The sequence below is a fragment of the Paenibacillus sp. JT22N7 genome (genome assembly GCF_059383875.1).
Genome location: NZ_JBXENY010000005.1, coordinates 343,358 through 458,700 on the forward strand (window position 1 = coordinate 343,358; position 115,343 = coordinate 458,700).

Below are 115,343 nucleotides of genomic sequence, written 5' to 3' on the forward strand. Positions count from 1 at the left end.
AATCGTTATTCCTCCTTGCTTCCTATAAGGGATACGCGGCTGCCGCCTGCAACTTCGAGCTTTACGCCATCTACGCTAAGCCAGATGCTTTGCGCATTCGGATTTTCCACAAACGTTAAAGCAGCTGAAAATTGCAGCCGCTCATACGCTTTTATATAATCAACAATCTCCTTATTCGTTGCGTACCAAATATCATCCCGGCCCCCGATGTACTCGCAAAACTGCTCCATCAGCTCCCAATTGCCTTGGTCATCAAACTCGTAGCTGTGGCCCCATACGTACATGAGATACAAATATTGCGTTTTGTGCAGTCCCGCAAACGTCTCCGCATGCTCCATCAGACGATCATTATGGTGGCAGGTCGCCTTCCATTCATGCCAATCGTCTGGCAGGCCAAAGCCTCCTGTCGTCTGTACAACCCGCGCATATTCAATGCCCAGCGAGGGCAGCATCGTCTTAATCGCTGGACTGAACGAACCATTCGGATAAGACATCCCTCTAACGGCATACCCGAACAATTGCTCCAGCCGTTTGCGGTCCTCCATCACCTCATGCACAATCTGCTCAGCCGGGCATCGTGCAATCGTCGGATGGGTCAGCGTATGAGCGGAAACCTCGTGCCCGTCGTAAAGCTTTACCGCCTCCTGCTCCGTCAGCCTGCGCCCCGTGCCGAACAGCCCGCCATTGATATGAAACGTGCCTTTAATGCCATGCTGGTTAAAAATATTTACGAGGCGCTTATCTGCGCTCACGCCATCGTCGTAACTCATCGTCAATGCTTTATGCTTGCCCTGTGGAAAACAAAGCAGTATAGACGGCATCTTCATTCCTCCCCATATACTTTCAAATTGGTATATTCCGCAACGAGCGGCGCCATTTGCCGAAATCCGATTTTGCCAGCTCCGAGCAGCGGGCCATAAGCTACGCCGTCATCCTTCCATTCCAGAATAGGCAGCTCATTCATAGAAAAATAAATGCTGCCGCCCCGCTTCACAAGCAGCATGCGATAGCTTTCTGCGCAGTCTGCCGTCCCCGGCAGCGGATCGGCGCCTTGCGCCACGAGATGAAAGCCGTAGCTTTTGCGCAAATTGCAAGTATGGAACTGCCGTTCCTCCGGCCAGCGTCTGCGAAAATAAGCCAAATGCAGCGCATTTATATCGCCGTGATGATATTGCTCATAGGGGCCGTTTCGCGCAGCAAGCGCACAATCGAACAAATCCTCCCCGCTGCGCCCCTCCGCTGCAAAAAACAAGATCGCCAGCCCCGGCTCCGCAATCGGGCGAAAATCCCAAGCAATCGCCACATCCGCCGGAAAATGATGCGGGCACCATAATACAAAGTTCGCCTGCTGGCCTTCTGCCGCATCCCGGGCACTGGCTAGACGCAGCCGCTGCTGCGGAAAGGAGAGGACAGCATCCCCCTCCGCGCGGAAACCGTTCATATCCTCCGCACAGCTCAGCGGATTGTCATAGATCAGCTTCCAGTGAGCTGGTATCATCGCCCGCTCAGCTCCTTCTGCTCCTGCGCTTCTGCCGCTGCACCGATCTGATCGGCCTGGCCATCGCCGCCTGTCCCTGGAGGCGCCAACTCCATAGCAGGCAGCGCCTCTGGGATCAGCTCCAGGCTAATGATCGTATTCAGCGACCACTGCGACGCCTCATTCGTATTGATCCAATCGATTTCCTTCATACTGCGGATGTTTTGGACAAGGGCAGCCTCGCCCAGCAAGTCCGTGCGGGCAAAAGCATTGCCCAGCAGCGTTTTCCAGGCAAAGGCTGCCGTTGCCGCATCTTGGCGGCGGAAAGCGCCGTAAGCGGTAATCGCAATGCTGAGGACCGGATGCTCAAAACGGCTGTCGCTGATTTCCCCGCCCGTCAGCTCATCCTTTTGCTCCTGCGTCCAGTTGTAATAAACGCCTAACTCACCCATCATATCTTCCCATTCCGGGTCCTTCAGCATCATCGCCAGCTCAAACCACACCTGCGGCGCACCCATGCATATGGCCAAATGGCGGCCATAATTGTCCTCGCCAAACGGCGTAAGCACATTGGTCGTCGGGTCATAGCCATATGTTGGCCCGGAGATGAGCCGATATTTCGCCTGCTTGACGCTGTTAATGCCGGTTACTATTTTATCCCGGTACACCGTATCCTCGAAGCGCTCCCAGCGCGTCATCCAGTTTGAACTGAACGCGGCCCAATCCGGCCCGACGCGAATATGGGCCGGATGCTCGTCTTTTGGAAAATATGCGCGCATCGGGTCCAGCACCACCGTGCTGAAATCGGCGTCCTTTACCTCATCAAGCATATCGCCAATGCGCTCATCGGCGGTCAAATAATAGTAATAGCGGTGCAGCCCCGCCATCGCAATGCGCGCCTCCTTGCAGCCGCAGCCCCAATGGACCACATTATGCCGCGAGCCAAGCCCGGCATATTCGCCAAAATGATACACATCCACCTCGCTCGTATGCCGCGTCATCGCCTCAGCCAAACGGAAAATATCCTCGCGTCCGCTGCGCATGAACATAAGCCACAGCCACATATTCGGCACCAGCTCTGAATTTTGCCATGCACAGCCGCCAAGATCATAGTTCCACACATGACGGACCGGATCATAGCTGTGCATGAAATCGCCAAAATCCCAAAAGCCGTACCAACGGCGCTGCTCCACCTCAGCCTGATAAAAGGCGACAATGCCATCCAGCCGCTCCTCTAGCTGCGCCTTTGCAGCGGTGCTGCGATCCGGCAAGCTCCAAATGCCGAAGGCACGTGCCTCATGCAAATGCTCCGGCTCGCATACAAGCTGGGAGGGCGACTGAATTTCCGCCAGCATATGCGCCAGCCCCTCTTCATTTGGCGTTGCCGCCGTGCACCAAAGCGTCAGCTCGCTCGTATTGGCAATGCCGTACGGCGTTGCCCGCAGCTCCTCCGAGCCCTCATAAGCCGATTCCACATACGTTTGTGTATCGTAATGCCGCAAATCCATCGCCGGCGCATCCGGCGACCAGAACCACACATTTAGCTCGGCCGAAGTCGAAGCTGTATGGCGAAGCTCCAGCGAGGCCGGATGCTTTTTCCAAAAATTCCGCATACCTGCAGCTAGGCCGCCGCCCTCGCTTCCGATATAGGCAAGCCCTTCCGCACGGCTTCCCTCACCCGCCTTCAGCCAGCTGCACTCCGCCTTCGTGCGTTTCGTCGCCACATAGTGATCCGCTGAATGCTGCACCAGCTTGAAATCATCCCAGACCGCCGAATTTTCCAGCAGCCCGAGAAAATAAGCATCCTCGTCCGCATCAAAAGCGACCGCTTCCCCCGCAGCTTGCCGTTCAAACAGCTCGCGGTATTTGCCTTTCGTCCGCCGAGTATGCAGCGATTTCGGCGATTCCCGCAAAAAACCGCCGTCATTGCCCGCCAACCGGGCATGCCGATTGTAAAGCGGCCCCCGCATCGGTACAGCGAGCGACAGCCCCAGCCCTTTTATGTAATCCGCATGCGGATTGCCGTCATAGAAAAACGTGTGGACAAGGCGAATTGCATCCAGCCCCGCATACAAATAAAAGCGCAGCGTAAACGGTATCCATTCTCTGCTTGGACTGACTCTGACTACATTTTGCTGATTGGGCCTGTTCGGGTCAGCCGTTTGGCTTAAATTGTAGCTCGCGCGATGCTTGCCCGTCAGCTTAATGACCGCCCTGACCGGGCCGTCCTGCTCAACAGCCGCCGCATGAACAAAGCCGTGAAACGGCTCCTCGCGCAGCGTTAAAGCGCCGTGCAGCTGGTTACGGCTTTCCTTCAAGCACACCAGATCGCCGCCGCTGCACAGCTCCTGCTCCCCGCGCTTAATGCTGCGGATGACTCCCCTGCCGCTTCGCGCGAACGTACAAACGATAACACCTGTATCTACGATGATCGACTCATCGGTTGTCACGATTTTAAGGACGGGCTGCTCGCCTTCCGCAGCCGCATCAGCAGCCCTATCAAGCTCCTGCCTTGCTGCCGCTGCCAGCTTAGCCAGCTGAAAGCTGTCCGCAGCGCCGGAGCTGACCGCCGCATGGGCGGACCATTTGATGCTGCCATCCGGCCAAAAGGCGGTAGGCCAGCTTTGCATCGGCAGCGCTGAAGCGCTTGCCACCTTTTCCATGCCTGCTGCCTCGCTATGCAGAACAAGCGAATCGCCGCGCAGCAATTCGCCTTCCTTCCAAGGAACACCCCATGTTAAACCGACAGGCGCAGCCGCCTTTTTACCTAGCCATTTAAGCTTGACACTCATTGCCAGCACCTCTTTCTTCTAAGCTGCTTTCTATACTAGAAGGATGATCGTTTGCGGGCAATGACACTTTTTTGCTCCAAGATCCTTTTGCAGTAAACGCCACTTAAGCGACCTAGATCAGGTATCAAATGCGGACCTTTCAAGGCTTGCACTTTCTTGCAAAGGCTTGAACTTTATTGCTTTAGCTATAGGCAGCAGTTGATGCCAGTTTCAGCATTGCGGCCGCTACCTAGCTACTTCTCTTGCTGCTTTTCTTGCAGAGCTCCTGCCTTGCTACTCCGCTTGGCTCAGCTCGCGATAGCGGCTTGGCGTCATGCCCTCCAGCTTTTTGAAGATGCGATTGAAATAGCTGTGCTGATAGCCGACGCGCTCAGCGACGTCATTAATTTTCAGCACGGACTCGCGCAGCAGCTCCTTCGCTTTGTCCATGCGCAGCCCAGTCAAATAATCGATGAAATTTTTACCCGTCACCTGTTTAAACGACTTGCTCAGGAAAAAAGGATTCATGCCGATATGCTCCGCGCAGCTGTCGAGCGATATATCGCTCATATAATGCTGCTGCAAATACAGCATCGCATGCTCGATCTGCCGCTTCACCTGGGCATTCGTCCGCTCGCCCAGCTCCCTAAGAAACGGAGCGGCAATCATGCCGCGGAACCAGTCCAATAGCAGCTCTGGCTCGCGAATTTGCGACAGCTGCTCGTAGCGGTTCGCACCCTTGAACAAGCGGTTCGGGGCGATGCCCGACACCATAATTGCATGCTGGACGGCGCCGAGCAAATGCAGCATGCCCTGCTGCACATCCATTTCCTTCGCCTCGGCGCTGGACAATGCTTGCAGAAACTGCTCCAGCAGCTCGTAAGCCTCCGCTTCACGCCCCGTCCGGAGCGCCTGTATAAACTCCCGCTCCAGCGTAAACGGGTAGGCAGGCTCCGCTGCTGCGCTGCCCTGCTCTTCCAGCTGCTCCATATCAATGATTTGATTTTCCTGATCGTAGCGCCTGAAGCTGACCGCATGCTTCGTCTCTTCAAACAAATGCGGAATCTCTGTTATGCTCGCTGTATCCGGGCTGATCGCAATCGTCGCCCGCATATTAAGAATTTGGTTGAACGCCTGCATCGCCGCTTCGCTGAATGCATGCAGCTCCTCGCGATACGAGCGCCCTTCCGGCACAATAATGAGCAAGCCCGCTGCCAAATTATGAAAGTTAATCGTATTGCTCTGCTCAAAATAGGTGGCCGCAAGCTCCTCCATCATATTGACCGCCGCAAACGTCGCCAGCCCCTCATCGCCGTATTTGAATTTGCCCTCCAAATTAGCGATGCCGGTCAGCTTCATATATAGCACCATATAATGTGTGCCCGGCTCTATCTGCCATTTGTAACGCTCCATTCGGCGAAGCAGCTCCCCTTCGGAGTAATCCGCCAAATAGCCTTGCAGCAGCTGATGCAGAAAGCTCTCCTTCACATGAGGCAGCTGCTCCGAAAGCTTCGCATGCAGCTCCTCGCTTTCCCGGTGCAAATGCTGCCACTCCCGCTCGATCCACGTAAACTCGCAATCCGGCTTGCCTGCTGGCGCGCTTCGCTCCCGCAGCACCGTCATCAGGCGATTGACCGGGGAATATATGCTGCGCGAGGCAAGCCACGCTAGAATGGCCGCAAGCAGCAGTGCGCCAAGGCTGACCGCAACAATGCTTTTCGAGACGACCATAACCGGCTCTGTAATGCCCGTAATCGGCGAAGCAGATACATAAGTCCAATTGTCTGAAATTCGTGACAGCTTGCCATAGGAAACCGCGTACGTCATGCCGCTCTCGCTGAACCGAAACAAAAATGAACCTTTATTCGAGCTCTCAGCAGCAACCGCCTCGTTTAAAGCGCTTACAAATTCAGAATTCCTGTCATTCCCGCTCGTGGATGCGTACAGCTCCCCATTATCCTGCATTAAATACGTTTCTCCGCCTTCACCGGGCGTCATCGTCCGCAGCATATCGCTAACCTTGTCGTTATCAAGCCTAATAAGCAGCGCTCCGAACGGATGCAAGCTGCCTCCAGGAACGTAATGCACAAGTGTCAGCTCTTTTTGGGACGGACGAGCCGCGTCAAAGGCCACCTGTGTCCAATAAGCTACTTTATCCGATTGGAGCAGCCCTTCATAGGCTTCTGCCTGTCCATCTCCTTGCAGCACGCCATATTCCGGCCCGAACAGCACATGCTGATCCCCGCCAAGATACAGCCCGACCTGCTTGTTCATCGTATTGGAGCCTTGCATGACCAGCAGCGTCTTCGTAATGTCACGCGCCTTCTCGAACTGCTGCACATAGTCCCGATTGCCGAGCGTATAATCGAATTTGGAATCGAATGCCCAGTGCGACAGCATCAGCTCCAAATTCGTCAGCTGCTCGTCAATGCTTTGCGCCCGCTGCTTAATTTGCTCATTATGCTGCTCCAGCAAGCGGTCCTCCAGTATGCCCCCAGCCAAAAAATAAACGAGCGCCCCGGTAATCAGTCCCGGAATGCTGCAAACGACGAGCAGCAAAATAAGATTTTTGCGATAAAATCTTCCTTTCGGACCCGCTGCTTTCCCCGCCCCCGGCATAAGCCTGGCTTTCATTCTTTTGATCATGAGCTCACCCACTAGCTGAAAATTAGGCGATTGCAACGAATCCCCTTTGTAAACGCATTCGCTAAGCAGGCTGAATTTCCTGCCAATCACGCTTCAATTTATTTATTTGTTACATATAATGGAATCGCATGGAACAGGAATAGACAGAAGACCGCTGCTATATGCGGTTCCTCTGCCTATTGCCCTGCCCGATCAGGCTATCAGCCTTGCGCGGCAAGCGTAAACGGCTGTCGCCGTCCTCTGGCGGCAAAGCTAGCGTTTCGCGCTGAAATATAAGCCCGTTATAAGGGTGTAACTTATAAATGCTTATATTTCATAAAAGCTCTTATTTACTTGCTGCATACAGCTCGTTCATTTCCTTGCTCAGATCATCGCCGCCACTCGTTTTCCACAGCTTGATCGCGTCTTTAAAACCAGCCTCGTCGATTTGACCGACGATAAATTTAATCCGGGCATCATTCATAATATTGTCCAGCTGTGCGCCTTTTTGCGTATAAACATCCGAGATGAAAGGCTCTGCCGGATTCGTCACGATAAGCTGTTCATTTTCCTTCTGCACCTCAGTCTGCTTAATGCGCAGCGGCGTCTGCTTCACTTTCGTCGACTTGTCCTCTGGAATAAAGCTGAGCATCTGATTGAGCCCCTCAACCTCGGATTCCAGCAGCGCTGCATCCTTGCTCGGCTCAAGCGCACCATCCACGATCGTATGATGCTTGTTTTCAATGCCATACCCTAGCAGCGTCTGCATTTCGGGTTCGCTCAGTTGATCCATAAACTTGAGGATTTGCTTCAGCTCCTCCTCGGTTTTAACGGACGATTTAGGGAAGGCCAGCAAGCCGGCAAAGCCGGACGTTGGCAGCGTATGAACCTGTCCATCCGTTCCTTTCACCCCGCCAAATACATCCATATAATGCACATCCGGCTGGTCTTTGCCCGCTGCCGCAAGCGCAGCATGAATTTTATCATCGGCCCGCGCCGCGCCGTCCACGACGTCCACAATGACGCCAGCCTGATTATTAACAAGCGGATCATTCCATTTCGCCGAATCCATAATGGCAAAATCCTGATTAATCAGCTTTTCATCGTACAGCTTTTTCATAAATTTAAGCGCTTCCAAATACTCGGGCGTTTCATAATCGACAACGAGCTTGCCATCCCGCTCGCCCCATTTGTTCGGTGACCCAAACCACAGCTTAATCGTATCGAAGCCGCTTGCCCACTGTCCCGTCCATTTGACCATGACCATGCCGTACGTATCGTCCTTGCCGTTTTTGTCCGGGTCCTTCTCCTTGAACGCCTTCAGCATATTGTAAAAATCATCAATCGTTTGCGGTGTTTGGAGGCCAACGGCATCGAGCCAATCCTTGCGGAAAAATACCCCATTGCGACCAAGGGCGCGTCCGCGGTACAGACCGTAATTTTTGCCATCAACCGAGGAGTTGTTTAAAATAACCGGGTTCGCCTGGCTCAAATTTTTGTAATCCTTCAAATAAGGCCCGATTTCCCAAAACGCGCCGGACTTCGCGGCATTAACGAAGCTCGGTGACTTCACATCTGGCACATACATAATATCCGGCAGCTTGCCCGAGGCGAGCGTAATATTAAATTTATCCGTATAAGAGGCGTTCGGCACCCACTCAAAATGAATGTCGGTATTCGTCCGTTTCTCGATTTCGGCTGCTACCGGACTATCATCCTTCGGGAAATTCGTTTTAAAAATCGGCAGCATAATATTGAGCTGCAGCGCCTTCTCGGCTGCCGGGCTCTCACCTGCTGCAGTCGGTGCAGCAGACGAACCTCCCGTACTGCCTTCGGCATTTCCTCCCTGCTGCGAGCAGCCTGCAATTACGGCTCCCGCCATTGAACCAACGAGCAGCATGGGCAGCAAACGTTTTCTCTTTCCTTCTTTCTTTCTCATCGCTGACGCCTCCCTTAATCATTTATCATATATGGTAAAATACCAAACCGCCAGCTACTTGCGCGCTAAATCGGCTTGTTTGTGTTGCCTCACGGAAACAGCTCTGACGTGCCTTCGCCATTAGCCCTTAATGGAGCCAATCAGCACGCCTTTGGCAAAATGCTTTTGCAAAAACGGATACACGAGCAAAATCGGCACGGTGCCGACGACGATAACCGCCATCTTGATCGATTGGTCGGGCGGCTTGACGAAAGACGGATCCATCGCATTAACGTCGCCTGCCGCAGCCTGTGACAGCAGAACAATTTGACGCAGCAGCACTTGAAGCGGCCATTTTTGCGGATCATTTATATACAGCAGCGCCGCGAAAAAATCATTCCAATGCCCTACCGCATAAAACAGCGTGAAGGTCGCAAGCACTGGCTTTGAGAGCGGCAAAACGATGCGCCACAGCAGCCCGAGCTCCGTACAGCCGTCAATGCGGGCCGCTTCCTCCAGCCCCGGCGGCAGCTCCTGGAAAAAGTTTTTAATAATGATCAGGTTGAAGGCGCTAATCGCCCCCGGTATAATGAGTGCCCAATAGGAATCGAGCATCCCCAGCTCGCGAATGACCAAATACGTTGGGATCATGCCGCCGCTGAACAGCATCGAGAAAATAACGAGATTCAGCACGACATTGCGGCCCATCAAATTGCGGCGTGCCAGCGGATAAGCCATCGTGACCGTGAAGAACAGGTTCACCAGCGTCCCGAACGATGCGATAAACAAGGAAACGCCAATGCTTTTCATAATCGTATTCGTAGAAAAAATAAATTCATATGCCGCCAGCGAAAACGTCCTTGGTATGAGAAACACCGTACGCTGGGTCAGCTCCGCATCGGTTGCGAACGAGCCCGATATGACGAAAATAAACGGCAGCACCGCCGCCAGCGCACAGACGCTGAGCACGATATAATTCGCAGTATCAAACACTCTGCTGGATACGGTATTGTAATGCTTAGCCATTTTTTCAAGGCCCCCTTCTTCCATACTGTATAATATATTGGTGTTCAAGAGGCTGCGCTGCATGAAAAGATTGACCTCCGATCGCTATCGCTTCTCCGATTCAATCTTTTCATTCCGCTACTCCTTTTTCACCATGCTTTTAGCTAGTACAGCCCCGACTGACCAAAGCGCTTCGCCAAATAGTTCGCCCCGACGACAAGCACGACGCCGATCAGCGATTTGAACAGCCCAACTGCGGTACTGTAGCTGAATGCGCCTTGGGTAATTCCCATCATGTACACATACGTATCGAATACTTCTGCCGCCTGCCGGTTGAGCGGGTTCAGCATGAGATAAATTTGTTCAAAGCCATTTTCAAGAATGTTGCCCATGCGTAAAATAAGCAAAATCACAATCGTGCTGCGTACTGCCGGCAGCGTAATATGCCAAATTTGACGCCAGCGATTCGCGCCATCCATCGTGGCGGCTTCATATTGTTCCATATCTACACCTGCAAGCGCAGCGAGAAAAATAATCGTCCCCCAGCCGCATTCCTTCCAAATGGTTTGCATAATGATCAGCGGCTTGAACCATTCGGGTGTGGCGAGAAATTCGATTTTGTGCCCGGTATACTGCTCCAGCACTTCGTTGACAGGGCCCCCGGCCGTCGTCAAAAATACATACGTCATACTCGCCACAATAACCATGGAGATGAAATGCGGTACATAAATCATCGTCTGCACCGTGCGTTTGAAGAATGCGAAGCGTATTTCATTCATCAATATCGCCAGCACGATCGGTGCCGGGAAGAAAAATACTAAATTGTATAAGGAAAGCAGCAGCGTATTGCGCAGCAGCATAAAAAACTCGGGATTGGCAAAAAACAGCTGAAAATGCTCCACTCCCACCCACTCGCTTTTCAAAAATCCGGTAAACGGCTGGAAATTTTTGAACGCCAGCAGTACGCCCCACATGGGCACATATTTAAATACGATAAAATAAAGCAAGCCTGGCAGCAGCAATATGTACAGCCATTTGTCTTTCTTAAGCCGCCCCAGCACGCTTGGACGATAGTCCCGGGACGGCTGCTTGCCAGCTTCCGGCATAACCGCCATTTGTTTCATCCTCGCTCACCTCCAGCTTTCATTCGTTTACTTTTGTCCTGCCGCGTCGTTGGCCTCACTTATCACACTAATCTTACTCGGCCTCACTCATTTGCGGTGTAGCCTTAGTATGCGGGCAGCTCGCATTTTCCCGCAATTAGACATTCTTGAACCGCGCTGCTATGGGGTTTTTGGGCGTTTCGCCAAGAAAGTGCAAACCTGTGCAAAAGGTATTAAACCCGAATATTAGCCCTGTTAAAAAGTCCGATTGCCAGTCGGCAGCAGCGCCTATTAAAGTACAAAGTAAGATCAACGGAAAGGCGTGAGTTTAGATGAAGGGACCGCTGGAAGGAAAGCTGTATCATGGGGCGGCACTGTATCCTGAGCTTTGGAATGCTGATGTGCTTGCGGAGGATATGGCTTTAATGAAGCAGGCTGGCATTAATGTTGTGCGAATGGGCGAATTTATTTGGTCCAAGCTGGAGCCTGAGGAAAATCGGATTGACATTCGGTTTTTGGCTGAAATCATCCAGACGCTGTATGAAAATGAAATCGATACGATCATATGCACACCGACAGCGACACCACCGATTTGGCTATCGCATGGACATCCGGAGCGGCTGTTCGTCAATGAGAAAGGCGAGACGCTGGGACATGGGTCGCGGCAGCATGCGTGTACGAACAACGCCTACTTTCGCGGACGCTCGGCGATCATTATTGAGCAGCTCGCTCAGGAGCTTGGCAGGCTGCCAGGTTTGATTGGCTGGCAGCTCGACAATGAGTTCAAGGCGCATGTAGCCGAATGCATGTGCGCAGGATGCTTGCAGCTGTGGCATAGCTGGCTGGAGCAGCGGTATGGAACGATTGAGCAGCTGAATGAAGCGTGGGGCACTCATATTTGGAGCGAATATTATAATCGCTTTGATCAAATTCCCCAGCCAGGTGCAACGCCATTTCTGCATCATGCGTCGCTGCAAACGATGTATCGGCTGTTCTCGATGGAGATGCTTGCAGAATTTGCCGAGGAGCAAATTGCCGTCATCCGGCGCCACTCGGCGCTGCCGATTACTCACAACAGCAGCATCGCCTTCCATGTGGATATTGAACGGCTGTTCCAGCAGCTGGATTTCGGCGCCTATGATACGTATGCGTCCAGCATCAATTGGCCGGCCTACTTGATCAACTGCGACTTATGGCGCAGCGTCAAGCGCGGCAAGCCGTTCTGGGTTATGGAGACGAGCGCCAGCTACAGCGGCTCGCTTGAGAGCTATGCGACACCTCACCCGGATGGTTATGTGAAGGTGGAAGCAGTCGCCGCTTATGCACTGGGCGCGGGAGGCTTCTGTTATTGGCCTTGGCGACAGCAGCACGCAGGCAGCGAGCAGCCGCATGGCTCAGTCGTAAGCGCTTGGGGCAAAAAGACGATTGGCTATGCCAATGTCGAGCAGGTTGAGCAGGCGCGGCGCGAGCTGGAGGACATTCTGCTGGCAACCTCGCCCATGCAGGCTGAGCTAGCGATGACCTATTCGGATCGCGCCAAAGCCTACTTGCGTACCGAGCCGCTGCGCAAGCTGAATCATCGCGGGCTCGTCACCGATTTTTATGCCCGGCTGGTCGCGCTCGGCATTCATCGCGACTTAATTATGGAAGGCAGCGAGCTCGGCGGATACAAGCTGCTGCTTACGCCATTCATGCCCTACTTGCCGCCGGACTACATCGACCGTGCCCTCGCCTTCGTTCGGGAAGGCGGCATTTGGATCGCGGGCCCGCTTACGGGCGGCCGGACGGAGCATCATACTTGGCATACCGATGCCGCTTTAGGAAAGCTGGAGGAGCTGGCTGGCGTGGAGGCTACGTTCGTTTATCCGATGGACGGAACGAATGCGTATGGACAAGCATTCGGCCTCCAGGCCCCGCTTGGCATGTGGAGCTCGGTGTTTGAGCCCCGGGGAGACAACGACCTCTCTGGCGGCGCATCCGCTTCTGACAGCGATGGCCAGGCAACCGCAATCGGCTGCGTTCAGCGTGGGCTGACGCCAGGCGCCGCGTTTATAACCGAGCGCCGCATCGGTCAAGGCAAGCTTGTCATGCTTGGCTCCATGCCGCAGGGCGATGAAGGGGATGCGATGCTGCGGCGCATGCTGCTGCATTATGCCGATGAAGCGGGTGTCACGCTGCGGTTTGAAGCTACCGAAGGCACCATTGTCGCACCTAGGCAGGGGGATGGCTATGTCATCTGGGTCATTATTAATATGGATGGTGCTGGCGGTAGCGTTACACTGCCGCGTGCAGGCGTAGACGCCTTGACTGAGGCTGCCATTGCCGCTGGCCCGCTTACGGTGGGAAGATATGAATATAGGGTCGTTCGTTTTTAATATAATCAAGTTAATTCTGATAAATCTTCACAAAATAATGGATATAAATGCACAAAAAACAGCAGCGGAGTAGGGCAGAAACTTGTGTCCTACTCCGCTGCTGTTTTTTTGTTTCAATGTAACCACGTAGTTAAGCCTGACGTTAGAGTTCTTCATCATCATTTTCAGGATTCAAATAGGATAACCATTTTCAGCCATTCCCCTGGCACTCTCTTCTGGATTTTTATCATCATGAATAGGAGCCTCTACCGAAAGACAGCTTCTTGCATAGTCCTGGCGGACACAGCAGCCGCTATTTCAACCGAATTAAGGGTTATGGCAGGGGCTGCGGACTCAGGAGACGCTAATGCGCTGTCAATGACCATTTTGACGGAATAATGAGGGCTATAACGGCTTTCCTGTCCGCATACAGCCTCAAATCATCTCATAAATCAGAATAGCGGAACCTCAGTCCTCTGAAAATCTGTCGTTTGATTTATCCATTTACAATTGAAATGAGCTCAGACAGCTGCTGAATTTCAAAATCCGGTTTAACCGCGGTCATATTGCTCTTCTGGTGCGGATTAAACCAGCACGTAGCAATGCCGCTGTTGATGCCTCCCTGCATATCGGAGGTCAAGGAATCGCCGATGATGATAATTTTGGACGGGTCAGTTGCACCCAGCTTCGCAAACGCATAGTCAAAAATGCCTTTATGCGGCTTCTGATATCCCGTCTCCTCCGATACGATAATATGCTCAAAAAAAGGATTCAGCCCCGCTTTGCCAATACGCGACAGCTGCACCTCGAGAATGCCGTTCGTAATAACCGCCATTCGGCAATGCCCATGTAGACTGCTGCACAGCTCTACAGCACCTTCAATCAGAAAGCTGCCCTCGCCTAAATAGTCCAAATAGCAGGCGCTGAATTCATCTGCTGCGATGTGAGGATTATTTTCAGCAAAAAGCTGTCTAAACCGCTCCTGTTTCAGCTCCTCCAGTGTCACCTTGCCCTGCTCAAAATCCAGCCACAGCTGCTGGTTAATCATGCGATAGCGTTCTACGTAGTCGCTGCCTTCCAGAGTAATGGCATAGTCCCGACAGGAGCTTGTAAAGGCGTGAGCCTCCGCCTGACCATAATCGAGCAGCGTATCGTCGATATCAAACAAAATAATATCGTATTTCATATTCGCTTTGCTTATTTCCACCTGCATAAACACTCCTTCGGCTTGTTAGCGGGAGCCGCCGCGGGGAGCGGAAACATTTTTCTCCAGCGCATACAGCTCGTCTTCCATCGCTTGCATTCGTTCGACAACCGTCTTTCTCGCATCCTGAATCGCCTGATTATAGACATGCGGACCGAGCAGCGCAACCATATGGTCAAGCAGCTGTTCCGCTGCTATAGAGCCGATTTCCTCCGAACGCTCCAGCTCAAAATAGTGCTGTACCTGCTCAATCAGCTGCTGCTTCTGCTCTCTTTGCCATTTTAGCTTCATCATCGCTTAAATCTCCTCCAGCTCACCGCGCATCATTAGAACGGCTTGTCCGCTTAATTGAACGCGATCCATTGTATTTTTCACCTTTACAAAACCGCCTCGAGCCGACGCTTGATAACCGACCAGCTCGTCCTTGCGCAGCCGCTTCGCCCAATAAGGCGCCAGTGCGCAATGCGCCGAACCTGTCACTGGGTCCTCTTGCACGCCCCCTTTCGGATAAAAAGCCCGCGATACAAAGTCGTATGCTGCCTGGCCTTCAGCGCGAGCTGTCACAACAACACCACGCCCATCCAGCAGGCGCAGCTGTGAGAAATCCGGCTTCAGTGCGCGCACGGTCTGCTCGCTGTCTACTTCAACAACATAATCCATCCGGTTGCGTCCCGTATAACGCGGAATGAGCCCAAGCCCCTCAATGAGCGCCTCGGGCGCTTTCGCCGGAGCTGGCGGCTCCGAAGGAAAGTCCATCGTCATTTCCGCCTCATCTTCCCCTAGCTCTACAGTCAGCACGCCGCTTCTCGTCCAAAAGGCTGCCGCCTGATTCGGACTTAGCCGCTCCGTCTTCCACAATACGAAAGCTGCAGCGAGCGTAGCATGCCCGCATAAATCGACCTCGCTCGCAGGCGTAAACCATCGCAGCTCATAACCGCCCTCGCGCGGGGCCACAAAAGCCGTCTCGGACAAATTCATCTCCGCCGCCACTTTTTGCATCCACCGTTCATCACTCAGCGCCTCCAGCAAGCATACCGCTGCCGGATTGCCGCCAAATGCTTCTCTCGTAAATGCATCTACTATATAAATAGGTACCATGTACGCCTCAGTCCCCTTCCTGCTCGTGTTTAATCACCAAATAAAAAGGAGGCGTCCCGCTGAGGACTCCTCTCCTATTATAACGCATCTAATTTGTGCGGCACAGCTTGTTCTAATCGGCAAGCGGAATAAGAAGCTCAACCGCTTCCTCCTCCAAATGCTGCTCCTGAATATAAAAAACTTCAAGTGCGACAGCGCTCTGATGCTTCTCAAGCTCCTGCTCGTTCATCCAGGCGAATAGCTGCTCGTAGGCTTCTCCAATTCTCTTGTTCGTTGATGCAACCATCGCATAACGATGGGTTGGGATGGTGAACTGCACCATGCCATCCGGCACGTCCTCTGACGGCGGCATTTCGTAGCAGGCCCAATAAGTGGCAAATACTTCGTTGCCAAAATACGGGCTGTACAGCAGCGGCGCCTTCGACGTGGTATTCAGCTCATGCTTGCGGGCTAGAAACTCGCTTTGCAGGCGAATCGCCTCATCTGGAAAAGTAGAATACGGACCACAATAACTAATCCCTACTAAATGAAGCGTTGGCTTCGTAATAATTGAGCAGTTGTCCACGCGAATTCCCCCTTTTCATCGGTCAGAACAGTTGCGTTAGGATGAGCTTTCACCCGCCAATAGTGTAACATGATTGCCCTAGAGAGCGGTAGCCCTTTATCCCAAATGGGCAGCATGGCTCAGCTGCAGCACAGGCAGCAGCTCTATCCGTTCCTGGGTATGCTCGTGCACCAGCCATCGCTCCTTCATATGGTCGATGAACAGCACGCCGTCCAAATGGTCTATTTCATGCTGCATGCAGCGGGCGAGAAAGCCTTCACCGTGAAAAATAATACTTTCGCCCGCTCGGTTTAGGCTGCGCACCGCAACCTTCTCCGCTCGGCTCACCCGCCCGTAGTAGCCTGGAAATGACAAGCAGCTCTCCGCTCCCGTCTGCTCGCCCTCCATCGCTATAACTTCAGGATTAATGAGCTCGATCAGTCCGTCCCCGCAATCCATAACAACGACTCTTCTTAAAATGCCGATCTGGGGAGCAGCTAATCCCGCCCGTCCTTCACTTTCATATAACGTATCTGCCATATCACCGAGCAGCTTTAGTATTCTCGCATCTACCGCTTCAACAGGGCGCGCTTTTTTTCGCAATATCGGGTCACCGAACGGCAAAATAGCTTTAATGGTCATTTGGTCAAGCTCCTTTCGTTTTGGCGGGCGGCGTATGCACCCATAGCACACTCGGCGAGCAATCCAGCGCCGTGCAAAGCGCATCCAGCGTATCCGCCTTCATTTGTTTCGGCTGCCCGGTGAGCAGCGCACTAATCGAAGGGGCAGACAAGCGATAGTCCGCTTTCTCCTCAAGCAGTCGCGCCAATGCCGCACCAGACCAAATGCCCCGCTCTGCCATGACCTTTCGCAGCATCCACTCTAGCATATGATTCTCCTCCTTTTATGAGTGCATAAATGTAGGCAACAGCTTATATTATTAGGTATTGCCTAATATATCATAAAAGCAATCTGGCTGCAGCTGCTTTTTCATTTTCGTTTAAGCAAGCTAGTATATGATAGGCACGCTCCCCTACCCTCTATGAAAAGGCGTGTGAACCGCATGGGCTTCGACGATTTGTTTTCCTCATTCCCTTTTCTACATACGAAACGATTAACGCTGCGCCAAATGGCTGTGCAGGACGCTGAGGATTTGCATGCTTTTTATTCCGATACGAAGGTGACGCGGCATTTGGACTGGCCCGGGCCAGACTCCATTGAAGCCTCCAAAATGCTAATAGACTCCTGGAACGAAGCCTACGCAGAGCGCAAGCTCATTCCATGGGGCATTACGCTGCAAGACAGCTCCCCTATTTTGGGAACGGTGATGCTGATGCCGACAAGAGGGACGTTTGAGGAAGCGCCCCGTTATCCGCTCACACTAGGCTATGACCTGAATCCCGCTTATTGGAATCAGGGCATTATGTCCGAAGCGCTTCAGGCTGTTATGCATTTCAATAACAAGCATATTCACGCACGCCGCATTCAAGCCGAGGTCCATCCTGAAAATGCTGCTTCGCTGAACGTGTTGAAAAAGCTTGGTTTTCAGCAGGAGGGCGTGCTGCGGCAGTACTTAATGCATGAGGCTACTAAAAATTTTCTCGACGTCATTGTTCTGGCCATGCTATTTAGTTAATTAATCAATGAAAAAAAGCATTCGGTTGCAATAACCGAATGCTTGATAAATGATAGGAATAGGCTTAGAAATTGAAAACAAAATCATCGTCATTGAGCTGCTCGACGTGAATCGTCCGTACGTAGCCATTGCCTTTTTTGGAGAAGAAATCATGCTGCTTCGTGTGGGTGCTGATGCCGTTGAATACGATTGGATTGACCGGCTCATCCGGGAACACGCCGTCAAAGCCAAGATTCATTAGCGCCTTATTCGCGTTATAACGCACATAAGTTTTTACTTCTTCCTCCAGACCAAGCGGTGAATACAGCGAATCGGTATAAATAACCTCGTTCTCGTACAGATCGTTAAGCAATTGATCCAGCTCCTGCTTAAGCGAAGTCTGCTCCTCTGGCGTAAAGGTGTTAAACAGCTCCTGTGCCAGCACGCCAACGTACAAGCCATGGATGCTCTCGTCACGCAAAATAAGGTCGATAATTTCGCCGCTGCTCGTCATTTTGCCTTGACCTGCCAAATAAAGCGGATAGAAGAAGCCGCTGTAAAACAAGTAGCTTTCCAAAAATACGGAAGCGGCCATTGCTTTATACAGTTCTTGCTTCGTGCTAATGCCTTCATACCACGAGGAAATAAGCTCCGCTTTTCGTTGCAGCTGCTCGTTTTTCTCTACCCATTGGAAAATCTCGTCGATCTCCTCCGTAGACGCAAGCGTTGTGAAAATGCTGCTGTACGATTTCGCATGAATTTGCTCCATCATCGACATAAAAGACAGCACCGCTTTGCGCTGCAAACCATCCACATGCTCCAAAATCTTCGGCATGCCAATACCGCCCTGAATCGTATCCAGCAGCGTCAATCCGCCAAGCACGTTTTTATATAAGCTGCGCTCGGCATCGCTCATTTCCATCCAGTCCATTTTATCATCGGATAGAGGGATTTCTTCGTCCGTCCAGAATTGCATTACGTTCTGCTGCCAGAACGTCAGCGTAAAATCATCATCCGGGCGGTTCCAGTTAACTGCCTTCATTATATATTAGGCTCCTTTGTAAAAGGCTGCGTGACGGCACATAGAGCGGCCGCCCCACAACCTTATCTTTTTGCGCAAATCTATTTTCTTGTTTTAAACCGCGCAGCTTGTGCACTCTTCTACGGATAGACGTTTCGTTCTTGTGTAATAGAGCGACTTCAATCCTTTATGCGCTGCATAAATGTAGAAGCGGGCAAGCTCCCGAGTTGTCACGTTGCTGTTGACATGCAGAACCGTCGATATGCCTTGGTCCACATGCTGCTGAATTTCTGCAATCAGGTCAATAAGCTTGAACTGATCGATATTATAAGCCGATTTGTAATAGAAGAAATTGTCCTGCGACAAAAACGGCATTGGATAATAAGTTGTCGAGTTCGCATACGTCCGCGTCTCAATATGCTCAACGATCGGCATAACGCTCGATGTCGCATTTTGAATGTACGAAATGCTTTGCGTTGGCGCGATAGCCAGACGGTAAGCGTGGTAAAGGCCGTGCTGCTGTACTTTCGCCTTAAGCGCAGTCCAGTCCTCAGGGGATGGAATTTCCATACCTTCGAACAAAGCTTTCACCGCAGCGCTGACCGGACGGAAATCCGTCTCTTCATAACGCGAGAAGTAAGTGCCCTTCGCATATTCGGAACGGTCAAAATCTTTGAACGTTTCGCCGCGTTCTTTGGCAATTTCCATACTTTGCTCCAGCGAATAATAGTTCATCATCATGAAGAACGTGCTGGCGAACTCCTTCGCCTCATCGCTTTCGTAAGCAATGTGGTTTTTCGCCAAATAGCCGTTCAAGTTCATTGCGCCAAGGCCGACGGAATGAAGCTCTTCATTCGCTTTGCGTACGCCTGGAGCGTTGTCGATTTTCGAAAGGTCGCTGACTGTCGTAAGCGCCTCGATCCCAACATGAACCGATTCCTTGATCTTCTTAAGCTCCATGACGTTTACGATGTTCAGCGATGCCAAGTTGCAGCTAATATCGCGCTGAATCAGGTCATCCGTGCCGTAGTCGTTAATAACCGATGTCTCCTGCAGTTGGAAAATTTCCGTGCAAAGGTTCGACATCTTGACGCCGCCCACATCTTTAAGCGCATGAACGCGGTTCGCATTCGATTTGTTCATAATGTACGGATAGCCGGATTCCAGCTGGATCGAAGCGATCTTGGTCATCATGTCGCGTGCGTTCATGACGATTTTCTTTTTCACTAAATCGTTCGCAAGCAGCTCCTCGTACATTTCGTCCATGTCCATATCGTCCAAATATTTGCCATAGGCTTTGTGGACGGAATGTGGTCCGAAGACGTACAACGGCTTGTTTTGCGCAGCAAGCTCATAAAACTTGTTCGGTATAATAAGGCCGATCGACAGCGTTTTGATCCGCGTTTTCTCATCGGCGTTAATTTTTTTGCAATCGAGGAACTCAATAACGTCCCAGCCAAAAATATTATAATAGCCTGCGCCAGAACCTTTGCGCTGTCCCATTTGATCAGCATAGGAGAATGCATCCTCCATCAGCTTAAGGACAGGCATAATGCCTTTCGCCGCACCCTCGACGCCTTTGATTGGCTCGCCGCGTCCGCGCAGCTTCGAGAGGTTGACCGCTACGCCGCCGCCGATTTTGGACAGCTGCATGCACGTGCCAATGACATAGTTGATGGAATTGAGCGAATCGTCCATTTCCAGCAGGAAGCAGGATACCATCTCGCCGCGGCGGCTTTTGCCCGCATTAAGGAAGGTTGGCGTTGCCGGCTGCAGCCGCTGCTCAATCATCGCTTCAGCAATGCGCAGCGCTCTCGCTGCGTCGCCTTCGCCCAAATGAAGCGCAACAATCGCAACGCGGTCTGGATATTGCTCCAAATATTGCAGCTTGTCGTTCGTTTTCATGGCATAGTCTTTGTAGAATTTGGAAATTGCCATATACGACTGAAACTGGAAGCTGCTGTTTGCCGTTAAATCAAATACAGCCTCAACTTGCTCATATGTATAATGGTCAAAAACGTTATCGTAGTAGTCATTGCCGATCAAGTAGTCAAGCTTCTCCTGGAGCGAGGCGAACTTCACGCTCTTCTGCTCAACTTCCTCCATAAATGCTGCTACTGCCTCTTTATCCTTGTCCAACTGGTAAAAGCCGTCAGCTCCGCGCTGCATCAGCTCATTATTCAACTCAATATGCTTCAATGGTTCGCACCCTTTCAACAAAGTTTTCCGTATCGTATTTCGTTCCGGACAACTCAAATTTAGAAATAACAGGGACATTGTATAGCTCGGCAATCGTATCTGCGCTTTTGGCAAAGCCCGTTCCCCAATTGCGGTTGCCGCTGGCGGATACGCCGCGAAGATGTTTGCTGTTGCGCTTCAGGAACGACATGACCCGTTCTGGCACCTGTCCGAAACCTGTTGTATACGTGATGAGAACGAACGGCTCTTGGACCGCTTCCTGCTCTTCAATCGGCATAACGCGCATATTCAATTTGTTGATAAATCTTTTGACGTTGCCCGTCTTGGAATCATAGACAACCAGCATATATTTCTCTCTCCCCTACCGGATATCAGCAATAGAAAAGCGCTTCTGACCCTGAAAAAGCGTCAAATGCGCTAGTAGACTTAAAGTGTCGATTTCCGTGCTACACAACAAGATGTAGTTGCTGAATTTGATTCTACATCAATATATAGGTGGAGTCAAATGAAAAAATACGCCTATCTATGAGACCCGGTTTTAGGCCACTCGACTATTTTAACAGATACGGATATGATGTGGTAGAGTCATTTTTAATTGATACGGAGGTTAATATGAACGAAATTTTAACGCCTGAACAGCTCCGCGAGGCAGTGCATAAGCTATTTAAGGATGCCGGATATACGAATCCCGAGCTGCTGGAAAGCATCGAATTATTAGCGGCAGAGAACGATCGCTTGAAGCAGGAAGTTAAAAAATGGCGGCTCGCTGCTGCACGTGGGGCAGCCGCAGGCACTTCCATGAACAGCCGTTTGAAGGACGCGCTTCGAGAATAATTTTTGATAAAGTAATTCAAAAAGCATACATCCTTCACATTGCATCGCAGGGTAATCCTGCTAAAATGATACAGGCACACATGGACTCAAGTGTAAGGGAGAAATAGGCCATATGGATAGAGGTTGGATTACGGTCATTATTGGCCCAATGTTCTCGGAAAAATCCGGCGAGCTCATACGGCGCTGTCATAAATTGCTGCAATATGGCCGCAAAAAAGTAAGAGCGTATAAGCCTGCGGAAGATAATCGGTTCAGCAGCGAGGAAATTGTAAGCCGCATTGGCTACCGGCTGCCAGCCTTCAACATTCCGAAGGAGCTTACGCCCGAGATGGCGGAGCGCATTTTGCAGGATACGAAGCATGCCGACGTCGTCGCTTTCGACGAGGTGCAGTTTTTCTCCAAAACGATCATCCCTCTTGTAGAGGAGCTTGCCTATAACGGCAAACAGGTCATTGTAGACGGCCTTAACATGGATTACCGCGGCAAAGCCTTCGGCTATATCGGCGGGCTGCTTGCCATTGCAGACGAAATTGTAAAGCTGACTTCCTTCTGCGCCGTATGCGGCGATGCGAACGCAGCGTTCACGCAGCGCGTCATTAACGGCCAGCCAGCGACGCTGGGGCCGGTCATTTTAATCGGCGATACGGAGAGCTACGAGCCCCGCTGCCGCCATTGCTTCGTCCCTCCGCATAAAGCGGTGGAAGAAGCGAGTGAAGAGCATACAGACGCTGCTGCGCAGCTCTGATTGCAGGGAAACATACTGTAGCGAAAATGCGACAGCCGATCTCCCAGCAACTGTAATACGAGCACAAAAAAGGCTTGTACGGCCGCTCTGCTCCTGTTGAGCATGACGGCCGCGCAAGCCTTTTGGCGTTCCAGCAGAACGCCGTATTATCATTTTACCGCTGCAAAAAAAAGCCGCTCGGAGTGCTCGCCTTGGGGCTGCAGCTTGAAATCGGCAAAACGCTCGACCTTGCTGAATCCGGCTGCGTGCAATTGCTCCGCTATCCAGTCCGCCTCATAAGCCCGCTGCACATGCATTTCTTCAAAGCGGCGAAACCGCTCGCCGCCTTCATGCGCAAAAATCGTCAAATGATGCTCAATTTCGCAGCGCTCCTCATCCAGCTCGCATGTCCAAATGTAGGCAGCCCCGTCCTCGTCCAGCACGAATGGCTGCTCCTCCGCATAACGAATGAGCTGTGCCTTCGGATGCACATCGAACAGAAATACGCCGCCAAGGCGAAGCGCCGCGTATACCGCCTCGAAAGCGGCGATTACATCGGCTTCCTCCGTCAAGTAATTGACGCAGTCGCAGAACGATATAACCGCGTCCACAGGCGCGCCCAGATCCAATTCCCTCATATCCTGCTGCAGCCAGGTTGCTGTGCCTGCACGTGCGCCTTGGACGGCAGATAGCGCCTCATCCCATTTGCTGCGTGCCACAGTCAGCATATCCTCAGATAAATCGATGCCGTACACTTGCATGCCGGCCAAAGCCAGCGGTATCGCAATAGAGCCTGTCCCACAGCCAAGATCGGCAATAACAGAAGGCTTGCCATAACGCTCCCAGCATTGCTGTGTGAACCACAGCCAATCCTCGTAAGGCATGTCGCTCATAAGCTCATCGTATACCGCAGCGAACTCGCCATATGACTCCACCTAGAAAGCCCCTCCTTAATCCTCTGATGAGCCTTCGGAAGCAGAAGCTTCGCCATCGTTCGACTTGGCAGCATCGCCTGCTGCGCCATTGTCTCCTGTCGCTTCCACTAGATAGGTCCAGTTGCCCTTCTGGGTAATAAGACGCTCGCGCATCAGCTTGCCGATCGCACGCTTAAATGCCGATTTGCTAATGCCGAATTTTTGCTTAATAATGCCCGCTTCCGTCTCATCGGAATAAGGCATGCCGCCGCCCGGACGCTCCTTCAAAAAGGCAAGCAGGCGATCGGCATCTTCAAGGCGGCCCACTTCCTTCTGCTGGCCCATCGACAAATTCACCCGTCCATCCTCGCGGATAAAGGTAATCCGGGCCGAGACACGCTCGCCAAGCCGAAGCGGGCGCAGGCGATCCGGTGCCGGAATAAGACCGTAGGCGCCGAAGCCGACAACGCCGCCATCAATTAGGACAAACGAGCCCATTTGCAGCGATTTCGTTACCCAGCCTTCGATCCACTGGTTGCGCCAGGAATCTGGTGCCGCAAATACGAGCGGCCCAAGCTCATCCTCGCCCGCAAGCCGGGCAATAAGCCTGCCGCTTTTGTCATGGCCCAGCACGATGTGAACCTCATCGCCCGGCAACGGACGATAATCGATATTTTCCGGCAGCTCCGAAAGCGGCAGCAGCAGCTGACGGCCAAGACCGATTTCAAGGAAACAGCCCAGCCGCGGATGGACATCGGCTACCTTAAGCCGGGCCATCTCGCCGAGCTTCACCAGCGGACGCTTCATCGTCGCCGCCAGCCGATCCTCGGTATCAAAAAATATAAATACTTCAACCTCATTGTTAACTTTAGGCTTGCTGCCGACCAGCTCCGTATAATGCATCAGCACCTCGGATTCGCCATCGGTCAAAAAATAGCCGTAGGGCGACACTTCGCGTGCCACCCTTAGCGTTATTGTCGTACCGGCGATCAAGCTCATGCGAACTCCACAACTTTGGCGTCAGACCACAGCTTTTCAATGTTATAATACTCACGCTCATCGCGGTGGAATACGTGAACAACAACATCGCCAAGGTCAATCAGCACCCAGCGTGCGGAATCCATCCCTTCAATGCCGCGTACGCGAACGCCGCGCAGCTCCGCCGATTTGCGGATTTCCGTCACAATCGCCTGTACCTGTGTATCCGAATTACCCGAGCAGATTACGAAATAATCCGCTACCAGGGAAATTTCCTGCAAATTCAAAGCTACAATACGCATAGCCTTCTTATCTTCCGCTGCAGCAACCGTTGCTTGCAGAAGCTCCTCCGAATGTACCGTCATAACTCAGCCTCCTGTTTTTAACTCTTCTATTAAACCATTACGCGCTTCTATTGTCAGTGGAAAAATGGCCTTGCCTTTTTTGAGCAGCAGCAGGATGGTTGAATCAAACCCCGCAAGCAGCGCTTGCTCCAAGCTATCCTTGCTCAGCCTGCGAATGTCGTCGACACCGGGAAAATCGCGGCCAGGCTCCATATAATCCGCGAGGCATACGACCTTGTCCAGCCGCGTCATCGCAAGGCGTCCCGAAGTATGGAAGCGAATGGCATCCAGCACCAGCGTATCTGTCACGCCATATTCATGCTCCGCCACCCAGGCGCCCACTTCGGCATGCCATAAATTTTTATCCTGATCAAGCAATTCAGGCGCCAGCTGCTGATCGCGCAGCACCTTCTCCATGCGGTCGACCGGCCAATATTTCGCCACATCATGCAAAATCGCCGCCAGCTCAGCCTGCTCCGGGTTTTCCCCGAACCTTACCGCCAGCTGAACCGCCGTTGCCATCACGCCTTCGGTATGCTTCCAGCGTTTCTCGGGCATTTGCGCTTTCACCGACTCAATCATTTGATCGCGCTCCATAAAGGCCCCTCCCCGTAATAAAATGAAACACAGCTTCCGGTACGAGATAGCGGAAGCTGCCGCCAGCTTGAATCGCTTCGCGAATCGCCGTAGATGAAATGCCGATTGGCGGCATATTGATATACGTCAGCCGCTGCTGCAAGTAGTCCGGCAGCTCGCCGGCTTCCGATTCCGTGCCTTCTCGATTAAGCCCGATGAAAGCAACCCGCTCCGCCAGCTCCTCAATCCGGTGCCACCCGGGCAAATCATTGATCCGGTCAGTTCCAATAACATAGGAGAAGGAATCGTGCGGATGCAGCTGCCTCAGCTCTAGAACCGTATCAATCGAATAACTGAGCCCGCCTCTTGCAAGCTCTATATCCAATGCCCGAAAATGCGGATTGCCTTTTATAGCTTCCTGCACCATCTGCAGCCGCAGCTCGCCGTGCTCGCCAGGCTCATGGCTTTTAAGCGGAGGCAAAAACGAGGGAATAAACCACACCTCATCCAGCCCGCAGCTTGTGCGTGCTGTTTCTGCGGCAATGAGATGTCCGAGATGGATCGGGTCGAACGTTCCGCCCATAATGCCGATTTTACGCATAGCCGCAGTCCTCCTTATCTGTAGACTTCACACTTAGTCATTGCGGCGAAATAAGTACCGCTAGATACTTGCCAGCAAAAGCGGCAAGGTGAAACGGCTTCCGCCGCCGTCTGGCGGCGCGGCGCGTTTCAGTCCGAGAAATATCTTTCCTATATTTGAACAAATTGCGGGCACTCATTTCCTCGCAAGCCTTTAGCGTCCCGCTTTGACAGCTGGCAATTCGATTTTGCGGTTTTTCTCTTCCGATGCGCGTTTGTAAAGCACAATCGTTTTGCCGATAACCTGTACCAGCTCGGCTTTAGCTGCTGCTGCTACTTCAACCCCGATTTCCTTCGGATCATCCATGCAATTGTTCAGCACGGACAGCTTGATCAGCTCGCGAAGCTCAATCGATTCATTAATATGACGTACAAGATGGTCATTCGTTCCACCTTTGCCGACTTGAAAAATCGGCTGTAAATGATGCGCCATCGCGCGCAAATAACGTTTTTGTTTCCCTGTAAGCATCGCTCTATGTTCCTTCTTTCAAATAGTAATAAGAAAAATGCTGCTAGCCCTGGAGGGCAGCGAGTACCGTCTCGCGCATCGCTTGAACAGGCGCAGGCTGCCCTGTCCAATATTCGAAAGCATACGCGCCTTGATAAATAAACATGCCCAGACCGCCATGCGTCCGGCAGCCATGAAGCGCAGCTTCCTGCAAAAACTTCGTTTGCAGCGGATTGTATATTAAATCGCTGGCCACACAGCCCGCTTTCAGCCATGAAGCATCAAGCGGACTTTCGTCCACATTCGGATACATGCCTAGAGAGGTCGTATTGATTACGACATCCGCGTCCGCGCATACCGTGCGCAGCTCATCATTCGTGACTGCTGCAATGTCGGCACGGTGGCGCAGTGCTGCTGCAAGCTCCTCAGCCTTGCCGAGTGAGCGGTTAGCGATTGTGATGCGCTCCGGCTGCTCGCCTGTGAGCGCATAAACAATGCCGCGCGCAGCTCCGCCTGCTCCGATCACGACGATCTTCTTCCCGGCAAGCTCCGGCTCCGCCTCTTCCTTAAGGGAACGGACGTAGCCGATGCCGTCAGTATTGTAGCCAATCAGGCGGCCGTTATCATTGACAATGGTATTCATCGCCCCTACCGCTCGCGCGCTTTCGTCGATTTCATCCATTTCCTTCATCATATCCAATTTATGAGGAATCGTCACATTCACTCCCCGAATGCCCATCGCCCGAACGCCGCTAACGAAAGAGGACAGCTCGCCTGCCGTAATGTGGAAAGCCAAATAAACGCCGTTAATGCCCGTTTCCTGAAAAGCGCGATTCAGCATAATGGGTGACTTGGAATGATGAATGGGGTCACCAATTACACCGTAAAGCACTGTATGGCTGTCTATGCGCTGCATAGCTTTATGGATTTCTCCCGCACTCATTTCCGCCAATATCCCCTCTCAGCTGCTATGAAGTGTAAAACGCAATGATGAGCTTCTCCCATCATGGCCGTTAAATCAATGAATCCCTAAGCAGCACCTTGATGCCTTTCGGGGCATATAGATCGAGCAAGGCGCCTGCCTCTCCGTTCACCTGAATCCAGCCTAGGCCAGAGATGAATACATCCTTCTTCGCTCCCCGCGGCACGCGCAGCGAGTGGCGCGTCCATGCCGGCATCTCCGCAAGCTCTTCGCGAGATGGTCCGCCGAGCAGCTCGCCCTGATGGTCCTCATAAAGCGCATCCGCGCGCTCCATCTTCGTCCGGTGCACATTGAGCGCATTAGAAATGTACAGCGTAAACGATTGGCGCTCGCCCTCTACAAAATCAAACCGGACTAAGCTGCCGATAAACAGCGTCTGCTGGTCATTGAGCTGATACACAAGCGGCTTGATCGGCTTGTCCGGCAGCAGCGACTGCAGAAATCCGCGCGGCACAATTTCCGTCATTCGCGTCGGATAGACGATGCCGGGCGTATCGATGATGAACTTGTCATCATCCAGCGGAATGTGAACCGCATCAAGCGTCGTTCCCGGATAGCGGGACGTCGTCAGCTCGCGCTCCAAATCGCTGTAATCTTTAATCAAGCGATTAATGAGTGTAGATTTGCCAACGTTGGTGGCGCCGACCACATACACATCGCGCCCTTTACGGTGACGATCAAGCGCCTCAATGACATGCTCGAAACCGATGTTGCGCTTCGCGCTGCACAGCACGATATCCAGCGTACGCAGCCCTTCGCTCTTCGCCTGCTGCTGCACCCAGTTGCGCAGTCGGTTCAGGTTCATTGATTTTGGCAGCAAATCGACTTTGTTGACGACGAGCAGCACGGGATTGTTGCCAACAAAACGCTGCAAGCCCGAAATCAGGCTGCCCTCAAAATCATACAAATCGACAATATGCACAACGAGGCTGTCGGTTGTTGCTACGCTGCTCAGCAGCTTCAGAAACTCATTTTGATCCACCGTCACCGACGATGCTTCATTATAATTGCGAATACGGAAACAACGCTGGCATATAGCCGGCTCCCTAACTACTGCCTGCTCTGGCACAAAGCCAGGAAGCTCTGCATTTTCCGTTTGCAGTTTTACGCCACAGCCCGCACAAGACTGCGCGGCCAGACTAAGCTGCTCTTCCTTCACTTCTTCTCCCCCTCATTCCATAACCCGTTTTTGCCAAGGCTCGATTTGGCGATACGCTCAATTCGGCGGTTGACCCGAGTCATGATTCCTTCATCAGCAGGAGCAATTGGCGCTACAAGAATCGTATATAATCCCATTCGATTGCCGCCCAGCACATCCGTCAGCATCTGATCGCCAATGACTACCGTCTCTTCCGCTTTCAGCTCCAATACCTTTAGCCCTTTGCGAAACGACGTATTAGCCGGCTTGCGCGCAGCATGAATAAACGGAATGTTCAAAGGCATTGCAAATTTGGACACTCTGGTTACATTATTATTCGATACGATAACGACTTTAAAGCCGCGCTCACGGACATCGTCCAGCCATTTGACCAGTTCGGGCGTTGCAAGCGGCACCCGCGCTCCCACAAGCGTATTATCCAGATCCGTAATAATGCCGCGAATTCCCTTCTTATGCAGCTCATCTAATTGAATATCATAAACCGTATCCACACGCATATGTGGCAACAGTTTCTTGAACATAAGCGTTAAACCCCTTTGCTTTTCTCCTGCTATCTTACGAAACTATAACATAAAAAACGATTTTGTTGCAAAAAAATACCGCCGTCCATTGTTTGGACAGCGGCAGGCTGAATTTTTCCTTCTATATATAGTCGGATAAAAGCTATTCATTATAATAGCGAAATAACATGCTTGACTTTGTTCACAAATTGCTCAGCCTCTTCTGGAGCTGCCTCGGCGCCACTATATTTGGCTCGTTCAAAATCGTTCAGCACCTGAGTCAGCTCGCTACGAATATCTGTGCGATGCTGGGCAAACCGCTGTACCGCTTCCCGCAGCGTCTCATGCTCAGAGCGCTTTAGCCCCTTCCTCCGGCACACACGGAGCAGGCGCTCCGTTTCCCATACGATGCGTTCATTCGCCGTATAGGAGCGGAACCGGAAGCGAAGCCACGCCGCCTTCAGCGCTTGACGGCGTACAATCAAGCTAGCCGCGAGCAATAATACAAGCAGGGAAATACCTGCTATATAAAAGCCTTTGTACGAAACGTCGGCTTTCTCGGCAGCTGCCGCCTTAACCGCCTCGTCTGTATCCTCTTCTACTTCCGGTGTAGGCGCCGCTGCATCTTCACCGGCAATCGTATAAGGGAATGAAAATCCTGCTGTCGGCTCAAAGGAAACCCAGCCATAACCTTCAAAATAAATTTCTACCCAAGAGTGGGCATCGGAATTGCGCACGGTATACGTGCCTTCCCCTTGCAAGAACGTATCGATATCAAAGCGATCTGCTGCATCAACACCGAGGGCAGGCAATGCGCCTGGCGCAAAACCCTTCACCCAGCGGGTAGGCAGGTCAACGGAACGGGCCAGCACCGCCATAGCTGTAGAAAAATAATCGCAATAGCCTTCCTGGATTTCAAACAGAAACTGGGCGACAAAATCATCGGACTCTCCCGTCAGCTTGCCCAGATCAGGCTCATTCGTATAGACAAAATTCAAACGCAAATACGATTCCAGCATTTTCGCCCGATCATAGTCATTGGTCGCAGTTTTGGTCAATTCCTCAGCAAGCTGCTTGACCTCGCCTGGCAAATTATCGGGCAGCTGTGTATAATGATCATTTTCATTCGAGCTGTACAAGCGCGCATTTGTGCTGCGGAGCTTCGCTTCATCCAGCACGGGAACGGTGGACACGACGGAGTATGATTCCGGATAGGGCTGCCTTCCCCTTCCCTGCAAAGGAAAACGCAGCTCTTGGTCGTCAGGCGCCCAGGTGAGCCGGTAGGATAAATTCGCTTCCGGATCATTAATCCAGTGAATGCGATTAATCGGAGCGGCAGCAAATAAAACGGGATACTGGTCCTTCCGAATCATCGTCACCGTCTGCTCCACTTCAATCGTGTCTGCCAGCTTGCGATCATACGGCAGGGAAAGCTCCTGCTCCTTTTTCAACTGATTGACGTTGTTCGGCTCCGTTCCTTCATCCAGCTCCAGCCAGCCGTTGCCGGTATAAAATGATTTCGTTTCCCCTCTCCAATAGCTCCGATGGGAGCTTGCAACCGTCATGACTGGCGAATAATCGAAGTTAAAGCCGCCGCCAAGCTGGTCGTCATCACGCCCATAGCCGGAGCTTGTGTCCAGCGTTACACCACCCGGGTCCGAGCCTTTTTCACCTAAAAAAACATTGACCTTCTCACCCTTCGATTCTTTCCAAATCGTATACGGGTCACGAAGCACAGGCGAAATCGATGGCATGAACAGGCCTGCCGCCATCAGCAGCGCAAGCACCGCCGCAATAGGCATAAATAATTGCAAAGGATAATGCAGCAGCTCCTTCCAGCTTCCTGGATGGTGACGCTGAAATTGGTGCAAATGCCCCGCTGCGAGCCATATGAGCCCTAGCAATACGACCCACGCCACATTGTCCCACAGCCAGATCGGCGTGAATGAATCAGCAACCGTCAAAACGAGCAAATTCGCCCCAATAAATCCGAATAGCCGAATGCGCGACGTCGTCCAGGCACTGAACAGCAAGTACGTGGCAAGCATAGCTAAGCTAAACCAAATATACGGGTTGAACTGGATCAGCAGACTCCATATCATAGCGGCGAATTTCCGCAAGCCTTCCTCTGAGCCGGTTAAGCTGGGAGATGCGCCTACTACTAACCATGTTGATACCACGACGAGCAGCAATTGGAGCGGCAGCCGCAGCCTGCGCCTCATCCTTGGAAGCAAGACGTCAACTGCCCCCGCAAGCAGCAGCGCCATATAAATGGAGGTAAATGTAGCTTGCCACCAGTAGTTTTCAAAAACCGCAATCGAATTAAGCAGCGAAAAAATAATAATGATACGCGATATTCGGCTGTACCACTCAAACGCGGCATATTCTTTCAATCTTTTTAAAGTATTTTTCATGCTCCGCCGCCTCCTTCAAGCACAGCCGGCAGCTCAGGCAGCTGCGTGAGCGTAAATACCGGCCAGCCTCGGGCGCGCAGCAGCTTCTGCCAGTCCTGATTCATCGCGGCGGCCCGCCCGTCCACATTCGCAATATGGAGCAGGCAAGGCTGCAGCCCTTTGCGTGCGAGCCATTCCAAGCTGGCGCTTGCCTCCTTGCCCGAAGCTGTAGAAATAACAAGCGCGATGGAGCCCCAATCAAGCAGCGACTCCGATGCAAGCAGCGTCTGATATAAAGGCTGCTCCGCATCGGCATTCACCGCCGTTAAATGCTGCATAATCGCCCCCCGTTGCTCGGCACCCGCCTTGGGAGGGAAGATGGCCCGCTGCGATCCGGCCGACAGCAGCCCCATAGCCGTCTCTCCTCGCCCGCCGCTCTCAATGAGCGAAGCGGCCGCTGATACCGCGAGTTCAAAGCGGTCTGCCTGCGCCCCGCTGTAAGCCTTGGCATCGCGATCGATAATAATAAGCGTTCGGGGCAGCGACTCCCGTTCAAACTCCTTGGACTTCCAATGTCCCGTGCGCGCCGTCGCATGCCAGTGAATCCGCGACAAGCGGTCGCCAGGCACATATTCGCGCACGCCATTGATTTGGGTCGTCTCCTTCGCCGAGCGTGAAGCAATAGCGTGCGAGTATGGCCCGCGCGCGCCAAGCTGCAAACCGCGCTGCTGGCGAAGGGGGACGATTTGAGGCATCACGCTGAACACCGACTCCTCGGTAAAGCTGCCCGAATGCTCAAACAACCCAAACACATCATGGGAGGAGCAGGCGGTAGCCCCGAAGCGATATTCACCGCGCTGCAGCGGAGGTGTCGTATACAGCACTTCGCCGGAACGCTTCAAATTCGGCACAAAGGATGATTCGAATTGCAGCGCTTGTCCATTGTTGCGCAGCAATTGATCGCGGACAAGCACAAACGGTATCGGATAATACCCGGGCACCTTCACCGAAAGCTTGACCGTTAGCGAGCTCCCGGCCGCCAGCGCATAATCGCCATGGCCGCCATCCGATTTGCGCAAGCTGCGGCTGCCGCTTACTTTGCTAATGCCGCTAAAGCGCCCTAGCAGCAAATAAAGCAGCAGCGCATTCATAATGACGAACAGCATGACGGCCGTTTTGCCGCCTTGAAATAACAAGTAAAGCAGCGCTCCTCCATACAGAAACGCGCTAATGAGCAGTCGTCTGCCTTGCAAGCTGAGCGTCCGCATTCCCATATCAGCGCTCCAATCTCACCGGCACTCTTACCTGTTCCATGATTTGATCGACCAGCTCGCTCGCTTTGAGGCCGTTCATTCTGGCCTCCGTATGCAGGGAGAGCCGGTGAGACAATACATGCGAAGCAAGCTTCTTCACATCATCAGGCGTAACAAAGCTGCGCTGCTCCAAATAAGCGGCTGCTTTGGCCGCCCGGGCAAACGAAAGGGCAGCACGCGGGCTGGCGCCAAGCTGGATACCGGGATGCTCGCGTGTAGCTCTGACAATGCTGACCAAATATTTGGCCACCGCCTCATCCATATGGACAGCCTGCACCTGCTGCTGAATGCGGATAATATCGTCCACATCGGCGATTTGGGCAATTTGGCTCTCCGGCTGCAGCCGAACTTCGCCGCCCATAATCATCTTCTGCTCATCTTCCTCGCTAGGATAGCCGAGCGAAAGCTTCATCATAAAACGGTCAAGCTGCGCTTCCGGCAGCAAATAAGTGCCCTCGAATTCGATTGGATTTTGCGTGGCAAGCAGCATAAACGGATGAGGCAGCGCGTAGGTGTCGCCGTCTACCGTCACATGGCCCTCCTCCATCGCCTCCAGCAGCGCAGATTGGGTTTTGGTCGTCGCCCGATTGATCTCGTCAGCCAGCAGCAAATTGGTCATGACCGGACCCGGCCTGAACAAAAACTCCTCCTGCTTCGGATGATAAATGGACACGCCTGTTATATCAGTAGGCAGCAAATCCGGATTGCACTGAATGCGCCTGAACTGGCCGCCGATTGAACGAGCCAGCGCCTTTACGAGCTGCGTCTTTCCCGTGCCGGGAACATCCTCTAACAGTACATGCCCGCCGCCGATCACTGCAATCATCAGTCTTTCGATTTGCTCTTGTTTTCCCAAAATACTATAATTTAGATTAGTAAGAATAGATGCGCATAATTGCATGTCAACCTGTCGCGTTTCCATATGAATAACCTCCCGCAGCGTATCAAGATGGATAAAGGCATATAGTTCCATTTTACAGTAGTCCAGCAAGTAAGTACAAATGCATCAATTTCCAAAAAAAACTGGAGGATCCCACAGGACCCTCCAGTTTTCCAATCTATTTCCCCTATATTACCCCTTAGGCCGAATAACCAATGCCGCCAGGAACGAAAAGATGATCGCAGCCGATATGCCCGAGCTCGTCACTTTAAAGATGCCGGAAATAACGCCAATCCAGCCTTGGTCATGCAGCTCGGTCAGAGCCCCGTGCACAAGCGCATTGCCGAAGCTCGTAATCGGGACCGTCGCTCCCGCTCCGGCGAAGGCAACGAGCGGCTCGTATAAGCCGATGCCATCCACCACTGCCCCAATAACGACCAGCGTCGCCATCGTATGCCCCGGGGTCAGCTTAAACACATCAAACATAATTTGCCCTAGGACGCAAATAGCGCCGCCGACTAGAAATGCCCATAAAAAAATCATCGCCTTACCCTTCCTTTCCGCAAATCGCGACAGCATGCGCAATGCCGGGAATGCTCTCGCCCTGCTGGAATGACAGCGGTGACAGCAGCGCTCCCGTCGCAACGACTAATATCCGCTTCAGCTCGCCCCTTGCGAGCCGCTTAAGCAAATGGCCATAGGTGACAACTGCCGAGCAGCCGCAGCCACTGCCGCCCGCCTGCACCTTCTGGCGGTTCACATCGTACACCATTAGGCCGCAATCGCCAAAAACCGTGTCATCCATCGGCACGCCATTTTGCAGCAGCAGCTCATTGGCAAGCGGATGCCCGACACCAGCAAGGTCGCCTGTTACGATTAAGTCATAATCTTTTGGGGAACGTCCTGTATCGTTAAAATGCGCTTGAATCGTATCGACAGCCGCAGGTGCCATCGCAGCGCCCATATTAAATGGATCGGTGATCCCGAGATCGACGATTTTCCCGATCGTCGCGCATTCGATGGTCGGACCGTCCCCCGAAGCGGCAACGAGTCCGGCTCCAGCGCCAGTAACGGTATATTGTGCCGTCGGCGGCTTCTGCGAGCCGTATTCGGTCGGGTATCTGAACTGCTTCTCCGCCGTGCAGTTATGGCTGCATGTGCCCGCCAGCACATAATCGGCAGAGCCGGAGTTGACGAGCATTGCGGCAATCGACAGCGACTCCATCGACGTGGAGCAGGCGCCGAAGACGCCAAGATAAGGCACGCCCAGCGACCGCGCTGCAAAGCTGCTGCTTATGATTTGGTTCATTAAATCGCCGCCCACAAAAAACTGCACCATTTCCTTGTCGATCCGGGCATGCTGAAGCGCGAAGTCCGCTGCCTGCTCCAGCAGCAGCCGCTCGGCCTTCTCCCAGCTTTTCTGCTGCATATCCAGCTCGGGATGCACAAGGTCAAAATCCTCGGCCAGCGGGCCGTCGCCTTCGTCTGGCCCTACTACCGTTGCCGCGCCGATGATGACGGGGCGCTTCTCGAACCACCAGGTCTGTTTGCCGCGCAGCATATTATTGCCCTCCTGTGCCGAGAATGAGATGGACGATGCCGACGAAGAATGCTGCCACAACGCCGAACACGATAACGGAGCCCGCCAGCTTGAACATATTGGCGCCAACGCCAAGGACAAGCCCTTCAGCACGGTGCTCCAGCGCCGCCGAGCACATCGAATTGGCGAAGCCTGTGACAGGCACGGCTGTGCCGGCTCCTGCCCACTGGGCGATTTTATCGTACACCCCAATGCTCGTCAAAATCACTGAAATAATAATGAGCACAGCAACCGTCGGATTGCTCGCATCCTCCGCCTTCATATGAAGCAAATGCATAAACAGCTCCTGAATCACTTGCCCAAGCACACAAATACCGCCGCCAATAATGAAGGCTCTCAAACAATTCGTTCCTATGGAGCGGGCAGGCTCCCGCGTTTTGGCAAAGTTCTGGTATTCCTTTGACGACATCGCCATCTTCTTGTATTTCCCTTTGTCTGAGCTGCTTGCTGTCATAGCTTGCCCCCCTTTCCGTTATACGCTGCTGCAAAATGCTAAACACGAGATGCGCGGACGCACCAGTTCTTGATCATTATTTGCCACCTAAGGGGCTATTATGTATGCAGCACATCGTTTTCCTTTCAAATGCTTATATTCGGAAAAAAAGAGCATTCGCCCGCTTTAGCCGCAGCCAAAACAGTCGAATGCTCCTTTATATTCCTGGTCCGTGAGCCAGCACGGACATCCAGCTTAAAATAATAGCAAAATCAACAGCAGAACGAGCAGCACATACAGCGCCAGCACAAGTAAAATCAGCTCCAATTGCTTGCGGCTGCTTAATGCATTGGCTTTCCTCACAGGCGGCCCTCCCTTTAGCTATGCTTCTATACGTTCAGCATATGCGGGCAGGGGCAAATGCGGAGCTTGTCCGCAGCGGTTCTTCTAGCTTTCCAAAATCGCTACGCCTTTCGCTGCGATGGCAAGCGATCCGTTTACAGCTTCCCCGCTCAGCAGCTCTTTCGTGAACGTGCTAGGCAGCTCCGAGAGCTGCACCGCTTCCGCATTGTGATTCAAAATGAACGTAAAGGTGCTGCCGTTAATGGCCCGCTGCGACACTTCAACGCCGTCTGGAGTCGCAAGCAGCGGTTTAATGCCGGCAGAACAGCACAAATGGGCCATGAAGCCTTCGAGGAACGTTTTATCCGGGCTGGTCGCCACATACCAGGCTTTGCCTTCGCCAAACGAATTAACCGTTACCGCAGGCATGCCTTTATAGAAGTCTGAACCATATTCGGCAACCACTTCAGCGCCCTCTGTATGAATCAGATCGCACAAAATGCTGCCGGAGTATGTCCCGCTATCAAGCGCGCCAAGCGGTTTATTAAGGATAATATCATTTTGCTTGCCCGGCAGCAGGGCATCGATTTCCTCGGCCCAAATGCCCAGCACCTTGCGCAGCTTGCCCGGATATCCGCCCAGCGTCACGATATCATTTTCATTGACGATGCCGCTGAAAAACGTCGTGACGAAAGTGCCGCCGCGCGCAACGAAAGCTTCAACCTTCTCCGCAAAGCCAGGCTTCACCATATACATCACAGGAGCGATGACGAGATCGTAACGATCGAGCTGCTCCTCCACGCTGATCATATCCGTCTGCACGTTCATTTGGAACAAGGCGTCATAATATTTATGAACCTCATCGAGATATTTAAGCGCGACGGTCGGACCGCTCGACAGCTCGACCGCCCAGCGATTTTCCCAATCGTAGACGATCGCTGCCTTGGAATGAACACGCGAATCGAGGATGCGGCCAGACAACTGCTGAAGCTCAGCACCCAACTCGGCACATTCGCGGAATACGCGGGTATTTTCATGGCCGACATGCTCAATAACGGCGCCATGGTATTTTTCACAAGCACCAACCGAGCGGCGAAGCTGGAAAAACAGCACCGTATCCGCGCCGCGCGCCACCGCCTGATAGCTCCATAGCTTCATAATGCCAGGACGTTTAAGCGAGTTGTACGGCTGCCAGTTTTGCTGGCTTGGCGTTTGCTCCATCAGCATAAACGGCTGGCCGCTTTTGAGGCCGCGCATCAGATCATGCGTCATTGCCGTCAGGCTGAATGGCGTATCCATCGCAGGATAGTTGTCCCAAGAGACGACATCCATATATTTTGCCCATTCGAAATAATCCAGCTCGGAGTAAGTACCCATTAAGTTCGTTGTCACTTGCAGATTAGGCGAATGCTGCTTAATCGCTTCATATTCCAGCTTATAGCAAGCAAGCATGCTTGCCGACTGAAAGCGGCGGTAGTCGATGGAAATGCCCTGGAAATTGGTCCGGTTGTGGCCCCACTCCTCGCTGAGGGCACTGGGAGCAACGATCTCATCCCAATCGTAAAAGGTATGGCCCCAAAATGCGGTATTCCACGCCTTGTTCAGCTTCTCAAGCGTGCCATATCGCTGCTCCAGCCAAACGCGGAATGACGCCTCGCAGTTGTCACAGTAGCAATAGCCGCCGTATTCATTCGATACATGCCATACGAGCACAGCGGGGTGATCTTTATAGCGCTGTGCAATCGTGCCAGCCAAACGCTCGGACAGCTTGCGGTAAGCCGGGCTGTTCGGACAGGAATTGTGGCGTCCGCCGAATTTGCGCTTGCGTCCGTCGTAATCGACACGCAGCACATCGGGGTGCTTTTTCGCCAGCCATGCCGGGTGTGCACCTGTACTCGTCGCCAGACAGACATAAATGCCGTCCTTGTATAGTCGGTCAATGATGCGGTCCAGCCATTCGAGATCATAAGTGTCCTCATCAGGCTGAATGCGCGCCCACGAAAAGACGTTGACGGTCGCTACATCAATGCCCGCTAGCTTGAACATCCGAATATCCTCTTCCATAACAGACTCATCCCACTGCTCCGGATTGTAGTCGCCACCGTACCAAATTTTCGGCAATTTTTCATTAATCACTGTAAAACAGCTCCTCTTCCATTTCGACTAGTCTTTAATTACCATAACATGCCTATTGACAGAAATGAAGGAGAGAACTCATTTAAGAGTTCTCCCCTCCATTGCATCCCCTTACTTTTGCGACCAGAACTCCACGCGGTCTTTAACCATTTGCGTAAACTGTTCATTCAGCTTGCTAGCGCCTGCTTTGTCCAGATCCGCCATGAAATCATCCCATATTTTGTCGAAGTTTTCCGGCTTCGCCAAAATCGCTTCCGGAACACGTTTCTTCATAATATCTTGTGTTTTTTGGAAAATGACATCCGCTTCCGAGCCTGTTTCAAAATTCAAGTTCCATGCTGCGCCGTAAGGACGCTCAGGGAAAGCATCGTCTGCAGGCCAGAATTCTTTGTACATCTCCACTTTGTAAGCGGCAAGCGTCTTTTTGTCCGCTTCCGAATATTCAGCTTTGAACTGCTCTGGGAATTTCGTCGTAAAATAGTTGCCTGTGGAATCTTTAACGCCATCGCCGTAACGAGCCGATATGAAGTAATTTTCAATACCTGTCGTTTTCTTAAATTTGTTGCCATCGTTTGTTTTGAGATCTTGAATTTCTTGCTTGAATACGCGTTTGCCGTCCACAACATCATAATGCTTGCCTTCAATGCCCCAGTTAACGAGAATTTGACCTTCTTCAGAAGCCAAGTAATCCAGGAACTTGATCAGACGGACAGGATCTTTGGCCGATTTCGTAATCGCAAGACCGTGTCCTGCCATGTAGCCTGTACCTTGATACGAATGATCTTGGAAGCTTTCATCAAGCGTTACAGGGAAGCGCGCATACGTCGCATCGAACTTTCCTTCCGCTTTCAGGGAATTTTCCGCTTGCATGTAGTCCCACTTCTGATCGATAATGCCGACTACTCGGCCTGTTGCAATTTTAGATTTGTACTGGTCATATTTTTGAACGAAGCTTTCTTTGTCCAGAAGGCCGATATCGTTCATGTGGTTCAGCCAGCGGAAATATTCTCTTTCTTCCTCACGTTGGTAGTGAAGCTTCGTTTCGAATGTTTTCTCGTCGATAGCGAACTCGCCATTATCCGGCAAGCCTGTTGCATAAAATGCAGGGTTTGTTACGGAAATCAGAATTTGCCATTCGCCGCCGTTAAGCGACAAGCCGATTCTTTTTTGTCCATCCTCAGTCGTCGGATTTTTCTCAATGTACGATTTAATGGCATTTTCATAATCTTTAACGGTTTTGATTTCAGGGTAGCCCAGCGCCTCAAGCGCCTGATGCTGAATTTCGAAGCCGCCTTCGGCATCAAAATAAGTTTGGCCTACACCGGAAGAAGGAAGCTCATAAATAGCTGGATCATCTTTGCTGTAACGAAGGCGGGTTAAATAATCGCCATACACTTTTTTAATATTAGGGGCATGTTCTTCAATGAGATCCGTCAGGTCAAGAAGCGCGCCAGCGTCAACCAAGCTTTTTACGCTGCCCTTCGCCATAACCATATCCGGATACTCTCCGCTTGCTGCCATTAGAGCGAACATGTCCGTATCTGATCCGCCAACCGGGAACTCCTGCTGCATCGTAATGCCTGTTTTTTCTTGGAGGAATTTACCGATGTCGCTTTGCATGTTATCCCAGTCTGGATTGTTATCGCCCGATACCAGTCGTACCGTAATAGGCTCAGTAGAGCTTCCATCGCCTGCATTGCCAGTATTGCCTGTGCCTGCTTCGTTATTGTTGCCCGAGCCGCATGCTGTGAAAGTCAAAGCCGTTGCAAGCAGCAAGCCCATTAGAGCGGTTTTCTTTTTCTTCATCTTCGTATTGCCTCCCTTTTAATCGGTATTAAATTATGAAGCGATAAACTTGTATATAACAGGAAACCTGCTATTACCATATGGAAGCCTTAAGGCCCGTCCACTAGCTCTTGACGGAGCCAAGCGTCATCCCTTTGACAAAATATTTTTGCAGGAAAGGATAGACGACTAAAATCGGTACCGTAACGACCATCGTAATGGCCATCCGGATGGATTCTGGCGATACCGCAGCCAAGTTTTGCTGTACGCTCGCATCACGGTAATTAGAGCCGGACTGCGTCGATTGCAGCACCTTCATCAGCTCATATTGCAGCGTTGTAAACTGCGGGGCCTGCGGATTGTACAAATACGTATCTAACCAAGCATTCCAGTGTTGTACCGCAATGAACAGTGCAATTGTCGCCAACACAGGCTGGCAAAGCGGCAGGATGACCCGCCAGAAAATCGTAAAGTCATTGGCGCCATCGATTTTTGCAGACTCTTGCAGAGCGTATGGCAGCCCATCAATGTAGGAGCGGACGACGAAAATGTTCCAAACGCTCAAAATAAGCGGAATAATATATACCCAGAAGCTGCTCATCAAATTTAGATTCTTAATCAGCAAATAAATAGGGATCATACCGCCGGAGAAATACATCGTCATCGCGAAAAGCGGTGAAATCAGCTTGCGCGCCTGAAATTCGCGGCGGCTAAGCACAAATGCCATCATTGAAGCCGACAGCACCCCGATAATCGTACCGATAATCGTACGCAGCACCGAGTTTTGGAAACCGGTCAGCAATGTTTTATACTGAAAAATCGTAATATAGTTTTCCAAGGTGAATTTTCTAGGCAGCACCGTAATGCCGCCTTTCACCGTATCCATCGATTCATTGAATGAAATAGCGAGTACGTTCAAAAACGGGTAAATCGTAATTAATCCAGCAAGCCCCATCACAATATATATGATGACGTCTGTAATGATTTCTGACTTTGGTCTAATCGTTCCCTGCATGCTTTTCTCCTCCTAAATAACCGATTCTTTCGTAATGCGTTTGTAGATGGCGTTAGCGCTAAACACGAGTATAATGCTGACGACGGAGTTGAATATGCCGATCGCCGTACCGTAAGAGAAGCGGGTCATTTGAATGCCATACTTCAGCGCATATAAATCGAGTACCTCGGAATAATCGACAACGAGCGGGTTGCCGAGGAGGAATTGCTTTTCAAAGCCAATGCTGATCAAATGTCCGATGGACAAAATAAACAATACCATAAAGGTGGTGCGAATGCCGGGCAATGTAATATTCCACATTTTACGGAATCTTCCTGCTCCGTCAACGGTTGCCGCTTCATATTGCTCGGGATCAATGCCCGCCATAGCCGCCAGGAATATGATCGAGTTCCAGCCCGTTTCCTTCCACATATCGGACATCGTTACAATGCCCCAGAACCAGCTGCCTTTCGTCATAAATTGAATCGGCTCGTCTATCAGATTTAGCCACATAAGCAGGTCGTTGACACCGCCGCTATCCGTGGACAACATTTTGCTAACAAGGCCAGCGACGACAACCCAGGATACAAAGTGGGGCAAATACGAAATCGTCTGGATGGAGCGTTTGAAAAATTGGCCTCTGATCTCATTGAGAAACAGGGCAAAAATAACGGGAACGGTAAACGAGACGATCAGTCCCATAATACTCATGCCCAGCGTATTGCGCAGGACGAGATAAAAGCGTTCATCTCCAAACAACTGAATGAAGTTGTCGAAGCCGACCCATTTTTGTTCAAAAAATCCTTTGGCCGGTTTATAATTCTGGAATGCCATCACCCAGCCCCAAAGCGGTACATAGCTGAATACGAAAACCCAGATGACAAACGGGACGGACATAAAATACAAGTATTTCTGCTGCTTCATCCGGTCCCAGAAACGATTGGCTTTGCTTTTGTTCACATTAAGCGGGTGTTCTGCGGTTGGTAACGATTTCATCTCTGCTCCTCCTAAAAACTTCACTTTCACTCAACATATCCGTGAATTTCTCTCTTTATTATGTTCCCATCATAACCGATAGCATTTTCAGCTAGGCACCCGACAAATTCCACCTAAAATCATATAAAAATACGTACAGGCTGCTATTTATGTGATTTTGATATGATTTTTCTGCAAAAAATGAGGGATTCCGGCCGGATCATTAGCTAAAAATGACGGATTTCGCAAAAAAATGCCCTCCGCTTGAAAACAAGCCGAGGGCATTTTTGGAAAATAAAATATGTAATTGGAAGTTTATTTACCCGCTTCGTTATGATTCTACGATGGCAATTGCACGCGCCGGCGCTCCATCGGCATTCCGAAATTTGAGTGGCAAAGCGCAAAAGGTAAATACTCCGCCGCCTATTTGATCCAAATGAATTAAATTTTCGACGATAACCATTTCGGATTGCGAAAAGATTTTTTTGTGAATGGTCAAATTCGCATCCGAAATCGGGTCAACGCCAATAACGTCGAGGCCGACCCCTTTTTTACCACTTTTGATTAAATAGTCGGCTACTTCCTCCTTCATATAGGGATACTCGCCAAAATATGAATCCGTCCCCCAATACTTCGACCAGCCTGTGTAAAAAAGCAGAAAATCAACCGAGTCGGCAAGCGCGCGTACCCGCTCAATATAGTCCATCGTAATTTGCTCGCCAGCCTGCAGATCGCTGCATGAAATGACGAGCGCCGTCCCCACGAACTGCTGCGCTGGAATATGCTCCAGCGTCTTTCCACCCGCAAATATATGCGCAGGCGCATCCATATGTGTGCCGGTGTGAGAAGCAAGCGTCAGCAGCGTTTCTCTAAAGCCGTCCTTCTCATACGTGCTCAGCGATTCCAGCGTTGGCTGCGGCGTACCGGGATAAACGGGCGTCTGTTCAAAAATGGTATGCGTCAAATCGATGACTTTCAATCCACGTTCCCCTTTCGATTTAGATTTAGATTTAGCTTTCGCTTTAAGACTCCTGCCGCTCGGCATCTGATTTCACCATGCCTTTAAACGATGATGGCGACATGCCTTTATATTTTTTAAATTTAGCGTGAAAATAATCGACGTTCGCATAGCCGACCAGCTCGGATACTTGATGGACCTTAAGCCCTTGCTGAAGCAGCTCTACCGCATGGCGCAGCCGCACCTGATCGAGATAGGTGTTGAAATGCTCGCCGGTGAAATTTTTAAACATTTTGCCCAAATAGCCGCTATTATAATTAAACAGCTCTGCCAGCGTTTCCAGCTTTAAATTTTCCGCATAATGGCGCTCAATAAAACCGGTAATTTGCTTAATGACCGATACATTGCTCGAATTTCCGAGACGGAACGCGAGCTGCGACAGACGGTCCTCCAGCAGCGCCATCATCTCATCATAGTTCGTCTGTTTGTATAAATCCGTTACAATGCGCAGCTCGTCCTGAATCGCAAGCTGTACATGAACCGCCGTCAGCTTGTTCAATACAATCGTCAGCATTTGCGCAAAGCTGGTTTTAATGCGCTGCTCGGAAAGCCGGCTCGTGCTCGCCAGCTCCCCCGATTCCTGCAGCATCAGCCGCACGCCATCCTGGCTGCCGATGTCGAGCATATAATACAGCTTCTGGGCCAGCTCCTGGAGCCGTAATTGGAGCTGCTCCTCATCCGCCTCTGCATGCAGAGCCTGCTCCTCGCCTCCGACGAGATGAAGCTCGCCGCTTGACAGCCGGAAGCTATGCTTAATCGCCGCAAGTATGGCTTCATAGCTGCTCGGCAGCTGTACAAGCGCAGGCACCGCCTCGCCAACGACAGCGATATAACGCTGCTCCTGCGCCGCCTGCTGCACCCACTGCCGAAGCAGCTCGCCCGTGCCTTCCTGCACGACGTAATCTTTCAGCAGCACAGCCGTATATGCGCCCGAGCTAAACGTCCAGCCTGCCCGGTTGCTCTGTACCGCACTTGTCAATCTACGCCTCGCCGCAATGCTTGCAGCAGACGTATGCTCCTCCGTTCTTGACCACTCAATGAGCAGCAGCTGGAAGCTCTTCGCCGTAACGCCAGTAAGCTGCTCCAGCTCCTTCCATATTTCCGGATAGCTGGCCGCGTCGCCCGATACAGCAAGCTGCAGCAGCTCCTCCCGGCGCAGCGTCTCTCTATGGCCAAGACTTGCCGCCTGCTCGGAACGCTTGTCCAAAATCCCCGCGATACGCACAACATTCTCATAGAGCTCGTCATCGTCAACCGGTTTTAATATATAAGCGTCAATGCCGAACTGGATCGCCCGCTGCGCGTAGCTGAAATCAGCATGTCCGCTCAAAACAAGAAAATGGCAGGAGGTGTCAATTTTGCGAATTTCCTCTATCACCTGCAAGCCATCCATTCTCGGCATGCGTATATCCATTAAAATTAAATCGGGCGCCAGCTGGCCGTGCTTAATAAGGGCTTCTGGGCCGCTGGCCGCTTCCCCTACCCAAACAAACCCAAGACTTTCCCAATCAATAATTGTACGCAGACCTGCGCGAATCATCGGCTCATCATCAACGATAAGCAGCTTATGCATCTTCTTGCCCTCCTTGCGCTTGCGGGATTTGAAACGTAATGGTCGTTCCGCCATCTTCCCCGCCGCTCATAATCTGCAATCCGGAAGCCTGTCCATAGAGCAGCACCAGTCGCTGATGAACATTGCGCAGTCCAATGCGATATTCCTGCTCATCGTCCATATCCCCCAGCGCCAGCATAATTTCATCCATTCTAGCCTCGTCAATGCCAATGCCGTTATCCGACACTTTCACATGCAGCACCCGATCCCGTAGCAGCGTCGTCACGGTCACGCAGCCGCCTTCATCGATGTTTTCCAAACCATGAATGACCGCATTTTCGATCAACGGCTGAATGATCAGTGGCGGAATGTCCAATGACTGTGCATGCGGGTCCAGCTCCAAATTAAAGGTGAGGCGGTCATTGCCGTAGCGAAACTTCTGAATTTCCAAATAACAGCGGACAATTTCCAGCTCATCCTTAAGTCTTATTTTACCAGCGCCAATTTCCAAATTGCGGCGAATGAGCTTGCCTAGCATATGGACAATCGAGGAAATTTCCGTCTGGCCGTTTACATGCGCTTTCATGCGAATGGACTCCAGCGCATTAAACAAAAAATGGGGATTGATTTGGCTCGCCATCATTTTAAGCTTAATATCCTTCTGCCTCAGCTCCAGCTGATCCTGCTGCCGCTGGGACTCGGAAACCTCGTCCATCAGCCCGCGAATGCTGACCACCATATTGTTGAACTGCCGCGAGAGCAGCCCAATCTCATCATTGCCGTCCACCGTAGCCACCGTCGTCAAATCGCCCATTGCTACTTTGTTGAGGTTTTTATGCAGCAGCAGCATGCGCGTCGCAAGCAGTCCCGAGAAAAAATAAATGAGCAAAAACGCAATCGCCAAACTAATGCCCATAATCGTCAGTCCCAAAATACTAATGCGATTCGCTTCGCTGACGATGCTGTCGATCGAAAAGACGGATACGATGCGCAAACCATTGCGGCTCGATTGTGGGGTGAGCTCCTCCATGACAAGCCGCGAACGCTTGCCTTCATACAAAATTTCAAAGGTACCCGGCCCTTTCCCGGACAATTGATTGGAAAAATCGAGATTGGTTAAATTCAGCCCCACCTGCTTCGGATTGCTGGCCGCCACAATATAGCCGGAATCATCAAAGATCATCGTATCGAAAGGCTCCTGGCTAAGCAGCGCATTCAGCTTCTCTTGATTGATGCCAATGACTAGCACGCCGCTTGTCCGATAGGTAGGAAACGGTATTTTTCGTACAAGGCTGAGATAATTTTTATTTTTCTTCGTCTCATCCTTGATGTACATCCAGTGGATGCCGACTTCCCCCATCGCACTTTTGTACCAGGAAGCCTCTTCAGTGGCTTTGCTTGTTTTGATGAATTCCCAGTTATCAAGAATCGTTTCGTTCGTCGTATAAAAGCGGATATTATTGATTTCTGAATACAGCTGCATATAATCTTTAAACGCCCGAAATTCCCACAATGCGCTTACAGCCTCAAACGTAGATTCATAATTGGTGTTCACCGTGCTTCGCAGCGCATTGTCAAACAGCATTTTATCCGAAATTGTAATGGGCATCCGAATAATGTCATCCGTCTGCTTCTTGATTTTCTCTACATTGTTCAGCGTCTGCTGCGTCGCCTGATTCAGCACATTTTGACGAAAGGCCGCCGTTAAAATAATGCCGACAAGCAGCACCGGAATGCAGACGACGAGCAAAAATGAAATCATCAGCTTATGCTTAATGCGAACATCGTTCATCTTCCTGACGAAGGCAGATTGTTTCTTCACTCGGCAAATGCCCCTTCTTCTATTACTTCTTATATCTCTAGCGTCAATTCGTGGTAAAAATGTAAGAAAGCGTTCTCGAAAGCCCCGCTTCTATTATAAAATGCAGCACCCCAGATGTACACCCTGCTCCTCCCGCCCGGGTAACGAGCCAAATAAGCCTGCCCACCTGCAGCAAACAAAGGGTTTGGCTTGCGCATGCTTTTGCCGCGACTGGCAAGGTGAAACGGCTTCCGCCGTCCTCTGGCGGCGCGGCGCGTTTCAGTCCGAGAAATATAGAGAAAGTATGGCGAAATCATATCCTTTCCTATATTTAAAAAAGACCGCAAGTTCATAAAGAGCCTGCGGCCTAACGATCCTTAATATGCTTTTAGGAAAAAATAAAGCTGCTCAACCGCACGCTGCCGCTCAACGAAAGATATACGTCCGCCTGCGGGGAAATGCCCGCTGCAAGCGATGCCGAAACGGTCTGCCACTGCTGCTCGCCGCCAGCCGGCACCGTCAGAACAGCTGCTTGCTCAGCCTCAGCCGCGCCAAAGCGCACCGTCAGCGTGCCGCCAGCCGGGCCTCCGCTAACCCGCGCCTCGATGGCTGCTGGAGCAGCGCTCCATTGCACATCTGCAAGGCGTATCCAGCCAGCAGTAGACGCGTCCGCCAGCCGCACGCAGGTGCCGCTTTCCTTGCTCTCATCAAGCAGCACGCCGGAATAATCATCATAGTTTTCCGCGCGCGTCAGCTGCATCAGCGCTCTTGGCGGAATGCTCTCGCCTTCGATGGAAAGCTCGGCTGTCAAGCGGATGTCGCTTGACGAGCTGCCGGCCATCAGGCTGTAAACGCCTGACTCCAGACAGAAGCGGTCCCGCGTCACATCCCACATGGAAAGCTCAGCTGCGCTAATCGCGATCTGAACCGTAATGCTTTCCTGCGGCTGCAAGTAAACGCGCTCGAAGCCAACGAGCTGCTTCACCGGACGTTTAACTCGCGAGGCATTCGCATGGGCATACAGCTGCACGACTTCGCCGGCCTCCACACTGCCCGTATTCGTTACTCGAATGCTGGCTGTCCAGCCTTCGCCCGTTTCAGCCGGGGAAATTTGCAGGCTGTCGAAGGAAAATGGCGCATACGTCAGACCATGGCCGAAAGGATATAGCGGCGTATCCTCAAAATACAAATAGGTACGTTTTCCTTTAATAATGTCATAATCCAAAATATCGGTTAGCTGCTGCTCCATTTGGCTGTACCAAGTCATATTCAGCTTGCCTGCCGGAGCAAAATCGCCGAACAGCACATCAGCGACCGCATTGCCAAGCTCTTGTCCGGCATGCGCCAAATAGACAACGGCTGGAAGATGCTCCTGCGCCCAATTAAGCTCAAACGGGTAGCTGCCGATGACGACGGCAATTACGTTTCGATTAACCGCGTATACTTCCCTCAGCAGCTGCTCTTGCGCTGCTGCAAGCGTAAAGCCCGGACGGTCCGTTTCTTCCTTGCCGTTAATAAGCGGGTTGTTGCCAACGAATACAATCGCTGTTTCTGCTTCGCGGGCTGCCGCTACTGCTGCGGCAATTCCATCAACGGTAACGTCTAACCTAAAGGCACCTTTATGCTCTTTGTCACGATTGTTGCCGCTTCCGCTGTTAGCTGCGCCGCCCGCGTTGTCTCCAGCTGCTTCTGGCGCACGATCTTCCTCGGTAACTTCCTCGGTTACAGTAAGCAGCTGCTTGCCATCCTGCTCCTTCAGCACAACTGGTTTATCATCCCATGTAACAATGTCCGTCGTGCCATCCGCTTTCGCATCCAGATGCAGCACTTCCTTCACATACCAGCCATAGGCCTCATCCGCTGCAGCCGCAATGTGGACATCATCTGCGCTCGTCGCGAATTTGCCCGTCGATTGGCTTTGCAGCGTCAAGCTGTTCCAGCCCCAATCGCATACCTCAAACGTCTCCGCAGCGCTGCCAGCGGCGACCTGCAGTACACCGTTGTCACCAAGCGAGACAGGTGCTCCATCTGCGGCAGATCTCAATACCACCTGATTGCTGCCGCTCGTAAACGTTACCTTTTTGCCAGCCAGCTTCTGCTGGATGGCAGCGAACGGCGTAACCGTATAAGGGAAAGTGCCGGAGTACCAATCGCGATACACAACATCGCCGAGCGGCCCGATGACCGCTACGCTGCCCAGCTTGCTGCTGCTCAGCGGAAGCATGGCCTTTTCATTTTTGAGCAAAACGATCGACTCGCGGGCAGCCTGAAGCGACAGGTCGCCGTGGGCTGGAGCGCATAAGACGGAATCTGGCACATTCGCATACGGATTATCCGCATCAAATTCGCCAAGACGGAAACGCACGCGGAACGTATTGGTCAGCGCTTGGTCAAGATCTGCTTCCGCAAGCAAGCCTTCGGACAATGCCTCATGGATCGCCCCGCAGCTAATTTCCTTATCGTCGGTAATGCTGTCGATTCCCGCTTTAATCGAATGGGCTACCGCTTCCTTGTACGTATCATAATAATGATGATCCTTCACCAGGCCGATCAAATCGCCAGCATCACTGACGATAAACCCATTCATGCCCCATTCGCCCTTAACGACCTTGTTCACATCCTCATGCAATATCGTCGGGATGCCGTTTACCGAATTGTACGACGTCATCATCGATTGCGCGCCGCCCTTGACGAACGCAGGCTGAAAAGCACGCTGGTAATATTCCTTCATATTGCGCGGATCAATGCTCGCTGAGCAGCTGCCGCGATCAATTTCATTATTGTTGGCGATAAAATGCTTCAGCGTCGCGACCGCTTTGAAAAAAACCGGGTCGTCGCCTTGAATGCCTTGCACGAGTGCCGTAGTAAGCTCGCCCGTCAGCTTCGGGTCTTCGCCATAAGCCTCCTCCGTCCGTCCCCAACGCGGATCGCGTTCCATATCGACGGTAGGCGCCCACAGCGTGAGGCCATTTACTTCTGGGTCGCGCTGATAATAGACGCGGGCTTCATCACCGATGACAGAACCAATAGCTTTCAGCAGCTCCGGGTTCCAGGTGCAGCCAAGACCGAGGGGCTGTGGGAACGAGGTCGCTTCGCCGAGCCAAGCTAGACCATGCGCTGCTTCCGTTCCATGCTTGTATGGTTTTACGCCGAGCCGCTCAACGGCAGGCTGATATTGAACCATTAGCTCTACTTTTTCCTCCAGCGTCAGCCGCGATACGAGATCGCGCACACGCTCCTCTATGTCCAGCTTGCCGTCTAAAAATGGATACTGCTGTTCTGTCATGGTTTTTCCACTTCTCCCTTATGCTATATCTTCTATATATAGGTGTATGATTTAAGCTTACAGTGCTTCCTTCGGCAAGACGGTATATACAGCGCCAGCCGACGTTTCAAACCGCTCGCCCTGCATTGCGACTAGCGTGCCTTCGCCTTCCATTTGTACGGCCAGCTCCAGATCGCCGCTGCGCAGCGTGCATAGCGAGCCTGCCAATGACTCGATGCGGGCAGACGCCAGACGTCCATTTTTCCATTCCATATCGATCATGAAGCCGCCGCGCGCCCGCAGTCCTCGTACGGAACCGTCCGGCCATGCTTTTGGCAGTGCGGGCAGCAGCGCAAGCTCCTGCGTATGGCTTTGAAGCAGCAGTTCAGCAATACCTGCTGTCCCGCCGAAATTTCCATCAATTTGGAACGGTGGATGATCGTCGAACAAATTCGGATGCGTCGAGCGGGAAAGCAGCGTCTCGATAAAATGATGCGCCTGCTCCGGCTCGCCCAGCCTTGCATATAAGTTAATCAGCCAAGCGCAGCTCCAGCCCGTATGGCCGCCGCCGCTCGCGATTCGCTGTCTCAGCGATTCCCGGCCAGCCTCCAGCAGCTTTGGCTCCTTCTCCGCATTAATCAGAAAACCCGGGTACAGGCTAATTAAATGCGATACATGGCGATGTCCCGGCTCATGATCCTCATATTCCTCAACCCATTCCATCAGCCTGCCATCCGAACCAACCTGAAATGGGGGCAGCTTCACAAGCGCTTCCTGCCACTCGCTGCGCAGCGCTTCATCCTCGCCTAGCAAATCGGCTGCGTGCAGGCAAAGCGTGAATAGCTCTTTAATAAGTGAAATATCCATAGTCGTTGCCAGAGAAACGCTGCTTGTGCCGCCGCTGCCATCTGGCAGCTTGTACATATTTTCCGGCGAAGTTGCCGGAACTGTTACAAGTACGCCATTCTCTGTCTCCTGCAGCCAGTCCAGACAGAACAGCGCAGCTTGCTTCATGACCGGATACGCACGTTCGCGCAAGTAGGCCAGATCTGGATTAAACGCATAATGCTCCCAGAGATGCAGACAAAGCCAAATGCCGCCGAATGGCCAGAAAGCCCAGCTTGGATGCCCGCCCGAAGGAGTCGAGGCCCGCCATAGATCCACATTGTGATGGGCGACCCAGCCGCGCGCATTATAATGAATAGACGCAGTTCGGCTGCCGGTCTGGCTAAGCTCGCTAATCATATCAATCAACGGCTCATGGCATTCGCCCAGCCCGCAAATTTCCGCATGCCAATAGTTCATTTGCGTATTGATATTCGTCGTATAGTTGCTGTTCCATGGCGGCTGTACCCGGTCATTCCATATGCCCTGCAAGTTGGCTGGCTGCGTACCGGGCCTTGAGCTCTGCATTAGCAAATACCGGCCATATTGAAAATATAAAGCCTCCAGCTGCGGATCTGCCTCGCCCCGCTTATAGCCTGCAAGCCGCTCATCTGTTGGAAGCAGCGCATTCGGGCTAGTACCGAGATCGATAGCTACCCGGCGGAAAAGCCGCTGATGCTCGGCAATATGCTGGCTGCGCAGCTCCTCATAGCCGAGCGCCGATGCAATCGCTAGTGGCTGCTCATTTTTAAGCGCCAATGCCGCGGAATCATTAACCGGCATCACCTGATAGCCGGCAAAGTTGGAAGCAGCCGCAAGCAGAAGCGTAACCGTGCCGTGTCCGCTTACAGTAAGCGAGCTGCTGGAGCCACCTACGATGTTAGTCGCGCCTGCACCTAGCAATTGCAGCCTTGCCTCGAAGGAAACACCCCGGCCCTGCTCATAAAGCACCGACTTCGGATGATCCTGACGATAGTTGTCGGCAATATGGGATGGGCATGTCCCGCTCAGTACAAGCGCGCCGCCGCTACCTTCCGTCAGCTGCACCGGATGCGGCGACTCCAGCCCTGCCGTTAGAGAAATCTCCCCGCCGTCCAGCGCCTCATAGCGAATGCACATCACTTGATGGACGGCGCTTACGAATATTTCGTGGCGAAACGATCGGCCATCTACTGTATACGCAGACGAAGCAATTCCTGTATCAAGGTCAAGCTCACGGCGAAAAGCAGAAGTTCCGCTATCGCTTCCCAGCTGGCGATGTTCCATATAAAGATCGCCTAGAGGCTGGTAAGCCTCCGTGTTCATACCTAGCATTTTATCCTGCACAAGCGTCTCGGCCTCGCCGTATTGCCCAGCAAAAATGAGCTCGCGCGATTTTTTCAAATACCGCAATGCTTCATAATTGTTGGTGTCGCGTGGAAATCCAGACCATAACGTATCCTCGTTAAGCTGCACTCTCTCCTTGCGCGCATCTCCAAATACCATGCCGCCCAGTCGGCCATTGCCGATCGGCAGCGCTTCCTCCCAACGGCTCGCTGGCTGCTTGTACCATAGCTTCCATGGCTGAATATTTTGCTGTTGCTGTGTTGTCACTGCGATGGTCACTCCTTTAGTTTTTATGGTTCGTCGCTCTTGCAGCGCCGTGGCTCAAATCCGTCGCCAAGCTTATATATTCATCATAAGCCAGACCTCTTCCTTTGCAGTACCCTCAATATTGCGGACAAAGTCATATATAAATTAGTACCTTTCTCGTCAAAAAACGCATAAAAACGACAGCAAACACGCCTGTTTCCCGGCGCTTGCTGCTTGCCGGGCACTGGCGTGCCTGCTTTTCCCCTTCAATTAGCGGCTTATTTGAACACTTGAGACAATGCCGTCACATAATACGGCACCGCTTTGATCTCATGAAACGCTGCCATTTCCACACCTTCAAAGCGCTCCACGAACGCCTGATTTACGAACGTATGCGTCGTACCTTTTCGAATCGGAGTAATCGCGAGCTGAAGCTCATTATCCAGCAGTTCATTTTGGAAGCCCTTCAGCCCAATCGGCCAAGCTTGGCCATAATGGATATGGTCCGTCAACAGCTCATTATTCAAATAAGCAGCGGCTACATCGCCATCATATTCAATATGAAGAAACAAGTCTGCTACCTGCTCTGGCCAATAAGCATCGATTTGCACGGCCGCATGACGACTTGACGTATTCTTGATGAGAAGCTGAGGTTCATAGGCCGCAACCTTCACCGTATATGTCTGGAGCAAGCCTCCGGCAGCAGGAGAAAGGCTGCCTTGGCTTGATTTGAGCTCGGCTTCAGCTGCCGGATACATGGCAACTTGCCATTCCGCCTTGCCTGGCGAGGTGCAAATGAGCTGCCCGCCCGCTGCATAAAGGTGGCTGTCGCTGATCAGCAGGCGTTCTTCTCCCCACACGCGGAGGCGATAGGTGTTCAGCGCCTCTTCTCTGGAAAGGACGAGTATACGAACGACGTTCCCGTCTTTACGCTTCACTTCAGCGACATGCTGCTTGCCCACTGCCGGACGCACTATATAAACCCCGTCCTGCTGCTCCACAGTGCCGCCACCATCGCTAGTTACGCCCGCGACCGTGTCAACAGCTATAACAAGCTCTGGGCTCAGTCCCTCATGCGCATAAAAGACAAGCAGCGGCTCCTCTAAATCCGCAAGCTTCGTCAATGGCTGAACCGTAGCGGAAACGATGCGAATGCCTGCTGCTTCCAAGTGGAACGGCAGCACCGCGCTAATTCCCTGCTTGAGCCGCAAGCTCCCGGTATGCGGAAATCTCGCCTGTCCTCTGGACGTATCCAGCGTCACCGTTACTTCCTCCCGGTCTGGCATGTCTACATGATCCTGAAAATTGTTCAGGAACAGGAAGCCCGAGCCATCCTTCTGCCGCAGGCAATAGCGCAGCTCCTCCGTATTTTCAGGATGCAGCTCCGCTTGTCCTTCCGGCAGCACCGTTCCCATCGGTGCCAAAATTGCACCGTAAGCTTCCATGAACAAGCTGAGCGTGCGGATACGGTCGTACGATTCGCCAATGCGTCCAAACTCGCCTAGCGGAGACTGGTAATCATACGTTATTTTCGGCAAGCCGTATTCGTTGAGAAAACCATTTTCCCCGCGCGGATTCGAGCCGCCATGATACATGTAATAGCCGAGCAGATTGCTGCCGCTAGCCAGCTTTACAAGCGTCATCGCTTCCACACTGTCTGGGCTCACATGCGGCCTTGCCGTATAGCTGACCTGCATGCCTCCTGCCATCTCGCAATATGCGACGGGATATTGTGCAGAAGGATAATTGACCTTCTCCATCGGTGTTACATGAAGATCGCGGAAAATATATTCGCCGCTTGGCGGCTGATTAGGAATCCAAGGCGTATACGCATAGCCTGCAAGCATCGGGAGCGTATCCGTTTCCGGCACCGCCGCTCCTCCCCATGCCGTTGCCGTAAAGAACAGCGGGCGAATGCCCGCTTCTGCCGCAATCGCTTTGAGCTTGTCCAAATGCGCATTGCCGCCCGTGCCCGAAGACATGAATATTCCGGTTTTGTAGCCCCATGAGTCCAGCGGAGCGCCGCAGTGCATAAATTCATTTTCGAGCTGAATTGCAATAACCGGGCCGCCTTCTTGAAACAGCGAGCCTTTCATCTGCCTTGCAATTTCGCGGTACAGGCGCGCTGCGTAGTTCAAATACAGCTCATCATTCGAGCGAATGACGAGCGGCTTGTCGAACACCCAATCCGGAATGCCGCCATTACGCACCTCGCCGTGGCAGAAAGGGCCGATTCGAAGCACGAGCGGCAGCTCCAGCTTGGCGCATAAATCTATAAAATGGCGGAGATTGCGGTTGCCATTCCAATTAAAGCGCCCTTCCTTCTCCTCGTGGTAATTCCAAAATATATAGGTAGCGATTATGTGCACCCCGCCTGCCTTCATCTTGAGCAGCTCTTCCTCCCAGTACAAATAAGAAAATCTGGAAAAATGAAACTCACCGACGACAGGAATAAAAGGCTCGCCATTGCGCGTCATGTAAAAATTCGTAAAACCGAAGCTTTCTCCTTTCGGATTGCTTCCTTTATTGCCGGACAATGTGCCTGTCGTAATCTCCTTATTGCGCTCATTCAGTTTTACAGCTATTTGGTGCTTACTCATAAAGCCATTACCTCCTTTATCTTCCTCCACTGTACCGCGCCTATGCCCGCTTTTCCATTAACAATCATCTGTTCCTAATGGAGCATATTCTGATTTTGCGTTAATGCATCACTTGCGGCTGGAAGCTCCAACCGCTTACAATATAGCCATAAGGAACGAGGAGGCTTGCTTCACCATGCTCAACAAAAAAACGCAAGGCTTCGAGACGGAGAAGCTCATTGTTTTGCCCTCCTACCAGCTTGAGGAGATGACCAGCCACCCGATTATTCGCCAAGCCTATGTAACGGATATTGGCTATTTTCACCGGGCCAAGCACCATTACCGGGAGCGGCCCAAAGGCTGCGATGCTTATATTTTCATCTATTGCACGAACGGGGAAGGCTGGATCAAGCTCGGCGGCGAGGAGACGATTCAAGTAACGGAAAAAACCGTCTCCATCATTCCCGCCTTTACCCCTCATAGCTACGGGGCCAATACGGCGAATCCATGGAGCATCTACTGGTTTCACTTTCGGGGCGAGGAGCTGGTGCAGCTGCTGGAAAGCCTTGGCCTTGAAGCTGAACTGCTCCACGTCTCCCTGCCGGAGGCAGAGAAAATCGTCGAGCTATTCAACCAATGCTACGAGCTGCTTTCAGCCAAGTCCTATTCGGTCATTCATCAGCTGCATATTTCGCAAACGGTTCGTTATTTGCTCAGCTTCATTTCGCTCATTCCAAAGCGCAAGCAGGACGAGAAGATGCTCGCTTATATTGAACAGGCTATCCAATATATGAAGGAACAGCTGGAAGGCCATTTGACCTTGGACGATTTGGTTACGCGAACGCGCATATCCAAGCAGCATCTTAATCATCTTTTTAAGCAATCTACTGGCTACGCTCCCATTGACTATTATTTGCGGCTGAAAATGCAGCGCGCCGGACAGCTTTTTGACCTTACCGACCAAAGCGTGAAAGCGGTCAGCCTGTCGCTCGGCTTTAAGGACCCGTATTATTTTTCCCGGCTGTTCAAGAAGATTATCGGCGTGTCACCTACGGATTACCGCAAGCAGCTGAAAGGTTAGAACGCTATAGTCCATTGTCCTTAACCGATATATTCATCAACTTTCGCCTGATAGATTAAGAGACTAGCACATCTCTCTGGCATTTTAATAGAATGTATGAACTGAAGCAGAAGGGGGATTGCATTTATGGAGCTTATCCGGGAGCTATTGCGTGCACATACCGCTGCTTTGCTCTCGCAAGCATCCAATCGGGTAACAAAGAGGTTATTGCGGGAACCAGGGCAAAACCGTTAGGCTGAATGGGAGACACCAGCGGGAAAAGCGCCTTGCCCTGCGTTATGCAGGCAAGGCGCTTTTGGTATGGCTATTTGCTAACGCTTCATTCCTTGTAAAATGACGTTTAGATTAAAATTCCGTTCAAATTTCTATTTTATCAAGCTTTTCAAAAACTCCATCAACCCACACTTGGTCATCCCATCGTTTTGGATCATGAAGCTTTCTATCAGCGGGATGTCCTGTTGCAATCGTATCTACACCATCTTTGTTTCCAAAATAATAATCAACGATTTTTAATGCCTTGTTTTCAGCTTGAACTAACATCTGAAGGTTCATTCCAGACCCTTGGTTCGAAAATGGTAAACTTACGTAGTAGAGATTTACGTCCAGTTTCTTGAGCTCTGCTTCCTTGAATTCATTTTCCAAACCGAAATGGACACTGATTGCTCCCTTTAGTTCTTTTCTTTGTTCTAGCTCTAACATTGTATTTGTGTATTTAAGAAGATTTTCATTAGATATGTAATTTCTAAAGGTTACTGTTTCTTGTTCTGCAACAGCACCGGTATACAAATTCACAAAAGCTTTTCCAAATGTGACTACGGTTTCTTGATCGTCATCACCAATTTGATTCCCACTAATTGAAAATGGTTGATTGGCTAGTTCTTTTAATATTTCTGCTGCTGATTTCTCTGGTCGTTCCAACGAAACTTCTTCACCTGATGATATATTCTCTAAGTCAGTTATTTGTTCTAATGCATCTCTCCCCTTTATTACAGGATTTGCTATCAATCCAATCCCAACTGCTAGCAAAATGATGATTGAGAAAGCAAGTAACCAGAATTTTGGCTTTCTATAATTTAATACGTTTTTAATCCTCCCCTTCACATTTCCCTCACCAAAAGCAAGCGGATTTCCATTCAAAATAGGTCTATCCGCAGCAAGTGATAATAAGGAGGACGCGTAAGATTTTTTTATAGCCACATCAAAATCCATCTTTTTCAATACACGTTCATCACAGGAAAATTCCATATCCCTACTCATTAACATGAAGGCTACCCATACAAGAGGATTAAACCAGTGCACGGATAATAGTAAGAAGGCTGCTGGCTTAATGATATGATCCAATCGTTTAATGTGAGTCTGCTCGTGCAGCAGGATGTAGCTGCGCTCCGTGGCATCGAGTCCAACGGGCAAATAAATTTTTGGTCGTATAAAGCCAAGTACAAAAGGTGTTTTCAAATTCCCAGCTTCGTAGATATTCCGCTCTACCCGTTGGGCATCTTTGAGCTGTTTTTTCAAGAGAAATACAGATGCAAGACTATAAATAAGCAAAACCAGCATACATAAAATCCAAATATATGAACCAATTTGTATGTAAATCTGCCATGGATTCACACTATCCTGTGCAGCCATTGCTGGTATTGTCCCGCCTGCAATTGAATCGACCACTTCTATCCCACTATTAATCTGCGGACTTTGCTGAGGCATACTAGCTTGAGGTATTGGATTTCGATCCCCATTCCTTGGCAACAGACTATATACACTCTCAAAGGTGACTGGAACGACAAGCCGGAAAGCTACCACTCCCCATAAAGCATAAGAGATGACCTTCGGAGCTTTTTTAAGCAGCAGCCTGATTAATATGACAACAAGAATGACATAGCTTGCTGTAAGGCTCATGTTTAAAACAGACAGAAATAGCTCGCTCATGATTACCCCTCCTTGTGTTCATCAATCAGCTTTTTCAGCTCCTCTGCTTGGCGGTTATTTAATTTTCTTCCGCCCATAAACGCTGTTAAAAATTTGGGCAAGGACCCTCCATACGTATCTTCAACAAAACGTTGGCTTTGATTTGCGTAATATTCATCCCTTGTAATCAAAGAAGAAACGACTGAATTTTCATTTTGTAATAAACCTTTTTCACACATTTTTTTCAGCACAGTATAGGTTGTGGACTTTTTCCAATTCATTTCCTCTTGACATCGTTTCACAAGATCACCAGAACTTATGGGTTCGTTTTTCCAGATTAAATCGGTAAACTTAATTTCGCTTTCTGTAAGCTTATAGCCTTTCATTTTCCCACTCCTTGGTCTATAAGTTATCGACCTCATATCTGTAGTCTATAACTTATAGACCAAATGTCAATAGTAAGCTGACCTGAACAATAAAAAAATACGCCAGACCGCCGCTGGCGAACCAGGCGTCTGACGTAAGTTTGATTGAATTAAATTAATGCAGTCCTTCAAGCCCCAATTCCTGCTTGCTCTTCTGCTCTTCCGCTCCCGCTTGCACTTTCCCTCTGCGCAGAAACAAGCCGAGGAAAATGCCGACGATGGCAATAACGAGCATAATGCCGAACGTATAGCCGAATGCTTCCGGCGCAACGGCTAGCGTCGCTTTCTGCACTTCGGCAGGCGTCGTAAGCGGCAGCTGCTGATCCACAATGAGCGTCTTCACTCGTGAAGAGAGCACCGTAACTAAAGTAGCAACCGCGAAGGAGCTGACAACTTGCTGCAAAGCGCTTGTTAGCGACGTGACCCGGCTGACGAGCTCGCGCGGCGCTTTTTGCAGCAAATGCGAGTTGAGCGGCATCATCATGAGGCCGGAGCCCATGCCCGCCATAATGAGCGGAAGCAGCAAGTCGCTGCCTTCAGTCGTCAAATCGACCTGCGTATATTGAAAAATCGCACCGGATACAAGGCTGAGGCCAATAACGACAAGCCATCGCACCCCGATTTTATCAAACAAATAGCCGCCAATCGGCATCATAAATGCGGAAGCTAGCGCCTGCGGGAACAAGGTCAGCCCCGTATCAAAGGCGCCGTAGCCGCGTGCCTGCTGCAGAAATTGCGGAAGCAGGAAAATCGCGCCGAAAAGCGAAAATTGCAGCAGCCACTGCACAAAAATGCTGAATGAAAAGTCGACCGAGCGGAACACGCGAAGCTCCAGCAGCGGTGTTTTTGAACGCAGCTCTACGATAATAAATGCGATGAGCGCAATGCCGCCGATAACGAGCCCGCCAATCGTTTTATCCGAAGACCAGCTTTCCGCGCCTTGCGTAACCCCGTAGGATAAGGCGGCAAATGCAAGCGGCCCTAAAATCATGCCTGGAATATCAATGCCGGTGACCTGCTTGCGCTCCGTCTTCGGCAGCTTCCAAAGGCCGAATATAATGCTGAAAATGCCGACCGGAATGTTTATCAGGAAAATCCAGTGCCAGGAGTGATATTCCACGAGCCAGCCCGCCAAAATCGGGCCAACCGCAGGCGCGAGCAAAATCGGCACGCCCATCATCCCCATGACTTGCCCTACCTTATTCGGCGGGCTTAAACGAAACACATAAGCCATAGCGACCGGCATAACGAAACCGCCGCCCAAGCCTTGAATAATCCGAAATACGATGAGCCACTCGGCGCTGCTAGGCAATGCGCACAGCAATGATGCCAAGGTGAAGGCTACAACCGAGCCTAAAAATATATTTTTGGCTCCAAAGCGATCCGAAAGCCAGCCTGAAAGCGGAATAACCGCCGCCGTCGCCAGCATATAGCCCGTTACCGTCCATTGAATCGTTGGCAAATCGGTTTTAAAATCAATGACGAGTCTAGACAACGCCACATTCATCGCTGTTGAATCCAAAATAACCATAAATATGCCTGAAATAATGGCGATCATCGGTACGATAATGCTTGCCAAGCGGAATTCAGGCTCTGCGCCGCCTTTCGATGCTGCTTGCGACATTTGTTCTCCCCCTGCCTATCTACACAAGATGACTTACGTGCCCATTTCCCAATGGACAGCTGTCCCATCACATATAATAAGGGCATTTTACCTTATTGTCAAATATTTTAGTTGTTAAGTATTTGTAGGTTAAGCATTTCTGTTTCATGACCTTATAAACCTTTTATAAACCCTATTTAAACCTTTGCCAGCCGTTTCCTTGCAGCACAAAAACCGCCATCCCGGCAGCAACTGCACCCGGATGGCGGCTTGTATTTTATACCCAAATGACTTTATTTCTACTCGGTTACGGTGCCGTAAATCAAGACAGGAGCTTCGACTTTATCGCCGATACGGATATTGTCATAAATTTTCGCGAGCACATCGTCCACATTTTCACGATTGGCATGAATGGTTACGAGCGATTCGCCGGCTTTGACGGTGTCGCCCACTTTTTTATTCAGCATTAAGCCTACAGCCAGATCGATTTCCGAGTCCTTCGTTGCGCGTCCTGCACCCAGCAGCATTGCTGCCGTACCGATTTCGTCGGCAACTATCTCCGCTACAACACCGTCGGTTTTCGCTGGCACTTCAATTAAGTAAGCCGCTTGCGGCAGCTTCTCTGGATGGTCAACAACCGTTGGATCTCCGCCCTGATTGGCAATAAACACTTTGAATTTCTCCAGCGCTTTGCCATTGCGAATGACTTCCTTCAGCATTTCCTCCGCCTCTTCCAGCGAGCTTGCTTTGTTCGCCAAATAGACCATTTGACGCCCTAACGCCAGACAAAGCTCCTCCAAGTCCTTTGGACCTTTTCCTTGCAGCGTATCAATCGCTTCCTTCACTTCCAAAGCGTTGCCGATTGCAAAGCCCAGCGGCTGGCTCATGTCGGAAATGACCGCCATCGTTTTGCGACCAACGTTGTTGCCGATGCTCACCATTGCGTGCGCAAGCTCCTTCGCATCGTCTACCGTCTTCATGAAGGCGCCTGCACCTGTCTTCACGTCAAGCACGATAGCGTCGGAGCCGGCAGCGATTTTTTTGCTCATAATCGAGCTTGCGATAAGCGGAATGGAGTTAACGGTTGCTGTAACATCGCGCAGCGCATACAGCTTCTTGTCAGCTGGCGTCAGGTTGCCGGATTGGCCAACGACAGCGATCTTATCCTTGTTCACGAGACGAACAAATTCTTCCTTCGCAAGCTCCACGTGGAAGCCAGCAATCGCTTCAAGCTTATCTGTCGTCCCGCCGGTGTGGCCGAGGCCGCGTCCCGACATTTTCGCAACTGGAATGTCCAGCGCCGCAACGAGCGGGGCCAGTACAAGCGTCGTCGTGTCGCCTACACCGCCAGTGGAGTGTTTGTCTACCTTCACGCCTTCAATGGCTGACAGATCGATCGTATCGCCGGAATTCACCATCGCCATCGTCAAATCAGCGCGCTCCTGCTCCGTCATATCCTTGAAGAAAATCGCCATTGCCATTGCGCTGGCCTGATAATCAGGAATTTCGCCTTTCGTATACCCTTGAATGAAGAAGTTAATTTCTTCAGCGCTCAGCACTTCACCATCGCGTTTTTTCTCAATCAGGTCTACCATTCTCATGCTGCATTCTCCTCACGGTTTTAAATAAATTTATTAGCTAGGCTACCTTGCCTATTACAGGGAAGTTACCGTTTCCAGCGCTACTTCCATCATGTCATTGAATGTGCTTTGTCTTTCGGCAGAAGTCGTTTCCTCGCCGGTCAACAGGTGGTCGCTTACGGTCAAAATCGTCAGGGCATTGACGCCATATTTTGCAGCCAGCGTATAAAGCGCCGTCGTTTCCATTTCAACGCCAAGCACATTATGCTCCATCAGCTTCTCGACAATGGACTTATCATCCCGATAGAAGCTGTCCGAGCAGAAAATATTGCCGACATGCAGCTTGAGGCCTTTGGCTATGCCGCGCTCGTAAGCCGCCTTCAGCAGCTCAAAGCTGGCAATTGGCGAGAAGTCATAGCCGCCGAATACGTGGCGATTCATGCTGGAATCCGTACAAGCCGCTTGCGCCAAAATAACCTCGCGCACGTTTACGCTTTTTTGCATGGCGCCGCATGTGCCGACACGAACGAGATTTTTCACGCCATATTCGCGAATGAGTTCATTGACGTAAATGCTGATGGACGGTACGCCCATACCTGTTCCCTGCACCGAAATACGCTTGCCTTGGTACGTCCCTGTAAAGCCCAGCATACCGCGCACTTCGTTGTAGCACGTTACATTTTCCAAATACGTATCCGCAATATATTTCGCTCTTAGCGGGTCGCCTGGCAATAAAATCGTTTCGGCGATGTCGCCTTGCTTTGCATTAATATGAACACTCATTGTAATATCTCCTCTGCTTCGTTCATTTAGTTAGTTGATTCGTTCATTGGTTCATTTAACGACGGCATGAAGCTGGTTCCGTGATCAGGCCATGTAACGCCGAAATTATCCGCAATGGTTGCTCCAACATCAGCGAAGGTGCTTCTGATCGCGAGCTGCCTGCCGCCTTGCTTGAAACGCGGCGAATAGACGAGTAGCGGCACATATTCGCGGGTGTGATCCGTTCCTACATAGGTCGGATCATTGCCATGATCAGCCGTAATGATGAGCAAATCCTGCTCCGTCAGCTTATCGAATACTTCTGGCAGTCTGGCATCATATTGCTCCAAAGCCTGTCCGTACCCTTGCGGATCGCGGCGGTGGCCGTACAGCGCATCAAAATCGACAAGGTTTAGGAAGCTGAGGCCCTTGAATGGCTCATCCAGCACCTCAACAAGCTTATCCATGCCATCTTCATTCGAGACGGTGCGAATGGCCTTCGTAACCCCTTCTCCATCAAATATATCGGCAATTTTGCCAAGCGATATGACAGCTAGACCCGCATCCCTCAGCGTATTCATCACCGTTGGCTGAAAAGGCTTAAGCGCATAATCATGGCGATTAGCGGTACGCTTGAAATGTCCGATCTCCCCTACAAACGGCCGGGCAATAATCCGCCCCAGCATATACGGGTCCTCCAGCGTAATTTCCCGGCAGTATTCGCATATGTCGTACAGCTCTTTAAGCGGTACAATTTCTTCGTGCGCAGCAATTTGCAGCACCGAATCCGCCGAGGTGTAAATAATGAGCGCTCCTGTCTTCACATGCTCTTCGCCCAGCTCTTCAATAATTTCCGTTCCACTAGCCGCTTTATTGCCGATGACCTTGCGGCCTGTCTTCTTCTCAATGCGGGCAATCAGCTCATCTGGAAAGCCATCTGCAAAGACGCGGAATGGCGTCTCGATATGAAGGCCCATCATCTCCCAGTGCCCTGTCATCGTATCCTTGCCGCTGGACGCCTCCTGCATTTTCGTATAAAAAGCAAGCGGATGATCCGCAGCCGGAACTCCGGCAATCGGTTCAATATTCGACAGTCCAAGCGCAGCCATATTCGGCATATGCAGTCCGCCCATCTCGCGGGCAATATGCGAGAGCGTATGGACGCCAAAGTCTCCGAACGCGGCAGCATCCGGCGCTTCGCCGATGCCTACCGAGTCCATTACAATTAAATGTATCCGTTCAAATGCTGCCATGCCTGGCACCGCCTCTCCTCAAGCGTAAACGGCTTTCGCCGTCCTCTGGCGGCAAAGCTGCCGTTTCGCGTTGCAATATAGAGAAAGGATAGAAAAATCATATCCTTCCTAATATTTTAAATGAAAATCCCTGCAATCGTCGCCGACAGCACGCTGACCAGCGTTGCACCATACAGCAGCTTCATGCCGAAGCGTGCAACGGCATTGCCCTGCTTCTCATGCAAGCCTTTGACCGCGCCTGCAATGATGCCAATGGAGGAGAAATTAGCAAAAGAGACGAGAAACACCGACACGACGCCGACTGCTTTGGCCGAAAGATTAGGATATTTGCTAATTTCCAGCATCGCTACAAATTCATTCGAAACCATTTTCGTGGCCATAATGCTTCCCGCATCAACGGCATCTTTCCACGGCACCCCCATAATAAAAGCGAAAGGAGCGAAAATAAATCCAAGTATTTGCTGAAAGGAAATGCCGAGAATGCCAAGAAACAATCCATTAATCATGCCGATGAGAGCAATAAAACCGATCAGCATCGCCGCGACAATAATCGCAACCTTGAAGCCATCCATAATATATTCGCCCAGCATTTCGAAAAAGGTCTGCTTCTCCCCTTCCTCCTGTACTTGCAGCACGTCCTCGCCTTCCTCCACCGTATACGGGTTAAGAATGGAAGCGATAATAAAGCCGCCGAACAGGTTGAGGACGAGCGCGGTCACCACATATTTCGGGTCTAAAATTTGCATATACGAGCCGACAATCGACATCGATACGGTGGACATTGCCGAGGCGCACAGCGTATACAGGCGATGCTTCGGCAGCAGGCCAATTTGTTTTTTGACCGAAATGAATACTTCCGATTGGCCCAAAATGGCTGATGCGACCGCATTATACGACTCCAGCTTGCCCATGCCATTGACTTTGCTTAACACATATCCGATGCCCTTTACGATAAAGGGAAGGATTTTCAAATATTGCAAAATACCAATTAGCGCGGAAATGAAGACGATCGGCAGCAGAACCGACAGGAAAAAGGAAAATTGTCCTTCATTTAAAATGCCGCCAAATACAAAGTTGATTCCTTCCTGCGCGTAGGAAAGCAGCTGCTCGAACACGCCGGAAAAACCTTTAATCAAGGTCGCGCCCGCAAACGTATTTAATAGGACAAAGGCAAGAACCACCTGCAAAACGATCATGATGGCAATCGGCTTGAAACGAATATTTTTCTTATTGTTGCTGACGATATAGGACAATCCTAGCACAACAAGCAGGCCTAATAAAGCTACGATGTATTTCATAGTTGCCGCCTCCTATTTTTTCATCATTATGGAAGTTGATTGGCCGAATAGAGCGCTTACAAAGTTATGCTGATGCCGCCGCTCTTTCGTTTATCGAGAAAAGCGGGCCGCTCCTTCGGAAAGGAGCAGCACCGTGTTCTATGGTTACTTCATTAATAAGCGGCGCTGGATTGCTCGCCCTGCATAATTTTCACGCCGGAGCTTGCTCCAATGCGCGTTGCGCCTGCTTCGATCATTTTTTTCATATCCTCAAGACCGCGAACGCCGCCCGATGCTTTAACGCCAAGCTTGTCTCCGACTGTTTTGCGCATAAGCGCTACATCTTCAGCTGTTGCTCCGCCAGTAGAGAAGCCCGTCGAGGTTTTTACAAAATCGGCTCCGGCTTTCAACGAACGCTCGCAAGCACGAACCTTTTCTTCATCGGTGAGCAGGCTTGTCTCAATAATGACCTTCACAATCGCTTTGCCTGCTGCCGCATCAACAACCGCTTTAATGTCCTGCTCCACGTAATCATCGTTGCCGTCTTTCAAAGCGCCAATGTTGATAACCATATCAATTTCGTCTGCACCATTTGCAATCGCATTGCCCGTTTCAAAAGCTTTAACGGCGCTCGTCGATGCTCCTAATGGAAAGCCGATAACGGTGCAAACTTTGGACTTGCTTCCTGCCAGCTGCTCAGCGGCAAAAGCGACCCAAGTCGGATTTACACAGACCGAAGCAAATTCATATTGTTTCGCTTCCTCCGTCAGCTTAGCGATCTCTGCTTTCGTCGCGTCAGCACGCAGCAGCGTATGATCAATCATTCCAGACAAATTTAACATGACCTGTTCCCCTTCCCCATATACGAGTTCCTCAAATACACACTCAGTTTAACATGTATTTGGTCATATGTAAACAAACACTTGGACTTATGTTCACTAAATGAAGCGTTTCAATGCTGATATTACGTTTTTTCGTCAATTCCTTTAATAAATCATCCATTTCCGCTGTCTATCACTCATCAAATTATGAACATATGTAAAATTAATTTTTTTAACAAAAAGAAAAACGCCTCCGCAACTTCGCTCCTGCTGAAGGAATCGAAGATTACGAAAGCGTCCTAAATGGCTTCTTACTGGTCAGTATGGGTAGAATGGGCGGCATAATGCCCAAACCTATTTGCCATACATATGCTAATCACTAAATTTGGAAGCATGGAAAGCTTTAATGTGCTGCCGAACTTCCTCAGCCGTGTCGAGATCAAGCACATCGCTTAGCAGTTGGGCGCTATCCTGCACATTTAGTCTAGACAGCGTAAACTTTTGCTTCATCAGAGAAGCGGCATCCATACTCCATTCATCCAGCTCCATCCCGAGCAGCAGCGGTGCTGCGAGCGGATCGCCCGCCATTTTACCGCACATGCCAACCCATTTGCCTTCCTTGTGCGCCGCTTGTATCAAGCTGCGAATCGAGCGGATAACCGCCGGATGGAAATAATCATATAAGTGCGCGACCTTCTCGTTCATGCGGTCAACGGCAAGCGTATATTGCACCAAATCGTTTGTGCCAATGCTGAAAAAGTCAACCTCTTTGGCGAAACGGTCCGCCAGCTGAATGACAGACGGAACCTCGGCCATAATGCCGATTTCCAGTTTTTCATCAAAGGCGATGGCCTGCTCCTTCAGCTCGTCCATGATTTCAAGCGTCAACTGCTTGGCAGCGCGGAACTCCTGCATGGAGGATATCATCGGGAACATGATTTTAACGGTGCCGAAGGCGCTGGCACGAACGATCGCCCGCAGTTGGGTGCGGAAGAGCTCCCGCTCATTCAGACAAAGGCGGATAGCGCGATTGCCGAGAAATGGATTGTCCTCATGCGGCAAATCCCAATAGGACAGCTCCTTGTCTCCGCCAATATCCAGCGTGCGGATAACGATAGGCTTGCCTTTCCAAGCTTCAGCAAGCTGTTTATATACAGCAAATTGTTTTTCTTCGTCCGGGAAGCGGTCAGCGTTCATGAACAGAAATTCTGTTCGGAACAAGCCGGCCCCATGGGCCTCGTCCACAAGACCATCTCGCATTTCCTCCGGCATGCCGACGTTTACAGCGAGCTCGATCAGCTTGCCATCTTCCGTCTGTGCTGGCAGCAGCCTGTATTTTTCAAGCTTCCATGCTGCGGATTGCTCCTCCTGCTGCCGGCCTTCATAGTCAGAGCGGGTAGCCTGATCGGCATTCAGCACGATAACGCCCTCCGTACCGTCCAGAATCAGCTCCTCACCATGGCTCAGCTGCTCGAAAGCAGCACCAGTGCCCACAACCGCAGGAATGCCGAGCGAACGGGACAAAATCGCTGTATGCGTCGTTTCTCCGCCAACCCGTGTCACAAAGCCAAGCACAATGCTGCGATCAAGCTGGACAGTAACGGAAGGCGTTAAATCTTCCGCTACTAAAATAACAGGCTCTGTAATACTCGCCAGATCCGGATAAAAAACCTGCTGCAAATGGCTCATGAGCCGATCCGCAACGTCCTTCACATCATGAATGCGTTCCTTTACGTATGCATTGTTCATCTTCTCAAACAATGCGGAAAGCTGGGCCAGCACGGTTTGTACCGCTTGTTCAGCGGACGCCTGCTTGCGCTTAATTTGACCGCGAATATCGCCGTAAAAGGCGGGATCATCCAGAAAGCTCAGCTGCCCCTCGATAATTGCCGTTTTGTCCTTCCCCAGCTTCGCCTCGGTTTTGGCAATGATCGTATTCAGCTCTGCTGCCGACTGGCGCTTCGCCTGCTCCAGACGTTCAAGCTCCGCCTCCACCTGCTCCGGCTCAATCCGCTGAGGATAAGCCGCCTCTACAGCAGGCGCGCCATAGATGAATGCTTTCCCGAAGCGGATACCTTCCGAGACGCCGATGCCTTTGATGCGCTGCTCGCTCATTGCTCTCCGAAACCTTGCTCGAATAATTCAGCAAGCTTGGCGACAGCCTGCTCCTCATCTTCGCCGTCTGCCGACAGCTTGACTTCAGCACCTTTTTCCAAACCAAGCGCAATGATGCCAAGCACGCTTTTCGCATTTGCCTCCCCGCCGCCAACCACCTCTACGTAAATATCCGCTGCGAATTGTCCTGCAGCATTAGCCAGCACTTGGGCCGGACGCAAATGCAGCCCTTCTTCATTTATGATTGTCAATACACGTGTTTGCATCGCTCTGTTTCCTCCTTTAATCTCGCTGTGCTTACAGGGCGCTTTCCAATGTTTTCAAAATATCTGCTGCACTTTGGCCAACCAGCAGCTCTTGGCGAAAGCTCTCGTGTATGAGCTTGCGCGATACCGAAGCCAAAATCCGCAAATGCTCCTTGCCCGCCTCCGATTCCGGAATGGCCAGCAAAATAATCGAAGTGACCGGCTTGCCATCAAGGGAGCCCCAGTCAATTGGCTGTGCGAGACGGGCAAAAGCTAAGCCTGGCTTAATGACTCCAGCGGATTTGCCATGCGGAATCGCAACGCCAAAGCCGATGCCTGTTGACGCATGCTGCTCACGCGCTTCAACCGAAGCTAGAAAAGCAGCCTCATCGTTCAAATAACCAGCCGATTGCAGTCGCTCAGCAAGCTCTTTAATAACGGCTTGACGGTCATCAGCGGATGAATCGAGAATGATTGTTTCAATATTTAATAAGGTTTGGGATGACATGGTCATTACCTCCATGGAGTGGGATTTAAGCTGCTGCCAGCTTATTTTTTTTGAGCAAGGATACCGTTACGGCTGTAACAACAGAACCGATGACAATAGCTGCGGCATAAGCGCCGAGATGCGTCACTGCATTTGGAATAGCGAGTACGAATGCCCCGCCATGCGGCGCTTGAAGCGTCGCGCCAAACACCATCGACAGCGCGCCCGCTACTGCGGAACCAAGCACCGTACCTGGGATGACACGAAGCGGATCAGCGGCCGCGAAAGGAATAGCGCCTTCGGTAATAAAGGCCAGCCCCATGACTCCTGCAACTTTTCCCGCGTCGCGCTCTTCTTTGGAAAATTTGTTTTTGCGTATGACGGTGGCAAGCCACAAGCCAAGCGGCGGAGTCATTCCCGCTGCCATCACGGCTGCCATTGGGCCATACACATGGCTTGCAAGCAAGCCGACAGCAAATGTATACGCTGCCTTATTAAGCGGACCGCCCATATCGAACGCCATCATAGCCCCAAGCAGCAAGCCGAGCAAAATCGCATTCGTTGAATTCAGACCTGTCAGCCATGTCGTCAAAATATCCATCAATGTCTTCACTGGCGTTCCTACAACATAAATCATGATCAGCCCGACTATGAGCGTCGACAGCACGGGGATAATGAGGATCGGCTTAATGCCTTCCAGCGATTTCGGCAGCTTGATCGCATGCCGCAGCCATTTTGCCACATAACCGGCAAGAAAGCCTGAAATAATACCACCGAGGAAGCCGGCTCCCAGCTGGCTGGCCAGCATTCCGCCTACAAGTCCGGGAGCAAGACCGATCCGGTCTGCGATCGAGAAGGAAATAAAGCCGGACAAAATTGGAATCATTAAGGCAAATGCCGCCCCGCTGCCAATGTTCATCAGCGCTGCTGGGAGCGTACCTTCCTCTTGGAACGCTTTTATACCGAAAATAAACGAAATCGCAATAATGATTCCGCCAGCGACAACGAGCGGCAGCATATTCGACACACCTGTCATCAAGTGCTTATAGGCTCCTGTTCGCACAGAGCTGCCCTCTTTCTTCGTCTGCTCCTGTGCAGGCGCGGCCGCCCCAGCTTGAGCCGCTTCTTTCGCCAGCGCCTGCTCAATCAAGCCCGCTGGATTGCGGATGCCTTCGGCCACGCCAACTTTAATAATCGGCTTGCCTGCAAATCGAGCTTCCAGTACATCGGTATCCGCTGCCAAAATAATCGCGTGCGCTTCGGCGATTTCCTCCGGCGTAAGCTCATCCTCTACGCCAAGCGCGCCGCGCTTTTCAACCTTCAGCGGAACACCTTTCTCCTCTGCCATTTTTAGCAATGATTCCGCGGCCATATACGTATGGGCAATGCCAGTCGGACAAGAAGTTACAGCCAGCAATTTCTTCATGTCAATTCCTCCCTTATGATGTCGCCAGTCGCTTCAATATAATCACAATGCCTGAATATTTATATCGCCCGCCCGGCTGCGAATTTCCTCAAACTCGCATACTTGGGTGCCTGCTTTGGAAGCCGTTATCGTTCCAGCGGCCGTACTCCACCTTGCCACATTTTCGAGGCTGCTATTTTGCAATAGCGCCTGCGCAAGCACGGCTACCATTGAATCTCCTGCGCCAACAGTGCTCAGCGCCTCAATAGGAAACGGCTTTGCCAAGTAGGCTTCGTTGCCGCTCATGACGATGGCCCCATCTGCGCCCATCGATATCATAACGAGCGTTATCCCCTGAGCAAGCAGCTGTCTTCCCGCCTGTACGATTTCCTCTTCCGAGTCCAGCTTGCGCTGAGCGAGCTGCTCCAGCTCATAATGATTGGGCTTGACCGCGTAAGGAATCGCTTTGATGCCAGAAACCATCGCCTCGCCATCCGCATCCAGAATCGTACGTACGCCTAGCTTGCGCGCTTTCAAAATATAATCATGATACAGCTGTGGCGGCGCCCCCTTCGGCAGACTGCCTCCAAGGACGAGTACCGACGCTTTCGGCAGCAGCTCATCCAGCAGCTGATCCAGCTCGGAAAGCTGGCTTTCGCTGACCGCAAAGCCCGGCTCATTCACCTCGGTCGTCGTTCGCTGCTTCTGATCTACAAGCTTCATATTCGTCCGCGTCTCGCCCGGTACTTCAACAAATGCCGTATGAATGCCTGAACGATCCAGCTCATCTTTAATTCGCTTGCCAATGCCGCCAGCGATGAATCCAGCGGCGGTAACGCTGGCTCCAAAGGTGTGTACGATTCGCGCCACATTAATGCCTTTCCCGCCGGGATCAAAGCGAATGTCCTCCGCCCGGTTGAGCCCGCCCAGCTTCAGCTCCTGAAGCATAATCGTCTTGTCCATGGAAGGATTCAAAGTAAGTGTAATGACTTGCTGCTTGGACATGCTGTTACGCCTCCTTTCCTGCCGAGGTTCGATACACCTCGACGCCTCGCTCCTCCAGCTTCCGGGCAAATTCCTCCGGCATATCCGAATCGGTAATGCACACGTCAATATCGCTCCAATCAGCGAAGCGCGCGAAGCTGATCTGATTCACCTTGCTGCTGTCGCTGAGTAAAATAATGCGGTCAGCGCGCTTGATCATTTTGCGCTTGATATCTCCTTCGACCACGTTCGGCGTGCTGAGCCCTTCCTCCAAATCCATGCCGTTCGTCGCCATAAACGCCTTGTCAACCTTAATGAAATCCAGGCTGCGCTCGGTAATCGGCCCGACCAGTGACAATACGCCAGGCCGGTAAGCCCCGCCTAGTACAATGACATCAATGCCTGGCGGCAGCTCCAAATCCTGCGGAAGCATGAGCGAATTGGTCACAACCGTCAGCTTCGTAAACGCTGTCAATTGCTGCATCAAATAAAAAGTAGTTGTGCCGGAGTCCAGCAAAATCGTATCCCCATTGCTAATCCATTGAACCGCTTTAGCTGCAATCGCTTTCTTTTGCTCCGTTGATGTAATCTCCCGCTCGGAAAAGCTCGGTTCAAAGTTAACGCTGCGAATGGATATCGCTCCGCCATGCGTGCGCTTAAGCAGCCCGGCTTCCTCCATCTCCCGCAAATCCCGGCGAATCGTCGACTCCGATACTTGAAACTTTTCACATAGTGCCTGCAGGTCAACTCGCTTCTGCTCTTCTACTAAAGCTAAAATTAAATTTTTGCGTTCTTCACCAAAAATGTTCCTCACCGCCTATTTGATCGTTTATGAAATCATTCAGCCATTCAAATGAATGATTGTGAACGTTTTATTTATAAACCGATTATATTCAGTCATTTTCGTGATGTCAATTGGTTTATTTAACTATTATTTTCACAAACGGTCATACTCAGTCATTCCATGAGCTTATTCAAGGCAAATGGTCTGCGTATGCCCATGACCATTCACACATTGCTATTTAGAAGGTTAAGCCTATAAAATAGGATAAGACAAGCGTAAACGGCTTTGCCGTCCTCTGGCGGCAAAGCTTCGTTTCGCGATGAAATATAAAGAAAGGATAACGAAATGATATACTTTCCTATATTTCAAGGTGAAGCGGCTATCGCCGTCCTTTGGCGGCACAGCGCGTTTCATTCCGAGAAATATAGAGAATGGATGGATAATCATATCCTTTCCTATATTTCAAAAAAATCAATTATTGTGAGGTGTTTCCTTATGCAGCCAACACTAGAAACAGAACGATTGATTTTGAGAGCGTTTAACTTAGACGACGCAAGCAGAGTCCAGAAACTGGCCGGCAATATTGAAGTAGCAAGTACAACACTGTCTATTCCTTACCCCTATCCTGATGGGGCAGCCGAGGATTGGATTAGCAACAATACAATTAGAGCAAGCAATGGAGAGGGCTTCCCTTTCGCAGTGACCCGCAAAAAAGACGATGCCTTAATCGGCTGCATGAGCTTGAATCTGAGCAAGCCCGATCAGCGAGGCGAGCTATCTTACTGGTCAGGCAAGCCTTATTGGGGGCATGGCTACGCCACAGAAGCGGCAAAGCGTGTCATCCAATTCGGCTTTGAGCAGCTGGAGTTGAATAAAATTATGGCAGCAGCTATGGCCAAAAACCCTTCTTCCTCCAATGTCATGAAAAAAGTTGGCATGAAATATGAAGGCGAATTCAAGCAGCATATTTTCAAATGGGGCGAATTTGAGGACTTGGTCTTTTACGGCTTGACGAGGGCGGATTACGAGGAGCTTAATCGTTGATTTTTGAATAAAAGCAAGTCTGCAAAAATAAAAAATATTTAATGCAACGAAAGAAGAGGAGGGCAGCAGCCCTCCTCTTCTTCTGCTTACGAGCTTATGATTTATGACGACTTTTTAAAATTTCAACCTCTTCTTCGACCTTCGCAATCATGTTCCGATGGGCGTCAAGCCGATCAACGATTACAGATGATACCACCTCGGTAATGCGCGCTGTCTGCTCAAAGGTCGCTTCAAGCTTTAATTCCATACGTTCCAGCTGCTCATTCACTTTTCTAAAGCCTTCGCGCTGACTTTCAGCAAGCGCTTGATGACTTTCAGCAAGCGCCTGATGACTTTCAGCAAGTGCCTGATGACTTTCAGCAAGCGATTGTTGACCACTAACAAGCACCTGGTGACTTTCAGTAAGGGCTTGCTGACCTTCTTCCAACGTTCCGACCCGTTCGTTGATGATCTTAACGACAGAAAGCAATTCCTTCAAAGTAGATTCAATAATGTTGTTTTCCATCAAGTCAACCGACCTTTCGCTTTAATTAAGTTTAGTATGATGGAAGATTTGGAAGACGTCAAATTGCCACTGCCTCTGCAAATTTGACAAAATAGCATTAATATGTTTGCGTGGTTTACAAGCTATGAAGACCCCACTATAAAAAAATAAGAGAAGGGCAGCTGCCCTCCTCTTATCTCCACTCTCGTTGTACAGCCATTCAAGCACAAACTGCTCTTTACTTTAACGCTTATACCCGGCTGATAAGGAACTCAAAAGCCAGCTCCTGATCCGCTGGGATCAAATATTCATCGTGGACAGGAGCGCCCCAGCTGTCGTCACCGCCGACACCCATTTGTCTGCCTGCTACCGTCACGACTGTATAATGAACGTTCGGAAGCTCATGGTGATGCTGCGCGCTCTCCAGCTCAAATGCAGTATAAGGCGCAATGTTGCATTCTACAGGCTGAGTTGCCGGCGCTGAAATGCGAATGCCTCGTCCGAGATCATTCGTAATGCTTACACGACGGACACCTGTACGATTGCCCGACTCTTGCGGCACAACATAACCGGATACATTATCTGCGGCAACGTTTTGGAATTCGCCAAGACGCGCCCCAAACGCACGGTCAATGTAGTTTTCATCCGGACCCATTGCATACCAGTCCAGATGCTGATAATCAGCAGGCACCTTGAACGAAAGAGCGAAAATCGGCAGCTTCGGCAAGTTCGCCGCTCCCTCATAACGCGATTTCACCTGCACGCTTCCGTCACCCAGCACCGTATAGGCTACTGTCACCAATACATCGGCACTAATGCTAAGGCGATATTGGAACGTTACCGTTGCCGTTCCCTCCTGCTCGGTCAAAACAACGCTAATGCATTTGCGTGTTAAGCTGGCAGCAAACCATATGCCGGAATCAAAGCCAAGTGAAAAACCTTTGTCATTATCCGTCGTTGCCCGCCAGAACAATGGAGCTGGTGGCAGTGCAATCATCTCTTTGCCCGAATAGTTGACCGAGGTCAGCGTGCCCGCCTGCTTCGAGAACATAATGCTGAAATCGCGGCCATGCACACCAATGTTGACATCGCCTTCTACGACGCGCAGTTCTCCTGCCGGAAGCGAAGCTGCTACCTTTTGCTCCACTAAAAATACGAATTGTCCAAACGACAGCTCATGTCCTGCATCCGCCCAAAGCGTGCTTGCTTTCAGCTGCAAGGACGCATGAATAACATATTCGCCTGCTTGCTCTGCCGCTGGAAGAACGACCGGAATATAAGCTTCGCTTTGTGCAGCTACTTGAACTTCGCTTACGCTGCGGAAAATTTCAGCACCCTCTAGATGCAGCTTAATGACCAGCTCATAAGCATCTGTTCCTTCAAACAGGTTTTCATTGACGATTTTCACGCCTTCGCGGTCAGGAAACAGCTTAATGTTCTGATAAAGGAACTTCACTTCCTGCATTTTCGGCGATACTTTGCGATCGGCATAGACGATACCGTTCGTACAAAAATTATAATCGGTCGCACGGTCGTCGAAGTCGCCGCCATAAGCGAGGAATTCCTTGCCGAAGCGGTCTTTTTTCACAATGACCTGATCAATGTAATCCCAAATAAAGCCGCCTTGGTACAACGCATATTTTTGCTCAAGCTCTGTATATTTGTGCATGCCGCCAACCGAGTTGCCCATTGCATGCATGTACTCGCAGCTGATGTACGGCTTTTGCGGATTATCGTTCAAATAAAGCTCGATATCTGCCGGCTTCGCATACATGCGGCTTTCCATGTCGCTCGTGGCGTCATAGTCGCGATTATGGAATACACCTTCATAATGAACGAGGCGGCTAGGGTCAGCGCTGCGGAAATAGTTCGATACGTTCAGCAGCACCTCGCCTGCATAAGCTTCATTGCCGACCGACCAGATTAAGATGGACGGATGGTTTTTGTCCCGCTCGACCATAGAAATCGCCCGATCCATGACGATATCCTGCCATTCCAGCTTATTCGCAGGAACGTTCCACGACGGCTCCACAGCGCCCATTTTTTGCCATGAGCCATGCGTTTCCAAATTCATCTCGTCAATGACATACAATCCATACACGTCACACAGCTCATACCATAACGATTGGTTCGGGTAATGGGAGGTGCGAACCGCATTCAAATTGTTTTGCTTCATCGTCTTAATATCCCACAGCATATCGCCTGCCGTAATGGCACGTCCTCTGCGAGGATTAAATTCATGGCGGTTAACGCCTTTGAAAACAATTCGTTTGCCGTTGATATGCATCACTTTGTCGATCATCTCGAATTTGCGGAAGCCTACGCGCTGCGGAACCACTTCAAGAAGTTCGCCTGCCGCATTATAAACTTCTACATACAATTTATATAAATACGGATTTTCCGCATTCCACAGCGACACTGCTCCAGCATCAAGCGACGCCGTCCATACCCCAGCTTCCGTTGCCTCAGCAGCTCCAGCCACAACCGCCTGTCCATCTGCATCCTTTAGGACAAGCTTGATGCTTGCGCTGTCAACTGCACCGCTCAGCTTCAAGTCCACCAATAGCTTGCCTTGCTTATAAGCCGCATCCAGCTCTGTTTTTACAAACAGATCACGAACATGGATTGCTGGAACGGTATACAAATACACATCGCGGAAAATACCAGAAAAACGCCAAAAATCTTGATCCTCGAGCCAGCTTCCCGTGCTGCGCTGATAAACCTCAACGGCCAGCCTGTTTTCACCTTCCAGCAAATAAGGAGTCAAATCAAATTCGGCCGGTGTAAAGCTATCCTCGCTATAGCCAACGAACTTTCCGTTCAGCCAAACATAGAAGGCAGATTCTACGCCTTGGAAGGAAATATATACGGGCTTGCCAAGCATGTTTTGTGGCACGTTAAAATGCTTCACATAGCTTCCCACCGGATTGTCATTTTCCGAAATAGCCGGCGGGCGCAGCTCATGATGTCCATCCCATGGATACATTGTATTTACATATTGCGGCTTGCCAAAGCCTTGAAGCTGAATATGGCCTGGCACCTCTATTGCGCCCCAGCTGTCGCTATTAAAATTTTGTTCGTAAAAAGCAACCGGACGATCTGCAGGTCTTACGGCATAGTTGAACTTCCAGCTGCCATTCAGGCTGTAGCGCAGCTTCATGCCGCCATCTGCCTCCGCCTCTGCTGCAGTTTCATAATAACGGTGATCGGAATGAGCTGGCACTCGGTTAACAGCAAATACACTTACATCAGTTAGCCAGTCGAGGCTCGGCTTTGTAGTAGTCATAAAATAATTCCTCCATAACGTAGATGATAAGTCAGGCGGCTGCATGCATGGCATGCAGCCGCCTATCCCTTGCTTATTTTACAATCGAAATCATTATTTGACCGAACCGGTCATACCCGCTACAAAATGTCTTTGCATCAGGAAGAACACAAGCGCTGTCGGAATCGTCGAAATCACAATTGCCATCATAATCATGCCGTAATCTGGCGTGTAGCTGGAGCCCAAATTAGAGATCAGCATTGGAATCGTACGCTTGTCTGGCGATTGCAGCACGATAAGCGGCCACAAGTAGTTGTTCCAGCTCGACATAAACGTAATAATTCCCGCTGCCGCATACGTCGTCTTCATCGTCGGCACATAAATGCGGAAGAACAAGGCCAGCTCGTTCAAGCCATCAATACGGCCTGCTTCAAGCAGCTCTTTCGGGAACATTTTAGTGTTTTGACGGAAAAAGAAGATGAGAAACGCTGTCGTCATCGTCGGCAGCACGACGCCCGATAGGGTATCAAGCCCTAAAAACGGAACGCTGCTCGATATTCCCGCGAACATTTGATACAGCGGAACCATAATCGCCGCGAACGGAATCATCATCGACAGCAGCAAAATCGTGAAGACGATGTCCTTCGCCTTGCTTTTATAAATTTCAAAGCCGTACCCTGCAAGCGAAGCAATCAGCATCGCCAGCAGCGTCGTCGAGATCGAAATTTTAGCCGAGTTCATGAGCGCCGGCACAATGTCAACCGAGCTGAACAAGTTATTAATATTTTCAATAAGCTTGCTGCCTGGAAGCAGTCTGCCCTGCGTTACATCTGAGGAGCTGTTCGTCGCGCTGACGATCATCCACAGAAACGGGAAAATGGAAATGAACGCTGCGACGCTGAGAAAAATATAAACCGATACCCGTTTTAGCTTATCCATTTTTATCACCTGCCGCTTTAAACTGAACAAATGCCAAAATAATAATCATAATTACGATAGAATAAGACACCGTTGCTGCATATCCGAAGTCTGCGGAATATTTGAAGGACAGATTGTAAATGTACTGGGAGATGGACATAGACGCGTTGCCCGGACCACCCTTCGTAATGTTCACAACCTCGTCGAACAGCTGCAGTGTACCGATAGTCGATGTAATGGATGTAAATAAAATAATAGGCTTCAGCAAAGGCATCGTAATGCCGAAAAACTGTCTCGTCGAAGAAGCTCCGTCGATTTTGGCAGCCTCATAAATCGAATGGTCAATATTTTGCAGAGCTGATAAGTAGAAAATCATATTGTAGCCTGTCCAGCGCCATGTAATGGCAATAATAACCGTAATTTTAGCCCAAAATGGATCTGTGATCCATTGAATAGGCGTGCCAATCAGATGCAGCTTGAGCAGCAATTGGTTCACAAGGCCGTCGCCTGCGAATAAGTATTTAAATATAACCGAGTAGGCAACAAGTGAAGTAACCGCCGGCAGGAATATCGCTGTGCGGAAAAAGCCCTTCAGCTTCAGCTTGCTGTCATTGAGCAGTACGGAAATAAACATGGCCAGCACAATCATAACCGGTACTTGAATGATCAGATAAATAAATGTATTCTTTAACGCCACACGGAACGTCTGATCACTGAATAGACGAATGTAGTTGTCAAAACCAACGTAGTGGAGGTTCATCCCTTTGCCGGATTTGAACGAGAGAAGAAGCGCTTGAATCATTGGGTAAAAATAAAAGGATGCGATTAGCACGACGGCAACGATGACGAACAGCCATCCCGTCAAGTTAGCTCGATTACGAATTTTTATGCCAGGCTGCGCTGATTTCACGAAAGCCTAACCCCTTTCTTCACGGAAATAAAATCTCGGGGCAATCGCCGCCCCCGCCCATCCAAGCACGAGCTTTTCTGGCGAGGGCTTGTGATCGCCCAAGATTTTATTCATCTGCCGTATGGTCGAATTTATTTAACTTGTGTTTCTGCTTGAGCTTGAGCATCAGCCAATACTTGATCGATTGCTTTGCCGCCCATGAAGTTTTGCATTTCTACAACAAGAATGTCCTCGATTGCATACGTATGCATACCGTAGTTAACTCTTGGAATTTCAGCTGTCCATTTTGCAAAATCAGCTACAACTTTTTGTCCGCCGAAGAAATCGTCAGCTGCTTTGTAAGCTTCGCCGTCAGCTGCTGCTTTCAGTGTGCCGATTGCGCCGATATCTGTAGCAAGCTTCTGGTACAGATCCACATCGGAACCGAATGTTTCTTTCAAAAATTCAGCTGCCGCTTCCTTGCCATCAACGTTCATTACATACCACGAGCTGCCGCCAAGGTTCGAAGCGCGAACGGAATCAGCGTTGTTCGCCAGTTTAGGGAACGGTACAACCGCCCATTTGCCGGACTGGGATGCTTCTGCTTTAACCGAAGCGGTAATCCAGTTGCCCGTTGGAACGCTTGCTACTTCGCCGCTGTTAAACGCGCCTACAAACTGGCTCCAGTCGGAAGTCACTTTTACAATGTCCGCTTCCATCAGTTTCTTGTACGTTTCAAACGCTTCTTTCAAAGCCGGGTTGCCTGCCAGATCCGGCGTTACGCCGTCATCTTTCAAATACCACGAGCCAGCGGATTGAATCATCATACGAATCAGGCCAAGATCGTTAGGATCCTGTGTCAGCAGTTGTTTGCCTGTTTTAGCTTTTACTGCTTTGCCGATTTCGATCAATTGGTTCCAGTCCAGCTCTTGCAGATCAGCTACTTTGTAGCCAGCTTGCTCCAAGTAGTCTGTTCTTACATAAAGACCAGTTACACCGGAGTCGAATGGTACGCCGTATTGTTTGCCATCAAGGCTTGTCGGCCCGATTTTGTAATCGGCAAAGTCTGCCGGTTTGATGTAATCCGTTAGGTCAAAGAAAGCATCCGGGTAAGCTTGCAAGAAGCTTTGCGCACGGTAATCTTCAATCAAAATAATGGTTGGAAGACCTTTTGTTGTGCCCGAGTTAAGACCTGCATTCAGCTTTTGGATAATGTCAGCTTGTGCATTTTCAACAATGTTAAGTTTTACGCCTGCATCAGGGTGCTTAGCGGCATAAGCCTCACCCGCACGCTCCATAGCGCCGATGTTAAACGTTTTGTCCCAAGCCCAAACGGTAAGTTCTTTTGTAGCTTCTCCGCTGCCTGTGTTTGTAGAATCATTTGTTTTAGCTGAACATGCTGTGAGCAGCACGAAGCTGGCCAATAGGATGGCAAGCATTTTTTTCACTGAACCCAACCCCTTTTTTATTGTCTGCGTAACTGAAAGCGTTTGCCGGCTAACGTTATTCATTATAACAATCTGTTTATTGCATTCGATAGCAATATCTTTATAGGGATTTGTCATTCTTTTATTTGATGTACAACAGTGATTTTTTACCAATAGTAATTAATTTGCTTATTGGTAATATATTTAGGCGTCATTTGGAAAGATCAAGGATTTTCTTCCAAGCACTGGATTGAGTGTGTCAATGAGGCTGATTTCCTATTTCTTATTTCTTATTTCCCAGTCACCATCCTTCATATTGAAAATGATTTAATTGAATTTTGTGCTTCAAGGGCTACTATTATACTGACTTCGACAATTTAAGGCTGCTCAATAAAAAAACAGCGGCTCATGCAGGTTTAACCTGACAGCCACTGTTTTAAAATTCCCCATTACTCAAACAACAACGGAAGCTTGATTTTCACGCGTGTCCCTTGGCCCGGATCGCTGACTATCGTCACCCCGTAGCCTTCGCCATAAAGCAGCATCAGACGGTCATGCACATTGCGAATGCCAATGCCCGAGAAAAAATGGCTGGCCGAATGCACGCCGCGCTCACGATCTGTCTCAGCTGCTCCTAAATTATCACCCGCTTTACCAAGCCCGCTAATGCCGACGCCGTTGTCAACGACCTCACAAATGAGCGAATCGCCCTCACGGGAGATGAGTACATAAATATAACCTTCGCTGCGCTCATGAAAGGCATGGAAAAAGGCATTTTCCATAAATGGCTGGATGACCAGCTTCGGCAAATGCGCCCCCATACAGTCCTTGTCCGCAAAATAATTGACCCGTATCTGCTCGCCATAACGCACATGGTTAATAAATACGTAATTTTTCAGGTTGACGAGCTCCTGCGAAACCGGAATCGTCTCGCTTATGTTGCTCACTGTATTTTGCAGCAAGGAAATCAGTGCGTTTATCGTGTCCGCAGCCTTGTCCTTGTTGCCCTGCTGCACCAAAATTTTAATCGACGCCAGCGTATTATACAGAAAATGAGGATTGATCTGCATTTGCAGGGCAGACAGCTCGGCATTGCGCTGATCCTTTTGCGTCTGAATAAGCCGCTTAATGTAATCGTTCAGCTCATCCAGCATATAGTTGTAGGCATTGCCCAATTGCTTAATTTCGTAGCTTCCGGTTACCGACGTATAATTGTTGAAATCATTTTTCGTCACTCTAGAAATTTGCCGCGCCAGCAGCGTAAGCGACCTCGTTAGCCGCCTTGAAATCACAAAGACGATAATGAGCGCCAGCAGTACGATCGCAAGGGAGATGAGGGCAACCATTTTGAAATCAACCATTTGGCTCATGACCTGCTGCTTATCAATCAAGTTCACCAAATAAAAGTCATAGGTCGGCAAATATTTCGACAGCACGAGGCTGCTTTTTCCCAATGCCGTTGTATCCATAACGTCCAGCTGCTGCTCTTCAATTTTCTTGGCATAGGTCAAAAGCTCTGGTACCGTTGTCCCTACAAGCTGCTCCTGGTTGCTCGAAACGATCATGCCCGCTTTATTAATGATTACAACATCATTACCGATGCTCGTGAAGCTCGTATAAAACTTCCGAAAATCCTTCTCTTTTATGGCAAAATAAAGCTGGCCGTAAGGCTGGCCGCTCGTCCGCTCCAGCAGCGTTTTCGAGGCTACAACAACCGCATTTGAGCTGTCTCCAGCCTTCATGCTTTCCTGATCCAGCTCATATAAAATACGCCGCGGCTCCTGCAAAGCATGCTTCGTAAGCTCGCTGCTGCGAAGCTTTTCAATAGAGCGAGGCCAATAGGTGCTGTCAGACGAATGGCTGCGGCCATTAATGCCCGTTATCGTAATGTTCACCGAATAAGCGGAAACGTTCGATTGAATCCGCTTCATCTGCGTATTGGCTTCATAATATCTTTTCAGCGACTGAGCGGTGCTCTGATCGGGCTCCTTCAGAAACGACTTGAGTGTTCCGCTTTGCTGCACATCATTGGTCGCGGTCACAATGGAATAGCTGAACGACTCGAAATTGGTCTGGACCTGATTAATGATTTTTCCATTCGTAATGCTGAACGTATCCATGAACAGACGCTGCGACATCTGCATCATCACAAGCGTAGTAAGCAGCGAAACGGAAATGATGCTGACTAAGGTGACGGTAAACATTTTAATAAACAAGCCGTGATATTTAAATTTTGCTAAAAACGCCTTCATGCATTAGTCCCTTTTCTGGTTGACATATTGTTTGCGGTAATGGCTGGGCGACAAGCCCGTTATTTTTTTAAACACTTTTGTAAAATAGCTGTGATCCGAGTACCCTACCATGCCGCTGATTTCCGAAATGGACGCCGTATCGGCAAGCAGCAGCTCCGCTGCTTTCTCCACCCGGATTTTGTTCAAATATTCGCTAAAGCCCTCATTATTATGCGCACTGAAATACGTAGACAAATACGACGGGTTAAAATGAAAATGCTTCGCCAGCTCCGTCAGGCTAAGCGGCTCAGCATAATGCTCGCCAATATAGGCAAGCAGCATCGCCATATTCGGATTGCCAGCTCCTTGCTTTCGAGTTGCCAGCACAGCCTCCGCATCGCTCACGAATGCTTCCATTAAAACAATCGCTTCGCTTATATGCGCTGCATCGCCAATTTCCTTGAAGTAGCGGTATTTTGCCTCCTCTAGGTGCGATGCATCCACCTCCAGACGGCCCAATACAATCGTCATATTAAAAATAACATTGCTAAGGAACGATTTAAACTCAAATACATCCTTCTTATAAAAATGCGAAGCGCCCTGCACATAGGCGAGCAGTTCGCTAAAAGCGCTCTCAAACTGCTGCTTGCTCAGCTGCTCGGAAAAACGCGGCAAATCAAACTTATCCTCTACAGGCGGCATATAGGGCAGTTCCCCTGCAATAAGCAAACGATCCGGGTCAGCTAGAAAAAAGCGGTAATCGCTCATTTTGAGAAAATGAAGCTTGAAATGATCCCCCACCTCGGTATAATTGCTGAACGGCTCGCCCAGCGTCCATCTCGCCTCAAGCTTCTGCTCGCTTGTCCACTCGTCAAGCCTGCGTGCGGCGGCAGCAAGCTGCGGGCTCTCCTGCTCGTTCATATTAATGAACAGCACGACGCGTCCCGCCTCCGACCTAAGTGGAAAATAGACCGACTGCTCCAGCGAAACGTCGAGCTCCGCCTGCATTCTTTTTTTCAGCAGCTCGGCTGTGGCGAGCACCGCATTTTTGTCTCCAGACGGCTTGCACTCTGCACCTAGCATTCGAAAGCTATCGTAAGGAAAAGTTGCATCTTCCTCATCAAGCTCTACGCCAAACCCATCCATCAGCATATCCAGCAGCACCTGGACCGTTGTATTTTTATCCGTGGGGGCAAGCTCCAGCTTCAATGAAGGAATTCGCTGCGCGGTGCGCTTCAAAACCTCAAGCAGATGGGTCGCCTCCAGCTTAGGCTTCAATATATAATCGGCAACGCCGCTTTGAAAGGTTGATCTGACATAATCGAATTCCCCAAAGCTGCTGAGCACAATGACTTCGATTTCCGGAAATCTCGCTTTAACGATCCGAGTCAGCTCCGCGCCATCCATGACAGGCATGACGATATCCGTTATGACGATATGCGGCTCCAGCTGCTGAATCAGCTCCAAAGCTTCCGTTCCGCTTGCAGCCTCGCCTACGATTTGAAAGCCTTCCTTTTCCCAATTCAATAAATGCTTGATGCCTTGCCTGACTAATAGTTCATCGTCTACAATGAGCACGCGGCAAAAAGGCGCCATTACGATCCCTCCATTATCATCTTGCTATTCCCTTTGAAGTGTCTGGGGCTTATTCATAATAGGTGCGAATTCTTATATCCTGATTGTAATTGCCAAACCCCTTGCCGTACAAGGTTAGTCCTCCCCTGCCCGGCACACTTTCCTCCGCGCTGATGCGCAGCGTCAAAAACGGGCTTTCCCAATCCAGATCATGAATGGTCAGCTCTGATATTTGCAAGCCATCAATGAAGGTGCCGTTCTCATTCAGGCGCAGCACCTTCAATAAGCCATATTGATTCACGTCGCCACGCCACCAGTCTGGAGACAGCCTCCCGCGCACACGTCCAAAATCGCCTGGACTCGTCCACTCGCCTACATACAAGCCATTGATGAAAAAACGGATATCTGACGGCCAATTTTCATTAATTTGCGGCGCTTCCGAACCAATTTCCAATGATATTTCCAATTCCTGAACCCGTTGATCAACAAAAAGATGATTGGGCACCTTATACTCGACATACCCTCTGGCAAACCATAAAATGCCGGCATTCATTCGCTCCGGGTCCAAAAAATATTTCGGGTTATCATATTGCCCGATCAGCTTTTCCGTAGTTGCAATGCCGCAGGTCGGAAAGGCGGCTACATCGGTATAATGGCCGACTGGGAGCATCGTTTCAATGTTTTTCCGCTTCTGATCGTTTGGCCTCGACAGCCTGATTTGCAAATATTCCGCTGACAGCGAGCAATATTTATAGGTGCCGCCGCCTACCCGTTTCATTTTGCTGGTCACAATGCCAGCCTGCTGAAGCTTGTTCACATGGGTGCTGACAATTGCGCTGCTCAAAAAAAGCTCGGCTGCCAGCTCCTTAATATGCCGCTCCCGCTCGTCCAGCAAATCGATAATTTGCAGGCGAACCTCGCTTGCCAGCGCCTCATATACCCGAAGCGATTCCGCATTCGTCGTTAAGTACATTCTGTCACATCCTATTTACAGGATTATCAATTTAGCTAATCCTTCATTATTACGGACCTTATTTATTGCTTGTATTTATTCATTATGTTAAAAATATAAGGAGATAGCAAGTATATGAATTCAGTTTTTGGCTAATTCATTAAACAGGAGGTTTTACCAATATGTCTTTGAAATCAACGATGCTTATTGATAAACATTTTAAAATTGCCGAGGTTGACCCGCGTCTATATGGATCATTCATCGAGCATCTGGGACGTGCCGTATACGGCGGCATTTATGAGCCAGGGCATCCGACTGCCGATGAAAATGGCTTCCGCCGCGATGCGCTCGAAGCGATTCAAGCGCTGAACGTTCCTATTATACGCTATCCGGGCGGAAATTTCGTCTCTGGCTACAATTGGGAAGATGGCGTTGGCCCGAAAGAAGAGCGCAAGCGTCTGCTTGAGCTGGCTTGGTGGACGACCGAAACGAATGAGGTCGGCACTAACGAATTCGCCGATTGGGCGAAGCTCGTAGGCTCCGAAGTCATGATGGCAGTCAATCTCGGCACACGCGGCGTCGATGCGGCCCGCAATCTCGTCGAATATTGCAATCATCCATCCGGCTCCTATTATAGCGATCTGCGTATTTCTCATGGCTACAAAGAACCGCATAAGTTCAAAACGTGGTGCCTCGGCAATGAAATGGACGGCCCTTGGCAGATCGGTGCCAAAACAGCAGTCGAATACGGAAGGCTTGCGAATGAAACAGCTAAAGTCATGCGCTGGGTTGATCCATCGATCGAGCTTGTTGCCTGCGGCAGCTCGTCGAGCGGCATGAGCACATTTGCCGATTGGGAAGCGACTGTACTGGATTTGACCTATGATCAGGTCGACTACCTGTCGCTGCATACGTATTACAACAACAATGAAAACAACTCGGAAAACTTCCTTGCGAAATCGCTCGATATGGATCAATTCATTTACAGCGTAACCGCGATTGCAGATTACATGAAAGCGAAGAAGCGCAGCAAGAAGAAGCTCATGCTGTCGCTCGATGAGTGGAATGTATGGAACTCCATCGGCACAAGCCGTGCAGAGGAGCGCTGGCATATTGCACCGCCGGAATTTGAAGATGTATATACGCTTGAGGATGCGCTTGCTGTCGGCTGCTTCGTCATTACGCTGCTTAAGCATGCAGACCGGGTGAAAATTGCCTGCCTGGCCCAGCTCATTAACGTTATCGCTCCGATTATGACGGAAAATGGCGGTCCGCTTTGGCTGCAAACGACGTATTTCCCTTACAAGCACGCTTCGCTGTATGGAAGAGGCACCGTGCTTCAACCCATTACTTCATCGCCTAAATACGATTCGAAGGATTTCACTGATGTGCCTTATTTGGAAGCGATCAGCGTTCACAATGAAGAACAAGGCGAAATTACAATTTTCGCTGTCAACCGTCATTTGAAGGAATCGCTTGATTTGGATGTTGATGTTCGCAGCTTCGGCGCGGTCAGCCTAATTGAGCATGTCGTGCTGGAGAATGACGATATTAAGGCTTGTAATACGAAAGCTCGCCCTAATCAAGTTCTGCCGCATAACAATGGCACAGCCAAAGTCGATGGCGGTCAAGTTAGCGCCGTACTGGGCAAAGCTTCATGGAATATGATCCGCCTGAAAGTTACTGCAAACTAATTCGCTGCTAGCCAGCCGAACCAAAAAACCTCCGAAATTCGCCTGTTTAAGGGATTTCGGAGGTTTTTTATTGAAGCAAAGCAGCGGATTTGCTAAGCAAGGATTGCTTCATGACGGCTCGTTTCATTTGCTGCTTTTGCACAAGGTGTGGCTGCTCGAAAAACGGCCCATCCTGAAACAATTGTTTAAAAGCCTGCATCACTGCCTGAGCCGCCAGCGCTTCATCCTCCAGCACATAGCAGGCGACCTGATAACCATAAACCTCATATTGCTTGAGCACAGCGGCTTTATGCTGCAGTTCCTGCTGCTTTGTCAAAGCTCTGTTCATGGCGTCAAGTCACCTCCCTGCTCCTGGCGAATGTTCCTTATAATGATAGACCTATATTAAGAGGGGAAACAGCAGTATGTATGTTTGCCATATATGTCTAACTCAACTATACAAGAGGATGCTTGTCTGCAATAGTACCATGTTTTTATAGTACCCTCCGTATAGCACCTCCTGCTGGGCGCCCTTGTATGGGCAGGAAACAGCGGCATTGCTATTTGCAGCGAAAGCGGGCTATAATGTTGAGAAAAAGAATTCCATTATATGATTTAGTGGACAGAGGATACTTTCATGATTGAAATTCGTACTTCCCAGCTCAGCAATGGCGAGCTGAACCGCGGCGTATTCGCCACCCAGGACATCGCCGAGGGCGCGCTTATTCACGAAGCACCGGTTATTCCTTACGACAACGAGGAGCATGTCCATATTGAGAAAACGATTATTGGCGACTATGCCTTCGAATATGGCGCGAATCATTCCGCTCTTTTGCTTGGCTACGGCATGCTGTTTAATCACTCCTATACGCCGAACACGTTCTATGAGCTTAATTTTGACAATTTGACGGTAGACTTTTTTGCCTTTTCCGATATTAAGGCAGGAGAAGAACTGCTCATTAACTATAACGGTGAAGTCGATTGCGAGGATCCTCTATGGTTTAATGAGGAGCAGGACACGAATAAAGCAGATTAGCTGAACGCTGAATAGAAGAATTGAAGCCCGAAAGATAGGCACTATGGAATTAGTGCTCGCCTTTCGGGCTTTTTATGCTGCAATCGCTAAGGTCACATAGCCATTTAAAGAAAAAAAGAAGCAGCTCATCAGCCGAGCAATCGGCTGACAGGCTGCTTCTTTTCTATGCTCGCTACTTCTAGTATTTGCGAGGCGGCATGGACACCGCCCTCCTGCACGAGGCGGTATGCCCGCGCGATCTCCTGCTCCGTCGGGCTCGGAACGCCCTCCAGCGGATATTCCCGTCCGAGCTGCTGCCACTTGTAGACGCCCATTCGGTGGTAGGGCAAAATCTCAAACTTCTCAACCGCTTGAAGCCCGCTAATATAAGCGCCAAGCGCGCGCAAATCGTCGCCGCCATCGGTCACCTGCGGAATGAGCACATGCCGAATCCATACCGGCTGCTTCCACGAGCTCAAAGCAGCTGCGAAACGCAAAATCCGCTCATTTGGACGGCTGGTCAACTGCTCGTGCTTGGCGGAATCAATCATTTTCAAATCCAACAGCACCAAATCGGTAACCGCCATAAGCGGCTCGGCGTGATGCGGTTCACAAAACCCGGAGGAATCAAGCGCCGTATGCAGTCCCCAGCGCTGCTTGCACGCTTTGAACAGCTCGGTTACGAATGGCGCTTGCAGCGTCGGCTCTCCGCCCGTAACCGTAATGCCGCCGCCGGAGCGGCGATAATACGGCACATAAGGCTCTATTTCCCGCAAAATATCGTCGACCTTCACCTGTTTACCCGCTCCTGTATCCCAAGTATCCGGGTTGTGGCAAAACTGGCATTGCAGCGCGCAGCCCTGCATAAAAAGCACGAAGCGGATGCCCGGTCCATCGACGGTTCCAAACGTATCAAAGGAATGGATTCTGCCTAGCATGCTTAGGGCCTCCTTTCTATACTGCGCCGTGGAACGTACGGTTTATGACATCGAGCTGCTGCTCGCGGGTCAGCTTAATAAAGTTGACGGCATAGCCCGATACGCGAATCGTCAGCTGCGGATAATTTTCCGGATGCTCCATCGCATCAAGCAGCTGCTCCCGTTCAAACACATTAACGTTCAAATGATGGCCGGAGCTGTCCGCATAACCGTCGAGCAGCGACACCAGATTGTTAATGCGTGTCTGCGGCTCCTTGCCGAGCGCCTTCGGAATGATCGAGAACGTATTGGAAATGCCGTCGAGACAATCCTCGTACGGAATTTTGGCAACGGATGCAAGCGAAGCAAGCGCCCCCTTGCGGTCTCTGCCATGCATCGGATTAGCGCCCGGGGCAAAAGGCTCTCCAGCTTTTCTGCCATCCGGCGTGCTGCCCGTTTTCTTTCCATACACGACGTTCGATGTAATCGTCAGCACCGACATCGTTGGCAATGCGCCGCGGTAAGTGCGATGCTTGCGCAGCTTATTCATAAACGTTTCGGTCAGCTGCACGGCGATCCGGTCTACCCGCTCGTCATTGTTGCCGTACATCGGATATTCGCCCTGAATGTCAAAATCGACAACGATGCCATTTTCATTGCGAATCGGTATAACAACCGCATGCTTGATCGCACTCAAGCTGTCCGCCACAACAGACAAGCCCGCAATGCCGCATGCCATTGTACGCAAAATTTCGCGGTCATGCAGCGCCATTTCCAGCCGCTCATACGCATATTTGTCATGCATGTAATGGATAATGTTCAGCGTGTTCATGTAGAGACCAGCCAGCCATTCCAGCATGGCGTCGTATTTGCCCATTACCTCTTTATAATCGAGGCGCAAATCGCTCGTGATTGGAGCAAATGCCGGCCCAACCTGCGCACCAGAAACCTCATCCACGCCGCCATTGATAGCATAGAGCAGCGCCTTTGCCAAATTCGCCCGCGCTCCGAAAAATTGCATCTGCTTGCCGATTCGCATCGCAGAGACGCAGCAGGCAATGCCATAATCATCGCCGAACTGCGGGCGCATAATGTCATCATTTTCATATTGAATCGAGCTCGTTTCTATCGACACCTTGGCGCAATATTTTTTGAACGCTTCCGGCAGGCTTGCTGACCACAGTACGGTCAAATTCGGCTCCGGTGCCGGCCCTAAATTATATAGGGTATGAAGAATACGGAAGGAGCTGCGCGTCACCCTAGTCTGGCCATTGACCGCCATGCCGCCAATCGACTCTGTCACCCAGGTAGGGTCACCGCTGAACAGCTCATTATAGTCTGGCGTCCGCAAAAACTTCACGATCCGCAGCTTCATGACAAAATGATCCATCAGCTCCTGTGCCTGCTCCTCCGTCAGCCTTCCTTCCAGCCGATCGCGCTCGATATAAATATCGAGAAAGCTGGAGACGCGCCCAAGGCTCATCGCCGCGCCATTCTGCTCCTTAATCGCCCCCAGATAAGCAAAGTACAGCCATTGGAACGCTTCCTTCGCCGTAGCTGCCGGACGGGAGATGTTGCAGCCGTAGGCAAGGCTCATCTGCTTAAGCTCCTGCAGCGAGCGGATTTGCTCGGAAATTTCCTCCCGGTCGCGAATCGTATCCTCCGTCATCGTGCCTGTTTCCAGCAGCAGCAGCTCCTGCTTCTTCCCGGCGATGAGACGATCGGCCCCATATAAGGCTACCCGGCGGTAATCGCCAATGATTCTGCCGCGTCCGTAAGCATCCGGCAGCCCTGTAATAATGCCCGCTTTGCGCGCTGCCCGCATCTCTGATGTATAGGCGTCGAATACGCCTTGGTTATGGGTTTTGCGAACCTCGGTAAACATTTTGACCATTTCGCCAGGAAGCTCGAAGCCGTAGGCCTCGCAAGCATCTACGACCATTTTGATGCCGCCGAATGGCTGAATGGAACGCTTCAATGGCGCGTCGGTTTGCAGCCCGACAATCTGCTCCTTCTTCTGGTCAATGTAGCCGGGCGCATGGGCGGTAATGCTGGAAACCGTATGCAGGTCAATATCCAGCACACCGCCGTTCGCCCGCTCCTGCTTGACGAGCTGCTGGATTTTTTGCCAAAGCTCGCCAGTAGCCTCGGTGGCTCCCGCCAAAAATTCCTCATTGCCAGTATAAGGCTGAATGTTATGATCCAGAAAATCCTTTACATCAATGCGTTCCTGCCACTTGCCTGCTGCAAAGCCCCGCCAAGCGCCCGCAGATTCTGCCACTTTAATGCGATCGGTTTGATTGACAGCCATCTTCTTCGCCTCCCATATCCTTTATAGCTTCAGTATAAAACCGGGTTCTTTTTTAAAATGTGAATATTATCACAATCTATAAAATAAATAATGATTTTCCAGCCGGATATGCTCCAGCAGCTTCGCTTCCAGCTGCTTCAGCCTCGTGTACGTATAAGCGAAAGCCTCACACGCATCATCCGGCAGCACATAATGCGCCGAAGCCAGCCTAAGATGCAGCAGCATATTGCCGATACGCCTATGGTCGCCTTCAAGCTTCTCGACCATTTGCTTCGCCTGCCTGAACGCGGTAGCGGAATGGCGCCGCTCATATTTCAGAATGAGCGGGAAAAAGCATTCCTCCTCGTCGATCAAATGCTGCTCCAGCAAAACCTTTAAAGCATGAAAGCGCTGCTGCAGCTCAATCAGCTGGCGGTGCTCGCTGCCATGAACGCTCGTAATAAGCGTGGTCAGTTCATGCAGCAGCGGCAGCTCGGCTCTGAGAAACAGATGATAGCCGAACATAAGCTGGCGCACCATCCCGGCAATGGACTGCTTGCTCCAATCTTCCGGTTTCAGCTTCTCCGGCTGAATGCCGACGTCCTGCCTCTCCTTCTGCTCCAAAAGCGCATGCAATAGATGGTTGCCGCTGCAGCAAGCACATTCGCCAAAACCCTTCTTGCCTTGACCGCCTTCCTTGTTAACCGTTGCCGTATTCAATAGATAAACCTCCTTTATTCGCTTATAATACGAGCTTCTATCGTTCCAGTGCCAGCTGGCCCGCTTGCTCCAGCGTTAGCCCCAGTTGTACATCCTCGCCTTCTATCTTCAAAGGATAAGTTGGCACCATGCCAGTATCAGGCGCCTGCACCTGCCCGGTATCCAGTGCGATCTTCCAATCGTATAGCGGGTCCAGTACAAAATGTCCCGATACCATGCCTTCCGCGAGTGGGCCTCCCCTGCGATGAGGACTGCGATTGTCCAGGGCATACAAGGTGCCGTCCGTTGTACGAAACACAACAATTTCCTTCTCGTTCAAGCGGATGACCCGCCCCATCCGTTCGCGAAAATCTTCAAGCGTGCCGATTTTAATATAGGTCAAATCGTTGTTTACCTGTGCAGTCATTTGGCTGCTCCTCTCCTATTTCAATTGAATGGCTTCGAACAGATAGCTGCTTTCCCCCTGCTCCTCTAGCGCTGCGCTCCACGGCTCCTGAAGCTCGGCTAGCAGGGCTAAAATATCCTGATACAGCTCGCGGCGGCGGTCCATATTGTCAACGACTTCTGCTTTAATCGTCTCAATGCCCAAACGCTCCACCCACTCCGAGGTGCGCTCCAAATAGTTCGCCGTCAACCGATAATATTGGGTAAAAGCGCCCACCATCTGCACAAGCTCTTCATCCGTTTTCACTTTGCACAGCAGTTCGGCGATGCGCGGCTTGATTCCGCCATTGCCGCCAACGAACATTTCCCAGCCGCCGTCATTGCCGACGATGCCGATATCTTTCGTACACGACTCCGCGCAGTTGCGCGGACAGCCGTTCACGGCCATTTTGAACTTGGCGGGCATATCGATCCGCTCGAACGTTTTTTCCAGCCGAATGCCCATGCCGATCGAATCCTGCGTACCGAAGCGGCAAAATTGCTGGCCGACGCAGGTTTTCACTGTGCGCAGCGCCTTCGCATACGCATAGCCCGAAGGCATATCCAGCTCTTTCCATACGAGCGGCAAATCCTCTTTCGCGACCCCAATTAAATCAAGCCGCTGGCCTCCGGTCACTTTGACCATTTTCACCTCATATTTCACGGCCACATCGGCAATTTTCTTCAAATCCTCCGGCGTCGTCACGCCGCCGTACATTCGCGGCACGACGGTGTAGGTGCCATCCTTCTGAATGTTGGCGTTCATCCGCTCATTGACGAAGCGCGAATCCTTCTCGTCCTCATGCTCTTGCGGCCACAGCATCCCCAAGTAATAATTGACCGCTGGACGGCATTTTGAGCAACCCTCCGAATGATGCCACTCTAGTACATGCATGACCTCTTTCACAGTCGTCAAATGCTTCTCTTTTATCGCAGCTACGATCTCATCGCGGCTCAGGTCGGTGCAGCCACAAATGCCAGTCTTGGTTTTCTGCCCAGCATATTCGTCTCCTAGCACATATTGCAGCAAATGGCTAACCGTCGGCACACAGCCGCCGCACGAACGCCCAGCCCCAGTGCATGCCTTAACCTCATCAACCGTGGTGAGCGAGTTGTCCTTAATCGCCTTTACGATGCTCCCCTTCGATACGCCGTTGCAGCCGCATACGATTTCATCGTCGGCCATTTGCGCTACGCGATCAGCGGCTGACAGCGCAGTGCCGGCCGTTCCCATCAGCTCCGCATAAATAGCGTCCGTCATCGCCGCACCTTCGCGCACCCACTGCTGAATTCGGCTCGAATCGCTGACATCGCCATAAAGCACACCGCCAACGATTGTATCGCCCTTAAGCAGCAGCTTCTTATATTGCTGTTTCCAGTCATCCTGCTTGCGAATAACCGTCAGCTCTGGCTGATCCAAGAATACGCCAGTCGAAAATACATCTACGCCCGAAATTTTCAGCTTCGTCGACAATTGCGTCCCCTCGTAAGGCTTCGTTTGCACGCCGCATAGCTGCTTCGCGAGTACGGCCCCCTGCTCAAACAGCGGGGCAACCAAGCCATAGCAAATGCCGCGGTGCTCGGCGCATTCGCCAACAGCGTACACGCCTTCCGCCGACGTTTGCATGTAATCATCGACAACGATGCCTCGCTTCACTTCAATGCCGCTCGCGCTAGCTAAAGCCGTATTAGGCCGTATGCCCGCTGCCATGACGATAAAATCCGATTCCAGCTTCGTTCCATCGCTGAAGGTCAGCCCCTCAACTCGCTCGCCGCCATAAATTTCCGCCGTCTGCTTTTCCATGAGAAAATGCAGTCCCTGCCGCTCCAGCTCCGCCTTCAGCATCGCCGAAGCGCTCGGGTCAAGCTGGCGCTCCATTAAATCCGCCATCAAATGGATGACCGTCACATTCATGCCCAAATTGAGCAAGCCCTTGGCAGCTTCCAATCCAAGCAGCCCGCCGCCAATAACGGCCGCATTGCGATATTGCTTCGCTGTCTCCAGCATGACGCTGCAATCCGCCATGTCGCGGAAGCCTACGACGCCCTGCTTCTGATGCCCAGGAACGGGCAGTATAATGGGATTCGAGCCTGTTGCTATAATTAGACGGTCATAGGCTGCGAACAGCCCATTGTCCGCAAAAACGATTTTTTGCTGCGTATCAATAGATGTTATGGTTGTTCCCGTATGCAGCGTAATCTGATGCTCCTCATACCAGGCCCAGCTGTTTAAAATAATATCGTCCATCGTTTTGCTGCCTTCCAATACATAAGAAAGCATGATCCGGTTATAGTTTGGATGCGGCTCGCTGCCGAATACCGTGATGTCATATTGCTCCGGGGACAGCTTGAGTATATGCTCCAGCGTGTTTATCCCCGCCATCCCATTGCCAATCAGCACAAGCTTCTGCCGTATGATTCCCATTGCAAACGCCTCCCTGTACAGCTTTCATCGTACTCACCAACAGTATAAACAACATTGATCCGCTGTTATGTGATATTTTTCACAAAACGAACGATTATTATAAAAATAGCCCCTTCCCGCCATTGTTTATAGCGAAAGGGGCTAGCCTATGTTTTCATGCGCCTTCAAGCTAGCTGACATGTCTCCAAATGCATGCTTACAAGCGGATTAACGCGCCGCGCTCATCAGCCGAGCGAAGCTCTGCTTCAATAATTTCCAATGTGCCTACAGCGCTTTCCGGCATACAGACGGATACGGGTGTACCTGCGTTTACCGATTCAAGGAAATATTTGATTTGGCGGTAATAGCCCATGTCCGGCGATAGATCAGCTACAAAGCCCGGCTCGTTGTTGGGATTCACTTTAACCTGTCCGTTCTCAAACAGCAGATTGCCGCCTTCAAAATTGACGCGATACGTCATCGCAAAGCCGAAATCGCCTTCGAGCGTCCAGTCTGCTTGCGCATTCAGCACTTTGCCGTCCGGGTAGACGTAATTTGTTGATACCGTATCGTAGCCGCTGCCTGGAATGACGTTGCGAGCGAGCGTCGAGACTTGCTCCGGCTTGCCAAACAGCCAGTGGATCATGTCGGTATCATGGATATGCATATCCAGTACAGCCCCGCCGCTCTTGCTGCCGTCAAGGAACCAGCCTTTAGGGGCGGCAGAGCCTCTGAAGAAATAACCGCCCGTTACCGCGCCAAAACGGTTATCCTCCACAACGGATTTCAAATATTCATAGGCTGGCCAGAAGCGCAAGCATTGGCCGATCATTAGCGTTTTGCCTGTGCGCTCAGCTGCTTGCACCATTTTCCAGCCATCAGCGGAATTTCCAGCTACCGGCTTCTCGCAGAGCACATGCAGCCCCTTTTCCAGCAGCCTGCAGGTCAGCTCAGCATGCAAATAAGTCGGCAGCGTAATGTCGATGATGTCGAGCTCCTCGTTTTCGAGCATTTTCTCAATGCTGTCATACAGGTTGTACGGCGATAGATCATAAACCTCTTGGCCCGTCGCCATATTGCCGGAAGCTTTGCCATTTTTCAATTCCTCGATCATCAGATCGCAAATCGCTGCCAGTTTTACTTGCGCGCCCTCTTCTGTAAGACGAACATAGTTGTCGAAATGCATGCGTCCCATAAAACCGAATCCGATAAGACCTACTTTTAACATCGTGAATCCCCCTTATCAAATAAAAGCTTTTGGCGAATTAAGTTAGCCGTTTCCGCGGCCCAAAATCGCATCCATCGCTTTGGAAGTATTGAAAATAATTTGCTCCGCATGATGCGTGTACGGCGGAATCATTTCGGCCGTGACGTAATTGTCATAGCCGATCGCCTGCAGCGCCTCCATGACAGCTGGATAGTTTACATCGCCTGCAAGCAGATCGACAAAGCCATGGAGTCCGCCCGCTTGGCGACGGTAATCCTTGAAATGAACCTTCTTGATCCGGTTGCCCAAAATGCGTACCCACTGCTCTGGATAACCATTTTGCACGACGTTTCCGACATCGAAATAAGAGCCTACGTAGCTGGAGCCGAATGAGTCAATAAATCCGCGCAGCTCAAGCGGCGACAATAGAAATTTATTCCAAACATTTTCAATGCCAATCGATACGTTCGCGCTTTCGGCAAAAGGAACGAGCTTCGCAATCGACTCTTGGGCACGGTTATACGCATATTCGTAATCCGTTACTTCGCTGCCGGGAATAAAATCAACGCCAACGGCGCCAGGGATGACCAAAATCGTATCGACGCCAAGCGCCGCCGCAAGCTCCAGCTGTTTTTTGCATATATCTATCGCTTTGCTTTGCGTCTCCGGGTTCGCGCTCGTCATCGCATAATCCCAATACAGCCCCGTTGCTAGGCCCGCGATTTCCAGCTCCGCTTCCTCTAGACGCGCCTTAATGTCGCGAATTTCCTGATCCGTTGCCGCGAGGCTCAGCTCGCCTGTGCCGTTAAGCGACAGCTCGATGCCGTCGAAGCCGGCTTTTTTCGCCGTTTGAATGCAGCTGGCGATGGTGGTGTCGCTGTTGAATGACCAAATATTAATCCCTTTTTTCATTTGAGAAACCTCCTGTTAAATAAATTCAGATTAAAAGCTGGGTGAACAAGGATCGGCGCTGCGTAAAAGATTTGGTTTTCGATCGTTATTGCCTACGAACGCTCCGCTTCTCAAATCCAAACCTTTTACTACACTTGCCTTGCTCACCCAACTTTTAAAAAACTTTAATTAAAAATGAGCTTGCCGAAATGCTGCGGCAGATGGAAATTTACTGCTCGCGTAGGTCGCCATGCTTGATACTCGCGTATACCCTGAACATCTTGATCAATGCGGTATAGATTCATCCGCATCGATAAACCAGGGGCGAATGGACGCTTGAAATTGGAGGCTGGAATATCAATGTAATACAATAAGCTGCCTTGACCGTCTGATTGTACGGACGTCTGGAGGCGGGAAAATTGCCATTTTAGATCAGAGGAGCTGATGCCGCCTGAGCCGTCATTTTCGATGATGGCATCAAATACGACGTTATGAGGGCTAACCTCCAGCTCCATATAACGCCGGCCCTCCCCCTCCTCGTCAATAAACACCTCGACAACATCCTGCTCATAAAGCGGCTCATCCCGCTGCGTAAAATCTGAAACGATATGCGAATCCTTGCATGCGAAACGGATATGCAATTGCTCCGAACTCCAGCCTATCCTTACCTCTGTCCGCTCCCGTGGCGGCGCGCCCGTTACTGTATCTACCAGCTCCAACGCCTCACAACGTCCCCAATCCAGCGAGGCGGATGAAGCGCCAGACACAGCGGGCTCAAGCCGCTTGCAAATGTAGCTGCCGCCAATGGCAGCTATAGCGGAATCCATCAGCTTCATGCTCCTTTTTTAGCAAAATCCGTTATGTTGAAACCCTTTAGCAAACATGTGATAATACATTTATAATAGCCGATTTAATCAGATTTTTATTTAGTCGAAAAAGAGATTATTTGCACAAATCCGTTTTGTTGCACATGCAAATATAGGAAAGGCGGTTGACTCTGTGGACAACCTAGCTGCACACTACCCACTGCAAAGGATAGCTCCTTTTCGGGAATGGTCGCCAAGCGTCCATTACGCTCAATTTCAAAGCCTGCCGCCGGGGGCTATGCCGAGGCGAAGGCTATATGATTTTGAGCTGCTGTATGTGACCCATGGAGAAGCAGCGACGCATATGCAAGGGCAGCGCTACACGCTTACAGCGGGCCAGCTTATTTTTTTGCCCTCGGGCGTCTATCACCAAAATGAGATTATATCGACTCCTGAAGCGAGGTTTCTCGGTATTCACTTTGATTTTTTCGATGAGCTGGACGTTCAGACCGAGGCGGATATGGTCGTCTATACAGAGGAGGCTCAGGCAGATAAATTTGCGGTGGAGGCTTGCGCAGAGCAGCTCGCTCCGTTATCGGCAAGCATCGTCTATACGCCTTCCCTCGTATGCGTCCAGCTCATGGAGCAGCTCGTGCACGAGTTTACGATGCGTCCGCCAGGCTATGAGCTCGCCTGCAAAGCGTATATGCTGCAAATTCTCACCTATCTGCTGCGATCCTCCTTTTCAAGCTCCGTTGCGCAGGGTTCTTTGCACGGGGACAAGCTGCTGGAGGTCATGAAGCAAATTGAAGAAGCACCCGCGGAGCGGTGGACGAATACGAGCCTTGCGAAACGGCTGAATTTGAGCGTCGACCATATGGCCAAGCTGTTTAAGCAAATGGCGGGAATGCCGCCGAGCGAATTCGTGCAATCGATCCGCCACCGGGAGGCGAGAAGGCTGCTGCGTGAATCCGGGCTATCGATTGAAAGCATCGGCGAAAGCGTTGGCTACCCCGATATCCATTATTTCAGCCGTATTTTCCGCCGCCATGAAGGCATCTCGCCGCGCGAATACCGCAAGCTGTCGAACATTTTATAAGCCGCAACCCCGTAACAAGCAAACAAAAAAGAGGACGCCTGATTTACATCAGAAGTCCTCTCAATGTTGCTATTGCGGGCCCCTAAAGCTTGACTATAGCTGCTTACGAAGCCGTGTTATGGGGTTGCATGTGTAAGCTTGCTGCTGGTGGAATGGCGGAGCAGGCAGCGATAAGGTATGACCATTTTGACGGCGATTTCATATTGATTTTCCAAATAATCAATCAGCAGCTTGACTGCGAACATGCCCATCTCCAGCTTGGGCACATGAATGGTCGAAAGCGGCGGCGAAGTAAATTCGGATATTTCAATGTTATCGACGCCAAAAAAAGCAATGTCATCGGGAATTTTCAGCTCGCGCTCCGTCGCTGCGCGCATCGCCGCAATGGCCATCATGTCACTGGCGGCAAAAATAGCCGTCGGCCGCTGCGCATTGTTCGCAAAAGCCTGCTTCGTCAGCTCGTAGCTGAGCGCCACATCCCATTTCACATTAATGACCCATTCATCATCAATCGGCAAGCCCGCTTCCTTCAAGGCGCTTTGATACCCGAGAAAACGTTTTTCCGCACGGAAGTCGTCCTTGTATTCCGAGCCGCCAATATAGGCGATATGACGGTGGCCTTGCGCGATAAGATGGTTCACAGCTTCCTTCGCAGCCGCCTCCCGGTCGTAGCTGACCACGGGAATCTCCCGATCGGCAATATCGACGCCGACGACCGCCCGGACATTCGCTTTAATCCAGCGGTACGCTTCAGGATCAATCCTCTCCACCACGAGCATGCCGTCGATTTGATGCTCCTTCACCAGCGCTTGCAGCTGCTCGGTATCGGTTTCCTTCTCAATGCTGTATACGAATTCGAGGCGCATGCCTGAGGCGGCAAGCTCCTTCTCTATCCCTTCCAATATGACGGAAAAATACGGGTTGTTGTATTTGTTTTGCGGAATCGCAACTACGCAGCCAATTCTGTAGGCTGTTTTGGCTTCTGCCTTTTTCTTCTTTGCCGGTCGAAGCGTGCGATAGCCAAGCTGCTCGGCGGTTTCCCAAATTTTTTTACGGGTCTCGTCGCTAACGGAGCGATTCGCATCGTTCTTCATTACGCGTGAAACCGTCGAGATGGATACGCCAACGCGATCCGCTATATCTTTCAGTTTAGCCATTCCTGATTCCTCTCTTCACCCAAGCAATAGATATAAGCCCGAATATAATTGGGGCAAATTTTATTTGTCTAACAATAATTTGCGGCAAATATAATATTATAGTCCAGCCCCGGGGAAGTCAAGGAAATCGCCGTTTCTTAACAGCAAAAAAAACACCAGGGAAGCTTGCTTTCCCTGGCGTTTTTTGCGTCTTTTTAACCGTTTGCCTGCTTAAGTTCTTCCGTTACTCGTCTGCACCAATATTAACGGCAGCCCCCTGTACACGCGGCTGGCCATCCATATCCAGTAACCCGATAATTGCGGCATCTGTATCGCCAGCATCAATAGCTGGGGACGTCGCTTGCAGATGGAAATCATTCAATGAGACATTTACGAACTTAGGATCAACAAATAAGGAATGCGAATCGTTGCCGGAATTGGCTTTATATGCAGCGTAGCCGTCATACTCGACATTTTTCCAAACCCAGTAGGCATCCGAGCTTCCGCCTGGCGTGAAATATAAATTGTAATCGACGATGTTGCCGGAGTTTTGCGTATATTCGTTATAAATGAGGACGCCTGACGAGCTGGCCACCATAATGTTATTTTTAATAATGTTATTTTTCGTATCGAATTGAACGTAAAGCTGGCCGCTGCCATCGCCGAGCGTATCGTTTTTGTACAGCGTATTGTTGACGATTTTGCTGTCTGTCGTGGAGCCCCGCTGCTTATCGTAGCCGCCCATTGCAATACCGGTTAGACGGTTGTTGTAAATGATATTGCTGCGAACGGTAATATTGCTCGTTGATTTGCCTTTATGCTCGGAAGCAATTTCGATGCCAATATCGTTGTTATAGCTGTAGTTTTGCTCAATGATGCTGTCTTTGCCGCCATCGACATAAATGCCGTCCGCTGCGTTGCTGTTGTTTGGCAGCTTCTTGCCGTAAGAAGGGTTGTTATTTGACGTAATATTGTAAACTCTGTTGCCCTTCACAAGACCATTACGCGCTTGATCATAAGTGGTGCTTGGCGCTGTGCCTTCAAAGCCAATGAGATCAATGCCGATATTATCATTATCATGGATCAGGTTGTTCGTGACCGAGAACGTATCCACATTGCCATTGAGCACTAGCGATTCGCTGGAGCCCAGCACCAGATTGTACAGCTCATTGCCGTCAATCGTCAGATTGTTCAGCGAAGCCGGCGATTTCGTCCCATATACGGCAATGCCATGAGCATCGCGGCCCAGCAAATCGCTGCCTGTCGGCGTCGAAGTATTTTTAATGTCATGAATTTTATTGTTCAGTAGGCTAATATGGCTTCCAGCTCCGCTTACATAGATGCCTATTGGCACCTCATTTTTCGAAGTGCTTGTAAAATTGCGGATTTCCAAGCCTTTAATAGTCACATGGCTGACATCGGTCAAGCTAACGAGCCCTTCCGCACCACTCGCCGTCAGACCCGTGCCATCAATAACAGCCACCTCTTCTGCGTAATTCGTGAAGATGATTGGCCCTGCCGCAGCCGAGCCGGAACGGGTTATGTTCAGCTTCTGGTTGTACACGCCGCCCCGAACGTAAACTGTGCTTCCAACTGGCACCACATCAGCTGCATGCTGCAGCGTTTTCCATGGCGCGGTTATCGTACCGGCATTGGAATCATTGCCCATCGTTGCGACATAATATTCGGCTCCCTCCGCCGAAACGTCCGGTCCCGAAACACCGATGACAAGCAAGGTAAATACCGCCATGCCGAGCATGGCTGTTACATATTTATTCATTTTCATGGCGAACGATCCTCTCCTTGAGGTATGCTCCACTTTCGTGGCAGCCAGTATGCTGTAGACCTCTGTTATTTTGCCAGATAGATGGCCCCGTGGCTACCTTTTCTATTATATCGGCATTCTATAGGCCATACCTTACACAAACACAAAACAACAGCAGCTCGGAACCTTAAGCTCGGTTCCAATGCTGCTGTTATTTTTCGTCTTAGTTTACTTTGGAAGTCAATTCCTTAATCGCCGCCATTAGGTCGCCTTCGCCCGCAAGTGGAAGCTTAAGCGATTGCTCGCCATACGTCCATACGAGATCGGTTTTCTTCGCCGTGAACGGCGATACGATGCCGTACTGCTGGGCATCAAGGAAGATTTTGTTCGCTTCGCCCATCGTTTCGATATATGCATCCGATGCCGCTTTGTTAGCCGGAATCGAATACCCTTGCTTCGCCAGCTCCGTCTGCCCTTCTGGGCCCGCAAGCCATGCCAACAGCTTGTAAGCTGCCGCTTCATGCTTCGTATTAGCGCTGATTGCCATGCCTGCTGGCTGGACAACCGTTTGGTTCGTCTTGAATTTCGGCAAATAAGAAATTCCGTAATCAATGCCCGCTTCTTTATAGTTGGCGGTGTTCCAGCTGCCGCCCGGATTCATTGCAACCTTGCCCGTTGTAATCGCAAGGTTGACTTGGCCGCCAAGCCCTTCGATTTGCGCAGGCGTTGTGTTGATCTTTTTATTTTTCGTCAAATCAATAAAATATTGCAGCACTTCAATCGATTCCGGCGTATCGAGCGCAAGCGTTCCATCATCATTGACGAGCTTGCCGCCATTCGACCACAGCTCAGGCTCCAGGAACCAGTCCATCGTCGAGCCTGGGGAAATCGAAAGGCCCCATTGCACGATGTTTTTGCCATCAAAGCCCGCTTCGCCTGCGTTTTTGCCGTTTTTATCAAACGTCAGCTTCGTTGCGATGTCGGTAATTTCATCCCAAGTTGGCTCAAGCGATGGCATCGGTGCCTTCAGCGGGTTTGTTTTTTCATCAGAGAACAACGCTTTATTGTAGTACCATACGATAACGTTCGCATCAATGGGCAGCGACACCTGCTTGCCCTGATACTTATGAAGACCCAGCAAGCTCGGATCCACATTGTTCAAATCAAATTTATTATCGGCGAGCAAGCCGTCCAGCTCTTTAAAAATGCCCAGCTCCGCATATTTCTCTACATAAGCATAGCTGGTTTTGAATACGTCTGGAAGCGTACCGCCAGCGGCATTCGCCGTCAGTCCGTCCCAGTAGCTGCCCCAGTCTTTGCCTTCCAGCTTGACCGTAATGCTCGGATTAGCCGTCATGAACTTGTTTAGCAATTCCTGTGTGCGCTGAAGCTCCTCCGCCGTTCCCCACTGGGAATAGGTAATCGTTACAGCCTCTTCAGCTGGCGCGCTTGAATTGCCGCCCGCACTTGCTGGATTCGCCGTATTCGTCTGTCCGCCTGCATTGCCGCCTCCGCAGCCCGTTACAAGAATAGACGCAGCCAACAACGTAGTACCTACACTCAACTTCCATTTGCTCTTCGTTTTCATATACAGTTCCCCTTTTACATCATGTAGAAAGCAAGAAAACCAGAACCAGAACGCGCGACTATCCTTTGGAGCCCGTCAGCACCACCCCTTCCACAATATAGCGTTGTGCGAAGAAATAAAGCAGGCCAATCGGAATGATGCTAATAAAAGCACCAGCCGCAAGCGCCGGGAAATCCTGGCTTGTTTGTCCAATCAGCAGCTGCAGGCCAACGCTCAGCGTGAACAGCTCATTATTTTTGATATACAGAAACGGTCCGAGAAAATCGAGCCACGAGTTGACGAAAGCGAAAATGATCGTCGTAATAATAATCGGCTTGGACAGCGGCATAATGACTCTCGCATATACGGTCCAGCGATTGCCGCCATCGAGATAAGTCGCCTCATCAAGCTCCTGCGGTATCGTCAGAAAAAATTGCCGGAACAGAAAAATGTAATAGGCGCCTCCGAGCCAGGCCGGAACGATCAGCGGCAGCCACGTATCGATCCACCCCAGCTTCGAAAACAGCACATACGATGGAATCATCATAATAGATGGCGGAATCATCAGCGTCAGCAGCACGATCGGAAAAAGCTTATCCCGGTATTTCGTCGCAAAACGCGAAAATCCATAAGCTACAATGGAGCTGGAAACGACAGCGCCCAAGGCGACGAAAAACGAAATCGCAAATGAGTTTTGAATCCACTGCCACATCATGGGCTGGACGGCGAACAATCGTTCAAACGCATCAAAGTTCATATGTTCTGGAAAAATAGTCGGCGGCACCTTGTACGTCTCCGCCTTCGTCTTCATCATGGTTGAGAGCATCCACACGAGAGGCCCTACAAATAACACCAACGCTACGAGAAGCAATACATACTTGGAGACCGTTGCTGTAATGCTGCTCTTTTGCCCGCCATTCATATAGATCCCCCTATCTCTCTCCTTCGTAATAAACGAAGCGATTCGATATTTTCATCAGCACAAAGGTGACGAGCGAGATCAGCGCAAACAGGAAAATCGATTGTGACATCGCCATGCTGAACTTCAAGTCGGTAAAGGCCGATTTGTAAATATTGTAGACAAATGTATAAGCTGCGTAGTTCGGGCCGCCCTTGGAGAGCAGCAGCGCCTCCGTAAACATTTGAAAGTTGTACATCGTTTGAATAATGATGACGAACAAAATGGAAGGACTGATCATCGGCAGCGTGATGGATAAAAATTTGCGAACACCAGCCGCCCCGTCAATTTCAGCCGCTTCATACAAATGCCTCGGCACGTTTTTGAGCGCCGCCAGAAAGATCAGCACCCCGCTTCCCGAAATCCACACTTGCAGCAAAATGATAACCGGCTTAATCGTATGCTCGCCGCCGATCCAATCGATTTTGTCGAAGCCGAGCAAGCCGAGCCCCGCATTCAAGATGCCAAATTCCGCATTGAAGACGAGCCGCCAAATAATGACGGTTGCCACAATCGGCACAAGCGTAGGCAAGTAATAGAAGGTACGGAACAAGGCAATGCCCTTCACATTAAAATTAAGCAGCATCGCCAGCACCAGCATGCCTGCCGTTACGATCGGCACACCGAAAACGACGAAATACATCGTGTTGAGCAAGCTTTTCAGAAAAATCGGATCATCGATCATATGAATAAAGTTATCGAAGCCGACAAAGTTATAATTGACCGCGCCCGGCAGCTTCGCATCCGTAAAGGCGTAAAACACCGAAGTGCCGAATGGAATTAGGAAGAAGATCGTAAAACCAATGATCCACGGCATAATAAACAGGAAAAACAGCAATGTGTCATATTTTCGCAAGCTATTCATCATGACACCCCTTAGCCAGTGATTTCTTCTAGATAGACATACCGTTCTTCTAAAATAGATTTTTCGGCAGCCAGCGCGATCAGCAGCGCATTACGGCCAACCTGTGCCGTTGCAAACGGCTGCTTGCCTTCCCTTACACATTTCAGGAAATCGATACGCTGCGTTTGGCCGCCCGTATGGCCGCCCATAATGGAATCCGAGGATACATCAATATCGAGATGGTCCTTCGTCCAATCCTCGCCGCCGACGATATCAATCGTCTTGTCATTGCGCGCGACCATCTGTCCGCCATTGTCGCCAATTAAGCCGATTTCAAGTCCTTCGCCAAGCAAGTTTCTTGGCTTCAAATACATGCAAAGGCCGAGGTTCGCCTTGCTGCCGTTGTCATAATCAATCGTAATAAAGGCGTGATCGACGATCGACGTATCGGAAATATTTTTCGCTGGATAATGGCTGTAGGAATTGGTAATGATGTTCTCTTGTCCTTGCTTCATCACATGCTGGCCGCCGGAAGCAAATACGCGTACCGGATTCGCCTGAATCATCCAGTTGAAAATATCAAAGTGGTGGCAATCCTTCTCGACGATCGCACCACCCGACTTCGACTTGTCATAAAACCATTCGGTTGGCGGGAATGGATCACGGAACTCCTTGCACCACATTAGCTTCACATCGCCCAGACGCCCATTTTCCAGCTCCTTGGCCATCCGGCGGTACAAGTTGGAATAACGGTAAACGAGTCCGATTTGCAAAATGCGACCGGATTTTTCCGCTGCTTCAATAATGGCATCGCAATCTTCAATCGTGTGGGCAACCGGCTTCTCCAGAAACACATGCTTGCCTGCCTCCAGAAAAGCAACGGCGACCTCGCGGTGCAAATAGTTCGGAACGCTAATGACGACCGCATCCAAATCCTCTTTATGAAGCAGCTCACGGTAATCCGTCACAATAACCGGGCTGCTGTTTTTAAGCTCAGCAACGGTACGCGCTACGTTAGCTTCGTTCATATCACAGATATAACGAACATCACTATCCGGAAGCAAATCAAAACCGATGCAATGATGCGACCCCATATCGCCGACACCGATAAAAGCCATTCTAATGTTCCCCATGTCTACACACTCCGTTGTCATTAATTTAGCGGTATTCGTTATTCACCGCGTCTCATGTTAGGTTATCTAACAAAGTTTTGCTTCTGTTACGATAGTAAAACAGTTCGCCTATGTTGTCAATTAATTTTTGGCTAATTTTTCGCTATATTTGCGGCAAATAAATTGATATTCGCTAAAAACCTTGAATTAACTGAGGTTTCATCAGTTTTTCATAGTTATAAAACGCTTACAAGATACTGTTTGTCACACCTCTCTTTTCATCCCGTTAAGTATTTGCCGCAAATTTAATTCATTTGATATAGATTATTACATGGAATTGAAGTTTGTCAACTGCTTTATATTTAGGCAAATTTCATGTGGGAATTGGAAATTTTCTCTTGTTCTGTATGTTCGTATCGCCTATAATGCAACATATAACCGACTTCTGCATCATGAAAATCCCTCGAATTATTTGCCGCAAATTTTCAATTTTAAAAATCCATCATCTAGATGATCCCGCTTACAATGCTCTCATGAAGGTAACAAATTAAAGGCAGATTTGGACAAGCTTTGGACAAGCCGCTTTTCTGCTGAAGGGAGGTGATTTACCTGTAAAATGGAAGGATAGACGGCCATTCGTTCGCTTGAAGGTCCTAACGGGACAACCCTATACCCAAGGAGGTTTACCATGTTTAAAGCAGCCGGCAACAAAAAGCTATTGGTTCATTTATTTTTGATATTTGCGCTCATCTTCGCGATCTTTCAACCGATTGGCACCGTTCCGGGAGCACAAGCCGCTACCATTACGGTCGATGGCAATGTAAGCGATTGGAGCAGCATTAACGCGCTCGCTACAGGTACGGGAGCCGCTCAAAGCTTCAAAATGACAAACGATGGAACAAATCTTTATTTGCTCATTCAAGGCTCAGGCTTAAGCACGGCAACGGGCAGCTTTTGGCTGAATATCGACAACAATACCGCAACGGGCTATCAGGCATCAGGCTGGGGCGCTACTGGCATCGAATGGCTGCTGGAAAATGCCGGGTTATACCGCTATGCAGGAACCGGCAGCAACTGGAGCTGGAATGCCAATACCACCCTCTCCTCCTCCCAATTTTTCCGCAGCTCAACCGTTATTGAAGTCGCCATACCTCTGGCCACTTTACAGATCAGCGCTGGCAGCACCATTCAAGCTGGCTATATTGATAACAACTCCACAACCTCGCGGCTGCCTGCGGCAAGCCAGACGCTGCCCTCTTATTTACTTACTTCCAGCGGCGGTTCGGGCGACCCTGGCGGAGCGACAACGGTCGCATACCCGGTTGAGCTCGACAGCCCGCTTAATAACCCGTTTAAAGGCTGGGCTCCATCGGCTAAAACGACTGGCTACCCCCAGCAGCACAAGCTCGTTTATGCTGGGGTAACTTGGAAGGAGCTTGAATCGACGAAGGGAACGTATAATTTCGCTGCCATTGAAGCGACGAACAATTTTGCTCATTGGAACAGCCTAGGCGTAAAAGTTGTGCTGCGGTTTATTCTAGACAGCCCAACTGGCGCAGCGCACCGGGATATTCCCGATTGGCTTTATAATGAGATGGTCGCCCTCGGCCAATCTCCAGGCACCGCTTATAACGATACGACAGGCGGAATGGGCACCGGCAACAATATGGGCTTTTCGCCCAACTACAGCTCTGCTTATTTAATAGAGCGGCATAAGCTCGCTATTGAAGCGATCGCCGCCCGGTATAATACAAATGAACGTCCGGTCGCTTTTGTGCAAATTGGCTCGATTGGCCATTGGGCGGAATTTCACACATGGCCTTATGTAGGGCCAAATGGCGAAGCCAATTACACGGGCGCTTTCCCACCAAATGCGATTTCGAATCAATATGTGCAGCATTATATTGATGCCTTCGCCGGCAAAGAGGACAAAATGCAGGTGCTGATCAGACGCAGCATTGCGCTTGCCAAAACGAACAATAAAGGCATGGTAATGGGCATGTTTAACGATGTGTTCGGACATAAAGACAGCTTCGATGCGGATTGGGGCTGGTATACCGGCACGCAAAATGGCTACTGGGACGACATCGGCCAGCAGCAGCCTGCGCACGCTAACTTTTGGGAGACGCGCATTTCTGGCGGGGAATTTTATGGCGGAGCGTCCGGCATGACTGCCGCGCTCACTACGGGCAGCGGCTTTACGGAAACGCAACGCCAGACGGAGCTGAGCAAGCCAAGCTGGCTCGGTCCCAACTCGCCCGCTTCGCTCGCCGTAGGCAATACGCTGCAAAGCAATATAGACACCCTGAAAAAACGGATGGGCTATCATTTTGTCGTGAAGGAAATTTCGCATCCATCTGCCATAACCGGAAGCTCGCTTGCGACAACGATTAAGGTAGAAAATAAAGGTGTTCAGCACTTCCCATTCGGCTGGCCAGTCGAAATCCAGCTGCGCAGCGGCAATACGATCGTCGCGAAGAAGACGACAACCGTTGATTTGCGCACGTGGAAAACAGGCACTTATACGATTACCGATTCGATCCCCGTCACCGGACTTGCTGCGGGAACCTATGATATCGCCATTGCGATCATCAGCCCGCAAACGAATGCGCCGGGCGTCGACTTTGCAAATACGAACAGGCTCGCTGATGGGGCTTATAAGCTGAGTAGTGTGACGAAATAGTAGATGGATTGAGGAATGAAATGCGGTAATGAATGTTAAAACGGCTGTCGAGGATGCTCGACAGCCGTTTTTTTGTTTATTGGGTTCTAATTAAAGCAACATCATTGAAGCTTTCTTATTAAGCTTTATGCCCCCACATGGAAAGCGATCTCTAAACTATAGGAGCAATGGGCATCAAATTATCTATACCATACCGTCCACCAACGTGTGGAAGTGCTCAAGCTATCATCTATTTCCAAGAAACGGTATGTATAACCGTTATATTGAATAGTTGCACCAATAAAATCAGAGCGGGAATAATCTTTCTTAGGATACGGAAGGCCAATCATCGTACACGACGGACAATATGCTGCAGGAGCAATGACATTGGAGTTAGAATTAGTTACCGATTGGGCAGAGACAGGAATAGCAGAAATCATGCACAACATAATAACCATACCTAATAAAACTAACTTGCTCTTCTTCAAAATCACAACACACCTTTCAATAATATAAAATTTGAAATATTGGGATATATTTCAACATTAAGTATACTATTGAATGACAAAATAATTCATGAGTCTTCATGACTAAAAACATCTTTTTTCGTTTGTAAATTATTGTAGTTTTTTAAATTAAAATATTTCCGCCGATCAGGTCAGTCATTGAATTGCGTTTCATTCCACGCTCTCGCATGGAGAACGACTAGCCCCGCCGAGTGCTGTATTACGCACCCCCGCAGTTTCAATCCACGCTCTCGCACGGAGAGCGACCAGCCGAGACGGTGACCAGGTTAATGCAACCTGGTTTCAATCCACGCTCTCGTACGGAGAGCGACCTCTGTCTCCTGTTTACGCGAGATATAAGCAGGGACGGTTTCAATCCACGCTCTCGTACGGAGAGCGACTGACACGATGATGAAACAATTCGGGATAACGTCCGTTTCAATCCACGCTCTCGTACGGAGAGCGACATCCGGCAAGGTGTTGATATGTTCGGGCAGATCGGTTTCAATCCACGCTCTCGTACGGAGAGCGACCGCCAGAAATGGGACTCATTACTTTTATCGACCGGTTTCAATCCACGCTCTCGTACGGAGAGCGACTATGTCTCCATCTTCAATTCCTGCACCGATCATAGTTTCAATCCACGCTCTCGTACGGAGAGCGACTAGTTCCTTCCAAGACTTCACGGCAGGGATTGAAGAGTTTCAATCCACGCTCTCGTACGGAGAGCGACCTGCACGCGCGGTTCGGAGCGCGGCCCTTCGGATGTTTCAATCCACGCTCTCGTACGGAGAGCGACAGCATACCATGAAAAGCCTTCACTAGCGCGGGAAAAATACATATTTTCCGCGAACCTTATCTACCCAGTCTAATCAATGAGCTAAAATAAATACTATTATTGCAACCCGCCATATAAAATACAGTGTGCGAACCTCCTAGGAAATTCATGGGCGCTTAAGGTTCGCACAGCAAAAATTTATTCAGTAATTTCGACTTAAATATATTGTTCTAAATCAATACACCTAATCTTTTCCCGTTTCATAATAAGTGTATCTTAACAACTAATCCACTATCAAAATCCCTTCAGGATCATAGCCTTCCTTGGCACCTACATGCTCCACACGCTTCTTCCAGTTGGCACCAAGCAAATAATAGCGCAGGCTATCAGTATTTTCATTAATTTCCTTAGATAGCTGATCTTTCAATTGCTTGAATTGCAGAGGGTCTACCATGCATTCAAAAACAGAGTTTTGAACACGCTGTCCGTAATTTAGGCAGCACTTCGCAACCTGTCGCAGCCGTCTTCGGCCTTCGGGCGTCGTCGTATTCACATCATACGTTACTAGAATCATCATTGGATTTACCCCCTACTTCCACAGAAATGGAGGATATTCCTCCAAGTCTCCTCGAATCGTCCTTGCCAATAACAATGCTTGGCTATAAGGAAGCAGACCAATTGGAATGACTTCATCCAAAAATGGGTGACGAATTTCTTCACGCTTTCTTTTTTGCCAAGCCGTAATCAGCTCTTTCTTTAAATCCGGCTTTAGCAACACTGCCCCGTTTTCTTTAATAGTAAAATCATTCGCTTGAATCTGCTTACGGTTGATAAGGGAAAGCACTAAACGATCTGCCATATAAGCCCGTAACTCTTCCATTAAATCCAACGCAAGGCTTGGTCTTCCTGGGCGATCACGATGGAGAAAGCCCGCCGCAGGATCAAGACCCACCGTTTCGAGTGCGGATTGAACTTCTAATCGAAGCAAGGTGTATGTATAAGACAATAGCGCATTAACACGATCAAGAGGAGGTCGACGATTACGCCCCCTCAAATAAAAACTTTCTTTATCTGCCAAAATCAACTCATTAAATGCCGAAAAATAGCGGCGTGCTGCTTCTCCTTCAATGCCTCGTATATCATCCAGCCTAGGAACAGTTAACACCTTATTTAGATACCTTTTTAAGAAATCAGCTTCTTTGTTCACTTTATCTGATGCAATATTTGATCCATGATCGCGTATAGCCCGATTTAATACTGTTCTTGAATTGGCGATTTTAGCAAAAATAAACCTCTTCGCATAAATGGCTGCTCCCTCACCGTCAGCCAGCCGATACTGTTTGCGTCTAAGCAGCACATTCCCAGTTGTCTTCCCATGTACACTTGCCATAAATTGCCCATTCTCTTGTAAAAACGATAAGGAGACTCCACGCTCTGCACACAGCTGCATCAAAGACGGACTTGCACCTGCATACCCCACAGTTACGATACTTTCCAAAATATGAATCGGCATTCGAAGAGGATCACGATCCTCCGCCTTGACGATTATATTTTCCCCTTCACGTGTTAAATAGCTGCTAGGTGAAGTAATGTATAACGTATTTAACAGTTTACGCATATACTGCTTCCTCCTTTCTTCGTTTAGCCCATCTCCTTGTCTAAATAGTGCTGGAGATATCCCCTGCTTTGCTTAGATTTTCGGGATAAGATCGCTGGCATGCATATATCCAATAGCGAGCAATTTTTGCATTTGGAGGAATAAACAGCTGGAAGCGTTAATCCTGCTAAAAATAATCCATGCATTTCTTCAAACAAAGCATAAACTCGCCGCCTTAAGCCTTCAGTTAGGGTAACGCTAACCCTTCTGCCGCGCTCACCATAATACAATGCTCCTTCCGTTAGTTGGACACCGAACATCTCTTCAAGCGCCATTGCCTGGGCACATAGTTGTACTTCGTCCCAATCTCCGCTTTTTGGTTTACCGCGCTTGTACTCTACCGGAAAAGGACGCCATAGCCCTTCCCGGCCCGGAAGAGCAATGGCGTCTCTTTCTCCTATAATGCTACTGCTTCTAGAACTTACTACTGCATGGAATTCAACCACATCCGCTTTACCATAAAACCCAATCGAATAACAAACGAGTGGCAGAGCCCTTGAGATGAGCACATCGCCGCGCGTTTCACTAAAGTAAGGATCATCCGCCCGGCCGTGCATTTGTTGACCTTCGTAAGTAAGAACATTTTCGCTCCACTGCTGCTCGATGTGAATAAGACTCCACTGACGCTTGCAGAACGCATAATGCTGAACACCAGATAGCATCAGCAAATCATCTTCCTGATAGAGTAACTTCTTTGCCATTGCCCGCCCCCTCTTATTCGCCTACCATTCTAGTATTTTGATACCTTCAGGCAAATCATCCCTATTAATCGTAATCTCATATTCTTTGAAAGAACGAATCGGCTCTACTGGCAGACTCTGGTCTCTCACACGAATAGCATCAACACGTTCCAACAATTGGTGAGCGGGAGCATTACCAAGCCTTGTCTCATGCTGGAAAGCAACAAGTTTTCGAACCGTCATTTGTCCCCGTGATGCTGAGCGATCATGCTCAAACATATGAAGCAGAGCTTCCCATAACAATTCCAAATCATTGTTCGTAAATCCCGTCTTTTCTGCCAAATAACCCGAAATATACCCATCCATACGGTAGAGACCATATGGAACTATGTGTTTACGTCCCATTTCTCTTTCTTTAGCAGCTCCTTCTTGCGTTACTGCCTGACGAGTAATTGTTAGCTCCTGAGGAAAAATAGGATCAATGCTCCGGGCAAACGTAAACTGAATCGGCCCACGCACCTGTCCACAATTCACCTTCGTTGTCATAACTGCACCAAAGGTACGAATATCAAAGAAATTATCACACATCCAACGTGTTAATTGACGTGATTGTTCCTGACTTTTAGGTTTCAATTCCTTAGTATCAGCATCATCTGGTCGAATCGCTCGATATGCGCGGCGTTGCTGCTCATTAAGCACTGCGCCCTCTGTCACATAAATGTTAAAGCCTTCTTCCCCTTCCCTAGTCAGCTCAATATAATTGCGGACTTTTCGTTTAATACATACATCAGTCACAATACCATGACCTGTCTCTGGATCGGTACGCGGCATATTTCCTGCATCAGGATCACCATTGGGGTTACCATTTGTTACATCAAAAAAAATGGAGAAATCATATCTTTGAGCTAACGCACTATTTTGCCCGACTTTTTCCAATTCCGCTTGTTCAATTGCCATTTTCAATCATCGCCTCTCAAATCGTATTTTCAAAACATAGAGATGGATTATTATCAATTAAGCTTCTTCGCTATTAGATAACTGTTGATGGTCTTTTTCTTGTATTGATATTGGTTCTGCTAACTGCTTTTTGCTGGTAAACAATTGTTGTTTTTGATGATAGTAACCAAGAATGAATAAACCCTGCTCTTGTTGATTTAAAGTTGTTGGGATAGGATATATTCCTTTTAAGATGGTCTGGTAAAGAATATCGTAGGTTACCGCCAAGCCACCGTTCCCATTGGAACGCATTTTTTTCATATGATGATTAGTCAAATTTTTGAATAAAAAAGTAAATACAGCTAGCGGTCTAGTAGCGGCCGATGCAAAATATTTATCCTTAATGGTTGCATTCAACTTATTATCTCCTACCGATTCGATCTGCACCTTCTCCAACACAGCAAATACTCTTCCCAGACGATAACCGACATCTTGACTTTCTTCATTTATACTCACAGATAAAGCCCCCTCTAATTGCAAATTATTATTCAGGCGAGCATATCTGCTCCAGTAAGCTTTAATAATGGCGACACGCAACTGATTGACAATTCCATCCACACGAATGCGATTAACAATGCTCATATAAAGTGCGTGTGGATAAGCGTTTCCCTGCACGATTGCACGCAGAACTGCTCCCCCTAGTCCAGGCGGCGGACCTTCCCCTACCTTTTTGCCTTCGCTGCTTACACGCCTAGTTTCTTCCATTATACGGTAAATAGAAGGAGTCTCAGCCCGGTAATCTTTTAAACCCACTATGTCCATATCTGTACTGTGCGCATTTATGTTTTCTAACATTTGTCCAAAATGTCCTTGCCAGAACATCCGTACTGAAATTCTTGCCATATTTGGAGAAAGTCCAAGAATGTAAAACGGTGTCTCTTTAATCGACAACATATTTTCCGTTAGTTTTTTTCCTTGCTGAACGCGCTTTATAACATCCATAATCTGATCTGTTGCTTTATTTTCCAATGCTATAGTGCGATTCTGAGTAAAAGCATTCACAACAATTCTCTCCATATCTTCTCCAAACGGAGAAGCACCAGCCCAGAACACGACCGTCATATCGCCAATGCCTGTAATGGTATTCGTATCCGATTCCAACATATGATTCAGAGCTGTCGTGTAGCCGAAAGCCGCAGTTTTGCTGACAGGCGCATTAAAGCTTTGTTTTTTTCCGTAAGACAGGAAAGAATCAACATTGAAGGAAACAAGCGCCGCTCCAGATGACTGCGCCCCGCGAACGCCTTTAATTTTAATTTCATGCGTTTGGGCAATCGGCTCCCCCTCTTTACCCGTAATCAGACATTGCCCGATAAGCTCGGAGCTTGCTTTCTCACTTTCCATATAACGAATCCAACACGTTTTTATCGCTTCACGTTCATGAAGATATCCATCAGCATCTTCATCAAGTCGAAATACCATGTTGCAATCCAGCCCTTTATCTAAATCAGCAATAAAATTTTGGAGCTTTGGATGCTCACGTACTGTTTCTATATTCCAATGGGAGAAAAAAGCAAGAATGGCCTTGGCTCCACTGTCCTCCAAATTTTGCAAAATATTATGATGAAGCTCTACGCAAGCCTCGTACTTTCTACGTGCATCTACTACCTTCTTAGCATCTGTTGCCGAAGCATTTGCAACATCCGATATAGTATGGTAGCCTAACAAATATTCTGGCTTGTCCGAGAGAAAGAACGGCTTAATGCCGCTGCTTCTGCTGCCTTGTTCGGGAATATTTATAGCTGATGCTTTCCTTCTCTTCCCGTCCACTTCACGCATATCCACTATATTTAACAATTCACCTGTAGCTGAAATGACTAACACAAAAGAGATTTTCCCCATGCTGCTATACATAGGACTTATCTTCGATTTAGGATTTCTGACAAGCTGCTCATAACGTTCATATAGAGCTTGAATGATCATAGAAGCAGCTCACCTCCTCCTTTCGATCTGGGAACTTCTATCACGCCGCAACGCATATTCGCTCGAAAAAAATGCGGGGTCATCTCATTGTTAAAATCAATGTCCCGCAACATCCAGCCTAGGTCCTTCTCTGCTACATCTGTATATGCATAGGAATGGAGGGTTTCATCTACTTCTACTAGTTCGAAACTCGCTGGAAATTCACGGCAACCCAAATAAGGCTGCTGAAAACACTGCCCTTTACGAGCTCTGCGAAGAAAAATATTATAATGCTTCTCCGGAGAATCCTCGGTTCCCGCTGCATCCGTCATTTCAAAATGGGCCTCTATTACATAGGCTACTTGTTTTAGCATAAGTGTAGCACGCTGCTGCCGTTCCTCCGTTACGATTTGCGCAAGCGTTATCGGTTTGCCATCCATAGCCTGTTGAACATTACGAGCGGAGATGACACCTTCCACTTCATTTCTGCGAATCGTTTCAAACTGAATGGGCTTCAATACATGAATACGATCAATGACCCAACGAATGGCAGGCTTCCAATGTATACTTTCCAGTATCCCTCGTGCTGCCGAAGGAGTAATGACATCATAGCTTACGCGCTCTGCCTTCATCTCTGGTCTTGTAAAACAAGCGTAATCTCCCCATACTCTTAAGCGAATACCATATCCCATAGTAAACCCTCCTCTCTTAAAAAATATAAATTTCATCCTCATGGAATTGCTGAGAATATGGAATTACACCAAGTTTATCGTCATACCATTTAGCGGGGTTTTTAAGTACCCAGACCCCATCTCGCACTTGCTCGATTTCTCCTGCCTTTTGAAATGCATTGAACTCATCCGGATAAAGCTGAACAACATAGGGCTGGAGCTGCCTCAATATTCCAGTCATTGGAAAAGCGTATGGCAGTTGATCAATAAGCTTCCAAGCCTTACTGTTATTCCGCCCTCCCTGTTTATTCCCATGTTCATCTATATAAACCCCATCTTCTAAAGCATTATCCTTTTTCTCATCTCTCTCATTCGGTCTTTCATAAGGCACAATTATAGCCTTAGCAGCCGTATCAATAAGCTGAAATCGCTGGGCAATTTCTCGAAACGGAAACTCCAGCAAAGCACCCCTCCGCTCTATTAATTCTAATATCCCCTTCGAATCTGTTTTATCCACTTTGCCACTGCTTTGATAGAAATACAGCTCGTTAAAATATTTCCGCACTGCCTCCAAAGATAAGGGGTCATCTTTGTATT

The 115,343-nt window shown here is 50.1% G+C and carries 96 protein-coding genes and 1 CRISPR repeat array (1 of these 97 cut by a window edge); of the genes, 10 read left to right on the top strand and 86 right to left on the bottom strand.

Annotation, left to right across the window (positions count from 1 at the left end; all coding sequences use genetic code 11):
* Positions 1 to 5 precede the first annotated feature (5 nt).
* From AC50Y5_RS16025 to AC50Y5_RS16055, 7 genes are all read right to left on the bottom strand, one after another.
* A complete protein-coding gene (locus AC50Y5_RS16025; protein ID WP_056041898.1) occupies positions 6 to 821 on the bottom strand; it encodes a polysaccharide deacetylase family protein in 816 nt (271 codons plus the stop codon).
* A gap of 2 nt (positions 822 to 823) precedes the next feature.
* Positions 824 to 1,498, bottom strand: coding sequence for a DUF1961 family protein (locus AC50Y5_RS16030; RefSeq protein WP_494862022.1), 675 nt, complete (start codon positions 1,496 to 1,498; stop codon positions 824 to 826).
* A complete protein-coding gene (locus AC50Y5_RS16035; RefSeq protein WP_494862024.1) occupies positions 1,495 to 4,269 on the bottom strand; it encodes an exo-rhamnogalacturonan lyase family protein in 2,775 nt (924 codons plus the stop codon). The genes AC50Y5_RS16030 and AC50Y5_RS16035 overlap by 4 nt, the downstream gene beginning before the upstream one ends.
* A 273-nt stretch (positions 4,270 to 4,542) precedes the next feature.
* Positions 4,543 to 6,894 carry a helix-turn-helix domain-containing protein gene (locus AC50Y5_RS16040; RefSeq protein ID WP_494862026.1) on the bottom strand — a complete coding sequence of 784 codons (2,352 nt, stop codon included), beginning with the start codon at positions 6,892 to 6,894 and terminating at the stop codon, positions 4,543 to 4,545.
* A 325-nt stretch (positions 6,895 to 7,219) separates the two neighbouring features.
* Complete coding sequence (locus AC50Y5_RS16045; RefSeq protein ID WP_494862027.1) at positions 7,220 to 8,812, bottom strand: extracellular solute-binding protein; 1,593 nt, start codon at positions 8,810 to 8,812, stop codon at positions 7,220 to 7,222.
* Between the two features lie 120 nt (positions 8,813 to 8,932).
* Entirely contained in the window at positions 8,933 to 9,817 is an 885-nt protein-coding gene (locus AC50Y5_RS16050) for a carbohydrate ABC transporter permease (protein ID WP_056042092.1), read from the bottom strand.
* A 143-nt stretch (positions 9,818 to 9,960) separates the two neighbouring features.
* Positions 9,961 to 10,902 carry an ABC transporter permease gene (locus tag AC50Y5_RS16055; RefSeq protein WP_494862326.1) on the bottom strand — a complete coding sequence of 314 codons (942 nt, stop codon included), beginning with the start codon at positions 10,900 to 10,902 and terminating at the stop codon, positions 9,961 to 9,963.
* A gap of 329 nt (positions 10,903 to 11,231) precedes the next feature.
* Between AC50Y5_RS16055 and AC50Y5_RS16060 the strand changes: the two genes are divergently transcribed.
* Entirely contained in the window at positions 11,232 to 13,274 is a 2,043-nt protein-coding gene (locus AC50Y5_RS16060; protein WP_494862029.1) for a beta-galactosidase, read from the top strand.
* Between the two features lie 475 nt (positions 13,275 to 13,749).
* On the opposite strand, the gene AC50Y5_RS16065 is transcribed toward AC50Y5_RS16060, so the two are convergent.
* From AC50Y5_RS16065 to AC50Y5_RS16090, 6 genes are all read right to left on the bottom strand, one after another.
* Positions 13,750 to 14,439 (bottom strand): YjjG family noncanonical pyrimidine nucleotidase, encoded by a 690-nt coding sequence (locus AC50Y5_RS16065; RefSeq protein WP_494862327.1) that lies wholly within the window; start codon positions 14,437 to 14,439, stop codon positions 13,750 to 13,752.
* 45 nt (positions 14,440 to 14,484) lie between these two features.
* The gene (locus AC50Y5_RS16070) at positions 14,485 to 14,751 is read right to left on the bottom strand and encodes a DUF2164 domain-containing protein (RefSeq protein WP_056041912.1); all 267 of its coding nucleotides are present in this window, start codon (positions 14,749 to 14,751) and stop codon (positions 14,485 to 14,487) included.
* Between the two features lie 3 nt (positions 14,752 to 14,754).
* Positions 14,755 to 15,555, bottom strand: coding sequence for a PhzF family phenazine biosynthesis protein (locus AC50Y5_RS16075; protein WP_494862031.1), 801 nt, complete (start codon positions 15,553 to 15,555; stop codon positions 14,755 to 14,757).
* Positions 15,556 to 15,667: 112 nt separating this feature from the next.
* Positions 15,668 to 16,120 carry a GyrI-like domain-containing protein gene (locus AC50Y5_RS16080; RefSeq protein WP_056041917.1) on the bottom strand — a complete coding sequence of 151 codons (453 nt, stop codon included), beginning with the start codon at positions 16,118 to 16,120 and terminating at the stop codon, positions 15,668 to 15,670.
* Between the two features lie 96 nt (positions 16,121 to 16,216).
* Positions 16,217 to 16,741: a peptide deformylase gene (gene def / locus AC50Y5_RS16085; RefSeq protein ID WP_494862033.1), complete on the bottom strand. Its 525-nt coding sequence runs from the start codon at positions 16,739 to 16,741 to the stop codon at positions 16,217 to 16,219.
* 4 nt (positions 16,742 to 16,745) lie between these two features.
* Positions 16,746 to 16,988, bottom strand: coding sequence for a helix-turn-helix domain-containing protein (locus AC50Y5_RS16090; protein WP_494862035.1), 243 nt, complete (start codon positions 16,986 to 16,988; stop codon positions 16,746 to 16,748).
* Between the two features lie 174 nt (positions 16,989 to 17,162).
* Between AC50Y5_RS16090 and AC50Y5_RS16095 the strand changes: the two genes are divergently transcribed.
* The gene (locus AC50Y5_RS16095) at positions 17,163 to 17,735 is read left to right on the top strand and encodes a GNAT family N-acetyltransferase (RefSeq protein ID WP_494862037.1); all 573 of its coding nucleotides are present in this window, start codon (positions 17,163 to 17,165) and stop codon (positions 17,733 to 17,735) included.
* A gap of 64 nt (positions 17,736 to 17,799) precedes the next feature.
* On the opposite strand, the gene nrdF is transcribed toward AC50Y5_RS16095, so the two are convergent.
* The 3 genes from nrdF to nrdI form a co-directional block, all read right to left on the bottom strand.
* A complete protein-coding gene (gene nrdF / locus AC50Y5_RS16100; protein ID WP_494862039.1) occupies positions 17,800 to 18,756 on the bottom strand; it encodes a class 1b ribonucleoside-diphosphate reductase subunit beta in 957 nt (318 codons plus the stop codon).
* A gap of 93 nt (positions 18,757 to 18,849) precedes the next feature.
* Positions 18,850 to 20,934 (bottom strand): class 1b ribonucleoside-diphosphate reductase subunit alpha, encoded by a 2,085-nt coding sequence (gene nrdE / locus AC50Y5_RS16105; RefSeq protein ID WP_056041927.1) that lies wholly within the window; start codon positions 20,932 to 20,934, stop codon positions 18,850 to 18,852.
* Positions 20,921 to 21,280 carry a class Ib ribonucleoside-diphosphate reductase assembly flavoprotein NrdI gene (gene nrdI, locus AC50Y5_RS16110; RefSeq protein ID WP_056041929.1) on the bottom strand — a complete coding sequence of 120 codons (360 nt, stop codon included), beginning with the start codon at positions 21,278 to 21,280 and terminating at the stop codon, positions 20,921 to 20,923. The genes nrdE and nrdI overlap by 14 nt, the downstream gene beginning before the upstream one ends.
* A gap of 266 nt (positions 21,281 to 21,546) precedes the next feature.
* Between nrdI and AC50Y5_RS16115 the strand changes: the two genes are divergently transcribed.
* Together AC50Y5_RS16115 and AC50Y5_RS16120 are read left to right on the top strand one after the other, a co-directional pair.
* On the top strand, positions 21,547 to 21,768 hold the full coding sequence (locus tag AC50Y5_RS16115; RefSeq protein WP_056041931.1) for a hypothetical protein: 222 nt from the start codon (positions 21,547 to 21,549) through the stop codon (positions 21,766 to 21,768).
* A 112-nt stretch (positions 21,769 to 21,880) separates the two neighbouring features.
* Complete coding sequence (locus AC50Y5_RS16120; RefSeq protein ID WP_056041933.1) at positions 21,881 to 22,513, top strand: thymidine kinase; 633 nt, start codon at positions 21,881 to 21,883, stop codon at positions 22,511 to 22,513.
* A gap of 149 nt (positions 22,514 to 22,662) precedes the next feature.
* On the opposite strand, the gene AC50Y5_RS16125 is transcribed toward AC50Y5_RS16120, so the two are convergent.
* The 25 genes from AC50Y5_RS16125 to AC50Y5_RS16245 all read right to left on the bottom strand — a co-directional run bounded on the left by AC50Y5_RS16125 (position 22,663) and on the right by AC50Y5_RS16245 (position 54,576).
* On the bottom strand, positions 22,663 to 23,427 hold the full coding sequence (locus tag AC50Y5_RS16125) for a class I SAM-dependent DNA methyltransferase (protein ID WP_056041935.1): 765 nt from the start codon (positions 23,425 to 23,427) through the stop codon (positions 22,663 to 22,665).
* A gap of 15 nt (positions 23,428 to 23,442) precedes the next feature.
* A complete protein-coding gene (locus AC50Y5_RS16130) occupies positions 23,443 to 24,405 on the bottom strand; it encodes a CvfB family protein (protein WP_056041938.1) in 963 nt (320 codons plus the stop codon).
* The gene (rsfS, locus tag AC50Y5_RS16135; protein ID WP_056041940.1) at positions 24,402 to 24,749 is read right to left on the bottom strand and encodes a ribosome silencing factor; all 348 of its coding nucleotides are present in this window, start codon (positions 24,747 to 24,749) and stop codon (positions 24,402 to 24,404) included. Before rsfS ends, AC50Y5_RS16130 begins: the two co-directional genes overlap by 4 nt.
* Before the next feature lie 3 nt (positions 24,750 to 24,752).
* On the bottom strand, positions 24,753 to 25,325 hold the full coding sequence (yqeK, locus tag AC50Y5_RS16140; protein WP_494862044.1) for a bis(5'-nucleosyl)-tetraphosphatase (symmetrical) YqeK: 573 nt from the start codon (positions 25,323 to 25,325) through the stop codon (positions 24,753 to 24,755).
* Complete coding sequence (gene nadD / locus AC50Y5_RS16145) at positions 25,303 to 25,905, bottom strand: nicotinate-nucleotide adenylyltransferase (RefSeq protein WP_494862046.1); 603 nt, start codon at positions 25,903 to 25,905, stop codon at positions 25,303 to 25,305. Before nadD ends, yqeK begins: the two co-directional genes overlap by 23 nt.
* A gap of 192 nt (positions 25,906 to 26,097) precedes the next feature.
* Positions 26,098 to 26,412 (bottom strand): ribosome assembly RNA-binding protein YhbY, encoded by a 315-nt coding sequence (gene yhbY / locus AC50Y5_RS16150; protein WP_099521038.1) that lies wholly within the window; start codon positions 26,410 to 26,412, stop codon positions 26,098 to 26,100.
* 43 nt (positions 26,413 to 26,455) lie between these two features.
* Entirely contained in the window at positions 26,456 to 27,334 is an 879-nt protein-coding gene (aroE, locus tag AC50Y5_RS16155; RefSeq protein ID WP_237163275.1) for a shikimate dehydrogenase, read from the bottom strand.
* A gap of 70 nt (positions 27,335 to 27,404) precedes the next feature.
* Entirely contained in the window at positions 27,405 to 28,532 is a 1,128-nt protein-coding gene (gene yqeH, locus AC50Y5_RS16160) for a ribosome biogenesis GTPase YqeH (RefSeq protein WP_046229654.1), read from the bottom strand.
* Positions 28,529 to 29,053: a YqeG family HAD IIIA-type phosphatase gene (locus AC50Y5_RS16165; RefSeq protein ID WP_056041947.1), complete on the bottom strand. Its 525-nt coding sequence runs from the start codon at positions 29,051 to 29,053 to the stop codon at positions 28,529 to 28,531. Before AC50Y5_RS16165 ends, yqeH begins: the two co-directional genes overlap by 4 nt.
* 149 nt (positions 29,054 to 29,202) lie before the next feature.
* Positions 29,203 to 31,446, bottom strand: a complete 2,244-nt coding sequence (locus tag AC50Y5_RS16170; RefSeq protein ID WP_494862049.1) for a DUF4129 domain-containing transglutaminase family protein — start codon at positions 31,444 to 31,446, stop codon at positions 29,203 to 29,205.
* Positions 31,443 to 32,699 (bottom strand): DUF58 domain-containing protein, encoded by a 1,257-nt coding sequence (locus AC50Y5_RS16175; protein WP_494862051.1) that lies wholly within the window; start codon positions 32,697 to 32,699, stop codon positions 31,443 to 31,445. The genes AC50Y5_RS16170 and AC50Y5_RS16175 overlap by 4 nt, the downstream gene beginning before the upstream one ends.
* Before the next feature lies 1 nt (position 32,700).
* Positions 32,701 to 33,660, bottom strand: a complete 960-nt coding sequence (locus AC50Y5_RS16180) for an AAA family ATPase (protein WP_494862053.1) — start codon at positions 33,658 to 33,660, stop codon at positions 32,701 to 32,703.
* A gap of 150 nt (positions 33,661 to 33,810) precedes the next feature.
* Positions 33,811 to 34,161, bottom strand: a complete 351-nt coding sequence (gene spoVAE, locus AC50Y5_RS16185; RefSeq protein ID WP_056041954.1) for a stage V sporulation protein AE — start codon at positions 34,159 to 34,161, stop codon at positions 33,811 to 33,813.
* A gap of 4 nt (positions 34,162 to 34,165) precedes the next feature.
* Positions 34,166 to 35,179: a stage V sporulation protein AD gene (gene spoVAD, locus AC50Y5_RS16190; RefSeq protein ID WP_056041955.1), complete on the bottom strand. Its 1,014-nt coding sequence runs from the start codon at positions 35,177 to 35,179 to the stop codon at positions 34,166 to 34,168.
* Position 35,180: 1 nt separating this feature from the next.
* A complete protein-coding gene (spoVAC, locus tag AC50Y5_RS16195; RefSeq protein WP_056041958.1) occupies positions 35,181 to 35,672 on the bottom strand; it encodes a stage V sporulation protein AC in 492 nt (163 codons plus the stop codon).
* 426 nt (positions 35,673 to 36,098) lie between these two features.
* Positions 36,099 to 38,129: a beta-galactosidase gene (locus tag AC50Y5_RS16200; protein WP_056041961.1), complete on the bottom strand. Its 2,031-nt coding sequence runs from the start codon at positions 38,127 to 38,129 to the stop codon at positions 36,099 to 36,101.
* Positions 38,130 to 38,240: 111 nt separating this feature from the next.
* The gene (locus AC50Y5_RS16205) at positions 38,241 to 39,935 is read right to left on the bottom strand and encodes an ABC transporter substrate-binding protein (protein WP_494862057.1); all 1,695 of its coding nucleotides are present in this window, start codon (positions 39,933 to 39,935) and stop codon (positions 38,241 to 38,243) included.
* 103 nt (positions 39,936 to 40,038) lie between these two features.
* A complete protein-coding gene (locus tag AC50Y5_RS16210; protein ID WP_056041966.1) occupies positions 40,039 to 40,929 on the bottom strand; it encodes a carbohydrate ABC transporter permease in 891 nt (296 codons plus the stop codon).
* A 12-nt stretch (positions 40,930 to 40,941) separates the two neighbouring features.
* Positions 40,942 to 41,904, bottom strand: coding sequence for an ABC transporter permease (locus tag AC50Y5_RS16215; protein ID WP_056041968.1), 963 nt, complete (start codon positions 41,902 to 41,904; stop codon positions 40,942 to 40,944).
* A 310-nt stretch (positions 41,905 to 42,214) separates the two neighbouring features.
* Positions 42,215 to 42,862 (bottom strand): cyclase family protein, encoded by a 648-nt coding sequence (locus tag AC50Y5_RS16220; RefSeq protein ID WP_056042099.1) that lies wholly within the window; start codon positions 42,860 to 42,862, stop codon positions 42,215 to 42,217.
* Between the two features lie 43 nt (positions 42,863 to 42,905).
* Positions 42,906 to 44,474, bottom strand: a complete 1,569-nt coding sequence (locus AC50Y5_RS16225) for a response regulator transcription factor (protein WP_494862060.1) — start codon at positions 44,472 to 44,474, stop codon at positions 42,906 to 42,908.
* Positions 44,467 to 46,275 (bottom strand): sensor histidine kinase, encoded by a 1,809-nt coding sequence (locus tag AC50Y5_RS16230; RefSeq protein ID WP_155973521.1) that lies wholly within the window; start codon positions 46,273 to 46,275, stop codon positions 44,467 to 44,469. The genes AC50Y5_RS16225 and AC50Y5_RS16230 overlap by 8 nt, the downstream gene beginning before the upstream one ends.
* A 367-nt stretch (positions 46,276 to 46,642) precedes the next feature.
* The gene (locus AC50Y5_RS16235) at positions 46,643 to 49,540 is read right to left on the bottom strand and encodes a glycoside hydrolase family 3 C-terminal domain-containing protein (protein WP_494862063.1); all 2,898 of its coding nucleotides are present in this window, start codon (positions 49,538 to 49,540) and stop codon (positions 46,643 to 46,645) included.
* A 57-nt stretch (positions 49,541 to 49,597) separates the two neighbouring features.
* Complete coding sequence (locus AC50Y5_RS16240; protein ID WP_494862065.1) at positions 49,598 to 51,997, bottom strand: glycoside hydrolase family 95 protein; 2,400 nt, start codon at positions 51,995 to 51,997, stop codon at positions 49,598 to 49,600.
* A 257-nt stretch (positions 51,998 to 52,254) separates the two neighbouring features.
* Positions 52,255 to 54,576: a beta-galactosidase gene (locus AC50Y5_RS16245; RefSeq protein ID WP_056041973.1), complete on the bottom strand. Its 2,322-nt coding sequence runs from the start codon at positions 54,574 to 54,576 to the stop codon at positions 52,255 to 52,257.
* A gap of 175 nt (positions 54,577 to 54,751) precedes the next feature.
* Here AC50Y5_RS16245 and AC50Y5_RS16250 point away from each other — a divergent pair, with 175 nt between their 5' ends.
* Entirely contained in the window at positions 54,752 to 55,636 is an 885-nt protein-coding gene (locus tag AC50Y5_RS16250; protein WP_056041974.1) for an AraC family transcriptional regulator, read from the top strand.
* Positions 55,637 to 55,993: 357 nt separating this feature from the next.
* Here the strand turns inward: AC50Y5_RS16250 and AC50Y5_RS16255 are convergent, their stop codons facing one another.
* The 14 genes from AC50Y5_RS16255 to AC50Y5_RS16320 all read right to left on the bottom strand — a co-directional run bounded on the left by AC50Y5_RS16255 (position 55,994) and on the right by AC50Y5_RS16320 (position 71,312).
* The gene (locus AC50Y5_RS16255) at positions 55,994 to 57,562 is read right to left on the bottom strand and encodes a M56 family metallopeptidase (protein ID WP_063892677.1); all 1,569 of its coding nucleotides are present in this window, start codon (positions 57,560 to 57,562) and stop codon (positions 55,994 to 55,996) included.
* Positions 57,563 to 57,564: 2 nt separating this feature from the next.
* The gene (locus tag AC50Y5_RS16260) at positions 57,565 to 57,927 is read right to left on the bottom strand and encodes a BlaI/MecI/CopY family transcriptional regulator (protein ID WP_056041975.1); all 363 of its coding nucleotides are present in this window, start codon (positions 57,925 to 57,927) and stop codon (positions 57,565 to 57,567) included.
* A gap of 154 nt (positions 57,928 to 58,081) precedes the next feature.
* A complete protein-coding gene (locus AC50Y5_RS16265; protein ID WP_494862069.1) occupies positions 58,082 to 59,590 on the bottom strand; it encodes a DHA2 family efflux MFS transporter permease subunit in 1,509 nt (502 codons plus the stop codon).
* A gap of 278 nt (positions 59,591 to 59,868) precedes the next feature.
* On the bottom strand, positions 59,869 to 61,170 hold the full coding sequence (locus AC50Y5_RS16270; protein ID WP_056041979.1) for a pyrimidine-nucleoside phosphorylase: 1,302 nt from the start codon (positions 61,168 to 61,170) through the stop codon (positions 59,869 to 59,871).
* Positions 61,171 to 61,224: 54 nt separating this feature from the next.
* Positions 61,225 to 61,932, bottom strand: coding sequence for a purine-nucleoside phosphorylase (gene deoD, locus AC50Y5_RS16275; RefSeq protein WP_494862071.1), 708 nt, complete (start codon positions 61,930 to 61,932; stop codon positions 61,225 to 61,227).
* A 26-nt stretch (positions 61,933 to 61,958) separates the two neighbouring features.
* Complete coding sequence (deoB, locus tag AC50Y5_RS16280) at positions 61,959 to 63,164, bottom strand: phosphopentomutase (protein WP_494862075.1); 1,206 nt, start codon at positions 63,162 to 63,164, stop codon at positions 61,959 to 61,961.
* Positions 63,165 to 63,280: 116 nt separating this feature from the next.
* Complete coding sequence (locus AC50Y5_RS16285; RefSeq protein ID WP_056041983.1) at positions 63,281 to 64,462, bottom strand: NupC/NupG family nucleoside CNT transporter; 1,182 nt, start codon at positions 64,460 to 64,462, stop codon at positions 63,281 to 63,283.
* 152 nt (positions 64,463 to 64,614) lie between these two features.
* On the bottom strand, positions 64,615 to 65,283 hold the full coding sequence (gene deoC, locus AC50Y5_RS16290) for a deoxyribose-phosphate aldolase (protein WP_494862082.1): 669 nt from the start codon (positions 65,281 to 65,283) through the stop codon (positions 64,615 to 64,617).
* Between the two features lie 351 nt (positions 65,284 to 65,634).
* Positions 65,635 to 67,377, bottom strand: a complete 1,743-nt coding sequence (ptsP, locus tag AC50Y5_RS16295) for a phosphoenolpyruvate--protein phosphotransferase (protein ID WP_494862084.1) — start codon at positions 67,375 to 67,377, stop codon at positions 65,635 to 65,637.
* A complete protein-coding gene (locus tag AC50Y5_RS16300) occupies positions 67,374 to 67,643 on the bottom strand; it encodes an HPr family phosphocarrier protein (RefSeq protein WP_494862086.1) in 270 nt (89 codons plus the stop codon). The genes ptsP and AC50Y5_RS16300 overlap by 4 nt, the downstream gene beginning before the upstream one ends.
* 31 nt (positions 67,644 to 67,674) lie before the next feature.
* Positions 67,675 to 68,130 (bottom strand): PTS sugar transporter subunit IIA, encoded by a 456-nt coding sequence (locus AC50Y5_RS16305; RefSeq protein WP_494862088.1) that lies wholly within the window; start codon positions 68,128 to 68,130, stop codon positions 67,675 to 67,677.
* A gap of 25 nt (positions 68,131 to 68,155) precedes the next feature.
* Positions 68,156 to 69,535 (bottom strand): PTS fructose transporter subunit IIC, encoded by a 1,380-nt coding sequence (locus AC50Y5_RS16310; protein WP_494862089.1) that lies wholly within the window; start codon positions 69,533 to 69,535, stop codon positions 68,156 to 68,158.
* Positions 69,536 to 69,577: 42 nt separating this feature from the next.
* Positions 69,578 to 70,519 (bottom strand): 1-phosphofructokinase, encoded by a 942-nt coding sequence (gene pfkB / locus AC50Y5_RS16315; protein WP_494862090.1) that lies wholly within the window; start codon positions 70,517 to 70,519, stop codon positions 69,578 to 69,580.
* Between the two features lie 4 nt (positions 70,520 to 70,523).
* Positions 70,524 to 71,312: a DeoR/GlpR family DNA-binding transcription regulator gene (locus AC50Y5_RS16320; RefSeq protein WP_237163278.1), complete on the bottom strand. Its 789-nt coding sequence runs from the start codon at positions 71,310 to 71,312 to the stop codon at positions 70,524 to 70,526.
* Positions 71,313 to 71,777: 465 nt separating this feature from the next.
* Between AC50Y5_RS16320 and AC50Y5_RS16325 the strand changes: the two genes are divergently transcribed.
* Positions 71,778 to 72,326 carry a GNAT family N-acetyltransferase gene (locus AC50Y5_RS16325; protein WP_056041996.1) on the top strand — a complete coding sequence of 183 codons (549 nt, stop codon included), beginning with the start codon at positions 71,778 to 71,780 and terminating at the stop codon, positions 72,324 to 72,326.
* A 94-nt stretch (positions 72,327 to 72,420) separates the two neighbouring features.
* Here AC50Y5_RS16325 and AC50Y5_RS16330 read toward each other — a convergent pair whose 3' ends face one another.
* The 8 genes from AC50Y5_RS16330 to AC50Y5_RS16365 form a co-directional block, all read right to left on the bottom strand.
* Positions 72,421 to 72,831: a hypothetical protein gene (locus AC50Y5_RS16330; protein ID WP_494862098.1), complete on the bottom strand. Its 411-nt coding sequence runs from the start codon at positions 72,829 to 72,831 to the stop codon at positions 72,421 to 72,423.
* Positions 72,832 to 73,060: 229 nt separating this feature from the next.
* A complete protein-coding gene (gene lacZ / locus AC50Y5_RS16335) occupies positions 73,061 to 76,096 on the bottom strand; it encodes a beta-galactosidase, LacZ type (RefSeq protein WP_494862101.1) in 3,036 nt (1,011 codons plus the stop codon).
* Positions 76,097 to 76,189: 93 nt separating this feature from the next.
* The gene (locus tag AC50Y5_RS16340; RefSeq protein ID WP_046233755.1) at positions 76,190 to 77,014 is read right to left on the bottom strand and encodes a carbohydrate ABC transporter permease; all 825 of its coding nucleotides are present in this window, start codon (positions 77,012 to 77,014) and stop codon (positions 76,190 to 76,192) included.
* Complete coding sequence (locus AC50Y5_RS16345; RefSeq protein ID WP_046233756.1) at positions 77,007 to 77,903, bottom strand: carbohydrate ABC transporter permease; 897 nt, start codon at positions 77,901 to 77,903, stop codon at positions 77,007 to 77,009. The genes AC50Y5_RS16340 and AC50Y5_RS16345 overlap by 8 nt, the downstream gene beginning before the upstream one ends.
* 131 nt (positions 77,904 to 78,034) lie before the next feature.
* Positions 78,035 to 79,330, bottom strand: coding sequence for an ABC transporter substrate-binding protein (locus tag AC50Y5_RS16350; RefSeq protein ID WP_056042002.1), 1,296 nt, complete (start codon positions 79,328 to 79,330; stop codon positions 78,035 to 78,037).
* 428 nt (positions 79,331 to 79,758) lie between these two features.
* A complete protein-coding gene (locus AC50Y5_RS16355) occupies positions 79,759 to 81,561 on the bottom strand; it encodes a sensor histidine kinase (RefSeq protein WP_494862104.1) in 1,803 nt (600 codons plus the stop codon).
* Positions 81,562 to 81,564: 3 nt separating this feature from the next.
* Positions 81,565 to 83,136, bottom strand: a complete 1,572-nt coding sequence (locus AC50Y5_RS16360; protein WP_494862106.1) for a response regulator — start codon at positions 83,134 to 83,136, stop codon at positions 81,565 to 81,567.
* Positions 83,137 to 83,185: 49 nt separating this feature from the next.
* Entirely contained in the window at positions 83,186 to 84,088 is a 903-nt protein-coding gene (locus AC50Y5_RS16365) for an ArsR/SmtB family transcription factor (RefSeq protein WP_056042007.1), read from the bottom strand.
* A 161-nt stretch (positions 84,089 to 84,249) separates the two neighbouring features.
* Here AC50Y5_RS16365 and arfA point away from each other — a divergent pair, with 161 nt between their 5' ends.
* Positions 84,250 to 85,761, top strand: coding sequence for an arabinosylfuranosidase ArfA (gene arfA, locus AC50Y5_RS16370; protein ID WP_099521075.1), 1,512 nt, complete (start codon positions 84,250 to 84,252; stop codon positions 85,759 to 85,761).
* Positions 85,762 to 85,828: 67 nt separating this feature from the next.
* On the opposite strand, the gene AC50Y5_RS16375 is transcribed toward arfA, so the two are convergent.
* The gene (locus tag AC50Y5_RS16375; protein ID WP_494862109.1) at positions 85,829 to 86,089 is read right to left on the bottom strand and encodes a hypothetical protein; all 261 of its coding nucleotides are present in this window, start codon (positions 86,087 to 86,089) and stop codon (positions 85,829 to 85,831) included.
* A 288-nt stretch (positions 86,090 to 86,377) separates the two neighbouring features.
* Between AC50Y5_RS16375 and AC50Y5_RS16380 the strand changes: the two genes are divergently transcribed.
* A complete protein-coding gene (locus AC50Y5_RS16380) occupies positions 86,378 to 86,776 on the top strand; it encodes an SET domain-containing protein (RefSeq protein ID WP_056042012.1) in 399 nt (132 codons plus the stop codon).
* Positions 86,777 to 86,904: 128 nt separating this feature from the next.
* On the opposite strand, the gene pflA is transcribed toward AC50Y5_RS16380, so the two are convergent.
* The 8 genes from pflA to AC50Y5_RS16420 form a co-directional block, all read right to left on the bottom strand.
* Positions 86,905 to 87,693, bottom strand: coding sequence for a pyruvate formate-lyase-activating protein (pflA, locus tag AC50Y5_RS16385; protein ID WP_494862111.1), 789 nt, complete (start codon positions 87,691 to 87,693; stop codon positions 86,905 to 86,907).
* A 16-nt stretch (positions 87,694 to 87,709) separates the two neighbouring features.
* The gene (gene pflB / locus AC50Y5_RS16390; protein WP_056042016.1) at positions 87,710 to 89,983 is read right to left on the bottom strand and encodes a formate C-acetyltransferase; all 2,274 of its coding nucleotides are present in this window, start codon (positions 89,981 to 89,983) and stop codon (positions 87,710 to 87,712) included.
* Between the two features lie 69 nt (positions 89,984 to 90,052).
* A complete protein-coding gene (locus AC50Y5_RS16395; protein ID WP_494862114.1) occupies positions 90,053 to 90,682 on the bottom strand; it encodes a hemerythrin domain-containing protein in 630 nt (209 codons plus the stop codon).
* 37 nt (positions 90,683 to 90,719) lie between these two features.
* Positions 90,720 to 91,088, bottom strand: a complete 369-nt coding sequence (gene nirD / locus AC50Y5_RS16400; protein ID WP_056042020.1) for a nitrite reductase small subunit NirD — start codon at positions 91,086 to 91,088, stop codon at positions 90,720 to 90,722.
* A gap of 15 nt (positions 91,089 to 91,103) precedes the next feature.
* The gene (gene nirB / locus AC50Y5_RS16405) at positions 91,104 to 93,530 is read right to left on the bottom strand and encodes a nitrite reductase large subunit NirB (RefSeq protein WP_056042021.1); all 2,427 of its coding nucleotides are present in this window, start codon (positions 93,528 to 93,530) and stop codon (positions 91,104 to 91,106) included.
* A gap of 196 nt (positions 93,531 to 93,726) precedes the next feature.
* Complete coding sequence (locus tag AC50Y5_RS16410) at positions 93,727 to 94,737, bottom strand: Gfo/Idh/MocA family protein (protein WP_494862119.1); 1,011 nt, start codon at positions 94,735 to 94,737, stop codon at positions 93,727 to 93,729.
* A gap of 42 nt (positions 94,738 to 94,779) precedes the next feature.
* Positions 94,780 to 95,628, bottom strand: a complete 849-nt coding sequence (locus AC50Y5_RS16415) for a sugar phosphate isomerase/epimerase family protein (protein ID WP_494862123.1) — start codon at positions 95,626 to 95,628, stop codon at positions 94,780 to 94,782.
* Positions 95,629 to 95,792: 164 nt separating this feature from the next.
* Positions 95,793 to 96,434 carry a carbohydrate-binding family 9-like protein gene (locus AC50Y5_RS16420; RefSeq protein WP_494862125.1) on the bottom strand — a complete coding sequence of 214 codons (642 nt, stop codon included), beginning with the start codon at positions 96,432 to 96,434 and terminating at the stop codon, positions 95,793 to 95,795.
* A 172-nt stretch (positions 96,435 to 96,606) separates the two neighbouring features.
* On the opposite strand from AC50Y5_RS16420, the gene AC50Y5_RS16425 reads away from it, so the two are divergent.
* On the top strand, positions 96,607 to 97,512 hold the full coding sequence (locus AC50Y5_RS16425) for an AraC family transcriptional regulator (protein WP_494862127.1): 906 nt from the start codon (positions 96,607 to 96,609) through the stop codon (positions 97,510 to 97,512).
* Between the two features lie 116 nt (positions 97,513 to 97,628).
* Here the strand turns inward: AC50Y5_RS16425 and AC50Y5_RS16430 are convergent, their stop codons facing one another.
* The 6 genes from AC50Y5_RS16430 to AC50Y5_RS16455 form a co-directional block, all read right to left on the bottom strand.
* Positions 97,629 to 98,669, bottom strand: a complete 1,041-nt coding sequence (locus tag AC50Y5_RS16430; protein ID WP_494862129.1) for a LacI family DNA-binding transcriptional regulator — start codon at positions 98,667 to 98,669, stop codon at positions 97,629 to 97,631.
* A 223-nt stretch (positions 98,670 to 98,892) separates the two neighbouring features.
* Complete coding sequence (locus AC50Y5_RS16435; protein WP_494862329.1) at positions 98,893 to 100,398, bottom strand: right-handed parallel beta-helix repeat-containing protein; 1,506 nt, start codon at positions 100,396 to 100,398, stop codon at positions 98,893 to 98,895.
* A gap of 238 nt (positions 100,399 to 100,636) precedes the next feature.
* Positions 100,637 to 102,001, bottom strand: a complete 1,365-nt coding sequence (locus AC50Y5_RS16440; protein ID WP_494862131.1) for an ABC transporter substrate-binding protein — start codon at positions 101,999 to 102,001, stop codon at positions 100,637 to 100,639.
* A gap of 58 nt (positions 102,002 to 102,059) precedes the next feature.
* Complete coding sequence (locus AC50Y5_RS16445) at positions 102,060 to 102,902, bottom strand: carbohydrate ABC transporter permease (RefSeq protein WP_494862133.1); 843 nt, start codon at positions 102,900 to 102,902, stop codon at positions 102,060 to 102,062.
* 10 nt (positions 102,903 to 102,912) lie between these two features.
* Entirely contained in the window at positions 102,913 to 103,806 is an 894-nt protein-coding gene (locus tag AC50Y5_RS16450; RefSeq protein ID WP_494862135.1) for a carbohydrate ABC transporter permease, read from the bottom strand.
* Positions 103,807 to 103,814: 8 nt separating this feature from the next.
* Positions 103,815 to 104,915 carry a Gfo/Idh/MocA family protein gene (locus AC50Y5_RS16455; protein WP_494862137.1) on the bottom strand — a complete coding sequence of 367 codons (1,101 nt, stop codon included), beginning with the start codon at positions 104,913 to 104,915 and terminating at the stop codon, positions 103,815 to 103,817.
* Between the two features lie 667 nt (positions 104,916 to 105,582).
* Here AC50Y5_RS16455 and AC50Y5_RS16460 point away from each other — a divergent pair.
* Complete coding sequence (locus AC50Y5_RS16460; RefSeq protein WP_056042037.1) at positions 105,583 to 107,577, top strand: DUF4832 domain-containing protein; 1,995 nt, start codon at positions 105,583 to 105,585, stop codon at positions 107,575 to 107,577.
* 179 nt (positions 107,578 to 107,756) lie between these two features.
* Here the strand turns inward: AC50Y5_RS16460 and AC50Y5_RS16465 are convergent, their stop codons facing one another.
* The 8 genes from AC50Y5_RS16465 to AC50Y5_RS16500 form a co-directional block, all read right to left on the bottom strand.
* Entirely contained in the window at positions 107,757 to 108,044 is a 288-nt protein-coding gene (locus tag AC50Y5_RS16465) for a hypothetical protein (protein ID WP_155973525.1), read from the bottom strand.
* A 186-nt stretch (positions 108,045 to 108,230) separates the two neighbouring features.
* Positions 108,231 to 108,861: a CRISPR direct-repeat array (repeat unit 32 nt; unit sequence GTTTCAATCCACGCTCTCGTACGGAGAGCGAC).
* Between the two features lie 262 nt (positions 108,862 to 109,123).
* Positions 109,124 to 109,417 (bottom strand): CRISPR-associated endonuclease Cas2, encoded by a 294-nt coding sequence (gene cas2 / locus AC50Y5_RS16470; RefSeq protein ID WP_056042040.1) that lies wholly within the window; start codon positions 109,415 to 109,417, stop codon positions 109,124 to 109,126.
* Between the two features lie 12 nt (positions 109,418 to 109,429).
* Complete coding sequence (gene cas1c / locus AC50Y5_RS16475) at positions 109,430 to 110,458, bottom strand: type I-C CRISPR-associated endonuclease Cas1c (RefSeq protein WP_056042041.1); 1,029 nt, start codon at positions 110,456 to 110,458, stop codon at positions 109,430 to 109,432.
* 23 nt (positions 110,459 to 110,481) lie between these two features.
* A complete protein-coding gene (cas4, locus tag AC50Y5_RS16480; RefSeq protein WP_056042043.1) occupies positions 110,482 to 111,198 on the bottom strand; it encodes a CRISPR-associated protein Cas4 in 717 nt (238 codons plus the stop codon).
* A gap of 21 nt (positions 111,199 to 111,219) precedes the next feature.
* Positions 111,220 to 112,134, bottom strand: a complete 915-nt coding sequence (cas7c, locus tag AC50Y5_RS16485) for a type I-C CRISPR-associated protein Cas7/Csd2 (RefSeq protein ID WP_056042045.1) — start codon at positions 112,132 to 112,134, stop codon at positions 111,220 to 111,222.
* A 57-nt stretch (positions 112,135 to 112,191) separates the two neighbouring features.
* Entirely contained in the window at positions 112,192 to 114,096 is a 1,905-nt protein-coding gene (gene cas8c, locus AC50Y5_RS16490) for a type I-C CRISPR-associated protein Cas8c/Csd1 (protein ID WP_056042046.1), read from the bottom strand.
* Complete coding sequence (gene cas5c / locus AC50Y5_RS16495) at positions 114,093 to 114,767, bottom strand: type I-C CRISPR-associated protein Cas5c (RefSeq protein WP_494862141.1); 675 nt, start codon at positions 114,765 to 114,767, stop codon at positions 114,093 to 114,095. The genes cas8c and cas5c overlap by 4 nt, the downstream gene beginning before the upstream one ends.
* Positions 114,768 to 114,783: 16 nt before the next feature.
* Positions 114,784 to 115,343, bottom strand: partial view of a CRISPR-associated helicase/endonuclease Cas3 gene (locus tag AC50Y5_RS16500; protein ID WP_056042050.1) — the end only. 1,801 nt of this gene lie beyond the right edge of the window; only the last 560 of its 2,361 coding nucleotides appear in the window; the start codon falls outside the window, past its right edge — the gene reads right to left on this strand; it ends in the stop codon at positions 114,784 to 114,786.

Bases quoted from the DNA above. Each gene is read 5' to 3' on its own strand.
- AC50Y5_RS16355 (WP_494862104.1), bottom strand. From the start codon at position 81,561: ATGAAGGCGTTTTTAGCAAAATTTAAATATCACGGCTTGTTTATTAAA.
- pfkB (WP_494862090.1), bottom strand. From the start codon at position 70,519: ATGTCCAAGCAGCAAGTCATTACACTTACTTTGAATCCTTCCATGGAC.
- AC50Y5_RS16430 (WP_494862129.1), bottom strand. From the start codon at position 98,669: ATGGCTAAACTGAAAGATATAGCGGATCGCGTTGGCGTATCCATCTCG.
- AC50Y5_RS16170 (WP_494862049.1), bottom strand. From the start codon at position 31,446: ATGAAAAATACTTTAAAAAGATTGAAAGAATATGCCGCGTTTGAGTGG.
- nrdF (WP_494862039.1), bottom strand. From the start codon at position 18,756: ATGAAGGCAGTTAACTGGAACCGCCCGGATGATGATTTTACGCTGACG.
- AC50Y5_RS16255 (WP_063892677.1), bottom strand. From the start codon at position 57,562: ATGAGCGAGCTATTTCTGTCTGTTTTAAACATGAGCCTTACAGCAAGC.
- pflB (WP_056042016.1), bottom strand. From the start codon at position 89,983: ATGGCTGTCAATCAAACCGATCGCATTAAAGTGGCAGAATCTGCGGGC.
- lacZ (WP_494862101.1), bottom strand. From the start codon at position 76,096: ATGACTACTACAAAGCCGAGCCTCGACTGGCTAACTGATGTAAGTGTA.
- AC50Y5_RS16450 (WP_494862135.1), bottom strand. From the start codon at position 103,806: ATGATGAATAGCTTGCGAAAATATGACACATTGCTGTTTTTCCTGTTT.
- spoVAE (WP_056041954.1), bottom strand. From the start codon at position 34,161: ATGATTTTTTTATGGGCATTTCTAGTCGGCGGCGCTATTTGCGTCCTA.
- cas1c (WP_056042041.1), bottom strand. From the start codon at position 110,458: ATGCGTAAACTGTTAAATACGTTATACATTACTTCACCTAGCAGCTAT.
- cas2 (WP_056042040.1), bottom strand. From the start codon at position 109,417: ATGATGATTCTAGTAACGTATGATGTGAATACGACGACGCCCGAAGGC.
- deoD (WP_494862071.1), bottom strand. From the start codon at position 61,932: ATGAGTGTTCATATTAATGCAAAGCAAGGCGACATCGCCGAAACGATT.
- AC50Y5_RS16420 (WP_494862125.1), bottom strand. From the start codon at position 96,434: ATGGATTCCGCTATAGCTGCCATTGGCGGCAGCTACATTTGCAAGCGG.
- AC50Y5_RS16210 (WP_056041966.1), bottom strand. From the start codon at position 40,929: ATGCAGGGAACGATTAGACCAAAGTCAGAAATCATTACAGACGTCATC.
- arfA (WP_099521075.1), top strand. From the start codon at position 84,250: ATGTCTTTGAAATCAACGATGCTTATTGATAAACATTTTAAAATTGCC.
- spoVAC (WP_056041958.1), bottom strand. From the start codon at position 35,672: ATGACAGCAAGCAGCTCAGACAAAGGGAAATACAAGAAGATGGCGATG.
- AC50Y5_RS16075 (WP_494862031.1), bottom strand. From the start codon at position 15,555: ATGGTACCTATTTATATAGTAGATGCATTTACGAGAGAAGCATTTGGC.
- AC50Y5_RS16120 (WP_056041933.1), top strand. From the start codon at position 21,881: ATGGATAGAGGTTGGATTACGGTCATTATTGGCCCAATGTTCTCGGAA.
- cas5c (WP_494862141.1), bottom strand. From the start codon at position 114,767: ATGGGATATGGTATTCGCTTAAGAGTATGGGGAGATTACGCTTGTTTT.
- AC50Y5_RS16095 (WP_494862037.1), top strand. From the start codon at position 17,163: ATGGGCTTCGACGATTTGTTTTCCTCATTCCCTTTTCTACATACGAAA.
- AC50Y5_RS16305 (WP_494862088.1), bottom strand. From the start codon at position 68,130: ATGTCATCCCAAACCTTATTAAATATTGAAACAATCATTCTCGATTCA.
- AC50Y5_RS16245 (WP_056041973.1), bottom strand. From the start codon at position 54,576: ATGAGTAAGCACCAAATAGCTGTAAAACTGAATGAGCGCAATAAGGAG.
- yqeK (WP_494862044.1), bottom strand. From the start codon at position 25,325: ATGGAGCGCGATCAAATGATTGAGTCGGTGAAAGCGCAAATGCCCGAG.
- AC50Y5_RS16445 (WP_494862133.1), bottom strand. From the start codon at position 102,902: ATGAATGGCGGGCAAAAGAGCAGCATTACAGCAACGGTCTCCAAGTAT.
- AC50Y5_RS16270 (WP_056041979.1), bottom strand. From the start codon at position 61,170: ATGAGAATGGTAGACCTGATTGAGAAAAAACGCGATGGTGAAGTGCTG.
- nirD (WP_056042020.1), bottom strand. From the start codon at position 91,088: ATGACTGCACAGGTAAACAACGATTTGACCTATATTAAAATCGGCACG.
- spoVAD (WP_056041955.1), bottom strand. From the start codon at position 35,179: ATGCTGCGCGGCAAACAGACCTGGTGGTTCGAGAAGCGCCCCGTCATC.
- AC50Y5_RS16050 (WP_056042092.1), bottom strand. From the start codon at position 9,817: ATGGCTAAGCATTACAATACCGTATCCAGCAGAGTGTTTGATACTGCG.
- AC50Y5_RS16235 (WP_494862063.1), bottom strand. From the start codon at position 49,540: ATGACAGAACAGCAGTATCCATTTTTAGACGGCAAGCTGGACATAGAG.
- AC50Y5_RS16055 (WP_494862326.1), bottom strand. From the start codon at position 10,902: ATGCCGGAAGCTGGCAAGCAGCCGTCCCGGGACTATCGTCCAAGCGTG.
- AC50Y5_RS16205 (WP_494862057.1), bottom strand. From the start codon at position 39,935: ATGAAGAAAAAGAAAACCGCTCTAATGGGCTTGCTGCTTGCAACGGCT.
- AC50Y5_RS16260 (WP_056041975.1), bottom strand. From the start codon at position 57,927: ATGAAAGGCTATAAGCTTACAGAAAGCGAAATTAAGTTTACCGATTTA.
- AC50Y5_RS16060 (WP_494862029.1), top strand. From the start codon at position 11,232: ATGAAGGGACCGCTGGAAGGAAAGCTGTATCATGGGGCGGCACTGTAT.
- AC50Y5_RS16360 (WP_494862106.1), bottom strand. From the start codon at position 83,136: ATGGCGCCTTTTTGCCGCGTGCTCATTGTAGACGATGAACTATTAGTC.
- ptsP (WP_494862084.1), bottom strand. From the start codon at position 67,377: ATGAGCGAGCAGCGCATCAAAGGCATCGGCGTCTCGGAAGGTATCCGC.
- rsfS (WP_056041940.1), bottom strand. From the start codon at position 24,749: ATGACGGTACATTCGGAGGAGCTTCTGCAAGCAACGGTTGCTGCAGCG.
- AC50Y5_RS16435 (WP_494862329.1), bottom strand. From the start codon at position 100,398: ATGGCGGTATTTACCTTGCTTGTCATCGGTGTTTCGGGACCGGACGTT.
- AC50Y5_RS16175 (WP_494862051.1), bottom strand. From the start codon at position 32,699: ATGGGAATGCGGACGCTCAGCTTGCAAGGCAGACGACTGCTCATTAGC.
- cas8c (WP_056042046.1), bottom strand. From the start codon at position 114,096: ATGATCATTCAAGCTCTATATGAACGTTATGAGCAGCTTGTCAGAAAT.
- AC50Y5_RS16025 (WP_056041898.1), bottom strand. From the start codon at position 821: ATGCCGTCTATACTGCTTTGTTTTCCACAGGGCAAGCATAAAGCATTG.
- AC50Y5_RS16265 (WP_494862069.1), bottom strand. From the start codon at position 59,590: ATGTCGCAAGCAGCATCGAAAGGCGGCGCAGAGCCTGAATTCCGCTTG.
- AC50Y5_RS16285 (WP_056041983.1), bottom strand. From the start codon at position 64,462: ATGAAATACATCGTAGCTTTATTAGGCCTGCTTGTTGTGCTAGGATTG.
- AC50Y5_RS16325 (WP_056041996.1), top strand. From the start codon at position 71,778: ATGCAGCCAACACTAGAAACAGAACGATTGATTTTGAGAGCGTTTAAC.
- AC50Y5_RS16460 (WP_056042037.1), top strand. From the start codon at position 105,583: ATGTTTAAAGCAGCCGGCAACAAAAAGCTATTGGTTCATTTATTTTTG.
- AC50Y5_RS16310 (WP_494862089.1), bottom strand. From the start codon at position 69,535: ATGAAGAAATTGCTGGCTGTAACTTCTTGTCCGACTGGCATTGCCCAT.
- AC50Y5_RS16340 (WP_046233755.1), bottom strand. From the start codon at position 77,014: ATGGATAAGCTAAAACGGGTATCGGTTTATATTTTTCTCAGCGTCGCA.
- AC50Y5_RS16115 (WP_056041931.1), top strand. From the start codon at position 21,547: ATGAACGAAATTTTAACGCCTGAACAGCTCCGCGAGGCAGTGCATAAG.
- nadD (WP_494862046.1), bottom strand. From the start codon at position 25,905: ATGCGTAAAATCGGCATTATGGGCGGAACGTTCGACCCGATCCATCTC.
- AC50Y5_RS16415 (WP_494862123.1), bottom strand. From the start codon at position 95,628: ATGAAAAAAGGGATTAATATTTGGTCATTCAACAGCGACACCACCATC.
- AC50Y5_RS16045 (WP_494862027.1), bottom strand. From the start codon at position 8,812: ATGAGAAAGAAAGAAGGAAAGAGAAAACGTTTGCTGCCCATGCTGCTC.
- AC50Y5_RS16035 (WP_494862024.1), bottom strand. From the start codon at position 4,269: ATGAGTGTCAAGCTTAAATGGCTAGGTAAAAAGGCGGCTGCGCCTGTC.
- AC50Y5_RS16250 (WP_056041974.1), top strand. From the start codon at position 54,752: ATGCTCAACAAAAAAACGCAAGGCTTCGAGACGGAGAAGCTCATTGTT.
- AC50Y5_RS16180 (WP_494862053.1), bottom strand. From the start codon at position 33,660: ATGGAAACGCGACAGGTTGACATGCAATTATGCGCATCTATTCTTACT.
- AC50Y5_RS16440 (WP_494862131.1), bottom strand. From the start codon at position 102,001: ATGAAAACGAAGAGCAAATGGAAGTTGAGTGTAGGTACTACGTTGTTG.
- yhbY (WP_099521038.1), bottom strand. From the start codon at position 26,412: ATGCTTACAGGGAAACAAAAACGTTATTTGCGCGCGATGGCGCATCAT.
- AC50Y5_RS16225 (WP_494862060.1), bottom strand. From the start codon at position 44,474: ATGCATAAGCTGCTTATCGTTGATGATGAGCCGATGATTCGCGCAGGT.
- AC50Y5_RS16065 (WP_494862327.1), bottom strand. From the start codon at position 14,439: ATGAAATACGATATTATTTTGTTTGATATCGACGATACGCTGCTCGAT.
- AC50Y5_RS16165 (WP_056041947.1), bottom strand. From the start codon at position 29,053: ATGTTCAAGAAACTGTTGCCACATATGCGTGTGGATACGGTTTATGAT.
- AC50Y5_RS16375 (WP_494862109.1), bottom strand. From the start codon at position 86,089: ATGAACAGAGCTTTGACAAAGCAGCAGGAACTGCAGCATAAAGCCGCT.
- AC50Y5_RS16090 (WP_494862035.1), bottom strand. From the start codon at position 16,988: ATGCTAGAGTGGATGCTGCGAAAGGTCATGGCAGAGCGGGGCATTTGG.
- deoB (WP_494862075.1), bottom strand. From the start codon at position 63,164: ATGGCAGCATTTGAACGGATACATTTAATTGTAATGGACTCGGTAGGC.
- cas7c (WP_056042045.1), bottom strand. From the start codon at position 112,134: ATGGCAATTGAACAAGCGGAATTGGAAAAAGTCGGGCAAAATAGTGCG.
- AC50Y5_RS16030 (WP_494862022.1), bottom strand. From the start codon at position 1,498: ATGATACCAGCTCACTGGAAGCTGATCTATGACAATCCGCTGAGCTGT.
- AC50Y5_RS16300 (WP_494862086.1), bottom strand. From the start codon at position 67,643: ATGCAAACACGTGTATTGACAATCATAAATGAAGAAGGGCTGCATTTG.
- AC50Y5_RS16455 (WP_494862137.1), bottom strand. From the start codon at position 104,915: ATGGGGAACATTAGAATGGCTTTTATCGGTGTCGGCGATATGGGGTCG.
- cas4 (WP_056042043.1), bottom strand. From the start codon at position 111,198: ATGGCAAAGAAGTTACTCTATCAGGAAGATGATTTGCTGATGCTATCT.
- nrdI (WP_056041929.1), bottom strand. From the start codon at position 21,280: ATGCTGGTTGTCTATGATTCCAAGACGGGCAACGTCAAAAGATTTATC.
- AC50Y5_RS16130 (WP_056041938.1), bottom strand. From the start codon at position 24,405: ATGAGCTTGATCGCCGGTACGACAATAACGCTAAGGGTGGCACGCGAA.
- pflA (WP_494862111.1), bottom strand. From the start codon at position 87,693: ATGCTAGGCAGAATCCATTCCTTTGATACGTTTGGAACCGTCGATGGA.
- aroE (WP_237163275.1), bottom strand. From the start codon at position 27,334: ATGAGTGCGGGAGAAATCCATAAAGCTATGCAGCGCATAGACAGCCAT.
- AC50Y5_RS16040 (WP_494862026.1), bottom strand. From the start codon at position 6,894: ATGATCAAAAGAATGAAAGCCAGGCTTATGCCGGGGGCGGGGAAAGCA.
- nirB (WP_056042021.1), bottom strand. From the start codon at position 93,530: ATGGGAATCATACGGCAGAAGCTTGTGCTGATTGGCAATGGGATGGCG.
- deoC (WP_494862082.1), bottom strand. From the start codon at position 65,283: ATGTTAAATTTGTCTGGAATGATTGATCATACGCTGCTGCGTGCTGAC.
- AC50Y5_RS16215 (WP_056041968.1), bottom strand. From the start codon at position 41,904: ATGAAATCGTTACCAACCGCAGAACACCCGCTTAATGTGAACAAAAGC.
- def (WP_494862033.1), bottom strand. From the start codon at position 16,741: ATGACCATTAAAGCTATTTTGCCGTTCGGTGACCCGATATTGCGAAAA.
- AC50Y5_RS16365 (WP_056042007.1), bottom strand. From the start codon at position 84,088: ATGTACTTAACGACGAATGCGGAATCGCTTCGGGTATATGAGGCGCTG.
- AC50Y5_RS16070 (WP_056041912.1), bottom strand. From the start codon at position 14,751: ATGATGAAGCTAAAATGGCAAAGAGAGCAGAAGCAGCAGCTGATTGAG.
- AC50Y5_RS16330 (WP_494862098.1), bottom strand. From the start codon at position 72,831: ATGGAAAACAACATTATTGAATCTACTTTGAAGGAATTGCTTTCTGTC.
- AC50Y5_RS16380 (WP_056042012.1), top strand. From the start codon at position 86,378: ATGATTGAAATTCGTACTTCCCAGCTCAGCAATGGCGAGCTGAACCGC.
- AC50Y5_RS16410 (WP_494862119.1), bottom strand. From the start codon at position 94,737: ATGTTAAAAGTAGGTCTTATCGGATTCGGTTTTATGGGACGCATGCAT.